The organism is Shivajiella indica, assembly GCF_042683085.1.
Taxonomy (GTDB): domain Bacteria; phylum Bacteroidota; class Bacteroidia; order Cytophagales; family Cyclobacteriaceae; genus Shivajiella; species Shivajiella indica.
The window spans coordinates 115,343-230,685 of record NZ_JBHUIV010000034.1 but is presented as its reverse complement, the minus strand read 5'-3'; the positions used below and the strand labels follow the sequence as shown (position 1 = coordinate 230,685).

Here is a 115,343-nt window from a genome sequence, read left to right as displayed (position 1 = left end):
ACAAAATACTTGAATAATTAAATTGATGTCCTTTAGCGTAGCGATTGGAACTATATCCATTAAAAAACCCTTTTATAAATTGTTTGATTGCTGATGAATTTGGATCCAAATATTTTTCTGACAATAGAGATACGTAGTAACTATCAAATTTCATGGGTTTTTTGTCAATAATTATTAAGTCCATTTCCTGTGCAAATATTTCCATTGTCTCAGGGGTGAAATGGTAAAGATGTCTGGGTACATCTAATCCTGCCCATTTATCCCCATAGATAATAGAATCCTTTGAATTGATATTGGGGACTGCAATAAATAGGTATCCTTTGTCTTCTAAAAGAGAAACTATTTTTTTACCTATTTTTCTTAATTCATGGATATGTTCTAATACATGGAAAAGAGTAATAGCCTTAAATTTGAATTCTTTTTTGATTTTATTAATTTCCGAATGAACCTTAATTTTTTTGCTTTTTGTTATTTTCCTAGCAGTTGGATTGGGTTCCACACCAATTACTTTCCATCCATTCTGTTTTGCCTTTTTTAGAAAATGTCCTGTTCCGCATCCGTAATCCAACAAATTTCCTTTTTCTATAGCAAATTCGTTTATCCAATTAAGTTTATGACGGAGGGTTATATTCCTTACTAATTTATAAAGGATATTGGTAAGATTATTGGCTTTATTTTGATGGGAGATATAATTTTCAGACTGATAATATTGAGAAATAGATTCTAAATTCGGCCGTGGGTTGGTAAATATTAATTGACATGCTGTACATCTGCAGAGCATAAATTTTTCTTTACTAACTGAATAATCAATGGCTTCTCTAAAATTAAGAAAATGCCCACTTTTGCATAGTGGGCATTTTTTCAATCTTTCTTTATTTTCCATTATCTTCCTAAGTAGACTGTTAATATGGATAAATCTGCTGGAGAAACCCCACTTATCCTGGATGCTTGGCCCAAAGTTTCTGGTTTGATTTTATTTAATTTTTGTTTGCCTTCTGCAGATAGTGCTGGAATTGATAGATAATCGAAACTCATAGGTATTTTGAAATTTTCCATATTGTTTAATTTCTCCACCATTTGTTGTTCCTTTTCGATATAACTTTCATATTTAATTTGAATTTCCGCCTGTTCAAGTACTTCTTTCTTGTATTTGGATAAGTATGCTTTTAATTCTTTATCCAATGCCATTATTTCCTGTAACCCTATTTGTGGCCTTTTGAGCAATTTTTCAACACTTATTTTCTCTTTGATTGTAGCGGTTTCAAATTCTTCTAAGCCGGCATTGATAAGATCAGGGGACAGTTTTTTTTGCTTTAAGTCATTGACCAACCTGGCTGTTTCTGATTTTTTATCCATCATTTTTTCCAACCTGATATCATCCGCTAGACCTATTTGATGCCCTAATTGAGTCAATCTCAGATCTGCATTATCTTGTCTTAATAAAAGTCGGAACTCTGCCCTTGAAGTAAACATCCTGTATGGTTCCTCTGTACCTTTATTGATGAGGTCATCAATCAGTACACCTATATAGGCGTCTGATCTTTTTAATATAAAAGGTTCTTCTTCTTTTACTTTTTTTGCTGCATTTATCCCTGCTATGAGTCCTTGTGAAGCTGCTTCTTCATATCCTGTAGTTCCGTTAATTTGGCCTGCAAAGAATAGGTTTTCAATTAGGTGTGTTTCTAAGGTTAATTTGAGCTGAGTAGGTGGGAAGAAGTCATATTCTATCGCATAACCGGGTCTGAACATTTTTGCCTGTTCAAAGCCTGGAATTTTTCTTATTGCTGAATATTGTACATCTTCCGGTAAGGAAGTGGAAAAACCATTTACATAGATTTCAACTGTTTCCCATCCTTCCGGTTCAACAAATATTTGATGTCTTTCTCTTTCTGCAAATCGGTTGATTTTATCTTCAATTGATGGGCAATACCTGGGGCCAAGTCCTTGTATTCTGCCATTGAACATAGGAGACCTGTCAAAACCGGTCTCTAAAGTTTGGTGTACCTCTTTGTTGGTGTAGGTAATCCAGCAATTTCTTTGTTTTTCTAGGGGTTTTGTTTCATCTGAATAGGAAAACTTTTCGGGATCTTCGTCCCCTTCCTGTATTTCCATTTTAGAATAATCCAAGGATCTGCCATCTACTCTTGGAGGTGTACCTGTTTTCATCCTTCCTGACTCAAAACCAAGTGAAACCAATTGTTCAGTAATTCCTTTAGCTGCTGATTCTCCTGTTCTGCCTCCCCCAAATTGTTTTTCTCCAATATGGATAATTCCATTTAAAAATGTTCCATTGGTTAATACTACAGATTTGGCCATAATCTCTAGCCCAATTCCTGTTCTTACACCTGTTACTTTGTTCCCTTTTACCACTAGCCCACTGACCATTTCCTGCCAAAAGTCTACATTGGGGGTTTGTTCTAATGCCAATCTCCATTCTTCTGCGAACCGCATTCTGTCGTTTTGTGTTCTAGGAGACCACATGGCTGGTCCTTTAGACCTGTTTAACATTCTAAACTGAATCATGGACTTGTCAGAAATTATTCCTGACATTCCACCTAAGGCATCAATTTCCCTTACAATCTGTCCTTTAGCGACACCTCCCATAGCAGGATTGCAGGACATTTGTGCAATGGTGTTCATGTTCATGGTACATAGTAATACTTTTGAACCCATCTTTGCTGCAGCGTGTGCTGCTTCACATCCTGCATGACCTGCACCTACTACAATTACATCATATATTGGAAACATATTGTTCTTTTTTGAGTGTTCCACGTGAAACACTTGCTTGTTGATTTCTCATTTGTTTAATTGGTAACTGTTTCACGTGAAACAGTTACTCATCCATCATGGCCAAAGCTCTTTCCTCCATTTGCCTCATCATCGCTTTGTCAGCATTTGATTTGTCCTTGTAACCCATCAGGTGCAGGAGACCATGGCTGATTACTCTTTGTAATTCTTTTTCAAATGTTACATTTTCTCTTTCGGCATTATCTTTCACTCTTTCTATACTGATAAAAATATCTCCTTCTATAATTTTGTTATCTTCTGAGTTGTCGAAAGTAATGATATCTGTATAGGTTTTGTGATTGAGGTATTCCATGTTAATCTGATAGAGATACTCATCACTGCAAAATATATAATTGAGATTTCTGATGAATAGTCCTTTAGTCGCTGCTATGGATTTTAACCAATTTTTATATTTATTTTTTCCTCGTAAAGAAAATTTGATATCTTCTTCAAAAAACAAAATGGCCATGCTACATATAAAAAGTTAAAATTGCCTTTCTTCCATTCTCCTCAAATTTCACTTCATCTGATAGATGCTTCATGATGAAAATTCCCCTCCCGCCTGATTTTTCTAAATTTTCAGGAGCAGTAGGATCTTCCAAGTGATCATAATCAAAACCTTTCCCCTCATCTAGAATGACAAAAGTAACCTGATTATCATCTAAATGTAATTCTAAATCTACGACCTTTTTTCTATCCAGTTTATTTCCATGTATGATAGCATTGGTGACACATTCCGTCACAGAAATCATAATATTACCATAGATATCTTCATTGATAGCATATTTTTCCCTTGCATTATCAATGAAACTCTCTATGATTTTTATATTCTCAATTAGTGAGGGAATAGAAATTTTAATAGATTTCATGAATCTTTTATAGATAATTTGTGAAACGTTTCTACTTTTTATTGTCAATCTCAATTAATATCGGACAATGATCAGAGTGATGAACATCAGGCATTATAATGGAATTTTTAACCTTATCTTTCATCCTATCTGTTACCATATGGTAATCTATCCTCCAACCCAAATTTTTTGCTCTTGAACCAGCCCTATAACTCCACCAAGTGTATTGATGCGGATCAAGGTTGAACAACCTAAAGCTGTCCTGAAATCCGGATTCCGTAAACTTATCCATCCAGGCTCTTTCTTCAGGCAAGAATCCAGAGGAATTCTTGTTGGCAACAGGATTATGAATATCTATCGGTTTGTGGCAGATATTATAATCACCACTTAGGATCAAATTAGGGATTTTTTCTATTAAATCCTGTGAATATCCATAAATATCATCCAGAAACTGATACTTGAAATCCTGACGGATATCCCCTGTTGTTCCAGATGGAAAATAGGCCGAGACAAATGAAAACCCTTCAAAGTCTGCCCTTATCATCCTACCCTCATCATCGTATACGGAATAATCCATTCCATAGGTGACATTTTTTGGCTTTTCCTTACTTAATATGGCTACACCACTGTAACCTTTTTTTACCGCAGGAAACCAATAGATATGATATCCCATATCCTCAAATATGGATTTATCGATTTGGTTTTCCAGCGCTTTTACTTCCTGTAAGCCAATGATATCCGGATTCGTTTTCTGAAGCCATTCAGCAAAACCCTTGTTCATTGCTGCCCTGATACCATTGACATTATAGGATACGATTTTCATTTGATTTAGATTATAAATGCTTGATTATCTTTTATTTGATTTCAATGTCAAACTCTTTTTCGAAGTACTCCAATACCTGGATTTTCAACAATTTTTCCTGTTCCAGTATATCGAAATGAGGTAACTTTTTCAATAACTTCCAATGAGGCCAGCCATCCTGATCGATGTAATCCAATTCATAGAAACCTGCCAAGCTCAAAACCTTACATATGGCAATATGCATCAAGTCCTGCTTTTGTTCCTTGGTAAATGTTTTATTGCCCTGACCCAGTTCCTGCACCCCTATGAGAAAAAGGACCCCGTTCAGGTCGTTTGGCTTTTTACCAATCAATTCATGTAAACCGGATAGTAATTTTCCCCAACGCTTTTCAAGATCCAGATCTTTTTTAAACATCCTTTTTTCCTTCTTTTTCCAATAATTCCCAATATTCAACAGCACGCCTCAAATGTGGAATCACAATAGATCCTCCAATGATGGTAGCTATAGAGAATACCTCAAATATCTCCTCTTTGTTCATTCCAGCTTCATATGATTTTCCTAAATGGTATTTGATACAATCATCACAACGCAATACCATTGAACATGCCAAACCAATCATTTCCTTGGTTTTTACATCCAAAGCTCCTGCTGCATAGGTATTGGTATCCAGATTGAAAAATCTTTTGATCACTTTATTGTCAGAAGCCATAATTTTCTCATTCATTTCGCTTCTGTAGGCGTTGAATTCTTCAATTAAATTCATTAATTTTTAGGATGTTATTTTAACCTGCAAATATAATAGGTATTTTATAGTCATTTATTTTTAACAAGTCAATTTAAGTATGCGTTTCCATTTTTTAGAAGATTTTTTATCCTTGGTATTTCCCAAAACATGCTGCCTTTGTAGAAAGAGCCTTTTTGACTTCGAGGATCAGTTGTGTAGCTTCTGTATTTCAAAACTTCCCCTAACCAATTATCACCTTAGACCGAAGGACAATGACCTGGTGGTAAAAATGATGGGCCTTACAAAGCCAAATATGGTAATGGCATTTTTAAGGTTTACCAAAATGGGAGAGAGCCAGAAACTCCTGCATCAATTGAAATACAAAAACCGACCGGCTATCGGGCTGGAGCTTGGAAGAATCTATGGAAATCTTTTAAAGGCCAACGGATTTAAAAATTATTGGGATCAGATTACACCGGTACCTTTGCATCCCCTAAAACAAAAAAGAAGGGGATACAACCAAAGTGAACAATTTGCCTTGGGCTTGGGTGAATCAATGGAGATTCCCGTCAAACTTTCTATAAAGAGAAGTTTTTTTACAGAAACCCAAACCAAAAAAACAAGGATAGAAAGGATCCAAAATGTCGCTGATGTTTTTGAATTGGAACCCAATCAGAATGTGGAAAATCAAAGGATATTGTTGGTAGATGATGTCATGACTACCGGAGCTACCCTTTCCACCTGTGCAAATGTACTACTCCAAGCAAACTCCAAACTGGTAGATATGGCTGTTATTGCTGCTGGAAAAAATTGATTTCATTGTAATCAATAAAATTTATAACAATTGATATAACCCTATTCCCTGCCCACATTCATAATTTTTGTTTTTTGTCCAATAATTTTTTTTTATCTTAAAACAGATAATTCTCCTAGCCTATGAAAATTACTGGAATCCAGGAAAGAAGGGACTTTCTAAAAAAGGCCGGCTTGATCACTGCCGGAATTGGCCTGTCCTCCCCTTCTGTATTTTCTATTTCGGATCAGCATCCGAATCCTGTAAATAAATTACCTCGATGGAGGGGATTTAACCTTTTGGATTTCTTTTCACCTGAAATGGAAAAAGGAAGAAAGAACCCTCCCGAACATCTTCAATGGATGGCAGATTGGGGTTTTGATTTTGTCAGAATTCCTATTTCTTACCCCTCTTACCTTAATTTTGACAGATCTAAGCCCATATTAAAAGAGGAGGTTTTAAATTTTGATGAAAAGAGTTTAGAACAGATAGATAGGCTCGTTTTTCATGCCATCAATAGGGGTTTGCATGTAAGCTTGAATCTTCACCGGGCACCTGGATTCTGTATCAATGCCGGATTTATCGAACCATATAACCTATGGAAAGATCAGGAGGCCTTGGATGCATTTTGTGCCCATTGGGAAATGTGGTCCAAGAGGTATCAAAATGTTGGCTCAGATAAATTAAGTTTTGATTTGGTGAATGAACCTTATATGAGACAGGATCCAAATGATCAACATTCTCCTGGTGGGCCTGTTCCTGTGGAAGATTATTACAGGGTGGCGAAAGCTGCTCTAAATACCATAAAAAAAATCAGCCCGGAAAGGTTAGTGATTGCCAATGGAAATGGAGGAGGAGGAATAGCTGTTCCCGAACTTGCAGATTTGGATTTGGCACAAAGCTGTAGAGGTTACCATCCTATGATCATTTCCCATTATAAAGCCAGCTGGGTTTATAAGGAACCGGATACCTTACCCCAACCGGCATGGCCAGGGGAATTCAATGGACAATTCCTTAGTAGGGAAATGATAGAAAACCATTATGCACCATGGATTGACTTGGTCAAAAAAGGAGTTGGAGTCCATTGCGGGGAATGCGGCGCGTATAATAAGACACCACATCAGGTGTTTTTATCCTGGTTTGAAGATGTTTTGGATGTTCTTTATGATAACGGAATAGGTTTTGGTATCTGGGAGTTCTCAGGTACATTCGGAATTCTCAATTCAGGAAGAGAAGATGTGGATTATGAAGATTGGTATGGCCAGAAACTTGACCGGAAATATCTTCAGCTGTTGATGAAATATGCCTAAGGGCTTACCAACTTCCTCCAGCTCCACCACCCCCGAAAGAGCCGCCCCCAAAGCCACCAAATCCACCGCCCCCGAAGCCCCCTCCTCCAAAGGATCCCCGGCCTGAGGAAAAATCCCCGAACTTCCCTTTGCCTGCTCCTTTGAGAAGATTGGCCAACATGATGGTAGTAAAAAGATCAATGTTGCCTCCTTTTCCGCCCATATGGTTATTATTATCCTTCTTGTTTTTTATCAATGGTAAAATCACAAAAAGGAAGATGATCAACAGAAAAAAGACAATTGCTCCACCATGCTCTCCCGATGAAGTCACTTTATCTGCTTTGTATTCCCCTGATGCCAGTTTAAATACCATATCGGTGGCTTTGTCCAAACCATCATAATAATTGCCCATTCTAAAATTGGGCACAATTAATTGGTCTACAATTCTCTTGGCTAAAATATCAGGAATTGCGCCTTCTAGACCATATCCTGTTGCAATGAAAACTTTTCGGTCTTCCATAGCAGCCAATATCAATAAGCCATTGTCCCTATCTTTTTGTCCTATCCCCCATTTGTCTCCTAATTGGAAAGCATAATCACTGATGTCATAAGGGCCTACTGACCGAATCATGACAATGGTAACCTGCGTAGAGGTGGAATCATTATAGGCAATTAATTTCCTTTCCAACCTGTTGATTTCATCTCCTGATAAGGTATTGGAGAAATCATTTACCAACCTTGGGGGGGATGGAACGGGTGGAAAATCTCCTTGTCCAAATAAAGGAAATAGCTGGAAAATAAATAGGGATAATAGAATGGCTTTGTTTTTCATAAGGTATTATCCAAAAGAGATTTCATCTGGTAATTCATTGATGTCTCTTTTTTGTTCATAGGGAAAGTGTGCTTTTAGTTCTTTACCACAAATGGTTATTCCTTTGATTAGTCCAGCAGAAAAGGCTTTCTGCTTGAAGGAAGAGATCATTTCATCTTTGATTTTTTCCCAAAAATTATCCGGAACAACCCTGTTGATACCCGAATCTCCAAGAACAGCAAAGACATGATCTTCCACAGCTAAATAGAATAGCACAGCATTCCGTTCTTTGGTTCTGTGCATTTTCAGGGTTTCGAAAACCTCAGCTGCTCTATCCATCACGTCTATGCTACAATGATTTTCAATGTGCACCTGGATTTCTCCGGAGGTTTGTTTTTCGGCATCCTGAATCGCTGCGATGATTCTTTTTTTATCTTCTGAAGAAAATAAATTTTCAGCCATAGGATTAAAATTGAACAGTAGGAGCTGTTTCTGCACCCTGCGCAGCTTCAAAATAACCTTTAGTCTCAAATCCGTACCATCCTGCAAATAAATTGTTAGGGAAAGTCCTTAAAGAAGCATTATAGGATTGTACCGTTTGATTGAAATTTCTTCTCGCTACAGCTATCCTGTTTTCTGTCCCCTCCAGCTGCGCCTGCAGTTCCAAGAAATTCTGGTTTGCTTTCAGGTCCGGATACCTTTCCACTGCAACCAATAGACGGCTTAAGGATCCACTCAACTGATCCTGGGCCTGTTGGAATTGGGCAATTTTTTCCGGTGTCAAATCGTCCGCATTCAATGTGATGGAAGTGGCTTTGGCACGTGCTTCAATAACAGCTGTGAGCGTTTCCTGCTCAAAATCTGCATAACCTTTTACTGTATTGACGAGGTTAGGTATCAGGTCGGCCCTCCTTTGGTATTGGGTTTCGACTTCAGCCCAAGTGCCATTGATGGTCTCTTCATTCTGAACAAACATATTATAGACTCCTACTGCTTTGGTATAAACAAAAATACCAACAAGGACAATGATAATAATTGGAATAAGTGCTTTTTTCATATGTATTAGGCTTTTTTAAAATTGATATCAATTAAATTGTGCAATATTGATTAATTATTGGTCAATAAAGGTATCTATAGATTTATTGGATGAAGATTTCAGGTTTCTAAGATAAATGGTGAAAGTAGTGCCTTTTCCAACGATACTGTCCACTTTAAGGTTTCCATCATGGGCCCTAATCTGCTCCCTAACCAAATAGAGTCCTAATCCTTTTCCTTCGACATGGGAATGGAATCTTTGGTAAAGGCCAAACAATCTGTCCCCATATCTGTCCAAATCTATGCCTATTCCATTATCCTCAAAAATCAAAACAGTAAAATTTTCTTCAATTTTTGTTTTGATCAAAATCACGGGGTTTCTGTCGGGATGTTTGTATTTGATGGCATTCGTCATCAGATTCATTAGAAAATTTTCTAAATGCGAATAGATATAATTGATGCTCGGTGCTTCTTTAAAATCCTTATGGATTTCAGCTCTGGAATCAATAATCTGTTTGGAAAGACTTCTCTCCACATTTAAGGTAAGTTGTTTGAAATCTATAAGTTCTACTTTTGGTATTTTATTCTTTTTTATCGACACTACCTCAATCAGATCTTCAAGCGTACTGTTGAGAATGTTTGTTGAAACTTTAAGGTTGTCAATAACTTCCTTGTTTTCAGGATTGGATGGGTTTTCTTCATCGAAAAGCTCCAAAAGAGAAGAAATGTTTACGATAGGCGCCCTTAGATTATGGGATGTAATATAGGCAAATCGCTGTAATTCTTCATTTTGGGATTTAAGATCCCGGATTAGTTGTTCTCTCTCTTCCTCAGCTTGTTTGGTTTCTGTAATATTCTGCGTAACAAGTAAAATTCTATCAATTTCTCCCTGATTATTGACCAAAGGAACCCCACTTTTTAAGTAATACTGGTCCCCAATAATGACTTCAAACATAACGGATTCGCCCTGTAATACCCTGTCCAAGTACTTTCTTACTTCTTTGGAAATGTAAGATTCAAATTTTGATAAATGGGGAGTTCCAATAAGCTCTTTGGGATTGATTCCCATCAACTGGAATTCTTTTCCATCCGCATAGATGTAGCGCAGTTTTTTATCCAGAACCTCAACCGTTCCTTTTGGGAAATTTTCTGCAATACTCCTGAATAATAATTCAGAGGCAAGAAGCCGTTTTTCATAATTCAAGCGGCTGATTTCTGCACCTATTCTATCTGCAAGGACTTTAAGAAGACCGGAAAGGTTCATATTGTAAGGCCTTCTTTTTTCGTCCATTAATACCAAGATGCCCAAACTGTTTTTGTCCAAATCTGTAATAGGAACACCCATATATGTGGAAACATTCAACTTTTGTAGGCCTAAATCCCCTGGATAAATGTTTTTCGCATCAGAAAGAATCAATAAAGGTTCTTTGCTGTTTATACAATCCAGACAAGGAGTGTTATCCAGATTATATGAAAAAGGATCTCCACGTTCTCCCTTTTTGAAATAGGATATGACATTAGAAGTCGGTTCATTATTGACTATTTCAGCAATAAAGCAATGGTCCATCTGAAGCTTTTCACAAAGGAACTTGGTCAGTTCATCGAAAAACTGTTTTCCGCTGAACTTCGAGGTTCTTTCAGTAAGCTGAGAAATAACATTATGCACAAATTCCTGTTCACTGATATCCTCCAAAATTGCCTGGTAGGTTTTTCCTTTTTCAATTTCTTTGGAGGTCATCCTGATATGATAAAGCTTGTTATTAAAATAACTTACATAAGGACCTTCATATGTGCCATAACCTTTTTCTATGCTGTCACGATAAGCTTGTTTGATGGGATTGTTGCCCAAAAGACCAAATAGGTTTCTGCCAATCAGCATATCCGGGTTTTCCACATCTATTTTGGAAATAAATTTTTTGTTGACATCCAGAATAATTCCATCATGATCGTATTGGAAAATAGGTAGAGGGTTTTCTTTAAAAAGTGTTTTATACCGGTTTAAATGAAGAGATGATTCTAATTCTTTTTGTTTGGTATAGGAAAAATCAACAAAGAACCCTGCCCAAATGGAATCATTTTCATACTTTTTCAATCTATTGGAAGCACCATATACCCATTTTTCTTTTCCACTTGGTGTGATGATTCTAAAATAGGCTTCAAATTTACTGTCTGTCAGGTAGGCATTTCTATCTGCCGCATTTAATTGGTCTCTATCTTCTTCATGAACCAACTTGGCAAGGTTATCTTCATCCTCAATGATCAGTTCCGGATCAAGTTCGGTCAATTGTCTGCAACCTTCACTGATAAAAATAAACTTATGACTGTGATCGGGATTAGCTTTCAATAAATACACCATCCCTGGCACAACCCCTGTCAGTTCATCCAGGACATTTTTGTGATTTAATAAATCTTTCTCTATTTCTTTTAAAGCGGTAATGTCTGAAAGGTAACCTAAAATTAGATTACCGTCTTCATCCACTTTGGATGTTTCATCCTCTATGAAGATATATTTATCATTTTTGTGCAGAACACGGTAGATACTTCTGCCAACCCTGCCAAAATTTTTCTTAAAAAGATGAAGATCCTCCGGATGAACTAATTTCTCCCAATCTTTCCCTGAGAAATTTTCAAAAAATGACTTTGAATATCCCAAAAGCTGTTCAATTGCACCTGACATTTGAAGTCGCTTTTCTTTAGGATAATATTCATAATAAATCAGATCCGGAATGGATTCCGCAATTCCAAGAGTCGGAAGTTCCTCTGGCTGGGAATATTCCAGATTGATCTGGAAAAAATTATTGCCAATGGGTTTTTTTACCAAATATAAATGGTTGGGAAAGATGGAAATTCTATTGATTTCATCTGAAAAAGAGAATGTTCTAATTATTTCCCTATCCACAAAATCAAACTTTTTGCAAAGGAAATCTACCAGCTCATTTAAAGAACCAATGGGTTTTTCCTGGTGTACATCCGAAAAAATTGCTCCGGTTATCCAATTTGTAAGCCAGGAAAATTTAATATTGGTAGGCCAATCCATCAAAGAGATCAACACATTGATCAGATAGGATTTGTCTTCCTGGGAAATTACATACCCTTCAACCTGAACACATAAAAAGGAACTTTTATTGATAAACAATGGACAGACGAATCTTTCTCCTGTTCCTAAACCCGAAAAAAGAAAATCAAAAATATTTATGGGAAGCGTGGGAAAAATTTCATTGAAAAATGACTCTTTGTAAAACTTATCCCCTTCCTGGATCATATTCTTGATTTCGGAAGAGATGTACAGCAGTTCGTATGTATTGTCCTGATACCTTTTTAAAGTTAATAATATGTTTTGAAACTGATTTTTAGAAAATCGGGACATGTTTATCGCATCCTAAATTTTGCCATGAATATTAAAAGGTACCTTCATGAAAATGGTAAAGCAAATATAGTGATTCCAACACAAAGTTTTAGGTATCTATGGAACACGAGCATTTGTAGTACACGTCAATGCTCAGATCTGCCTTTTCAAAAGGAATTGGGTATCAAAAATTTCGAAATCTTCCGGATTATCACTTTTGAATCGCTTCAATTTCATATTTACCTTTCGGTCTTCTTCTGACCTAAAAAGCTTGACCACATCAGATAATTCCCAAAAGTCTATGGGAATCCTATTGATTTCCATAATTTCATCATCCCGTTTTATACCGGCAAGTTCTGCAGGAGAGTTTTTTCTGATGCTCCCAACGATAAATCTTCTTTCTTCAGTTGGAAGCATTTTTGGGGTAATACCGCTCATATCAAATTCAAAAGGGTTGGAAAAAGTATCCCCCTTTTTAAACAGAAACCTTTCCCTTTGGTAATCCAAAATCAATTTAGTTCTACCCAATAATTCAGACCCTAAGCTTCCATTTCTTCCACTCTCTAGGATCACATAACTGAACTCCGTTTCTTCAGGAAAAGAGGTGATGATATTGGAAAAATTCAATCCCCCAAACTTTAATGACTTGACCCTTCCTACATAACCATAGAGATCGCCACCTAAAGACCTTCCCAAATCACTTTCAATATGTTTTGTTGGAATTTTAATTTTCTCGGATGTCTCCATATTCAACAACAAACCATGATTGGCTCCCAGATCTATTAGTAATTTGGCATCAAGTTCTTCTCTTGAAATTTGTTTGACCTTTCCTGATATATACGGTTTATTGTTCTCAATTTTCATTGGTACTTTTTTATAACCGAAAGGCCTCCATTTCAAGGCACCGGTCTCATAAAAGGTAATGATGCTCTTGTCATAATCAATTTTTACCGGATTATATTTGAAAAACTCATAACCAATTACCCCAAACACAGGAACTCCAATGACCATTTCCAATTCAAAAAAATCATTGTCCAAAACCAAAATGGTCTGTGAATTACCTTGAATTTTTCCCAGGTCCATGTGATTGGTGGGAGAAACATTGGCGGTTAAAATTGTACTGCCATCCGCCCCTACCAAATCCAATTTTCTGGTATATTTCATGTTTAGTTGATCACCAATGGTTTTACTGAAAAGTATATTGGTTTTTACTCCAGTATCCAATAAAAAATTAATGGGTGGTCCACCGTTGATTGAAACAGGTAAAATAATCAGGTTATTGGATTCCAAGAAAGGGATTTCAAGTTTCTTTACAGGATCTTTCATATAAAATCCAGGCACCTGTGCAGGAAGCGCCAGGGATATGATAAGATTTATATGAAATCCAATGATCAGGTATTTTGAAAACATGAAAGCTGAAGTATTTTGGGTATTTTGACTTAATATAGCAATAATATTAGAGCATTCTATTTGTTTATACTGATTGTTGAGGCCTCTTGTTAGATTTTTCGGAATTAATTTTTTGAATGAAAAAATCTGATTTTGTTTTTTTATTATCCGACCCAGGAATTTTTGAAAAAACCCAAAAATCCTGCATCTTTAATTTTTGATACCAAAGAATATGGCAGACAAGTCCCTTGTAGAAAAAGCAAAGAAAATTTTTGAAAACTTCCTTGTCAGACAAGGCAGTAGGAAAACCCCTGAAAGGTTTTCTGTTATAGATGAATTGTATGCTTTGCCTCAGGATGAACACATAGATGTAGAAGGATTGTTTTTATTGATGAGGAATAAGGGCTATACAATAAGCAGAGCGACGATTTACAATACCTTGGATTTACTGGTCGAATGCGGATTGGCAGTAAAGCACCAATTTAAAGATAAAGTTGCTTTATATGAACAGGCCCTTACCTATAAACATCATGACCATCATGTATGCAATCAATGCAGAAAAATCAGAGAATTTTCTGATGAAAGGATCAACCTGATCAAAGAAGCTATGGGTAGAGAATTCAGTTCTGCAATAACCAGTCATTCATTGGTGCTCTATGGAGACTGCCAAATCCAGGATTGTGAAAATCTTAGGATTATTTGAGTTGAAAATACTTTTTGTAAATAGGTTTCCGGTACAAAAACTGACCATATAGAGCGGGAAACAATAATACTGTCATTAGTCCAAATTTGCCCTCATATTCAATCTCATCCTTGATTAATGATCCGCTTCCAGCTTTTTGAATCCTATGTTTATGTCTCCACTTTTTAAGGAAAAAAGGCAATTCAATCCCTTCGTCTATAAAATAGAATTCATCCCCATCAGTGTGGTCAGCAGTGATTTCAGAAGTCCATTTTTGTTTGAACACCAAAAAATTCAATTCCAGGCTAACTAAATCCCCCTTGGATGAACCATCAAAACGGAGCAGTTTAACAGGAGGGAATGGTGGACTGAGTTTTAAAAATAACTTTTCAGTGAATCCTTCTTTTACCTCCAGGTAATTTTTATCAACCCTTGTTGTAATATTGATTTTCATAGCTCCTAAAGAAAGCAATAAGTCGACTCAATTGTTCAACGAACCGAAGTGGTGGAAAAATAATTCAAAAGATAATAGGCTTTCAAAGCCCTTTTTAATAATTATGGTTTTCTGCCATCATTCCAATAGGGAAATTCGGATTGAATTACAGTTCATTTTTATGGAAAATATCTAATTTATATCCAATATCAATAAATATCTTACACTAAATAAAACATTTATAATTTGATTAAAAGTATAATTGCAGGAATACACATTGATTATTTTGCTTCGTCATGAGATTAATTTAGCTTTTTCAGGTACCTGAAAAATTCACTGTCGGAGGAAAGAACCAGGCTGGTATTTTCATCCATAGCTTTTTCAAAACTTTCCATGGTCCTTAAAAACCTATATAATTCAACGGATTGTCTGTTTTTGTTATAGGCAGAGGCATAGATATCAGTTGCTTCAGCATCTGCTCTACCTTTGATTTCTTCCGCTTGTTTGAAAGCTTCTGATTGGATCTGAGCTAAATCTCTTTCTTTGTTTCCTTCAATTTTCCTAGCTTCGCCCTGACCTTCAGACCTGAATTGGTCGGCAATTCGGTTCCTTTCACTGATCATTCTGTCATAAACCCTGTCCCGGACTTCATCTACATAATTCATCCTTTTGAAGCGGAAATCCAGAATCCTCACCCCGAGATCTGCTGTTCTTTCATTTGCTTTCTCCAGAACAATTTTCTCGATCATTGCCCTACCCACTGAAATGTCCTCCAAGACTTCAATTTCTTCCATAAACTCTTCTGTGATTTCAGGATCACGGTTTGAGGAACGTACCAAATCCAATAAATCATGACTGGCAACCGCATTTCTGGTTTCTCCATCCAGGATATCATCCAGTCTTGACTGGGCAGACCTTTCATCTCTTAGCCTTATAAAAAACTGAAGGGGATTGGTTATTTCCCATCTTGCATAGGTATCTACAAAAATAAATTTCTTGTCTTTGGTTGGGACCTGGTTTTTATCCCCATCCCATTCCAAATACCTTTTATCAAAGAATTGCACTTTGTGTAAAAATGGTACTTTAAAATTAAGGCCCGGATCTGTCCTGGGCTCTCCTACCGGTTTACCAAACTGGGTCACAATAGCCTGTTTGGTCTCATCTAAAATGTAGACGCTGTTGAGCAATACTACAGCCAACAAGGCAATAACGATAATTCCTATTGTTCCTTTGATTTTCATGGGGTATTGCTTTTTACTTTATCAATGTTTAATAGAGGCAATACATTATTACCTTTTTCATCCACAATGATTTTATTTCCTATTTTTGGAAGGACCCTTTCCATGGTCTCTAAATAAATCCTTTGTTTGGTTACTTCTGGAGCTTTAACATAGGCTGCAAATAAGGCGTTAAAACGCTCTGCCTCACCCTTGGCCCTGTTCACCCTGTTCAACAAATAAGCTTCTGCTAATTGTATTGTTTCCTCAGCTTCTCCTCTTGCTCTTGGAATTACTCGGTTATATTCCGCTTCTGCCTGGTTGATCAATGTTTCTCTTTCCTGTTGGGCCTCATTGACTGCATTGAAAGAGGGCTTGACCGGTTCAGGGGGGTTCACATCCTGAAGTACCACCTGGTCTATCCTGACGCCATTTTCATATTCATCACACATTTGCTGTAAAAGTACTTCTACACTGCTCGCCACTTCCTGTCTACCCACAGTAAGAACCTCATTGACCGTTCTATCTCCGACTATTTTCCGCATAGCAGCTTCAGACATGTCTCTTAAGGTTTTTTCTGCATTTCTTACCCTGAAAAGGTACTTGTATGAGTCCACAATTCTATATTGCACTACCCATTCTACATCCGTTAGGTTCAGATCTCCCGTTAACATCATGCTTTCATCTCCAAAGCTGCTTTTGGAATATTCGGTCTGCTGTCCGGCACTACGTGTCCGAAATCCAAACTCTTGCTTCAATTGCCTTTGAACAGGTATTTTATACATGTTTTCAAACCAAAATGGAAGAATAAAATTCAGGCCCGGTTGTACCGTCCTGTTATATTTGCCCAACTGTACGACGACACCCTCTTCTTCCGGCCCAACTGTTTTGGTGCTGGTTACCAATGCAATCAGCAATAAAAAGCCCAGTACTATCTTTCCAGCATACTTTTTGATCCAGTCCGGATCAATATTGATTTCATATCTGTTTTCTGACATATTTAAAATCCCTAGTGTAAAACTTACTTAAGTTTAAAATAACAAAGTAATTTTTAAAATCTTATTACAAAAATCAAAAAAAGTACAATCCAGATCAGGTCCATAAAGTGCCAATAAGTGGTAAACAGCTGAATCCGCATTTTTTCATAAGGATTCGTAAGGACCAATAAATGCTGGATTTCATCTTTTTCAGTTTTATGGTACTTGTAAACCATCAGGATCGAAAAAACCATGGCTCCGATTAAATGGAAAATATGTATGCCACTTAACACATAAAGAAAGCTTCCACTGGGAAGGCCTTTAAAATCTACTCCCATTAAAGTCAATTCTTTCCAGCCGAGAAATTGGAGAAGGGTGAAACACAACCCCAGAAAAAAAGTGATCAACATGCTATCTTTCAGCTTTTTGATCTTTTCCTCTTTAAAATGAAGAAGCATTTTAGAGGCTGTATATCCGCTAATCAAGATGATTAAAGTACTTAAAATAAAGGACTTTGGCATTTTAAAACCTATACCTTCCATATTTCCGGTTTCTGAGCCCAAAAAAGCCAAGGTCATAAACAGGAAAATCAGACCACTACCAAACATTCCCAAATACATAAGGGTCTGATAGGGGTGCATTTTCTCTATTTTTTGAAACCAGGGTTCTTTGATTTTTTGCATAGGGAATTATCTAACCAATCTATTAACATTTTTAAGTCAGCTAGGTTCACCAATTTTATTAACATTTTACTGATCAAATTCAAAAGGGGAAAATAAATCATTTTCCTAACTTTGCATTCTCATTCAAAGATTACCGCCCGAAACATTGAAAAAATCAGACTTCTTATCCCTTTACCAAAACGATCCTTTTTTAAATAATGTATCTGAGAGCTTTACCAAAAGTGGAAATAATTATTTTCAGATCAAGGGCCTGTCCGGTAGTCTCGATCTAATTTTATTCAGTACGGTTTTTAATAAGGTAGGGGGTCATCATCTTATCATTGCGCACGACAAAGAAGAAGCAGCCTACCTGAACAATGATCTTCAGGAACTGATTACTGATCGGGAAATCCTTTTCTTTCCGTCCAGTTACAAGAGGCCCTATCAATATGATGAGGTAGAAAATGCCAATATCCTCATGCGCGCCGAAATTCTGAATAAGATTTTAGTAAAGGAAAAAAAGAGCGAGATTATAGTCACCTATGCGGAAGCACTCTACGAAAAAGTAATCAACAAAAGGGCCCTTAGAGATAATACATTCACTGCGAAAGTTGGAGAAAAAGTAGACCTGGAATTCATTTCCGAATTATTGGCCACTTATGATTTTGAAAAAACTGATTTTGTATACGAACCGGGACAGTTCTCAATCAGAGGAGGAATTGTGGATATCTTTTCCTATGCAAATGACCTTCCTTTTCGGTTGGAATTATTTGGAAAGGAAATTGAAAGTATTAGAACATTTGATCCGGAATCACAATTGTCGGTAGACAATATCCCATCTATCAGCATTATTCCAAATGTTCAGACCAAACTGCTTCAGGAAGTAAGACAATCTTTTTTGGAATTCTTACCAGAAGGGACGAGTCTTTGGTTTAAGGATTACCAGTTTACACTGGACAGTATAGATGAAAACTTTGAAAAAGCTGTAAGGCAGTTTCATCAGATTGTAAATTCCACCGAAACAAAAAAGTTGTTGATCAATCCCCATGATCTGTTTGATAATGCGGAGACTTTTTTGAAAAAAACCGAAACCTTCAGGAAAATTGAATTTGGGCATAAGTTTTATTTAAAAGATGCCCAGGTATTCCAATTTGATTCCCAGCCCCAGCCTTCCTTTAACAAGAATTTTGAATTGCTGGTGGAGAATTTGGTTTCTAACGAAAAAAAAGGCTGGCTGAATATTATATGTTCAGAAAGTGATAAGCAGATCAATAGATTAGAAAATATTTTCCATGAACTGGACCCCACCTTGAAAGTACAGTCTTTGCTGATTGGGTTAAGGGAAGGCTTTGTGGATAAGAATCTTCAAATCGCCTGTTATACGGACCATCAGATTTTTGAGCGGTTTCACCGGTATAAGACCAAACAGAAGGCCAGTAAGAGCAAAGCCTTGACTCTTAGAGAACTCAGGACCTTGCAGCCAGGAGATTTCGTGGTGCATATAGATTATGGTGTGGGGAGGTTTGCTGGCCTGGAAAAAGTGGATGTCGGGGGAAAATTGCAGGAAGCAGTCCGACTGGTCTTCAGGGATGATGATCTGTTGTATGTCAATATCCATTCTCTCCATAAAATATCCAAGTATTCCGGACAGGAAGGCACATTGCCGGTGATGTCCAAACTAGGATCACCTGAATGGGAAAACAAAAAGAGAAAAGTCAAAAGCAAGGTCAAGGATATAGCCAAAGAACTGATTGCCTTGTATGCCAAAAGAAGAAGTGCTCCCGGATTTAAGTTTTCTCCTGATTCTGTCTTACAGGTGGAATTGGAAAGTTCATTTGTGTTTGAGGATACCCCAGACCAGGCAGCCGCTACCGCTGATGTGAAATCAGATATGGAAAAATCATACCCCATGGACCGATTGATCTGTGGAGATGTTGGTTTTGGAAAAACCGAAGTAGCCATCCGTGCAGCTTTCAAAGCGGTGAATGATAGGAAACAGGTAGCCATATTGGTACCTACCACTATCCTTGCTATGCAACACTTTCAGACTTTTAAGGATAGGTTGAACGATTTTCCTGTAAAGGTCGAATATATAAACCGTTTCCGGTCTGCCAAAGAAATCAAAGATATTGTCCAACAGGTCAGTTCTGGTGAAATTGACATCCTTGTGGGAACCCACAGGATAGTCAATAAGGACATTAAATTCAAAGACTTGGGTTTGTTGGTTATTGATGAAGAACAAAAGTTTGGGGTTAAGGTCAAAGATCAATTGAAGGAGCTGAAATTCAATGTGGACGTGCTGACCTTAACTGCCACGCCAATTCCCAGGACCCTTCATTTTTCCCTAATGGGGGCCAGGGATTTGTCCGTAATTGCCACACCTCCTCCCAACAGGCAACCGGTGACAACTGAAATTCACACTTTTCAGGAAGAAATTATCCGGGATGCGGTGGCTTACGAATTGAAAAGGGGCGGCCAGGTGTTTTTTGTGCATAACCGGGTTGGTGAGATTGATTCCATTGCCAATTTGATCCTTCGATTGGTTCCGGATGCAAGGGTTGCAGGTGCCCACGGCCAAATGGACGGTAAGAAACTGGAAAAAATAATGGTCAAGTTCATCGAAGGGGAATATGATGTATTGGTTTCCACAAACATTATTGAATCTGGATTGGATATACCCAATGCCAACACCATCATCATCAACAGGGCGCATATGTTTGGTTTGAGTGACCTGCACCAAATGCGGGGCAGGGTCGGAAGGAGCAATAAAAAAGCATTTTGTTACCTTTTGACTACCCCAACTTCAGGTTTGACACCAGAGGCAAGAAAAAGATTACAGACTTTGGAAGAGTTTTCAGATTTAGGTGACGGGTTTAAAGTGGCGATGAGAGATTTGGATATCAGAGGGGCAGGCAACCTTTTGGGGGCGGAACAAAGTGGTTTTATCACTGATCTTGGATTTGAAATGTACCATAAGATTTTGGATGAAGCGGTACAGGAGCTTAAGGAAAACGAATTTGCGGCACTTTTTGAAGTGGATCTCAAAGAAAAAGTGGAAGTCTTGGTGCAGGATTGTGTGATTGAAACTGATTTTGAATTGTTAATCCCTGAGTCTTATGTGTCTAATATCTCAGAAAGACTGAATCTGTATTCCAAATTGGACAATATCAAAAAGGAAGAGGAACTTCAATCTTTTGCGAAATCTGTGCAGGACAGATTTGGCCCTATACCTGAGGTCGTCAACGATTTATTTGAAACCGTGCGGCTTCGATGGTTGGCAGAAAAGCTTGGTTTTGAAAAACTTCTCCTGAAAAATGAACAGATGAAGTGCTATTTTGTTCCTTCTTCAAAAGAAAGTTACTATAAGTCTGAAATTTTTGGACAAGTTCTTCGTTTTATCCAGACCCAACCAAAATTCTGTAAAATCAAAGAGGTCAAGAACAGGCTTATTCTGACCATTTCCGAAGTAAAAAGTATTCAAAAGGCCAAAAAATGGCTTGAAGAGATAAAAAATTAAAAAAATTTCAAAAAAATATATGGCCTGATAATTGCTTTTCCGAAATCAAAATTTGTATTATTTCGAGAAAATCGGCCAAAATGCTGTTTTTAAGATTATGCGGCATAAAAAATTTTATTGAAATAAGATATTATTGATTATATATTAGCGTTCTAATTTTGTACTAAAAACAGTATTGTTCAATGGTTTTTGGAAAAAGTAATTTACGAATGATTGCAGCAACTTTGCTGATTGTTGGCGGCGCCATCCTTTCATCGTGTAACAAACAGACCGGCTATGGTAGAAGAACAGCCGCTAAGCCAGGTAAGGTCAGCCCTACCACAGGAGCTTCTTACAGCTTAAGTGACAAAGACACTACCAACTTTTATGTCACCAGGGTAGCCAAACAGATTATAGGTCCCAACTTGAAATATATTCAGGGGGGTAGAGCCGTATTAGGTTCTCAAGAACAGGATGTCATGGCCTTCAGAGACAATGTGGAAAGAACTGTTACCATCGCTTCTTTCTATATGGATGAAACTGAAATCACTAACAATGACTACAGGGAGTTTATCTTCAACATGAGAAAGAAAGTAAGCGCAGACTCTATTTTGAAATTGGAACCTGCCGAATCAGTATGGGCTGGATCCTTATCATACAATGATGTGTATGATACCTACTATTATAGATTTCCTGGATTCAATTTTTATCCTGTTGCCGGAGTAAGCTGGACTCAGGCCTCTGTCTATGCAAAGTGGAGGACAGAATATGTCAGTGAATTGATGAGAGAGAAAAACAAAATTGACTCTACTCTCAATAAAAATCAATTAATTGAAAGAGGTGTTTCCCTTCCTGAATACCGTCTTCCTAGTGAAGCAGAATGGGAATATGCCGCCAAAGCAATGATCGGAACTCAATATATGGACGAAAACCAAGAACAAGGTAGGATTTATCCTTGGGATGGAAGAGGGGTAAGAAATCCATATAATATCAAAAGAAAAGGTAGACAAGGAGACTTCTTGGGTAACTTTAAGAGAGGTAGAGGTGACTATGCCGGTATTGCAGGTTCAGTTTCCAATGACGGAGATATCATTCCTGCCAACGTATACGATTATCCACCAAACGATTTTGGGCTCTATAATATGGCCGGCAATGTAAATGAATGGGTGAATGACGTATATAGACCACTTTCTTACCAAGATTTTGATGACTTGAACCCATTGAGAAAAGATGGTGTGTTTGATGAGGAAGAAACTTATGGTACTACCATGATTACCGATGAGTTTAGGGTTTACAAAGGTGGATCTTGGAGAGATGTTACCTATTGGTTGGCACCTGGTACCAGAAGATTTATGCATCAGGATTCTGCTACCAACCACATTGGATTCAGGTGTGCGATGATTGCCATCGGTCAGCAAGGAAAGTAAAAAGATAAATTCTAGAAATTAAAAAGGAGCTTAAAAGGCTCCTTTTTTAATTACCAATTACCAATTACCAATTACCAATTACCAAATCAAAAATGTCAGTAATTTTTTTAGAATTGTAGAATTTTTCGAACCACAAAAGTTCCCAAAGTCAATAAAAGCGGGATCTCAATTAAAGGAAGCGGTCAATGGATGTCCGTCTTTTGTGCTCCTTTTGTCACTATTGTAGTTGGTTTATTAGGGACTTTTTATTGGTCTGGGGATTCACTGAATCAGGTTTCCTTTCATTTTTTTCCGAACCGCAAAAGTTCCCAAAGTCAATAAAAGCGGAATCTCAAGTAAAGGAAGCGGTCAACGGATGTCCGTCTTTTGTGCTCCTTTTGTCACTATTGTGGTTGGTTTATTAGGGACTTTTTATTGGTCTGGGGATTCACTGAATCAGCTTTTCCTTTATTTTTTTCCGAACCACAAAAGTTCACCAAGTCAACAAAAGTGGGATCTCAAGTAAAGGAAGCGGTCAACGGAAGTCCGCCTTTTGTGCTCCTTTTGTCCCTATTGTGGTTGGTTTATTTGGGACTTTATATTGGTCTGGGGATTCACTGAATCATGTTTCCTTTCATTTTTTTCCAAACCGCAAAAGTTCACCAAGTCAATAAAAGCGGGATCTCAAGTAAAGGAAGCGGTCAACTGATGTCCGTCTTTTGTGCTCCTTTTGTCCCTATTGTGGTTGGTTTATTAGGGACTTTTTATTGGTCTGGGGATTCACTGAATCAGCTTTTCCTTTCATTTTTTTCCAAACCGCAAAAGTTCACCAAGTCAATAAAAGCGGGATCTCAAGTAAAGGAAGCGGTCAACTGATGTCCGTCTTTTGTGCTCCTTTTGTCACTATTGTGGTTGGTTTATTAGGGACTTTTTATTGGTCTGGGGATTCACTGAATCAGCTTTTCCTTTATTTTTTTCCGAACCACAAAAGTTCCCAAAGTCAATAAAAGCGGGATCTCAATTAAAGGAAGCGGTCAACGGATGTCCGCCTTTTGTGCTCCTTTTGTCACTATTGTGGTTCAAAATAAACTTTTTTAAGGAACCACTAAATTTAGATGGTTTTCAAAGGAGAAGCTCCATTGTCGACCATTTCTAATTTTCATAGCTGAAATCATACTTTTTTATTTCGACCATTAAGCAGTTTATCAAACCAAACAGCCAAAAATCTGCTTATTAATAAGTAGATTCTATTAATTTCAAAAAACTAAGTTTCTATCACAAATAATATGAAAAAGTTATACTCATTGAGAGGGCTTTTTATCCTGATTTTATTGTCGATGCCCTTTTCGGGACAAGCACAGGAATCCCTCAGTTATCAAACCCCACCTAAAGAAATTACAGATCTGGTAAATGCATCTCCTACTCCCTTGGTTAGCTTTAGCCGGTCTGGTGATTTTATGCTTGTTCTCGAAAGAGCGGGCAATCCATCTATTGAAGAACTGGCCCAGCCGGAATTAAGAATCGGTGGTATCCGTATCAATCCTGCCACCAATGGTCCAAGCCGAAGCAGTTCTTTCCAAAATGTGGTACTCAAAAATACCCGAGGCGGTTTGGAGCAACAGATCAAAGGTTTGCCGTCCAATCCAAGGCTGGGCAACTTCTCTTTATCCAGGGATGAGAAATATGTTGCCCTGACCAATACCTCCAATACAGGCATCAGCCTTTGGGTGGTTGATTTATCCACAATGGTGGCCAAAAAATTAACAGATGAAATTGTAAATGCGGTTTATGGTACCGGAATTACCTGGACACCAGATAACCAAATACTTTTTACGGCCATCAACCCCAAAAGAGGAGATATGCCCAAGGCGCCTCAAGCACCAAACGGACCTACCGTGCAGGAAACTTCCGGGAATGCAGCCCCCTCCAGAACTTATCAGGATCTACTGACCAACCCTTATGACGAGGCCTTGTTAGAATATTTCATGGATTCCCAAGTGATGCTTGTCAGCTTGGATGGAAACCAAAAAGCCATTGGAAAATCAGGAATGATTAAATCCATTGATCTTTCCCCCAATGGACAGTTTATTACCGTTGAATTGGTTCAAAAGCCTTTTTCCTACCTGGTACCCGCTTCCCGTTTCCCCTATGATGTAGAAATTTGGGATATCAATGGCAATCATGTGAAAACCCTTGCCCGCATTCCTTTGGATGAAGTGCGACCGACAGGATTTGATGCTACAGTTACCGGCCCAAGATCTATCAATTGGAGAGCGGATAAACCGGCTACTTTATATTGGGTAGAGGCTCAGGATGGAGGAGATCCAAAAGTTCAGATGGAAGAAAGAGAGATTATTTATTCTCTTGAAGCTCCCTTTTTGGATGAGCCCACCAAATTGGCCGGGATTGGTTACCGTTTCCGGGGTATTTATTGGTCTGATGACAACTTTGCTTTGCTGAACGAAGGATGGTTTGCCAGTAGACAGCAGAGGGTATCCAAAATAAATCCTTCCAAACCCGGAGAAAAAGGAGAGTTGATCATTGAGCGTTCTTCAGACGATATTTATAATGATCCAGGAAACCCTGTATTCACTACGAATACTTTGGGAAGAAGTGTTTTGCTAAGAAAAGGGGACGAGGTTTTCATGACTTCTGAAGGAGGAAGTCCGGAAGGAAGCATGCCTTACCTTTCTGCATTCAATACCAAAACCAAAACGGAAAAAATACTCTGGAGATCGCAGGCACCTTATTATGAAAGGGTAGTTAAAGTGTTGGATGCAAATGCCACTGAGTTTGTTACTTTGAAAGAAAGTACGGATATCCAACCTAACTATTGGCTTGTCAATACCAGAAAAAGGATTGCTCCTATCCAAGTGACCCAATTTGTCCATCCTTATGAATCTATCAAAGGGATCAATAAACAATTGGTAAAATATAAGAGAAAAGATGGATTGGACCTATCGGCAGTAGTGTATACCCCTGAAGGTTATGATCCTGCGAAAGATGGGAGATTGCCAGTTTTGATGTGGGCTTATCCAAGAGAATATAAATCTGCTGCAGTAGCTGCACAGGTAAGGGGTTCTAAATATCAGTTCACCCGCTTGAGCTGGGGCTCTCCAATCTATTGGGTTACTCAAGGTTATGCGATTATGGATCAGACAGAAATGCCCATAGTAGGAGAGGGGGATGAAGAGCCGAATGATTTCTTTGTGGAGCAATTGGTGGCCAATGCAGAAGCAGCCATTGACTATATTGTTGAAGCCGGCATTGGTGACCGTAACAGGGTTGCGGTTGGAGGTCATTCTTATGGAGCCTTTATGACGGCAAATTTGTTGTCCTACTCTGATTTGTTTGCAGCCGGCATTGCAAGGAGTGGTGCCTACAACAGGACCCTAACTCCATTTGGATTCCAGTATGAGCAAAGAACTTACTGGGAAGCACCCGATGTGTACAATACCATGTCACCATTTATGAATGCCAACAAAGTGAAGACGCCAATATTGTTGATTCACGGTGAGGCAGATAACAATTCAGGAACATTCCCCATTCAGTCGGAGCGGTATTACAATGCTTTGAAAGGTCATGGCGCAACCACCCGATTGGTTTTCTTACCGCACGAAAGCCATGGTTATTCGGCCAAGGAATCTATTTTGCATACCCTATGGGAGCAAAATGAGTGGTTGGAGAAATACGTAAAAAACAGACAGTGATATTCAATGATTGAAATAAGCTAAAGCGAAATAAATTGAAATAAGTTTCGCGAAATTGATAGATACTGTCTTTAGCTAGAAAAATGTTTACAAAAAGGCCTTTGGGTGTACTTTCGTACTCTCAAAGGCCTTTTTTTCATTTAGGAGGCAGAGTTATCCACGATAAACTTAATTCCTTTGGGCTAATCGTATAAACCACTTTAACAAAATTTAAATATGTAAAAATGAAAATAAACGGATAATTTTCAGTTTTAAAGGTAAATCTCCCTATATTTTAGTTCTTATTAATTGTTTTTCCCACCACAACCAATACAATATGGAACTTATAATCCAAAATCTTTCTAAGACTTATCCCAATGGAGTCAAAGCACTGAATGATATTTCCCTTCATATCAAACAGGGGATGTTCGGTCTTTTAGGCCCTAATGGTGCCGGCAAATCTACCTTGATGCGAACCATCGCTACCCTTCAGGATGCAGATTCAGGATCTGTATTCTTGGACGAGCTCGATGTTTTACATGACAAACAGGGCCTTCGTGAAATACTGGGCTACCTACCTCAGGATTTTGGCCTATATCCAAGAATAACAGCAGAAGTCATGCTGGACCATATTGCACAAATGAAAGGTGTGATCAATAAATCTGAAAGAAAAGACCTGGTGAATTCCCTTTTGAACAAAGTCAACTTATATAAGGATAGAAAAAAGGCCTTGGGTACATTTTCTGGAGGTATGAGACAAAGATTTGGAATAGCACAGGCTTTGGCAGGAAATCCTTCACTGATTATTGTGGATGAACCTACAGCCGGATTGGATCCTTCGGAAAGGAACAGGTTTTACAATTTATTGAGCGAATTGGGAGAAAATACCATCGTTATTCTATCCACCCACATTGTGGAGGACGTTAGTACACTTTGCTCACAAATGGCTATTATTTGCCTGGGTGAAGTACTGATGCAAGGAAAGCCCTCTGATGGTATCAAAGAGTTGGAAGGTCAGATTTACCAAAAAAGTATTGCCAAAGAAAACCTTTCCCAATATAAGGGTCAGTTTGATGTTATTTCTACCCAGTTGAAAGAAGGGAAATTGAGTCTAAGGATCAAAAGCGAAACAGAACCCGGAAGCGGTTTTGTACCGGCAGTCACCAACTTGGAGGACGTGTATTTCAGTTACATTTCTCAAAAAGTGGACCCCATAACTTTATAGGCCATGCAGGATTTTTGGAATATTTTCAAATTTGAAATCCGGTATAGGTTTTCCAGGCCGGCGACTTATGCCTATTTCGGGATGTTATTAGCCATTGCGTTTTTGTTGTTTGGAGGAGGCTTTACACCTGCTTCAGAGAAAGTCTATCATAACTCTCCATATGTGATTGCGTCACTCCAATCTATCATATCTATTTTTGGGGTTTTACTGGCATCTGCTATCATGGGTGTCCCGATTTACAGGGACTTGGAACACAAAACAGGAACGTTTATGTTCAGTTATCCCCTTACTAAAGCAGCATATTTTATGGGCCGGTTTTGGGGTTCTTTTGTGGTACTCTTGTTTATCACCACAGGCGTCATGTTCGGAATGTATTTCGGTAGTCTAATTGGTGCTGCTACCGGTTGGACAGAAGCTGGGCGCTATGGGCCGCATGTTTTGATCAATTATATACAACCTTGGCTGATTTTGGTGCTGCCCAATATGTGGATTGCAGGGACGCTTTTCTTTGCCCTGATTATTTTTACAAGAAATATCAAATCCATTTATTCCGGAGGAATTGTATTGTTTATTGCTTATTTATTTTCCAGTTTTTTGGCACAGGATATAGAAAACAAAGACCTGGTTCAGCTGCTCGACCCTTTTGCCCTGAATACCTTCAATTACGAAACGAGATACCTGACTCCTTTTGAGCAAAATACATTTATACTACCGCTTCAGGGCAACCTGTTGTTGAATAGAGTGATTTGGTCTTTGGCGGGTTTGCTGTTTTTTGTGGCAGCTTATTGGAAGTTTAGTTTTACTTATTTCTTTCAGGAAAGAATTAAAGGCGCTAAAAAATCAGAAAAAGAGGAGAAGTATGAAGCACCTTCCCAAGTCAGGGTTTTCCCGGATTTTTCCCGAAAATATCAATGGTTAAGTTTAGTAGCCTTAAGTAGAATTGAAGTAAGTAATATTCTCAAAGATATTTATTTCAGGTCTATCTTACTTGGTGGCGCCATCTTCCTGGCATTGGATTTCTGGGTTGGCAATACACTTTACAGTGTATCCAATTTCCCAGTTACCAGTTTTTTGATGGAATTCAAAGGATTTGACTACAACCTTTTTGTATTTATCATCATCGTTTTCTTTACCGGAGAATCCATCCACAGAAGCCAATCCTCGGGCTATGCGATTATCAGTGATACTTTTCCGGTGAAAGATAGTGTGATGTTGACTTCCAAATTTTTGGCAATGGCTGCTGTTACTTTCATTTTGGCCATTATTCCCATTCCGGTAGGAATTATAGTGCAAATATTGAAGGGGTATTTTTTGTTTGACTTTGATATCTATTTGATAGATAGCTTGTTGATCACCTATCCGGACTACCTGCAAATGGTAATGTTGGTATTTGCGGTACACCTGATTTTCAATAATAAATTTGCCGGTCATGCTGCAAGCATTGCCGTGTGGGTAGTGATTGGTCTGGTATTGGATTTGGCCAAGGTCAATTTTACCATGTTTAAGTTCTCTTACAAGCCGGGCTACATTTGGTCAGATATGAATGGCTTGGGTCATTTTGGTAAATCCTTATTTTGGTTTAACCTGTATTGGACTGCTTTTGGACTGTTTTTGGTCTTGTTTTTCAGTATTTTCTTTACCCGTGGTTCAGAGACAAATTTTTCAAGCAGGTGGAGAATTGCAAAACAGCGATTGAGTTCCCCCGTTGTCAAACTGTCTTTGGTTTTTCTTTTAATAGCATTGGGTTCAGGTGCTTTCATTTATCAATCAGTAGTGTATGATAATGGGTACCTGACTATTCGGGAGAGTGAAAAAAGAAGTGCCGATTACGAGAAACAATTGAAGCATTATCAGTTTATACCACAGCCTAAAGTTGTTTCGGTATTTTTGACAGCAGATGTTTATCCGGAAGAAAGGAAAGCAGATTTCAAATTGGACTTGACAATTGTAAATAAAACAGACAGTCCCATTGATTCCCTGCATATGCATTCCACTTCGCTTTCCAATTTTGACATAATACTTGATGGAAAGGTAATGGAATATAGATTTCCCTTGAGTTATGACAAGCGGAAATTTGATATTTTAAATAAATATGAGCAGAAGTATTGGTATAAAATCCTTCCTTTGCCTCAGACTATGCAGCCTGGGGACACTTTGAAGATTCAGGTTTTGGCCAATCTGATTAATAAAGGCTTTCCCAATTCAGGATATGGAAGGGACCTTGTCCACAACGGGACCTTTACCAGTGCATTCTTGCCAAGCTTCGGTTATAATGAATCCCTCGAGCTGAGTTCGGATGAAACCAGGAGAAAATATGATTTGGGCCCTAAGGATACAGATCTTCCAAAACATGATGATCCTTTTGGATTGCGGAATTTGTTATTCTCTCAGGATGCTGATTTTGTAAATTTTGAAGCGGTGGTTAGTACTTCTCCCGATCAAATTGCAGTAGTGCCGGGATATTTGCAGAAGGAATGGACAGAAAATGGAAGAAGGTATTTCCATTATGTACAGGACACGCCTATTCAGTATTTCTTTTCTATAGTATCAGCCGATTATGAAGTGCTGTTGGATGAGGTAGCATTGCCGGATGGCAAAAAAGTAGCCATTGAAATTTATCACCATCCGAGGCATACCTATAATCTCGACAGGGGTTTGGCAGCATATAAAGATGGGCTGGTATATTTTTCTGAAAAATACAGTCCTTTCCAGTTCCGGCAAATGAGGATTTTGGAATTCCCGAGGTATGCAGGTTTTGCCCAGTCTTTTCCCAATACCGTTCCTTTTTCTGAAAGTTTCGGTTGGGTAGCTGATTTCAGTGATCCAAACAGCTTTGATTATGTGTATTTTGTGACTGCCCATGAGTTGGCCCATCAGTGGTGGGGTCATCAGATTGCACCTAACTATACCCGAGGGTCTAATTTGATTTCCGAAGCTTTGGCTGAATATTCAGCTTTGATATTGACCGAAAGGGCTTATGGGAAAGACAATATGAAGCGTTTCCTGAAGGATGAACTTGACCGCTATTTGACAGGCAGGTCCAATGAAAACAAAAAAGAGAATGCCTTCATCAATGCAGACAGGGGGTATATTTGGTATCAAAAAGGAGCATTGGTACTTTATGCTTTAAGAGATTATATAGGAGATGAGGCTATTGATTCGGCTTTGAAGGGATTTGCAGGAGAGTTTGGATTGAAAGAAACCCCTCCTTTTGCAGGCAGTTCTGATTTACTCAGGTATCTGACTGACCACACACCAGATTCTCTTCATTATTTCTTGGATGATACCTGGCATAAAATTACCCTTTATGAAAATAAAGTGGCAGAGGCTTCGGCTGAAAAGACCGGAGAGGAGGAGTATTTGGTCACCTTGATGCTTTCCTCTCAGAAATTGTATGCCGACAGCCTTGGACGGGAAACACCGGCTATTTATGATGGGGATTATCTGGATATCGGGATTTTTGCCGCGGAGGATAAAGATGAAAATGGGCGAAACCGGACTAATCCGCTATATATTCAAAAGCACAAAATAACTCCCGGTGAAACCAAGCTTCAGATAAAAGTACAGGGAGGTGTTCCCGTGAAAGCAGGAATTGACCCATACAACAAACTTATTGACAGAATACCCGATGACAATGTGGTCAATGTGACTGTGAATTAGGATTGTTAACCTATGGGTCAGCGCTCAGCTGACCCATAGGTTAATTTTTTTAAAGGAAATTCTTTTTTTCACTTTTGGGGCTAAGGAAAGGGGATGGATACAGAGTTTTATCTGCTTATAAGTTTTTGTACATAATGTAGGCATCCACCAATCCCAATCTTTGATGCCTGAATGCTTGGGGAATGGTGCCGATGATGGAGAAACCAAAACTTTTCCACAGCCAGACCGCAGCCTCATTGGTACTGACTACCATGTTAAACTGCATGCCCAAGTATCCTTTTTCTCTTGCAAAATCAATGGAATGTTGGCATAATAGTTTTCCGATCCCTGTTCCCTTAGCATCAGGATGTACCATATACCCTGCATTGGCGATATGGCTGCCCAAACCGGGTTGATTCGGTTTGACATAATAGCTTCCAACGATTTTGCCTAAGTTATCCACAGCCACATAAGTATCCATTTTGTCTGCAAACCAGAGTTTTTTCAGATCAGCCTTAGGGGTATCCGGTTCAAATGAAAATACATCTCCTCCGGAAATCACATGCAAAAAAATCTCCCAAACCCCATCATAGTCTTTATCAATGTCTGCTTTTCTAATTACCATTCTATTGCAACCAATATCCAATATCCATCAATATCTCTACCTATATCAATTTATTTCTAAATATTTCCCTACACCCAATATCCATCAATATCCACCTATTTTTTTAATATCTCCCAACCAATATTTCTATTTATTTCGACTTATTTCTACCTATTTCAATATCCTAATATCTTCCAATATCCACTAATATCAATCAATATCTCCTATCCAATATTTCTACTTATTTCAACCTATTTCAATATCCCAATATCTATCAAGATCTATTAATATCCACTAGCCATCATTTCTATCTATTTCAATTCTAATTCCAACACATAATTATCCGCAGTCATAAATAAGGTTTTTTCATCTGGTGACAAAGCACAATTGGAAGTGGCTTCCCCGGTAAGGATTCTGGCGAGTGGTTTTCCTATAGGATCAAATATCCATACACCACCTGGTCCGGTGGCAAACAAATTTCCAGAACTGTGCATTTTCATTCCATCCGGTAAACCAAAGAAACCTTCTTTTCCAACCCATTCCGTGGCGTCAAAAAACAATTGCTTGTTTGTAACGACTCCAGGTTCAACAATATCGTAATGGTACCAAACCGCTTGTTGGGGATCGGAGTTGGCCACCAACAATTTGCTTTGATCCGGACTGAAGGTGATGCCATTGGGACGGCTGATGCTGTCTAAAAGTACCAGTTCCCCATCGGTTTTGAGACAGTAGATTCCCTGGAAGTCGAGTTCCTTTTTTGGGTCATCCATATTGAACTCAAGACCATAAGGTGGGTCGGTAAAATACAGGTTTCCCAGCCAGTCATACACTGCATCATTGGGGCTGTTGAGCCGCTTTCCCTGGTAGTTATCCGCAAGGGTCAAAAACTCCGGTTTTGGGTTATCCACATCGCTCGTCATTTGGGCCATTCTGCGATCTCCATGTTGACAAAGCACCAAAAACCCCTTAGAATTTAAAATTAGGCCGTTTGCTCCCACCTCTCCGCCTCTTGCTTGATCTCCTGTATAGCCTGAAGGATTCAAATAAAGATTTAGTTCACCATTTTTTGTGACTTTGTAGATGGCATTTTTGGGTATATCGGTTAACAGTAAGGCATTGAGGTCTTCCACCCAAAGTGGTCCTTCAGTCCAGTCGAATCCTTCCGCCAGAATTTGTTGTTTGGCATCCGGATTTATTAGGCTTAAAGCCGCTGGATCAAGGATTTCGATGGAGGAGTTGGGCTTATAAGAATGGTTTTTTGATTCACAGCCAATGGAAAATAGCGTTAAACAGAACAAGAAGTAAACTAATTTATTCATGAGAGGAGGTTGGGATTTTAAATGTTTTATCTAAATTAAATATAATTGTGTAAACAGTAAATATTCTTGCCGTTGATCAAGGATATTATAAAGCAAGGATGAAGGAGTTTAACCAAAAAATTTGTTTTTTAGACCTTGAGGCAGACCCTCAAAGTGGAAAATTGTTAGATTTCGGTGCTGTGAAGACCGACGGAAGTACTTTTCATGGCACCAACCTTAAAAAATTTGAAGAGTTTTTAGGCAGCCCTCCCTTTGTATGTGGGCATAATCTTTTGGGACATGACCTCCCCCTTCTCCAGAAAAAAGGGATTCTGTTCGCTGCTGTCATCGATACTTTGTTTTTATCTCCACTGCTTTTTCCCAAGAAGCCTTATCACCATCTGGTAAAAGATGACAAGCTTCAGAGCGACAGTCTCAGCAATCCGCTCAACGATGCCATCAAAGCCAAAGACCTTTTCTACGATGAGCTGAGCGCTTTTTTGGATTTAGATTCAGATTTGCAGAAAATTTTCTATGGCCTACTGGCTCAGGCCGAAGCCTTTAAAGGGTTTTTCGAGTTCTTAGAATTTGACCATTTTGCAGAAGACCTCCCAAAACTTATTCACAGTCATTTTTCAGGAAAAATATGTAGCCATGTAGATATGGATAAGTTTTCGCGACAACAGCCTATTGCCCTTGCCTATGCGCTTTCTTTGATTCAGGGCGGGGACAGGTTTAGCATTACCCCTCCCTGGGTATTGCAACGCTTTCCCGCTACGGACAGGTTGATGACCTTGCTAAGGGGAAGACCCTGCCTTACCGGCTGTGCATATTGCTCCAAAGCATTTGACATCCATGCTGGATTGAAGAGGATTTTTGGCTTTGAACAATTCAGAACATATGAAAATGAGCCTTTGCAGGAAAAGGCTGTTAAAGCGGCAGTGGATGGCAAATCGCTTTTGTGCATCTTTCCCACAGGAGGTGGAAAATCCATCACTTTTCAGTTGCCGGCCCTTATGGCGGGAGAAAGAGAAAAAGCTCTTACCCTTGTCATTTCACCCTTGCAATCCTTGATGAAGGACCAAGTGGATAACCTGGAAAAGATGGGCATCACAGAGGCCGTTACCATCAATGGACTTTTGGACCTCATCGAAAGGTCCAAGTCTTTTGAAAGAGTGGAAGAAGGTTCGGCATCCCTTCTCTACATTTCACCGGAATCATTGCGCTCCAAAACCATTGAAAAGCTCCTCCTTGGACGGAAAATCAATCGGGTAGTGATCGATGAAGCGCATTGCTTTTCTTCCTGGGGACAGGATTTCAGGATTGATTACCTCTACATTGCAGATTTTATCCGAAAGCTTCAAGACACCAAAAACCTTTCTGAACCCATCCCGGTCTCCTGCTTTACAGCCACTGCCAAGCAAAAAGTCATAGAGGATATCCGCAATTACTTCCGCGAAAAGCTTTCCCTCAACCTGGAAATCTTCCGGACGGGAGTTTCCAGGACCAACCTGCGTTTTGAAGTGGTCGAAAGGAACAAAGAGGAGGAAAAGTATGCGGCACTGCGTGATTTGTTGGAAGCGAAGGACTGTCCCAGCATCATCTATGTTTCCAGAACAAGGAAAGCATTTGACTTAGCGCAAAGGCTGAATAAAGACGGTATTCCTGCACGTGCCTACCATGGCAAGATGGACAAAACTGAAAAAAGCCAAAACCAGGACGCTTTTATTGCAGGAGAAGTAAATACCATGGTGGCCACCTCTGCTTTTGGCATGGGAGTGGATAAAAAGGATGTGGGTTTGGTGGTGCATTATGAAATCTCAGATTCCCTGGAAAACTATGTACAGGAAGCCGGACGTGCAGGAAGGGATGAAAATATCGAAGCGGAGTGTTTTGTCCTCTTTGATGAAGAAGATCTCAGCAAGCATTTTATCCTTTTGAATCAAACCAAAATTACCCTCAAAGAAATCCAACAGGTCTGGAAAGCGATCAAAAATCTCACCCGTTACAGAAGTCAGATAAGCAATTCCGCCCTGGAAATTGCCCGTCAGGCAGGTTGGGACGATTCCATTCGGGAAATTGAAACCCGGGTAACTACGGCCATAGCCGCCCTGGAAGATGCCGGATACCTCAAGCGTGGACAAAACATGCCCAAAATCTTTGCCAGCAGCATTCAGGTAAACAATGCCCAGGAGGCAATCCAAAAAATCGAAACTTCATCCAAATTTTCCCAACAACAAAAGATTCAGGCAGTCCGAATCATCAAAAAACTTTTTTCCTCCAAAAGCCGAGAGAAAAACCTTGAAGATGAGGCTGAGGCAAGGATTGACTATATCGCTGACCACCTGGCCATGGTCAAAGAAGAGGTCATTGAAATAATTCACTTGCTGAGAGAGGAAAAAATCCTGGCCGATTCCAAAGACCTGCAGGCATATATCCGAAGATCAGATGCTATTCAAAAGCCCATGGATATTGTGGAAAACATCGGTTTGTTGGAAAATTACCTCTTGGGCCAAATCAACGCTGAAGCTAGAATTTTCCAGATAAAAAGCCTTAATGAAGGTGCCGCACTGGAAGGCTTAAAGGGCATAACGCCTGCCAAAATACGAACTGTGATCAATTACTGGTCCATCAAAAACTGGGTCAGCAAGCAATTTTCTGCCTCCTCCAAAAACCATGTGGAGCTAAAAGCCAACTTATCCACAGAAGTGCTGAAAGAAAAATTCCGCAAAAGGCATGATTTGGCCCGATTTATTGTGGATTATCTATTTCGAAAGGCAGCTTTGGCGGCACCTGACTTACCATTGTTTTCGGGGGAAATGCCTGTGGATTTTTCGGTACTCGAACTAAAAGAGGCATACGAGGCTGAAGCAGGTCTTTTTGAAAGAAGTTGTACACCCGCTGATGTGGAGGATGCTCTTTTCTACCTTTCCAGGATGGATGCCCTTAAAATTGAAGGTGGATTTTTGGTACTCTACAACCGCCTGACCATAGAACGTACCGAAAGAGACAATAAGGCCCGTTACAAGCAGGAAGATTACCAGAAGCTGGAACGGTTTTATGAAAACAAGGTGCAGCAGATCCACATTGTTGGGGAATATGCCAAAAAGATGATTTCAGACTATCGGGACGCCCTACAATTTGTAGAGGATTACTTCCAGATGAATTACGCGGCTTTTCTCAATAAATATTTCAAGGGCAACCGCCAAAAGGAAATCAGCCGTAACATTACTCCTGCCAAATTCAGGAAGCTTTTTGGGGAGTTATCTCCAGCCCAACTGAAGATCATCAATGATCAAAATTCCAGGAATATTGTTGTGGCCGCTGGGCCGGGAAGTGGAAAAACCAGGATACTTGTCCACAAACTGGCTGCGCTCCTGTTGATGGAAGATGTGAAACAAGAGCAGTTGCTGATGTTGACCTTCTCCAGGGCTGCGGCCACGGAATTCAAAAAACGCTTGATGGACCTGATAGGAAATGCTGCCCTATTTGTGGATATCAAAACCTTTCATGGTTATTGTTTTGAAATTGTTGGAAAGGTGGGTAGTCTGGAAAAAACCGATGATGTTATCGAACAGGCCACCCAAATGATCAGGGAAAATAAAACTGATCCTAAGGAGGTTACACGCACCGTTTTGGTGATTGATGAGGCACAGGATATCAGCAGTCAAGAATTTGCCTTAATAGAGGCATTGATGGAACAAAATGAGGACATGCGGGTCATTGCCGTGGGAGACGATGACCAGAACATCTATGAATTCCGGGGTTCCAGCTCAGTATACCTTGAAAAATTCATCAAAGAAAAGGGGGCCCAGAAATATGAGTTGGTGGAAAATTATAGGAGCAAATCCAATCTGGTCGATTTCTCAAATCAATGGGCGGCAACCATAAGCCAGAGATTGAAAACAAACCCCATTATGGCCCATGATTCAGGATTAGGTTCCTTGCGTTTTTACAAACACCGGGGCCCATTTCTTTTGTCTGCCCTAATGGATGATTTTTTGTCCTCAACTCTTAAGGGTATAATAGGAATTTTATGCAGGACCAATGAGGAAGCTTTAAGTATTTTAAGTCGACTTTTGCAAAAAAACATTTCCGCCAAGCTGATTCAAAGCCATGAGCAATTCCATTTGCTGCAACTCTTTGAAATCCGATTTTTCTTCAATTCCCTTTCTCTCGGACCGGGTCAATATACCATCCCTGAAGAAAAATGGAAAAGATCGAGGCAGCAGCTGGAAACTGCTTTTGGCCATAGCAACAAATGGGATCTTGTCAAGCGCATGTTGGATGATTTTGAACAGATCTTTCCCAAAACTAAGTACCGTACGGATCTGGAAGAGTTTATCCGGGAATCCAGTATAGAGGATTTTGCTGATCAGGAATATGGTACTGCTTTGGTTTCTACCATTCATAAAGCCAAGGGCAAAGAGTTTGACCAGGTGTATATGATGCTTAACCAATCCGATTGCAGGGATGACCAAGAGCGCCGCCTTTTGTATGTGGGGATGACTCGGGCCAAGTCCTTACTTTCTATTCATTATCGCGGTAATTATTTGGATGGCATCACCGCAGAAGCCATGGAAAGAACTGAAGTCCCGGCCCTTGAGGAAGATCATGGACCTTTGCTTCTACAGTTGGGCTTGAAGGATATCAATTTGGGTTTTTGTGCCTTCAGACAAAAGCTTATTCACCGCCTAAGGACCGGGGACCTGTTAAGTTTGGAAGGAAATGACTGCTTGAATGATCAGGGTCAGGCTGTTCTTCGATTTTCTCTGGCATTCCAGCAATGCTTTGCCCAGTATATGGAAAAAGGCTATAACGTGCAGCAGGTATCCGTCAACTGGCTGGTCTATTGGCACAATCCGGAGACCGAAAAGGATGTGTTGGTGCTACTACCGGAGTTGGTGCTATTTAAAGAAAATACGAAACAGATTTAATAAATAGTCTGGTTAATTAAGGATAAAGCCAAAGGCAATCCTGCATTTTGATTTTGAACCTTAAATATCACTACTGAGTATACCCTATGAAACCAACTAATTCCATATGATCCATTCAGATTTTATCCATCACAATCCTAAGCTCCATATTTTTCTTCCACTTTACTATACACTCTGGGCAGATAGTATCCTGACACCCACTGAAATCAAAGAAATGGAAGGGTTGATAGAGCGGCAGGAATGGTTGGATATTGAAGAAAAGGCTTGGCTTCTGGAGAAATTGAACCCCACACAACCTCCCAAGCCCAAAGCCCTTAAAGCGATCCGAAAAGAGATCAGGTCTTTGGAAATCAAAGAACTGGAAAGTCTCAGCAGCATAGGAATGGCGCTTGTCCGTAAGTATGATCCAAAGCTAGCATTCAGCCAAAAAACGATACTTGATTTTCAGAATACCGAACGTTCACTCGGTCTCCTAGGAAAGGAAGCCGGCTATGCTTTCAAATCAGGTCATCAGACTATTACCACAAGCCATATAGCGGAACAAAATTTTTACATCAATGAGATGGCCAAAATTCTGGATGGCAACCAAGCAGAGCTGATCCGAAAAGTAAAAACCATCATTGCTGATCCAACTTTTGCTTACAGGGAGTTTGACAGCCTAAAGGAACAGCGGGAACAAACGCTGGTTTGGTGTCAGGAACTTGCCAGGCAGGGCTTTGGGGCATGGGCTTTTCCCAAATTCGCTGGAGGTAAGCAAGACATGGAGGGTTACTTTACTATCATGGAAACCCTCTCTTACCATGACCTGAGTATGGTCATCAAATTTGGGGTGCAGTTTGGACTATGGGGTATGAGTATCTTTTTTCTTGGTACGGACAAACACCATCAAAAATACCTCAAAGATGTGGGCAGTCTAAAATTGCCCGGTTGCTTTGCCATGACGGAAACCGGACACGGGTCCAATGTGAGAGGCTTGGAGACTACGGCCACCTACAATCACAGCAAAAAGACCTTCACCATCCATACCCCCAATCCGGATGCCAGAAAGGAATACATCGGTAATGCTGCCATGCACGGTCAAATGGCAACGGTTTTTGCCAAGCTGATGATTGATGGAGAGGACTTTGGGGTAAATGCTTTCATTGTTCCCCTAAGAGATGCCCAAGGTAATATGGAGCCCGGTGTAAGCATAGAAGACTGTGGCCGGAAGATGGGACTAAATGGGGTTGACAATGGTGTGATATACTTTGATCAGGTAGAAATTCCAAAGGAAAACATGCTGGACAGGTTCTCCTTTGTCAATGAAGCAGGTGAATTTGAAAGCCCCATCAGTTCTGACAACAGGAGATTTTTTACTATGCTCGGTACTTTGGTGGGCGGAAGGATAGGGATACCAAGGTCTGCCCTATCTGCTTCCAAAACAGGGTTGACCATTGCTATCCGACATGGGGAAAAGCGCAGGCAGTTTGGTCCTGAAGGAGGCGAAGAGGTGCCTATCTTGAATTACAGAATGCATCAAAGGAGATTGATGCCGCCATTGGCAAGCAGTTATGCACTCCACTTTGCTTTGCGCTACCTCACTGAGCGGTTTTTGAACAGAACGGAGGAAGATGCCCAGGAGATTGAGGCATTGGCAGCGGGATTAAAGGCCTATACGACCTGGTTTACCACAGCGACGTTGCAGGAATGCCGGGAAGCCTGTGGGGGTAAAGGATACCTCTCAGAAAACAGAATCGATTCCCTCAAAAATGATACAGATGTATATACCACTTTCGAAGGAGATAATGTAGTCTTGATGCAGTTGGTCGCTAAAAATAGACTGACGGAATTCAGGCAGGAATTTGGTGACATGAACTTGTTTACCATCTTCAATTATGTGGTCAGTCAGGCTACGACCTCGATCACGGAAAAGAATCCCTTGATTGTAAGAAATACGGATCAGGCCCATCTATTGGACATGGACTTCCACCTGAATGCCTTTAGATACAGGGAGAGAGCGATCCTGTCGAGTGCAGCCCAAAGGATCAAAAGGCATATTGACAGTGGAATGGATTCCTTTGATGCCTTCAATGTAGTACAGCACCATTTGGTCAATGTGGGGCAGGCTTATATTGAAAGGATCATCTTGGAAGAATTCCAAAAAGCAGTAAGAGAAGTTGCCGACAAAGGTGTGCAGGATGCGCTGACCCAACTTTGCCAGTTGTATGCTTTGCATACGATAGAAAAAAATAGCGCTTGGTACCTGGAACAAGGGTATATGGAAGGTGTCAAAACCAAAGCGATCAGAAAAGAAGTCAATCAACTCTGTTGGGAAATCAGGAAAAATGCCCTGGCACTTACCGATGCATTTGATATTCCTGAAAACTGCATTGCTGCGCCCATAGCCAGGAGAAGTTGATCTGTTAATAATCCATGATATTGGCCCTTCTCCTCCTGCAAATGTGCCAGGAGAGGTAGCGTTATCTGGGGAAAATGCCTTTATTCCCCACAGGCCCCTTCTTCAAACTTCAAAATACCTTTGGCACCGGCCTCACAGGCATTGCCGTAGGTTTTTCCATCGCAGCCACAGACGGGTTGATAGATGGCTGGACACATGATATCTTCCCTTATCTTACTGCTATCAAAGCAGTCTTTGGCCAATAACACCTCAGGTTCAGATTGTACAGTTTCACACATAAAAGCTGAGGAAAAAAGGAACGGAAGAATAAATAGAAGGTTCAGTGTTTTTTTCATGGTCTTGGTATTTCACATAAGACGAATAAAAGGGCTAAAGGCGCTACAGGCAATAGGTTATTTTTTTTCTTAAAATTATCCGATTAAAATTAGTTGTGGGGTTGGGGAATGGTTTGGCAATTAGTATTTTCAGAGAAATGAAAATGAACAATGGAATTTCCTAAGGATTCAAACCTTCCTACTCATCTATTAGCTTCTTGTTTTGATAGCACATCTGCTACCTATAAGTACTATTGGTTTTTGAGTATTCTAGATTGTCTTAATGGTGAAAAAAGGATAATTGAAAAAAGAGACCTCTTCGCTCGGATGGTAGCCATACCTTGGTATACAGTGAATTATTTTCAGGTTTCTTTTGGTAAGCAGGATGTGATTCATAGAGCAGTAGAAAATATAAAACGAATTGAAAATATCTCCATTGAGGAACATAAAAGTGTAATTGTAGAAAAGTTAGTTCAATCTCAAAATCAAGAAACTCAAAAGACACTGAATCATTTTAATAATCAAGTTCCGCATTGGTTTTTAGCTCCCTGGTTAAAAGGAGAAAAATTGATATCAAGAATATACTCTAGGTCTCAAGGCTTTGAAAATGATTGTTTATATGCACTTTACCCAAATCATGTTGAAATAAACTCGAGTTGGATACCTTACCTAATCCAAAATATACGCTTTTTAAGAGACTTTTGCTTTTGGAATCTCGCCATTTTCTTACAAAAAAGGAATCCTGGCTTACCTGATGTTCCAAGTAAACTTATAAAGCCTCCTTCAAGAAGCCCATTAACCAATCAAAGGAAGAACTTTTGGAATCTTTTCTTTGATGAAGTAGGAACAATGAAGTGTATTTATACTGGCGAAAATCTAAATAAGTCAAATTACGTGGTCGAACATTTTATTCCCCACAGATATGTTTGTCATGATCTTATTTGGAATCTTGTACCGGCCGATTCATCATTCAACTCCACCAAAAGTGACAAAATACCCGTATTAGAAGACTTCTTTGATGATTTTTATGAAATTCATAGAAAGGCCATTGAAATTGTTTCAATAAAAGACCCCAAATCAAATTACCTTTTTGAATACTTAGATATCTTCCAAGGTGTCCAGGATATACAAAAATTATCAGAATCATTTGAAAAAGAAAAATTCAGAAAAACTTTTAATCCAATGGTTTTAATGGCAATTAATAATGGGTTTCAATCTTTAGCTAAATCATGAAAAATGAGTTTTCCCATCTCACTGCTAAAGAAAGAGAAAAACTTTCTTATCCAGCAAGATTGCTTTTGGATAAGGCGTTGCTTAGGGGAAAGATCCTAGATTTTGGTTGTGGTTTTGGAAAGGATGTGGAAATTCTCCAATCCAAGGGTTTGGATATTCAAGGGTATGACAGGCATTATTTTCCAACTTATCCACAAGGTAAATTTGATACCATCATCTGTTTTTATGTTCTGAATGTGTTGATGCTGGAAGAACAAACCAAGGTTTTGCTGGAAATTTCGCAAATATTAAAACCAGGAGGAATAGCCTATTTTTCTGTCAGAAGGGATGTGAAAAAATCAGGTTTCAGAACCCACAAAATACACCAAAAACCCACTTATCAATGTAACGTGATACTTCCATTTCAATCTGTTTTTCGAAATGAAAACTGTGAAATTTATGAATATCAACATATTAATCATCTGATTCATGAAGATGGTCAGTCGTGTATTTTTTGTAACCCTTCGAAGGATATGGAATTGATTGCAGAATCGGCATCAGTTTATGCTATTTATGACAAATATCCAGTTGGAAATGGCCATGCTTTGATTATTCCAAAAAGACATGTGGAAAACTTTTTTGATTTAAGCTTAAAAGAACAAATAGCTTTGTTTTTTGTGCTTAACCATATTAAAATCCATCTTCAAAATCTTTTTAATCCGGATGGATTTAATGTGGGAATCAACATTGGAGAAAAAGCTGGTCAAACCATCCCCCATGTGCATATTCATTTAATTCCAAGGTTTGCAGGAGATATGGATGATCCAGAAGGAGGAGTTAGAGGGGTCATACCCGAAAAAAGGAAGTATCGGTAAGTTAAATATTATCGGGTTTTTATTTTTCAAAACCCACAACCCCACACCTAAAAAATCAGTATACCTTACCATGAAGAAATTTTTGATCCTTTCTCTTTTTGTGCTATTAATGCAATCCTGTATCTCTGCCCGCGTAAGTTCCCATAAATTGGTGGATAATTCGATCCGGTATGAAAAACTTTTGCTCTTGATCACGGATTCAGAAAATGTGTTTTACCATTGGGATGAGGAAAACTTCAATGCGATTATCAACGGAAGGTTCAATGATATGGACGGGCAGAACAGAAGGCGGTCTTTATCCAATAACCTATTTGATCGTTTTTCCAGAGAGCTGGTAAAAGACCTTTACAACAAAGGGTTTATAGCAATACCAACCCTGAATTGATTTTTAATTATTCCCAAAACTTTATCCACAAAGTAAAAATGGTTTTTTTAAATCAAGGGAAATGTTTTGGTTATCCTTTAATGAATGATCAATGGTAATTTACAATTTGTAAATTACTAGATAGAAGCATATTCCCATTCTATGGGAAGTCAAGTATTTAATCTGCAGCAATTCTTAAAGTAAGTCCCATTACATTTATGGAAATTTAAAGCCCTTTATTTTTTTCATTTTTGGATAAAGCATCAAAAATTGCAGTAACTTTCTTTGTGCTTTAAAAGTCATGAAAATCCACCGCACCTCCTCCTTTAAAAACCCTGTACAGGACCACCTATGGTTTAGAAATTGGGTCGAAAGGCTTGAAATGGCCAATGGGAGAAAATATGGTGAAAAGGTTATCCATACTTCTTTGGGGAAAACGCAAATTTGGACCCTAAAGGACTTTGATCCTAAAAAGGAAACACTTTTGGTTTTTCCCGGCGCAAGAACTACGGTTCTGTTCTGGGACCTGGACAAAAACCTCAATGCTTTGGTTGACCATGTGAATATTTTTTTGGTAGAAACCAATGGTCTTCCCAATCTCAGTGATGGGAATACCCCGGATATTAAAGGAAATGGTTATGGCTCATGGGCTAAGGAAATTGTGGATAACCTGGAATTGGACAAGGTTTTTGTTGCCGGTGCTTCCTTCGGTGGCCTGATCTGCATGAAAATGGCTCTGGTCTGTCCTGAAAGAATACACACAGTTTTTTTACTTAATCCTGGCTGCCTTCAGCCATTTTCCTTAAGATTCAAAAACCTGTATTATAACCTCCTCCCCATTTTTTCTCCCACAGAAAAGAATGTCCGGAAGTTCTTATATCAAGCCATCCTTTGTTATCCACATCATTCTCTTTCAAAAGAAGCAGAACAGCTTTTGGTGGATTATGAAGTTTTTGCTATTAGGAATTATAAAGACAATACCCAAAAACCATATGATATGGGTATGGAACTCACAGGGGTAACTGTTCCTGTTTACTTGCTTTTGGGAGATAAAGACCTGCTTTTCCCTTACCAAAAATCAGCGAAGAATGCAGTGGACAGTTTCTCCAAGCTACAAGAGATCAAGGTTTTTGAGAATGTAGGACATGGTATAGAGACCTTTCTTCCTACCTTTTTGTATATTAGGGATACTTTGATAAAGTCAAATAAGAACAATGATCAGTAGATTTTTTTCCATCCTTAAAGCCCCAATTATTTTCCTTTTGAGAAAACCGACATTGTGGATAACTAAAAAAGTATCCTCATCACCGGATAAAGAATTTGTGTTTCAGCGACTCTCAGAACTGTATCAGGATATTGTGGATAACCCTGAACCAAAAAACGGAGCGCTCTATGAAATTGACCTAAAAAGCGGAACCACGATTATTTTCTCTGACCACCATAAAGGCAATAGGGGAAAAAGTGATGAGTTCAGGTATGCTGAAAAAAACTACCTGGCCGCCTTGGATTATTATGAGCAAAAAAAGGCCAATTATATCAATTTAGGTGATTCAGAGGAATTCTGGAAATTCAATATTTTTTCCATCATGAAGCATAATCATGATACTTTTGAAGCAGAGAAAAAATTCATCAAAAGAAACGCATTTTATAAGATTTATGGCAATCATGATATATTTTGGAAAATTGATCCCTTCGCAAAAATGTATCTCTGGCAGGTTTTTGGAAAGGCGATCAATATCTATGGGGGTATTGTCATTCGGGTGAAATTTGAAAATGGCAAATATATAGATGTATTTTGTACACATGGCCACCAAGGGGATAGAAAATCGGATGGTAATAAGTTTTCGATTTGGTTTGTCTCCTATATCTGGGCACCATTCCAATCTTTTTTGGAAATTAACATCAATACTCCGGCAAAAATCCAGGGCGAGAAGACCCTACATAACAGATTGATGTATGAATGGAGTCAAGCACAGGAAAATGTGGTTTTAATTACAGGGCATACGCACCAACCTATTTTCCATTCCTATAGTCATATACAGACTTTAAGGGAAAGGTTGGCAGAGGCTTTAAAAATCGGAGATAAAGCGGTTGTGGAGGATTTGGAAGAAAAAATCAAAAGGCATCCCAGTCAATGCGAGGGGACCTCTTCCGAAAAACCAAAATATAAACCCACCTATTTCAATGCGGGTTGTTGTTGCTTCAGTGACAACAGTATCACAGGGATTGAGATTTCTGAAGGTTTTGCCCGGCTGGTATCTTGGTATGAAGAAGAGGGGACGTCGAAAAGAGAAGTTTTGGAGGAATTACCTTTAAGCGAATTGAGGCATATGTTTTTTGACTGAAAAGAATGTGGATAAGTTTTAAACCCTTTGAAATTCTGTTTTTAAGTGAGATTTTTTTGGTAAATTCATTGATGATGTATTCAAAAAATGACTTCAACAACAATCAAGAAATTTTTTGAATAAATTCACATTAAATCATTGATTGGAATAATCATCAATCAACTTTCCCATTAAACTTTTCAATCTTGATCTGTCCCTATCCGGCCATTTTTCCATTTTATCTTGCACCTTTTCTGGTATAGATTGGGCTTTGTTCTGAAGGGTTTTCCCCGGATAGGTTAACTGGATGACAACCTTCCTTTCATCATCTTCACTTCTTTCACGTTTGACCAAATTGAGGGACTCCAGACGTTTGAGCAGGGGTGTCAGCGTACCCGAATCCAATTGCAGTTTGTCTCCGATCCGGGAGACCATCTGACCATCCTCTTCCCATAATGCCAACATCACCAAATATTGCGGATAAGTTAATCCAATTACCTCCAATGGCTCACGGTAAGCCTGGGTAATCAACCGAGAGGCCACATAAAAATTATATCCGAAATCCTGACTTAAAAGTGATTCTTTTTCCATATCAAATTCAATTGAGAACAATTGAATTTAGGAAAATCTAGATTAAATGACAATGTTTAAACATAAAGAAATACAAAAAGGGATTATTTTTTCCTGATGGTAGAAATTTTTCGAATCACAAAAGTGAACAAAGTGGACAAAAGATGAATCTATCTTAATCCTTCCGACATCTGCCTTTCGCTTTCCTACTTATCCCGCACTTTCAGCGCTTCCATGGGGAGATTTACCGCTTTGCCCCAGGGCGATGCCCTGGGTTTTCACATTTCGGCCCTTCAGGCCTGATCCGTCCATTTTCCAATTCTTTCGCTTTCCCTATTGAATATCAAAGAGATGTTTCGCTTTGCTCAACATGACGATTGAATTATTATACTACTTGAAATCAACATTACACTTATTCCGAAATCAATAATACCTTCCTATCATAGGATGGTCCACAATCGCTTTTTTCAAAGCCAATGAGTTGATTTCTCCAGGAACTTTGTAGGCTACATTGCCTCCCGGTTCAATCAACAAAGTGATTGGCAAGCTGCCATCCCAATCATTTTTGACCACATCTATGATGGCATATTTGTCATCGGTATCCATAAGATAGTTAGGAACAGCGGAATATTTAGTTTTTAAAAACTTCAACACTTTGTCTTCCTGTTCCGGATTGTCCATGCTTACAGAAACAAACCTGAAATCCCTGGCCCCATACATACGGTACATTTCAATAAATTCAGGGTATTCCACTACACAAGGCCCACACCAAGTGGCCCAGAAATTCACTAACAACAGTTCATCGCTTTCATTTTTTAATAACTCAGCCAATTCTGTGGTGGATATTTTATTCAATTCCACAGGTTTTTTCTTCCATTCTTCATTGGTTTTGATGGTGTATTCGTTTTTCCAGGCCCATTTGGTAGAACAACCAAAAGCAGGGGTAATTGCCTTATCCGGATCCAAAGGCTCGCCAACCAATGTTTTATCAATGGCCAAACGTAAGTCCTCGGAATTGGCTGTACCCGGTTTTTCAGAAGCATCCAACCTCCCGGAATAAGTCAGTTTTCTTTCTTTATCAAAGACAAAGACATGGGGAGTTGCAATTGGACCATAAGCCAATGAATATTCATGTTTGTCCCCATCATAGAGATAAGGGAAATTATATTTCATGTCCTCATAACGGATCTGCATGCTCCGGTAATCATCACTCAGATCGGTATAGCCCAGTTCCTCCGGCAGTATGCCAATGGGACTATTGGGCGAAATGGCCATAAAAGCTACTCCTTTACTTTTATATTCATTCACCAGGTTGATAAAGCGTTCCTCATAGGCCTGCGCCGTGGGACAATGGTTGCAGGTGAAATTAATGACCAATACTTCCGCGTCTGAGAAGTCATCAATGGAAACATACTTTCCATCAATATTGGGCAGTCTGAAATAGGGTGCTTTATCCCCTATAGCCAGTTTGCCTACAGGCTGTTCTGACATTTCCTGTGGATTGGGGACAAAACCTCCTGCAGAGGTGATATTCCCATTTCCTTCATTACTATTTTGTCCACATGCCCAAAACATGGTGACAGCAAGCAACATTAATGTGGATAACTTAGTTTTTTTCATAGCTTTTTTCATAAAGGGTGCTTTATAAAGGAATTCGAAACTCTGTTTGATACTTTACTATAGAATTAAATTTCACTTTTTAACTTCTACCAAACTTCCATCGTGATCTTATCTCAATGACTTTTAATTTTTTGAAAGTTAAGAAACCCAAGAGGGGTCTATTTTGATGGTTTTAGGAAATCTCTTCGTTTTTTCATGTTTTGAATCTATTTAAACGAAAAGTTTTCATCATAAATTTACCCTCCCATCAAATATGCTGCAATCTGTGCTATCTCATTTTCCGAGATATCCATCCAAGCCGGACTGGGCATTAAGCTGTGGGGAAGTTGTCGCCTACCTTTGATCATATCAGCGGGGATATGATATTTCCTACCAGAACTTTCTAATACTGTAACCACCGGGCCGCTGGATTGAAGTATCCCATAAAGCATAGTTCCGTTGTTCAATTCAATCAGGAAAGTCTCTGAGCCAAAGCCTATACCTGCATCAGGCTCCAGAATTGCTTCTATCAAGCCAGTCTTACTGAATTTTTGGTTTACCTGTCGTAAATCCGGTCCAATCTCATTTTCTACCTGCCCGATGGAATGACAAACCGCACAATGCCGAATGGCCAAGGTCTCCCCTTGTCCTAAGGCTGTTTTTGCTCTTTCCACTTCCTTCCTGTCCAGTGACTTGGGTGGTTCCAAGGGAAAATAATGGGCCAACAGACTCTTATTTGCCAAATTGTTCTCAACCTCCAACCATTTTGCAGCCATTTCTTTTTCATGCTTGGAGAGCCTTCCCATGATTGCAAGTTGTGTGAGGTGTAGCCTTCCCTGCATCTCGGAAGCCAGCGCTTGAATGGCCATTTCTCTATCTGCCTTTGCAGCCAATGTGTCCATCAATGTTGCTTTAAAAACCAATACCTCAGGTTCCACCTTAGGTAAGTTATCTTGAGGGGAATCCCAGTCCGCCAAATAGGCTTTCCAATCATTGGTTTTTCTAAAATGAAGCCACCACTGCGCTTGGGATTTTTCCTCTCCTGAGACATTGGCATAATAATTACGCATTTCAGCAGCAGCTTTTGGAGTATTGATAAATGCCAAAGAAGTCATAGCTTCTTCCCTTTCTTTTCCTGTAAGCTTGGCCATACGAATAGCCAAGTCATCCACAGCCTCGGCAGGATGGAGTTCCCAGACCAATTTCGCCAAAGGTTGGGGCCATGTCTCAGACTCATTGGCATCAAAATACCTAAGTAACTCGGGATAAATCTTTTCCCTGTGGGCGGCGAAACCTATCCCCAAGGCATGAAGCAACCAAGGATCATGCCCGTCGTATTCCCCTACTATTGAGAAGAGTAAACCCCGACTTTGGTCCAAAGCCAAGTCCCTTAAAGATATGGCCACTTCTGCCATAACAACGGGATGTTTTGCCTCTAAGGCAAAATGGGCATAGTCCAACAAATTGTCTCCATCAAACTTCCCCAATGCCCTGAATGCAGCAAGCGCCAATTCTGGGTCATTATGGTTTATAAACTTTTGGATTTTTTCTTTTTCTCCCAACTCGGCCAATAACCAGATCGTTCTCGCCTGAATAAAAGAATTTGACGATTCCAACAAAGGTAATAGGGCTGGAATAGCAGCTTGGCCCTTCTCCAATAATCCTTCCCTTGCGTATCCTCTCACGTGGATGGCTGGGTTTTGAAAGGCCTGAACCAGGCCCTCTAAGCTTGAAAAATCCAATTTGGGTTTTTCAAGGGATTTATTCGCGGGCTGTATTTTATATATTCTGCCATGCCCCTTTTTGTCCATCATCTGATGGCCTCCCACTATAGGGTCAAACCAATCTGCTACATACAAAGCACCCTCCGTTCCCACGGCTATATCGCTGGGCCTAAACCACTTGCTTTGATCGTCCTCGACTTCATGCCAAATGTAATTCGTATTATCTACCTTAACGGATGAAATAAAGGCCGTTCTCTCCTCAAGTGGATAACCCGCTCCTCGCAATGTAGGGTGATAGCCAAAAATAATATTTCTGCCTGCATCAGCACTAAGTAGCATGCCTTGGTAGGCTTTTCCCAATTCATCTCCTTCTAATCTCACTATGCCTGTTGGAGATCCAGCACCATAAATATCACCTGCCGGCAAAACCCCAGGGTCATATTGATGCCAATGTGCCATAGGCACTGTATGTCCAGGCCTACGGTCTGCCTGCCAGGTTCGTTCTCCGGTGGCACTAAAAAAACCCGCGTTACTTCCTTCCATTAGCCATGTGGTCCTGCAAGAGGCTGTCTGATCATCATTGTCGCTTTGCCACATATTGCCAAAGGAATCTACAGCTACCTCATAGGCATTTCTGAAGTTGTGGGATATCACCTGCATACCCGTACCATCTTGATTCACCCGAATAACCAAACCCCCTGTATACACTTTTCCATCATCACTTACCTGATTGGGCAGGTTCTCTTCAGCATAAGGGGTGAATTCATTGTATACACTTCCGGAACGAAGGGTCCAACCATCCCTATCCTTCACTTGATGGGGGCCTGCATTGCCGACGATAAAATACCACTTTCCGTCGGGGCCCAAAACTCCTGCATGAAGACCATGATCATGATCCCTACCTCCAAAGCCCGTTAGAAATATCTCTTTTTTGTCTGGCCTATCATCCCCATTCTCATCGGTATAGATAATGATATGAGGGGCACAAGAAACTATTACACGATTTCCTATCACTGCCAATCCCAGCGGAGACCGTAAATCAGGGTCCTGCACAAACATTTTTGAGCTGTTTGCTTTTCCATCCCCATTGCTGTCTTCCAAAATCATTACCCTATCTCCCTCTTCATGGACCAAATGGCCCTCAGCATTTCTGAAATCCCTGTAATTCACAGCCTCTGTTACCCATACCCTTCCTTTTGCATCCACATCTATATTGGTAGGATTATAAAAATCCGGGGATTCTGACCAAAGGATCACTTCCAAATCATCAGGAACAAATAACAGTGGAGCTTCTTCTTCTTGCGATGTGCAATTTATGAAGAGCATCACTGGTATTACTATGGTAAATAGTTGTCTCATGCATTGAAAGTTTGATGCAAGAATTTCAAATTTTTTCTGTAGGCCTCTGACATTTCCATTCCATTAGGAATAGCCCCTTCCAAGATGATCCAGTCACGGTAACCTATCTCCTCCAACACATTTCTTACTTTTATAAAATCCACTTCTCCCTTACCCAAAAGATGCCCGTTTTCTTTGGCATGCACTTCACAAATGTAGTCGGTACCTAACAAGCGCATTTCACGAAAAATATCGTATCCCATGCTGGTGGCATTGGCCACGTCATAATAGACCTTAATATGGGAAGAGCCCACTTTTTCAATGATATCCAAATGCTCCTCAGCAGAAAGCCAGGATTCTATGGCCAGATAAACATTTTGCCTTTCGGCCTTTGGGGCTAACTCCTTCAGTTTTCGTATCACTTCTTTTTTGCCTTCCAGATCATCACGTAAATCCCCTTTACCAAAAAAAGCAAGGAGCACAACTTTACATCCCAAAGCATTGGCTACGTCAATACTGTCATGAACCCATTCTTGTGTTTGACCCTCTGATTTATAAGGAACTTCATTTAGCTCTCCAATAGCCAAACTTGCGATTTTTACATTTGTGGATCGAGATGCCTGTAAATATTTTTCTTGCATGTCTCCCAGTCTAAGATGCATATTATCCTTGATAGTTCCCAAACTTACCTGAATACCATCCAGTCCAATTGCCTTGGCGGTTTCAAATGCATTGAGGGAAGCTCTTTGACCTATAGACCAATCACAGGCACCAAAAGAAAATAAGGATTTTGCTTTTAGAGCCGAAGGCAGGAAGAAAACACCCAAACCAATGCCCAAAGATTGTCTGATAAAGGTTCTTCTTGGAGTGGTTTGGGTCGAAAACATTGGAAATTCCTCTTTCACTAAGGTTCTAAATGGCTTATTTTACATAGGAGGCTTTATTGAGGTAATCGAAACTTTGTTTGACGCTTTCCAAGGGCTCAAAATTGTATCTTTCCACTTCAACAAAATAGTCTTTCATGCCCTGTTTGTAGGCTGCTTCAAAAATGGCCTTAAAGTCCAAGGTGCCACTTGCACCGATCTCTTCTTCATCCTTAATGTGTACCACAGGAAAACGTCCTGCATACTTTTCGAGGTAATCCACTGGATCCTGCCCCCCTTTCTGAGCCCAATATACGTCCAGCTCAAAACAGACCAGTTTGGGGTCAGTATACGCAATCATGTGATCCATCATAATCTTGCCTTCAATGGCCTCGAATTCACGGGCATGGTTATGAAAGCCAAATTGAAGGCCTGATTTTTTGGTAATTTCCCCAATGGCATTATAATACTCACACCAGACATCCAGTTCTTTCAAGGTTGTTGGAATCGGCATGGAAGGTTTGATCAGGTATTTTGCCCCCATAATCTTATGGTCATCAGCTGCTTTTTTCCACCAATCCAATGCCTCCTCTTTTTTGGCAGGATCATAAGTTCTTGGACCACCCACATGGGCACTTCTCAATTTCATTCCCAAATCCTGAATATAGTTTTTGAAAAATACCGGTTCCATTCCATAGACTTTTCCATCTGCATAATTGGCCGCTTCCAAACTTTTATATCCTATGGAGGCTACCATCCTTAAGGTTCCCTGAGGATCTTCTTTCATGTCTTCCCGGACAGAATAGAGTTGTAAACCAATTGGTTTTTTGGCAAGGCTGTTGGCAAATATATTTGAAGGCTTAAGCAAGGAAGTCAAGGCCAAGGCTCCTGAAGCTTTTAAGAAATCTCTTCTTTTGTTCATAGTAGTAGGTATTATAATGAATAACCGTTTTCGTAATTGTAATGCAATTTGGATTGGGCTTCCCAATCATTGGGGAATGTCTGATTTACAGGGTCCCAATCCAGTGGCCTTCCCAAAACATTGGCAATATTGCCTATGGTACAGACAACACAGGTGCTGTGCCCAACTTCCACAGGTACTATCGGATCCTTTCTTTTGATGACTGAATCAATAAAGTCCCAATAATGGGGGGGATAGCCTAAATTAGGCCTTTCCATAGTGGGTTTTAAACTTTCATCAGAGGAATCAAAATTTCCTCGGGAAACTTTGATCCAGCCTTTATCTCCCAAAAATTTCACCCCTTGCCTGCCTTCATCAAAGGGCCCGACTACCATTTCCACGCCATTGGCATAATGATAAGTCAGAGGTTTGTCACCTGTTCCAGGAATGACTTTAACAGGACCACTTCTGTCCATTCCTAATCCCCATTGGGCAATATCAAACATATGTGCGCCCCAATCGGTCATATAACCGCCTCCAGTTTCCCTAAACCATCTCCAAGCACCCCAAAGCTTTTCATTTTCTTCAGGATCCAGGGAAATCGGGGGATTAAGCTGCTCATTGAAATGCATTTCAGGTAAAGGTCCCAGCCAGGCCTTCCAATCTAAACCTTTGGGAATGTCCTGTTTTTCAAGATCAAAAGGTCTTGGATGCTCTGGCTGACCGACATGAACCAGTACTTTTTCCACTTTACCAATCCTTCCTTTGAGTACCATTCTGGCGGCATGCTGGAAATTCACATCTGAGCGCTGCTGACTGCCTACAGCCAGGATTGCTCCGTTTTTCCTGACCGCCCTGACCAATTCTTGACCTTCTTTGACTGTCAGGGTCAGAGGTTTTTCCAAATAAACATCCTTTCCGGCATTGCAGGCATCAATGGCCATAAGGGCATGCCAGTGATCCGGAGAGGCAATGACCACTGCATCAATATCCGGTCTTGCTAAAAGATCTTTGTAATTGGAATATACATCAATTTTAGGAGCAGGTTTGCCCAGTTCACCACTGATTCGGTTAACCCTTTTTTTGAATCTCTCCCTTTTGATTTCATAAACATCTGCACAGGCTAAAACTTCCACTCCGGGAATTCTCATCATACCGTTGAGAATTCCCATGGCCTGTCTTCCCACACCGATAAATCCAAGCCTAACCTGTTGAATATCTTCTAATGATATTGGGGAATTTGCTGTACTAAGACCTGGTATTAAAGAAAGTCCTGCCGCGCCAAGTATAGAGGTCCCCAGAAATTTTCTTCGGGAAAATCGATAATTACTGAATTTCATGTTACAATGGGTTTAAGGTTCATTTCTCCAAAAGAAATATTCATCCCATAAGCATGAAATATTTGTGTCTTTTGGAAAAGATCAGTATAATATTACTTCAATTTAGTCTTTGTTAAAAATTTAAAATATTAAAAATCAGTTTGCCCAGACTTTAGTTTGATAAAAGGCCTGATCAATATTTGTGAGGTATGGACTACAAACCTAAAATTCTTGTGATAGGAAGTGCTAATATGGATATGGTTATCCAATCTGATCACTTTCCTTCACCAGGTGAAACAATCATTGGAGGTAAGTTTTCTTTGATACCAGGAGGAAAAGGGGCCAATCAAGCGGTCGCTGCTGCCCGGGTGGGGGGAGAGGTCAGTTTCATTTCCAAATTGGGGAAAGATTTGTTTGGTGAAACTAATTTGGAAAACTTCAAAAATGAAGGAATAGATACATCACTCATCAAGCAAATACCAGATCAACCCTCAGGAGTTGCTTTGATTACCGTTGACAGCTCTGGGGAAAACACCATTATCGTTGCCCCCGGAGCTAATTCTCACATATCCACAGTTGACATTCAAGCTGCAGATTCCCATTTTGAGCATGCAGCTATCATTCTTACCCAATTGGAAATACCTTTGCCTACTGTATTATCCTGTATTGAAAAGGCCAAAAAGAAAGGGAAACCTTTGATTCTTAATCCTGCACCCGCCACGGATTTGTCAGAGGCTTTTTTTGAAGGATTGTTTATGATCACACCTAATGAAACCGAGGCAGAATTGCTCACCGGTATACAAATCAGAGATGATGATTCAGCAGAATCCGCTGCAAAGGCTCTTTTTGGTAAGGGAGTCCAAAATGTAATTATCACCTTAGGAGCAGGAGGCGCCTTTGTCTATACTGAAGGTTTCAAAGGCAGAATCCCAACTAAAAAAGTACAGGCGGTGGATAGTACTGCAGCAGGAGATACTTTCAACGGGGCCCTGGCAGTGGCTTTGGCAAAAGGGGAAAGCATTGAAAAGGCGGTTCAATTTGCCCTAAAAGCAGCTACTTTATCGGTACAGCGGATGGGGGCACAGTCTTCTATCCCTACTTTAGAAGAGCTTTCTCTGAAAAACTAAAACCAGCAAACATGAAATCAAAAATATGGATTTCTTTAATTGCTTTCCTTTGTTCAGGATTTGCCTTTGTATTCCCATGGAAACATGAAATCAAAAATGACTCGGTTATCCGAAAAACCAAGGTAAGTATAGAAGGGGATAAATTCCTGATCAATGGAACACCTACCTATCAAGGTCAATTTTGGAATTCGTCCAGTGGAAAATCTTTTCCAATTGAAGGATTATTGTTCAACTCCAGGATGGTACAGGGGATTTTTGATGACCTCAATGAAAAAACCAGTGGACAATGGAACTATCCTGATACCAAGAAATGGGATGCTGATAGAAATACCGAAGAATTTATTCGGGCTATGCCTTCTTGGAAAGAACATGGGCTTCTTGGTTTTACCCTCAACCTTCAGGGGGGATGCCCCTATGGATACTGTAAAGGTTTTCCATGGGACAATTCAGCTTTTAATCCTGATGGATCACTCAGGGATTCTTTCATGAACCGGGCCGAAAGCATTATAGACAAAGCTGACGATCTTGGCATGGTAGTTATTTTGGGTTTATTTTATTTTGGGGAAGACCAGTCACTTATTGATGAAGAAGCGGTAAAAACCGCCGTCAAAAATGCAGTTCTTTGGGTTTTAGAAAAAGGCTATTCCAATGTCCTAATAGAAATCAACAATGAATGCTCTGTGCCTGCTTATGATCATGATATCCTTAAATGTCATAGGGTGCATGAATTAATCAGTTTGGCCAAAGAAATAGTCAGGAATGAAAAAAGGCTTTATGTTTCCACTTCTTTAGCAGGGGGCCAAGTACCACTTGATGAAATAGTAGCCCTCTCAGATTTTATATTAATACATGGGAATGGGGTCCAAAACCCAGAACGAATTCAGGAGATCTCTGAGGAAATAAGATCAAAATCCATCTACTCTCCCAAACCCCTGGTAAACAATGAAGATGATATTCCATGGAGGAATCCAGATCAAGGCTGGCAAACACGAGATAACAATTTTGTAGCAAGTGTGGAGAACTTTACTTCTTGGGGATATTTTGATTTTAGACTTCCTGAAGAAAACCATGATTATAACCTTGGTTACCAAAGTATTCCTGTGAATTGGCAGATTTCCTCTGATAGAAAAAGCAGGTTTTTTAATTTGTTGGCCCAAATTACCGGTAGTCCGGGAACCCCAAAGTTGGTTCTTGATTTTTCTGGAAATTTCGGGGAGGTTAAAAAAATTTTGGTCTCGGGAGGGCCGGATAAAATCCAAATTATTCAATTTGAATGGATAATCAATAATAAAATTGTGGCCCGAAATAGCGAAATCCCGGAGACTTTTGACTTCAGGGCTTTTTCTCAGTCCGAACTTGGTCAGGAACATTGGATCAAGGGAAGGCTAACCTATAAGTTTGAGCAAAAAGAAATAATAGTAGAAAGCCCATATTATAAAAATCCTTGGTGGCCTTATGGTGGGCAACCTTGAAAAAATAAGATGAAATGCTACCTGTACAATCAATCAGAGCCTGTTTCCTAAATCATTTTGCACTTGCTGTTGTGCTGCTTTTTATGGCTTGCCAATCAAGCGATTCTGAACAAACAGACCACCCATCAGAAAAAATACGGACTGTTATTCTCACGGATATGACCCATGATGATGGCAATTCCCTAATCCGGTATTTGTACTATGGTTCCTATTTTGATCTGGAAGCCCTAATCATTACCAATCAATTGCCTGATTATATCCATGATGATCCCGGTCCATGGAACAAAGCCATGTCTGTTCTCCATGCTTACCGTGAAGAATTGCCCCAATTACACAAACATGATCCTGGGTTGCCATCTTATGAAGACCTGATGGCCGTTACCAGACAAGGTAGGGGTGCGCTTCCTATAATATGGCTTACCAATACCCTGGAATTCTCGAATAATATTGCTGATCGTTATGTTACGAGTTCCTGGGATTCCATCTATTATCATGATTGGATTGGGGAAGGACTCACGCCACATGGGGAACCCAAAGATTCAGAGGGAAGTGATTTTTTGGTCCGGGTATTTGAAAAAGAAGACGATAGGCCCATATTCATACAGGCATGGGGAGGTACCATTACTTTTGTACAGGCCCTTCATCGCTTTAGGGAAAAACATGGGGAAGAAAAATTCCAGCAATTGTTGCCCAAATTGAACTTGTTTGGGATTTTGTTCCAGGACATTTCATTTGAATTTTTTGCAGACTTTGTCAAAATGCAGGAGGAAACCTGCGCGGAATTTGGGACAGCCATTCCAACTTATGGAGAAAAGCCTGTTGAACTGGGCATGGTACTTTACGATAATGGCCACTTTTGGCATTATGTCTGGAGCCGGGATCCGAATTGGAAAAAACCCATCGGGCCTTCAGATGTCAATGGGCATGGCCCCATGTCTGAAATTTATGACAATGGGGGGGAGGGGGATAGCCCTTCATTTTTTTACCTTTTGAGTTCGGTTTTTGGCTTGAATGATCCTCTTGATCCTACCCAGGGAAGTTGGGGGTCAAGATTTCAGCAGATGGGAGAAGGCTTTCCAAAAAATTACTATTATACCTGCGGAATTGAACAGACGGAACTAAGTAGATGGGATGAGGCAGTGACGAACAATTTCAAGAACAGGCTTCTTTGGTCCACCAAGGAACCTGGGGAAGTGAACAGAGAACCCCTTGCTTTAGTCAATGGAAATGCTTCCAAAGAAACGATAAATCTCAAAGTAAAACCAGGGGAAAAAGTTAAATTGGATGCAAATGCTTCTAAAGATCCAGACGGAGATCCACTCAGCTTTCAATGGTTCCGGTATGATTTGGCGGACACCTATGAAGGGGAATTTCAAATTTCCAATCCCCAAAGTCCAGTACAGGAGTTCAGTATACCCGAGGATTTGGGGTCTAAAAACATTCATTTAATCCTGGAAGTAAAAGATCGGGGAGAGCCCTATTTAGTGAGTTACCGAAGGGTAATTATAAGTGCCCGATAAGCTATTAAACGAAAAAAATACATAACCATGAGGAAACTTATTTTACCCATTGCATCCCTTTTGCTTTTTTCCTGCCAGCCAGGAGAAAAAGTGGCTGAGGAAACTTCTGCTCCTGAAACATCCCCCAAGGTCCGTTTGATTTATGATACCGATGCCAATAATGAGCTGGATGATCAATTCGCTTTGATGTACTTATTGGTCAATGTCCCTACTTTTGACCTGGAAGGAGTGACCGTCAATGCAACCAAAAGTGGAGGCAACATTGATATGCATTATGAAGAAGCTAAGAGAATTTTGCAACTTGGCCAGCGTTTTGGACAAATACCCCTGTTGAAAGGAGCAGATGGTTCATTTGAAGCTATCCGGACAAGCGTTCAGAATCAGGATTTTGATGGAAAAGAAGGAGTAGACTTTATCATTGAACAAGCCAATAGACCACATGATCAGGAGTTGGTTATACTTGCTGTGGGCAAATTGACCAATGTGGCTTTGGCACTGGAAAAAGACCCCACTATTGCATCCAAAATGCGGGTAGTTTGGTTGGGGTCCAACTATCCCAAACCAGGGGAATACAATCAGGACAACGATACTGTTTCCATGAATTTTGTACTGAACACCAAGGTCCCATTTGAAATGGTCACGGTACGGTATGGAGAACCCAGTGGTACTGATGCAGTGAAGGTTACCCAAGCCGAAATCAATGAAAAAATGCCGGGAATGGGTCCGCAGATTGATACACCCATCATAGGGAGGCATGGAGGTGAATTTATCAATTTTGGCGACTATGCCATCAGCCTATTCGAACATATAGATTACCATGGAGACCCTCCTTCAAGGGCTTTGTTTGATATGGTAGCAGCAGCCATTTTGAAAAATCCTACCTGGGGTGAAAAAAGAGAGATTCCAGCTCCTATCCTGATAGATAATCAGTGGATAGAAAGGCAGGAAAATTCCCGAAAAATTATGCTTTGGGAAAACTTTGATAGGGATGCTGTTATCCAGGACTTTTACCATACCCTCAAAAATTATCAATTGGTGGACCCTAAATAATCACCCTCATGTTTATCATCGAATCCTATTCCACTGCCGTTCTATTTTGCATCATTACCATGCTCTGTTGGGGTTCTTGGGCCAATACCCAAAAACTGGCAGGAACCCAATGGCGTTTTGAGCTCTTTTATTGGGATTATGTGATTGGAATTGTTCTTTTGGCACTATTATTTGGTTATACCTTGGGCAGCACGGGAGAAGAAGGAAGGAGTTTTGCAGAGGATCTTTTTCAGGCTGACCGAAAGAGTTATGCTTTGGCATTTGTCGGTGGGGTTATTTTTAACCTGGCCAATATCCTGATTGTCGCAGCCATAGCTTATGCCGGTATGTCTGTGGCTTTTCCGGTAGGTATAGGATTGGCTTTGGTGCTTGGGGTAATTGTCAATTATTTCTCTACCCAGAAAGGGGATCCAATTTTATTGTTTGCCGGTGTAAGCTTGGTAGTGATTGCTATTATCATGGATGCCCTGGCTTACAAAAAGTTGGCCGGTACCGAGCGTAAAAATCCTAAAGTGGGATTAATGCTGGCTATGGTGGGCGGTTTTTTGATGTCTTTCTTCTACTTTTTTGTCGCACAGTCCATGTCCTTGGATTTTTCCAGACCTGAATTAGGAAAATTTACACCGTATGGGGCGGTATTTGTTTTTTCAATAGGCATCCTGATGAGCAATTTTGTTTTCAATACTATACTGATGAAAAAGCCTATCGAAGGCTCAAAGCTCTATGGGTCGGATTATTTTAAAGGGGGCATTCCCGTCCACTTGGTAGGTATTCTGGGAGGGATTATCTGGTGTGTGGGAATGTCATTTAGCATTATTGCCGCTGAGAAAGCCGGTCCCGCCATCTCTTATGGTTTGGGTCAGGGAGCTACTATGGTAGCGGCATTTTGGGGCGTCTTTATATGGAGAGAATTCAAAAATGCTCCAAAAGGAACTAACCTCTTGCTAACAGGGATGTTCCTGCTCTTCATTCTCGGTTTGGGAATGATTGTATATGCAGGGGTTTAACAGCAAGTTATAACTTAGGTCTGTAAGATAAAACTCAATAAATATTACTTTTCAAGTACCGAATCTGTTTACTTTTTACTTGGTACATAGTACAATAATATTATTTCTCCCCTGTCAATCCTAAAAAGCCTCCTCTACATCATATTTCCAAAGATAAAAACTGGCCCTTTCCAACCCCTCAAATGATCTTCCAGGATTGGTTCGGATCATGACGCGGTTGCCCTCATCATCTGCCAATTTCACCATCTGATGACTTCCAAAATAGGAGATTTTTTCAATTTTTCCTGTAAGTTGCTGCCCAACCCGCTGTACCACTTCTCCATGTTCAGGTCTGAAAAGTAACTTCACTTTGGAAGTATATTTTTTAGCTTCGGGGTCATTGATAAAACCAAATGTGGTGTAAAATCCTTCTTCACTGGGGATGGCTGTCATTTCATTCCGCTTTCCAAAAAAGTTGGCCACATAAGGATTAATAGGATTTTCATACAGCACTTTCGGAATGTCGATTTGCTGGAGGTATCCTTTATGCAGGATTGCTATTCTATCTGCGGTAGATAAAGCATCTTTGGTATCATGGGTAACAAAAATGGCGGTAATTCCGGTTTTTTTGATAATCTGACGGATCTCCTCCCTTACCTGGTCTTTCAATAGGGCATCCAGGTTACTAAAGGGTTCGTCCATTAAGAGTATCTTAGGATTAGGTGCAATCGCCCTTGCTAAAGCCACTCTTTGTTGTTGTCCACCCGAAAGCTGATGTGGATATTTCTTGAAATCTTCATTCAGTCCAACCAATTTCAACGTTTCTTTGGCCTTTTGATCTGCATCCCCTTTCTTCAGCCCAAATTTAACATTTTCCAAAATCGTTAGATGGGGGAAAAGCGCATAATCCTGAAAAACCATACCTACCTTTCTTTCATGGGCAGGCACTGATTTTATTCCCTCTACGATGATTTGGCCTGAAAGGGAAATCATTCCCGAATCGGGATGTTCCAATCCTGCAATCAGCCGGAGCAAGGTAGTTTTACCTGAACCACTTTCGCCCACCAAAGCCAATATCTCTCCTTCTTCCACTTCAAAGGAAACATCATTGATGGCAAATTCCTGCTCTTGATGGTATTTTTTAGTGACGTGAAGAAGGGATAAAATACTCATTCGATGGGAAAATTTCTTGCTATTTGATTAATCTGTTTAGGAAGATTATGGGGATGATACCTGTAAGAATAATAATTAAAGCAGCATTTGCAGATTCTGCAATCATTTCATTGGTTGCCATATCGAATGCTTTGGTGGCAAGGGTTTGATAGTTGAAAGGACGAAGTATCAAAGTTAAGGGTAATTCTTTTAATACATCTACGAAGACAAGGATAATACCGGATACCAGACTGGTCTTGATCAATGGAAGATCTATTTTCCATAATGTCTTTGTACTCTTGATTCCCAAAAGTCTACTGGCTTCGTTGACATGGATTCCTATTTTTTGAAATCCGGCATCTACAGGATTATACCCTACGGCCATAAAACGTACGATATAGGCAAATACCAGGGCAAAGAGGGTTCCCGAGAAAAGTAATCCTGCCGTTTTGGAAGTAATCAAAGTGCCATAGATCCATTTGTCCAAAGCAATAAATGGTATCATGACTCCAACGGCAATTACTGCACCGGGGATAGCATAACCCAAAGTTGCAATTTTAGTAATGTTTTTGACCCATTTGAAGGGACTAAGGCGCAATGCATACAGTAATATTACTGAGAAGCAAACTATTAATATGCCACTGAATGCCGCCAGACCAAAACTTCTGTAGATAAGAATGAAAAAATCCTGATTGATGACTTTGGAATAGGTCAAACTTACCCAGTGAATGAGTTGCAGGAAAGGAAATAAGAAACTGATAAGGAAAATCAGGGTACATATTGCCGTATAACCCATTTTTTTTCCCCAAGAGGGTTGAAGTCTTGCCGTGGGCCTTCGTGTGCCATGTACGGAAGAAAATCTTCTTTGACCCCTTTGCAATGATTCCAAGTAAAGGATCACAAATACAAGAACCATCAATATGGCCGCAAGATAGATAGCTGTAGAAGAATCGCCGAGTGAAAACCAAGCCCTGAAAATTCCCGTTGTAAAGGTATTGACTCCAAAATATTTTACTGTTCCATAATCATTCAACACTTCCATGGAAGCCAATGCAATGCCAGCCACTATAGCTGGTCTGGCCATAGGAAGTGCTACTTTAAAGAATGTTTTCAACCTGTTGGTTCCTAAAAGATATGAAGCTTCCTGTAAGGTTTTGGATTGCTGCACAAAGGAAGATCGGCTGATCAAAAAAACATAAGGAAATAAAGTAATGGACAGAATAAAAATTGCCCCAGGAAGGTTCATAATATCGATGACGCTTCCTTTAAAACTGATCTCAAAAGTATTTCTAAGAAAGACCTGCAAAGGACCGGTATAATCCAAAATGCCGACATAAGTATATGACATGATATACCCTGGAAACCCCAAAGGCAGAATGAGCAGCCATTCAAAATATTTCCTGCCTGGAAATTCATAATTGGAAACCAGCCATGCTGTACTTACACCCAATAAAAAAGTAAAGCAGGCAACCCCCAGCAAAAGTAGTATTGTGTTTTGAAAATATCCAAAAAGGAGGTTGTTGGCAATATGTGACCAACTCCCTCCCGGATTATCAAATAATTTAAAGAAAATGGTGAATAAGGGGGTTGCTACCAGCAATAAAATAAGCAGAGAGTAACCTGTCCACTTATTCCACCAATAATAATTTCTTTTAACAACTTCCAATTTTTCCTCTTATTTCCATCCCACTTTGTCAAAGATAATCACAGCATCACTATTGTTGTCACCCAGTACAGAAAGATTAAGGTCATCTGCTTTAAAAGATCCCCATTGCTTCAGTAAATCTGAAAATTCTGCTTTAGGATTGACAGGATATTCAAAGTTGATGTTGGCCAAAAATTCCTGGGATTCTTTAGTAGAAAGAAATTCAAGCAGTTTAATCGCATTGTCTTTATTTGGTGCATATTTGGTTACCCCTGCTCCGGAAATGTTGATGTGGGTTCCCCTATCCTCTTGGTTTGGAAAGAAAATAGAGATTTTCTCTGCTGCTTTTCTTTCTTCCTCATTGGCATCATTGAGCATAATACCGATATAATAAGTATTGACTATAGCTACATCACCTTCGCCTGCAGCCACAGCTTTTACCTGGTCACGGTCACTTCCCTTAGGTTCTCTGGCCATATTTGCCAATAGTGCAGCGGCCCATTGTTCTGCCGCTTCTTTGCCATCATTTGCAATAATGGAAGCCAAAAGGGACTGATTGTAAATATTTTCAGAGCTTCTAGTTAAAATTCTACCCTTCCATTTTTCCTCTGCCAATGCCTCATAAGTACTAAGTTCTTCCGGATTTACACGTTCATTGCTATAAGCCAGGATTCTGGCTCTGTAAGTCATTCCGAACCAATATCCTTCAGGATCGCGGAATTTTGAAGGGATATTGCTGTTTAAAGTTTCAGAAGTAACAGGTTGAAAAAGACCTTTTGATTCAGCACGGTGCAGACGTCCTGCATCAACGGTTATCAAAACATCAGCTGGGGAATTGGCTCCTTCAAGTTCCAGTTTTTGGATCAATTCATCTGCAGAAGCCGAAACAACATTAACTTTGATTCCAGTAGCCTCGGTAAACATGTCGAAAAGCTTTTGGTCTGCCTCATAGTGTCTGTGAGTATAAACATTGACTATTTCCTCCTTTTCTCCAGAGGAACCACAGGAAAGCAAAATAATGCCAAAACTGGCGATTAGGATAGATTTTAAGATATTTCTAAACATATGATTTTTGTTTGTCGGCCCGAAATTAATCATTATTTAAATCAAATCTAAATAAAAAGAAAAAGATTTTTATATTTGTAACCACTTCAGATATTGAAATTCAATAGCGGTTTTTATTTCCAATTTCCTTTGAAAAAATGACGATCCAACAACTTGAATATATCATCGCTGTGGATAAGTTCCGGCACTTTGGACAGGCAGCAGAATCGTGTTTTGTGACACAGCCAACCCTCAGCGCCCAAGTGAGCAAACTGGAAAAAGAACTGGAAATAATTTTATTTGACCGTTCTAAAATGCCGGTAATCACCACAGAAATCGGTTCACAGATTATTGAGCAGGCAAAACGGGTAGTTTCTGAAAGTAAAGGAATCTATGAACTCGTTTCCCATTTGAAGGGGGACATCAGTGGCGTGATTAAACTGGGAATTATACCAACTTTAGCGCCTTACCTTCTTCATCGATTCATTCAGGGATTTTTGGAAAAATACCCAAATGTGAAACTTCAGGTTGAAGAAATTGTAACCGAGGAAATTATCAAAAAATTAAAAAATGATGAATTGGATTTGGGAATTGTCGTGACTCCATTGGAAGAGAATGGTATACTGGAAAAGCCCATTTTTTACGAAAAATTCCTTGCATATATGTCAAAAGGCCATAAGCTTTTGGAAAAGGGGAAGTTAAAACAAAGTGACCTTGACAGCAATGATATGTGGATGCTGCAGCAAGGGCATTGCTTCCGGGATCAGGTACTGAATCTCTGTAATCGTGGTAAGTTTGAAAGGATGAATTTCCACTATGAAAGCGGCTCTTTGGAAGGACTGAAAAACATGGTCAATCAGTATAAAGGAATTACGCTTCTTCCTGAATTGTCCACGCTTTATTTAAGTGAGGAAGAAAAACAAAGGCTTCGCCGTTTTGAAGGAGATGAACCAACCCGCGAGGTAAGTATCGTCCTTACCCGAAGTTTTTTAAAGAAAAAATTGGTCGAATTGCTCTATAATGAAATCAGCGAATCCATTCCCCAGGAGATGACTTCCAAAGCTTATGGGAAGATGGTAAAATTTAAATAACTTTCTCAGATATTAGAATCTATCAGGAGAATATTACAAGTAGAAAAACTCCTATTTTTGAATCCAAATAGATGCCAACCTAAGCCATGGTAAAGAGACTGTTTTTTTTGATTTGGATTTTTTCTTTGAGTGCTTCAATTGCAAATTCCCAGAATTTCGTCAAAAAGTATATCAACAATATTTTTAACGATACCTCTGATATCAGCCAGCCTCAGTTTTTGGTTTACCCCACTTTGGCCTATGCCCCTGAAACCAGTTGGGAAATCGGATTTTCTTCTTTGTATGTTTATTATTCCAAAAGAGACACTACAAACAGGCTAAGCGAAATCAGCGGTTTCACCTTTGTAACCTTGGAGAATCAATATGGAATCTGGATTGACCATGCCATTTACTCGGATCAAAACAAATGGTTTTATCTGGGTAAAATCAGACTCCAAAGCTTTCCCTTGAAATACCATGGCATTGGCATGGATACACCTGAGGATTATCTGGCTCTCGTAGATGCCAACCAAATCATGATCAAAGAAAGGGTGTTAAGGGAAATTAAAAATAATTTCTATGGAGGCCTCGAGGTAGATTTCCAAAGACTTTCCCGGGTAGCATTTAAACCATCGGATGAAGCTCCTGTATTTGACATGCCTTTGGGTGCTGAAGGTTCCACCAATTTTGGTTTGGGTTTGGGTTTGGTATATGATGACCGGCACAATGTTCTGAATGTTAGAAATGGTAATTTTGCAGAATTGGCTTACATAAAATATATGCCGGGTTTAAGTACCTTTGACTTCAACACACTGATTTTGGACACCCGTATTTTTAGACCGATCGGAAAACAAAATGTACTTGCCTGGCAATTTTTGGGTCAGTTTAATTCAGGAGAAGTTCCTTTCAATCAGTTGGCGCTGATGGGAGGGGACAGTATGATGCGGGGTTATTATCTTGGAAGGTATAGGGATAAAAATCAATTGGCTACCCAATTGGAATTCCGGATGCTGCCCCTTCCCCTCAGCTTTTCAAAAAGAATAGGGGCTTCTGTCTTTGCAGGCACCGCTACGGTTTTCCCCGATTTTTCAAAAGCAGCCATCCAAAAGGTGGTCTGGTCAGCCGGAACAGGATTACGCTTTTTATTATTTCCGAAAAAAGACATCTATACCCGGCTGGATGTAGCTTTTACACAGGAAGGAACAGGGTTTTATCTGTTTATAGGGGAAGCCTTTTGAAATTTCAAATTACTAATTAGCAAATTACAAATTACCAAAATCCAAAAAGCAAAATTTCTTATCGTCATGTGGGCTCCAAAGTCCAGTACCCGATTTACTTTGGCAAACCGAGAATTTTTAATTTGCCTTTTATAGAAAGGCAAAGACATTAGATTTCCCGTCATCTTGAAGGAGGAACGATTGAAAGATCCTTGAAAAAAGGTAATGGGAAAAACTGAAGAGGATTTAATATCCCAATATCAAAATATCAATAAATATCTATTCAATTAAAGTAGCCCCAATTCCATTTCCTGCAGGGAAAGTAACTTTTTCAGGAGTGATTTGCACACCTTTGGCTATGTCCTCCTTCAATAGCATGGCACCGTCCATATCCACGTAATCCAACAAAGGCGCAATATGGGCAATAGCAGTAATTCCAACAGAGGATTCTGTCATGCAGCCTACCATGGTTTTCATACCCAAAGATTTGGCTTCTTGGATCATTCTCAACCCAGGAGTAATGCCTCCCGCTTTGACCAACTTGACATTGATGCCGTGAAAAAGCCCATGGCATTTTTTGACATCTGACTCCACAATACAACTCTCATCTGCTATCACAGGAAGTTTCGAGTACTTGTACACTTCCTTCATCCCCTCCAGATCATCCTTACCCAAAGGCTGTTCCATAAACTCCACATTCAACTTTGCCAATTCTTCAGAATTGCGGATTGCCTGCTCCACCGTCCAGGCACAGTTGGCATCTATCCGAAAAGGGGAGGAAGTATGTTTTCTCAACTCCCTGATGATGTCCAAATCATGATCCGTGCCTAATTTTATTTTATAAAGCGGCCAATCCACTTCTTTCATTTTGGCGACCATCTTTTCTATGCTGTCTATTCCAATGGTGAAGTTGGTGACTGGAATCCTTGTTGGATCCAGACCCAAATACTCATAAAGTTTTTGGCCTTTTTTCTTGGTAAAAATATCCCATGCAGCCATATCTAATGCACATTGGGCAAAAGGATTGTCCTCAAAAATAGCTTTCCCTTTTTCCCACAAATCTTCGGGAGTGCTCCAAGTCCCCTTCTCTACCAAATCTCTTGCCTGTTCCAATCGCTCACAGATATTTTCTGCTGTCATGCCATAAAAGGGATTGGTGGTGGTTTCCCCTAATCCATAGAACCCATCTTCTTCTAACTTCACAATGATGGTATCCTGAATATCCCTGCTTTGATGGGCAATGGTAAAAGTATGCTTTAAATGCAAGTCACGGACGAAGAAAGACAACTTCATAGAGAATATTTTGATTTTGGATCAAAAGTAAATTTATTTTTTTGCCTAAGTTCATAACTTAGACGAATAATTTTAAAGTAATCGGACCATGAATTTCCAAAAAATCTCCCTATTCAATATTGGACTCCTGTTAGTTTCTTTCTTTATTTTTTCCTGCCAAAAGGCAGAAATACAAAAGGAAATCCAAACAGATAAACTTGAAAAAGCCTTTGAGCTTTATCAGGAAAAATCTGTGAATCACAGAAGGTTCAAACATGATGAGGTTTTGCATTTGGTGAATCAAAGGAAAGGTGATTTTCAGGTAGAAGAAATCGGAAGATCGGTTATGGGAAAACCCATTTACCAGATGACCACAGGAAAAGGGCCGACCAAGGTCATGTTATGGTCCCAAATGCACGGAAATGAAAGTACAGCTACTATGGCTTTATTTGATCTGTTCAATTTCCTTGAGGGAGAAAATGACGGTTTGGATGAAATCCGCAATAAGCTGAAAGAAAACCTTACCCTTCGGTTTATCCCCATGGTTAACCCAGACGGAATGGATGAATGGATCAGAAGAAATGCCTTGGATATTGATTTGAACAGAGATGCCATCAAACTTGCCTCACCTGAGGCTGTGGTTTTGAAAAAAGCCAGGGAGGACTTTTCTCCTGAATTTGGGTTTAACCTCCATGACCAACAGGTTTATTACACTGCTGGAGAATCACCGACTCCTGCCACTATCTCTGTTTTGGCTCCGGCATACAATTATGAAACCGAGGTCAATGAGGTCAGGAAAAGGGCATTGCAGGTCATTGTGGGCATGAATAGGGTAATGCAGAAAATTGCCCCTGGACATGTGGGAAAATATGATGATGCTTTTGAACCCAGGGCATTTGGGGATAACTTCCAAAAATGGGGAACCAGTACAATTTTGATAGAATCAGGAGGATATCTCAATGATCCTGAAAAGCAGGTCATTAGGAAATTCAACTTTTTGATCATGCTTCACGCACTTCAGGAAATCGCAGAAAAAACTTATTCCTCATATTCTCTGGATGAGTATTACGCTATTCCTGATAATTCTACCCGCCTGATGGATTTGGTGATCCGAAATCTTGCCATGGAAAAAGAGGGCCATAACTTTGAAATTGATCTGGGGATCAGGAGAAGGGAAACAGATGCCGGAGGCGCTTATTTCGTGAATGGCGTGGTGGATGATTTGGGAGACCTGTCAATTTTTTATGGATATGAGGAACTGGATGCTTCAGGGATGGAAATAGTGGAAGGGAAAATTTATGGAGAAATTTTCAATTCTTTATCTGATATTTCTCCTCAAAAAGCCATGGATCTATTAAAGGAAGGTTATTTATCAATAAGGGTAAAAGAAGCCTTAGACAGGGAACTGCATGGTTTACCAATTCTGGTCATGAAAAACGAGAATGAGGTAACAATGGGTATCCGTACAGGGGGGAATCCAAATTTTTTCCTTTCCAAAAATGGGAAACTGAACTATGCGATTGTCAATGGATATTTGATCGACTTACAAAATCCAGGGAATCAGGTATACATGCAAAGGGTACTATAAATTGTTACTTTTTCTACAAAGCTTTAGAGATCAGGATATTATTTCTTATATTAAACCCCATGGTTTATTAAACTCTTTTTGTCTATGTCTACCCTGTTGATAATTCTGGCCATAGGATTGGCCATAGCATTTTATGCCATCGGCATTTATAACCGTTTGGTCAAATTGAAGACAACTGTATCTGAAGCCTGGAGTGGGATTGATGTCCAACTTAAAAAGAGATATGATCTTATCCCCAATCTGATCGAAACGGTTAAAGGTTATGCAAGCCATGAGAGAGAAACCTTCGAAAGTGTTACCAAAGCACGGGCAGCGGCTTTGGCTGCCAAAGGCGTAGAAAACCAACAGGCAGCAGAAAATACGCTAAGCCGTGCCATAACCGGATTGTTTGCAATAGCGGAACAATATCCTGAATTAAAATCCAACACTAATTTCTTACAGATGCAACAGGATCTTTCAGCCATTGAACAGGATATTGAAAGGTCGAGAAGATATTATAACGGATCTGTTAGGGATCAAAATATTTTGATTGATTCCTTCCCAAGTAACCTGGTGGCAAATGCTTTTGGATTCCAGAAGTCAGCTTTCTTTGAACTTGAAAATGAAGGGGAAAGGGCTGTACCAAAGGTAAGTTTCAAGTGAAAGGATTATTTTTTCTTTTTTCCTTATTCATCTCACTTCAGATTTTTGGACAGGAAGAGTATATCAGATCCTTTCATGCTGACCTTGAAGTTGACGAATCCAGTTTGTTGACGGTTACTGAGACCATCGAAATCTATGCTGCAGGAGATCAAATCCGAAGAGGTATTGTGAGAAGCCTTCCATTAAAAGGGACTGACTACCGATACAAAACAGTAAAGACGGATTACAAGGTTATCAGTGTGAAAATGAATGGTCAGGATGTTCCTTATGATACAGAGAAGAAACAGGGAAGTTTATATATTAATGTAGGAGACGATAGTTTTTTAGATCCAGGTTGGTATACCTTTCAAATTACCTATTCTGCGGAAGGGCAATTGGGTTATTTTGATGATTATGATGAATTGTATTGGAATGTAAACGGCTTTGGCTGGGTTTTTAGGATTGAAAATATTTCTGCGGCTGTTAAAGTCCCTAAAGGTGCTACATTCCTTCAAAATGCCTGTTATACCGGATATTCCGGATCCACCGAACAAAATTGCAGGACTGAAATGCTTCCTGACGGAAGAATGATATTCAGGGCTGAAAACCTGGCTTCCTATCAGAATCTTACCATAGCGGCAGGATTTCCGAAAGGGATTGTTAGCCCTCCCCCTCCCCCTACTTTTTGGGAAGAGTTTGGATTGTTGATATTTTCAGGGTTCACGGTAATTATCCTCCTATTATATTATGTCATAACATGGTCCAAATATGGAGTTGATCCACCCAACCCAACAGTGATACCTGAATTCGATCCTCCCTCAGGGCTATCCCCAGCTTCCATAGGGATGTTGCATAAAGGATATTTCTGGGGAGAATTGATTTCGGCCTCTATTGTTCATCTGGCGGTGAATGGCTACCTGAGGATTGAAGAAAAAAGCAAGGACCAATTATTTGGGATATTTAAATCTACTGAGTTCCATTTGGTAAAATTAAAGGAGGAAGATGATGCTTTGCCCAAAGAGGAAAGAAAACTCATGCAATATTTTTTCACCAACGGAAAAGTGGCGGTCATTGATGGAAAATACAGTAGCCATTTTAAAAGTATGTATCAAGCATATATGAACAGTTTGGTTACAGAACATACCCCTTTTTTAACCCAAGGCAGCAATTGGAAGTTTTGGATAGGGCCTATAATTATTTTTATTATTTATGCTTTTGTGGCCAGCAGATTTGATTTCAACCAATATGGCCCACCACCAACTTTTGATTTCAATATGGAAGATATTCCTATAGTGCCATTTGTTATTTTTTTCCTGGTATTTATGGTAATTTCCTTCATCAGAAAAAAATCGGCCAATTGGTTGTTTGTCTCATTGATTATGTTGGGATTTTTGGGCGGATCCTTTTTTCTGTTTTCCAAAAGCGCCATTTCTCTCAACAATTTTGTATTGGTAGCATTTATTGTATTTGCAGTGATTTCCTTTTTTACCTATATCTACCTTATCAGGAGACCCAGTGTGGAGAAGTTGGACCTTAGGGCAAAAATAGACGGCTTCAAGAGGTATTTGAGCACAGCGGAAGAAAGGCAGATTCAGATGTTCAATCCACCCCAAATGACTCCTGAAGTTTTTGAAAAACTCCTTCCCTATGCCATGGCTTTTAAAGTGGATAAAATATGGGGTCAAAAATTCCAGACTTTAATGGATAGGGCAAGCCTGCAAAACCAGCACAGGACCAGCTGGTATTCCGGTTCCCAGTCCTATTCCTATGGGGCTTTGGGTAACCATATCAACAGGTCGCTTACCAGTAGCATCAATCGTTCTTCAGGAACCAATAGCAGTGGAGGAAGTGGATCATCAGGCGGAGGTTCTTCCGGAGGAGGTAGAGGCGGCGGTGGCGGCGGCGGACGTTAATTTATTTCATCCCCACTATTTTCAGCTGAAATTTTATTGTAAATTTAAAGGAACAATCCATTTCTGATTTATGAAAAACCATCTGACGGCCATCATTTTTGCATTGGCAATTATCATTTCTGCTGCCCTTTTAGGTAATGCGGTCATTAACCGAAATAAGAAATCAGGAACCATTGATGTTACCGGTTTGGGCCAGAAAAATTTTACTTCGGACCTTGTGGTCTGGGAAGGGAATTTCAGTAGGGAGAATATGGAAATAAAAGTAGCATATGCTGAATTGGAAAAAGACAGAAAGGCTGTTTTGGATTATTTAGTGGCAAGGGGAATACCCAAAGAGAAAATCATATTTAAAGCGGTCAATACCAACCCACTTTACAGACAGAATTATAGCAGCTCGGGTAATTACATGGGACAGACTTTTCTGGGATATGAACTCAATCAGACCCTACAAATCGAATCAAATGAGGTGGATAAGGTAGAGCAGATTTCCCGGGAAATCACGGAGCTTTTACTTCAGGGGGTGAAGTTTTATTCCCAGCCACCCCGTTATTACTATACTGACCTTGAAAGTTTGAAGATTGAAATGATTTCCCGTGCGACAGAAGATGCCCGGGTCAGGGCTGAAAGAATTGCCGAAAATTCCGGATCAAAACTGGGAAGGTTGATTTCTGGAAATATGGGAATCTTTCAGATAACAGGACAAAACTCAACGGAAGAGTATTCCTGGGGAGGGACATTTAATACTTCTTCCAAGGAAAAAACGGCTTCTATTACCATGCGATTGAGTTACGGAGTGAAATAGAATAGCCAATAATTTTTTTGGAAACTTAAAATAAAAAAACCCGCAGATTCCTCCGCGGGTTAGCTTAAATATATTTTCAAGGTTTATCTTACTCTTTCCAATTGACTGAAATAAAAGTTGCCCTCAATCTCAGCATTTTCATCAGAGTCTGAACCATGTACTGCATTGGCCTCAATCGAGGTGGCAAAAATCTTTCTGATGGTTCCTTCAGCGGCATTGGCGGGATTGGTAGCGCCTATTAATGTCCTGAAATCTTCCACTGCATTTTCTTTTTCCAGAATGGCAGCAATAATAGGTCCTGAGGACATGTATTTGCATAAATCTGCATAAAAAGGTCTTTCCTTGTGCACGGCATAGAATTTACCTGCTAATTCCGGAGTGAGTTGTGTAGCTTTCATAGCTACTATTTTAAAACCTGCCTCTTCAATCATTTTCAATATTGCGCCTGAATTTCCTGCTCCGAAAGCATCTGGCTTAATCATCGTGAATGTTCTGTTTCCTGCCATTTTTTTGGACTTTAGTTCTGATTTTAATTTGGGTGCAAAAATAAGGGAAATCAGCTAAACTCCACATAAAGCTTTATAATTCTCTCCTATCTGTTTAAATAATAGGAATTTATGGGTATTGGGAATTTTAAAAAATATTACAGACCTTTGCGAACTATATTCCTTAATTGGAATATGCAAAAGCAATCAAATGCAGGAATTAGAGTCATTAAAAGATAGAATATCTTCTCCTCATAAAATAGTCATTACCACTCATCATAAGCCTGATGCGGATGCATTGGGTTCATCTTTGGGAATGGCTAACTATCTGAAAAAGAAAGGTCATGAGGTTACAGTAGTTACACCTTCGGATTATCCTTATTTTCTACAATGGATGAAGGGAAACGAGGAGGTCCTCAATTTTGAAGATCCAAATCAAAGGGCAAAAGCAGTTGAAAAAGTTCTGGCAGCAGATACCATATTCTGTATGGATTTTTCCTGTCTAAAAAGAGTACATGACCTATCCTCTTTTATTACAAAATCCAAAGCCTTTATTGTCAATATTGACCATCATCAGGATCCTAAAGATTTTGCAGATTTTCAATACCTAAGTACAAAAGCAGCGGCTACCTGTGAACTTGTATATGAACTGATCGTGAAATTGGGAGACAAGTCATTGATCGACAAAGATATCGCTGATTGTCTTTATGCTGGGATAATGACAGATACAGGAGGATTCAGACATCCGAATACTACCAAAAATGTTCACCTGATTACAGCGGAACTCATTGAATTAGGGGCAGATAATACCAGAATATCCCGCTTGATTTATGACACCAATTCTGTCAATAGGCTTAAATTTATTGGCTTTGCTATTACCAGAAGATTAACCATACTTGAAGATCTGCAAACTGCCTATTTTTCCATCAGTAAAAAAGATTTGCGTAAATACAGCTCTCAGACCGGGGATACTGAAGGTCTTGTAAACTATGCCCTTTCCTTGGATGGTATAAAAATTGCAGCCTTGTTTACCGAGAGGGAAGATGGTATCAAGATATCATTTCGTTCTACCGAAGATATTACGGTCAATAAATTTGCGGCTGAATTCTTTGATGGCGGAGGCCATAAGAATGCCGCAGGGGGTAAATCTTCTCTTTCCTTGAAGGAAACCACTGAAAAATTTGAAAAACTCATAAAAGAAAACCAAAAAACGCTCTTTAATAAATTAGAACTCATCCATGAAAAAAATTAAATCACTATTATTTTCTGTTGCTATGATGGCCATTGCCTTCAGCGCCATGTCCTGCAACAAAACCAAAACTACTTCTGATGGTATCGAATTCACCTACATTAAAGAAGGTGATGTAGCACCCAAAAACGGAGAGTTCGTCTTATACCATCTGGTTGTAAAAAACGATAAGGATTCTACCTTTATTTCTACTTATGATCAAAATATGCCTGCCTATCTTCAGTTTAACGATTCAATTCCAAGGCAGTCAGGAATGGATGAGATCTTCTTAGGATTGAAAAAAGGTGACAGTATTGCATTCGAGGCAAATGCACAAAAGGTATTCGGAGAAAATATGCCTTTCTTCTTACAAAATGATCAGAATGTTAAAATCAGTATCGGAGTAGTAGATGTTTTGGATTATGCAGGTGTGGAGGCCTATTTTACTGCCCTTCAGGAGGCTGAAATGAAAAAACAAGCTGAAAACTCTGTGAAGCAGCTTGAAATCGATACCCAGATTATTCAGGACTATATCACTGAAAAAAATATCAATGCTACCAGGACATCTTCAGGTTTATATTACGTCATTGAATCTGAAGGAAGTGGGGATGAGATTGAAAGCGGAGATTTGGCCTTCGTACATTATGCAGGATACCTCTTGGATGGCACTTTGTTTGACACTAGCATCAAGGAACTTGCACAAAGCAACGGTGTATATAATGAGCAAAGAGATAATATGGACGGATATTCTCCGCTTGAGGTACGCGTAGGAATGGGTCAGGTAATTCAGGGATGGGATGAAGGACTTGCCCTTTTGAAGAAAGGAGATAAGGCAAAATTTATTATTCCTTCTCCTTTGGCTTATGGAGATAGAAATGCGGGAGGTCCTATAAAACCAAACTCTGTGTTGGTCTTCGACGTAGAAATCACAGACGTTCAAAAATAATTTATGAAAAGATTAGGCATTGGAATTTTATCTTTATTGATCCTCTTTTCGGGATGTGTTTCCGATGAGGAAAATAATCAAATTATATTTGATAGAGATCTTCAAAAGATTGAAGACTATCTATCGGAAAATCCCATTGCTTCAGTTAAAGAATTAGAGGACCCTGCCACGGGAATCAGGATCTTATGGCAGGAAGTGTCTGAAAGTGGGAAAAGCCCTGTTGCTTTGGACACCATAGTGGTAGATTATGTAGGCAAATTATTGAATAATTCTGTTTTTGATACTTCTATTGAATCTGTTGCGAGGGCAAAGAATATTTTCAACCCTAACCGGACTTATGAACCCCTGCAGTTCCTTTTCGGAACAGGAGATATAATCCCTGGGTTTGAATTTGCCATTTTTAAAATGGAAGAAGGAGATAAAGCTACAGTCATAATGCCATCTCTCTATGGATATGGATCATTTGAACAAGGGGGAATTCCAAAGAACTCTCCATTGATATTTGAGTTGGATTTGATACAAATTAAAGGAGTCGTAGAGGATGAAGTTCTTGATTAATATGCGGAGTTTATTGTTTTCTTTGTTGCTTTTGGGATTGATAGGATTCGGGTGCAGTACACCTACGCCATTTGGACCTGTTTATGACTCAGAGGGTAATTTAGCCAGGGATGCAGAAATCATTGCTGACTTTCTTGAGACAGCCCAAATTGATAGCCTTTACAGAATCCATGATCCTAATGGGGTTATTATTATAGTACAGGAGGAAGGCACTGGAGTCAGACCCAATGATTTCAGGCTTATTTATACCAATTACACCGGCCGCTTATTGGATGGAACCATGTTTGATACCAATTACGAAGACCTGGCCAAGGAAAATAATATATGGGATGCTAACCGATTGTACAGGATATTCCAGTTTACCTTGGGTAGCGGGGAAGCCATTCAGGGTTTTAATATCGGATTCCGTCAATTAAAAAGTGGTTCCAAAGCAGTATTGATCATCCCTTCCACTTGGGGCTATAGGGATCAGGAAAGAGATAGGATTCCAGCCAATTCTGTCCTGATGTTTGAAGTGGACTTCCTGGGTTGGGAGTAGTAAGAATTTTGATGATCTATAAAATAAAAATAATGGAGGCTGTCTCATAAAGGGGCAGCCTCTTTTTCTCTTGGTTAGTTTTCCGTGAATCAAACTTCATATAGTCTAAGCTAAGGGCTTTAAATTTGACTTATGATAAAGCTATTTTTGAATTAAAATAGAAAAGTATTTTAGAATTGATTTTAAGCCAACGATACCCATGAAATTGACGTAAAAGGAATTAGTTTAACTTGGGTCTATTATGAGAAGAATTATTCTTGGATTGTTAAGTTTTATGATTTTGTTTTCTGGCTGTGAATCTGAAAATGCCAAACCGCAATCTGATATAGAACTGAAAAAGGAAATACAAGAGATAAACAGTTTTATTCAGAAAAATCCTATTCCCTTTGTCAAAGAGTATAACAACCCTAATTTGGGAGTTAGAGTATTTTGGACAGAGATTTCAGGAACTGGTAAAAATCCAAGCTTTGGAGATACACTTCAAGTAGATTATGTAGCCAGGTATTTGCGTAGTAATTGGGTGCTTGATACTTCAATCCAAAGTGTAGCAGAAGACTATGGTATGAGTTTATCTAAAAGGAACTTTATGCCTTTAGAATATATTTTTGGTTCGTCATTCGGCAGACTGATCTCAGGATTCGAAATAGTATTTCCATTAATGGAAGAAGGGGATAAAGTCATTGCCTTTTTTCCTTCCCGCTATGTAGATGGAAATAGTGGACAATCCCATCTACCAACAAACGCTCCCCTTATTTTTGAATTGGAATTGCTTGAAATCAAAAGTGAAGCAGAAGCAGATTGATCCTTTTGATTTGGTCATTGATTTATTATAGTCTATTTACTCCTTAATTTAATTGGGAATATAGCCGGTACTTCTTTTTTATATTGGATATAGGTCTCCCCGAATATTTTGATCAATTTTTTTTCCTCAAAATAGATACCAAAGGGGAGGTAAATGATAAGACAGACCAAATGAACAAGAGAAGCTAGCACCGGTTCAAAAAGGAAAAAGCCCATGAAAATCAAAATCAATCCCGCATAAAGAGGATGCCGAATATATTGATGCAGTCCCTTCCTGACAAAAACATGTACATCTTCCAGATCATCATGAGGTTTCATTCCAGAAAATGTGGATAAAGAAAAGTGTTTAAATAACTTGACCAGAATAATGGTGCCAAATGCAGCCAGCATATACCCAAGGTAGGTAGTAAGGTCAGTCATGGCCAGGACAAATCTTTTTTGCAAACTTGTTCCATATAATATGATGAAAAAAAAGAAAATGGTAGAAAAAATAGAATAGATCAACCGAAAATACCTGTAGGCATTTCCCATTTTTTCACGGAGCCAAGTTTTAAATTCTAGCTTTGCCAAAAAGGTATGTAAGAAATAAAAAACTGCCCAAAATAAGACTAGATATAGGTATGCTTCCATGGAATTTGAAATAATTTCCTGAATTAAAATCATTTATTGGGATAAGTTAGTTCCATCTGTATTTCTTTTGTCAATAAGAGTTTTTTGATTGCCTTGCTTTTTATAATTTGAAAGCTCAAACCCAGAATGATGAAGATAGGATTAATCAGGGAAAGAAAAATCCCTTCAGACAAAAGAGTTGCTTTTAGTCCCAAGCAAATTATTGAGATTCAAAATGAATATCCCAATGTATTTGATTTTACAGTGGAGTCTAGCCCTGTGCGTTGTTTTACCGACCAGGAGTATGAGGATTTGGGGATCAAAATCGGTTCCGATTTGTCTGATTGTGATTTACTTATGGGGATAAAGGAAGTCCCGGTTGAATACCTTATCCCTGATAAAACCTATGCTTTTTTTTCCCATACGATCAAAAAACAAGCCCATAACCGAAGGCTCTTACAAGCTATTTTGGAGAAAAATATCAAGTTGGTTGATTATGAAGTTTTGAAAGACGAAAAAGGGGAAAGAACTGTGGCTTTCGGAAGATGGGCCGGAATAGTAGGTGCTTATAACGGACTTCTGGTCTATGGGCAAAAGTCAGGACTTTACAGCCTGAAACGGGCATTTGAATGTTTTGATAGGACGGAATTGGAGTTGGAATTAAAAAAAGTTCAGCTTCCCCCGATTAAAATTGTTGTTACAGGAGGAGGTAGGGTAGGTAAGGGAGTTCTTGAAGTACTTCAGGCAGTGGGGATTAAACAAATTAACCCGCATGATTTGATTCATCAATACTATGAGGAAGCGGTATTCGCCGTATTGTCTTCAGCAGATTACAACAGAAGAAAAACCGATGGGGGCTATGATAAATATGAGTTTTACGCTGAGCCTCAAAAATATGAAAGTCATTTTTTGAAATATGCAGAAGTCAGTGATATCCTCATTGCCGCTGCTTATTGGGATAGCAGGGCGCCAAAATTATTTTCATTGAAAGATATCAGTGCTGAGGATTTTAATATTTCTGTGATAGCGGATATTACCTGCGATATCGATGGGTCTGTACCAACAACTCTTCGGGTTTCAACCATCGATGATCCAGTTTATGATGTGGACAGAGAAACTTTCGAGGTAATTCCCCCTTTTGGAAAACAGAACAGTATCTCTGTTATGGCCATTGATAATTTGCCTACTGAACTACCCAGGAATGCATCTGAAGAATTTGGGAATCAATTGATTCACCATTTTATTCCAGAATTGGTCAAAGAAGAATCCAGGATTTTAGATAAGGCAACTATATGTAAGGAAGGGGATTTGACCATTGAATATATGTATTTGGAAGATTTCATTAATCAGACTGAAATTTAAAGGGATGAAAAATATTGAAAGATATATTGAACAAACGGTTTTAAAACCTCAGATAACGGATTCGGATATCGAAAACCTAGTTGCTGAAGCTAAAAAATATGGATTTGTTGGAGTTTGTGTTCCCCCTTTTTGGGTAAAAAAAACAAAAAGAGAAATCGGAGATTCTCCTATTCAATTGGTAACAGTTGTTGGTTTTCCTTTGGGATATAACATGACGGAGACCAAACTTTTTGAAACGGAACTGGCCATTCAGAGTGGGGCAGATGAAATCGATGTGGTTTGGTCTATTACTGCTTTTAAATCGGAAATGAATTGGCCAAAGATAGAATTGGCAAGATTGGCACAGGTTTGCCATGATCATGAAAAAATCCTGAAGGTAATCATAGAAACAGCCTACCTGACAGACCAGGAAATTGTTCAGGCATGTAAAATTTGTGCCGAAGCTGGGGTAGATTATGTTAAGACTTCCACAGGTTTTGCCCCTGAAGGAGCAAAGGAAAATCATATCAGGTTGATGCGGGAAAATTTGCCCAGCAGTGTTGGAATAAAGGCCAGTGGGGGGATTAAGACATTTGAAAAGGCCGTTAAATTGATAGCGGCAGGGGCAGACCGGATTGGGACCAGCTCAGGGGTAGAAATTGTATTAGGTTCTAAAGATGTTTGATTTAGCGCTTTTAAATGAGTAAATTTTTTTTTGATTTACTGACCTATTGAATCCATGATATGGATATCCTAGTCTTTATTGAAATAAATCAATAAAAAGGGGATGATGAAGAAAGCAAGAAGAATATAGGCGAAACCAACAAAACGTGAATTCGTTGACTCTTTGCCCAAAAAAGTAGCAAGCTTTACGGGAATATTTCTAATTCCAGGAAAAGGTAAAAATATGATTGCCCCTAAAAGATTAAAAAGGAAATGGACTATGGCAAGGCTGATAGCTGCATCTGTTTTGTAAATAGCAGCTATAGCAGCGGTAATGGTGGTTCCAATATTTGCTCCAATGATAAATGGGAAAGCCTTAACCAAAGATACTTTCCTATTGGCGACAGCTGGTACAATCAGAGATGTGGTTACTGTACTTGATTGAATCGCTGCGGTAAAAAAGGCGCCATAGAGAAAAGAAAGATACGTTTTATGAAAAATATGTTTGTTGATCCTATTGGCATTTGGGGACATGAATGTTTTAAAAACCGAAGTGGACAAGAACTTGATAGAGGTAAACACCAATATCACTGCCAATATCAGTAATACCCATGTATTTAGAATCAAATCTGCAAACCAAAGGGTCAAAGGCCTAGTAAAAAGGGTATTATAATTGTAATTCCCATCATATTGGTCTCCGAGATTGAAAAATGTAGCAGTGAAGTAAGAGGCCATGTGACTTAAAAAACCGAAATAAACTTCTAAGGGAAAAAGAATTAAAACAGTCAGGATATTGAAAATATCGTGCATTACCCCTGCTGCCAAGGCCTTCTTAAATTCGTTCTTTTTCATGATGAATGAAAAAGCTACCAATGTACTGGTAATTGTGGTGCCGATATTTGCCCCCATTACCAAAGGAACGGCCTGTTCCAAACTTAAATTTCCAGAAGCTACCACTGCAACCACCATGGCAGTGACCGTGGAGCTGCTCTGAATCAAAGCCGTCATTAACAGGCCTACAAAAAGACCAATGAATGGATTATTGGTTGCCAAAAAAAGTTCTTCTGCAAATTGGCTGTTCAAACGGACCATAGAGACCGTCAACAAATCTATAGAAAACATGAATAGCAATAGTCCAAATAGCATTTGTAAAATGCTAAAAATGCTCACCTTTGAAATATTGCCCGGCTTTATTTCGCTCATTTATTCAAAAACCCTAATCAGGTCCCGTCCACTTTGGAAATCTTGTGCAAAGTAATAGTACTGCAAACAAATATTAGGTCTTTCAATATGAAGATATTGTTAACAATATAATAACAAAACAATTAAACTAATAATGGCATTTGGAATTTTAGGACAATACACCCTTGGACATAAGGTGAATTTTTTAGTTCAAAAGCTTATATTTAGGGAATGAATAAAATAGAGTTCTCTTTAAGTATTAATTTTGTTGTTAACAATTAATTAACATTAAAGCAAAATTTTCTTCTTTAACTTTGCAGCGGCAAAATAATTCGTTTATTCCACCCTTATGGCCAAAATAAAAGACCAAAACATTAATCAGGATGCCTTATCTCAGGTGGCCTATTCACTTTTTGATTTTACAAAGAAAGAAAAATCCTTCCTTGTTGTTATCTGTATCCTTGTTTCAATAGCAGGAATTATTACACCTTATACCTATCTATCCATGTGGTTTGGATTTGCTTTGGCTGCATACTCTGCTATTGCCAATGACAGTATCCAAACTATCGGAACTTTTATTGCTTCAAATCAACAAAGAAAATGGTACTGGTTATGGTTGTTTATGGGTTTGATTTTTGTGGCAACTGTCACTTTTAGCTGGTTTATTTATGAAGGAGATGTAAGTTACCAAAGGCTTCAGGTTCCTGGTTTGGATAAAGCACCCGAAAATTTTGTCTTCCTTCAACTTGCAGCTCCTATTGTGTTGTTGGTAATGACAAGACTTAGAATGCCTGTTTCTACTACTTTTTTATTGCTGAACGTGTTTACCTATAAGGCTGGAACCATTCTTGATGTGATGAAGAAGAGTTTTATGGGGTATTTATTGGCCTTCTTTATTGCTATAATCGTTTGGTTTGCCATAGAAAGGTTGGTGAAAAATTTCCTAAAAGGGGAAGCAAAACCCTATTGGTACATTCTTCAATGGATTACTTCAGGGATCCTTTGGGCTGTTTGGATCATGCAGGATGCGGCCAATATTGCTGTTTTTCTTCCTCGTCAATTGGGAGTTTGGGAATTTGTAGGATATACAGGGTTCATTTTTGTGGGATTGGGATTTCTTTTCTACATGAAAGGCGATAGGATCCAAAGCATTGTCAATGAAAAAACCCGGGTCACTGATGTTCGGGCGGCAACATTAGTGGACTTTGTTTATGCTATTATCCTCTTTTATTTTAAAATGCTCAATAATGTACCCATGAGTACTACTTGGGTATTCATAGGATTACTTGGTGGCAGGGAATTGGCCATTGCATTGGCTAAGTCAAAAAAATTAACCAAAAGAAAGGCAAGAATTTTCAGGGCATATACCTTAGCAAGAAAAGATATTACAAAGGCAACTATTGGTCTTTTGGTTTCCCTTGTTTTGGCATTGATTATCAATGAAGGAGTGAGAAACGAGTTTTTTGCACTATTTAAATTTTAAATCAAATTATTGAAATAAAATGGCGCAGTGTTTTTTAACCTGCGCCATTTTTGTTTAAGTCTGTTTATTTTTGGAAATGGATTTGTATAACGACGAATACTTCATGAATGAGGCTTTAAAACAAGCCCGATTGGCTTTTGAAGAAAACGAAATTCCTGTTGGGGCGGTGGTGGTTTGCAGAAATAAAATTATTGCGAGAGCCTACAACCAAACAGAAAAATTAACCGATGTAACAGCCCATGCAGAAATGCTGGCCATTACCGCTGCTTCCAATGCTTTAGGATCCAAATACCTGCCTGAATGTAAATTATATGTAACCCTGGAGCCCTGTTTGATGTGTGCAGGTGCAGGTTTTTGGTCTCAGCTTGGAGAGCTCCATTACGGGGCTTCCGACCCAAAAAGAGGTTTTACCCAAGTGTCCCAACCTGTCCTTCACCCCAAAACTAAAGTAAGCAAAGGGTTGATGGCAGAAGAATCAAAGAAATTGTTGGATGAATTCTTTAAAAAATTAAGAAATTGAATCCTTTTTAAGCTTTTTAGAACCAAACTCAATGCAATTTGGTTGTTTAATTGTAAATTGAATATCAAAATTATTTAATGTTTCACCATAAACCGTATTTAAAAAATGGCTTTTGAACTACCTAAATTACCCTACGACTTCAATGCTCTTGAACCTCATATTGATGCGAGGACAATGGAAATCCATCATGGAAAACACCATAATGCCTATGTGACCAATCTAAATAATGCAATTGCGGGAACTGACCTTGAGAATATGAGCCTGGAAGATTTAATGAAAATAGCCGGTTCAAATACTCCAGTAAGAAATAATGGTGGTGGGCATTACAACCATACACTTTTCTGGAATATCATGTCTCCAAATGGTGGTGGTAAGCCAACAGGAGAATTGGCAGCTGCTATTGATGCCAAATTTGGATCCTTTGATGCTTTTAAAGACGAATTCTCCAAGGCAGCAGCCACAAGATTCGGTTCAGGATGGGCATGGCTACTGGTTGATTCCAACAAACAACTGGCCGTTTCTTCAACTCCAAATCAAGATAACCCATTGATGGATGTTGCTGAAGTAAAAGGCACTCCAATTCTGGGTGTAGATGTGTGGGAACATGCTTATTACCTACACTATCAAAACAGGAGACCTGATTATGTAGCGGCATTCTGGAATGTCATCAACTGGGAAGAGGTCAGCAAAAGATATGCTGCATCTAAATAAAGGATTCAGGAATTGAATTAATTTCAGCCTTGGAAATTCATTCCAAGGCTTTTTTGTACCCTATTCGGACGAAAAAAGTGTTCGTTTTTGACACACATAGATTTTAGCCTAAATTTATAAATATCTGATTATCAAATTCATAAATAATATTTATTAAGATGGCATTGAATTTTCATATGCGTTGGCACAGCACATTGAATAAAAAAACCAACTATTATGAAAATCTCAACTCAAGTTTTTGTAACCCTTTTTCTCTTTTTCCTAGGGATGAGCAACCTGGCTGCAAAAGAGTTTAGTCAAATAAGCGGACAGGTTTCTGACGGAAAAGGTGAATCTTTACCTTTTGTAAATGTGGCACTGGTAGAGGCAGAATCAGGATCTTTACTTACAGGTGCAGTGACAGGAGAGGACGGTAGATTTATTATAGAATCTGCTAGAAGTGGAAAGGTACAGCTGGTGGTTTCTTCTATTGGTTTTGAAACTTTCAGGTCAGAATCATTTGAGATCAAACCAGGTTTTTCAAAGGATTTTGGTACCATATCCATACATGAGGAAGCTGGAAATCTTTCTGAAGTTACCGTAAAAGCGACAAGGCCTGAAATCATCATCGAAGCGGATAAAACAACCATCAATATTGAGGGTACAGTGATGGCAGAAGGCAATAATGCCCTTGATGTGATCAGTAGATCTCCGGGAGTTTATGTGGACGAAAACAATAATATCAATTTAAATGGAAGACCTGGGGTAACAGTCATGATCAATGACCGTCAGACCTACATGAGCGCCAACGATTTATCCAATTTTTTAAGAGCAATGCCTGCAGATAATATCAAGAGTATTGAAATTATCAATAACCCAACTTCCCGTTTTGATGCGGAAGGAGGAGCAGGAATTATCAATATCAGACTTAAGAAAAACAATATTGACGGGATGTTTGGAAGTGTCCAGGTAGGAGGGATGTATAATGGCATTTTTGGACCAAATGCCGGGCTTACTGTCAATGTAAAAAAAGGTAAATGGACCAACAATGCCAGTCTGAATTATAATGAGTTCAACTTCATAAATGAGCTGGAAATCAATAGGAATTTCCAATTGGATGAAGGGACTTCTAGATTTGAACAGGATAGCAGAATAAGAATGATTAATAAAAACTTATTCTTTAACGGAGGATCAGATTATGAAATCAATAAAAACCATAGTGTTGGAATAGCCGTTCAAGCTTCTGAATACAATGGGGAAAATACAGGGGAAGCATTTACGGAAATTGATAATCCAGGTACTGATGACCTTTTCTTTCTGAAATCCCATAATGACAATGAATCCAAAAACAGGAGAATTTTTGGAAACTTTCATTATGTAGGTCTTTTGGACTCAATGGGCACCAAATTGACTTCAGATTTTGACTATACTAAAATGGTTTCTTCTTCTTCCTCATTGTTATCCAATGACAATTGGATGAATGAGGATGAAAATCAGGCTGCAAGAGATTATATCCTTACGCTGAATGATATGGATTATAATATTTTTACCGCAAAGGTGGATTTTACAAAACCATTTGGAAAAGGAAAAGTCCTAGAGACTGGCCTGAAGGGAAGCTGGGTGAAATCGGACAATAACCTTGATTTAAGCAAAGCTGTAGAAGAGGAGCCTTTTCAACCTGACCCCAGCAGCAACCGGTTTATTTATAATGAAAATGTGCTGGCAGCATATGCCTCATATAAAGGGAATTTTTCTGAAAATGTTAGTTTTCAGGCAGGTCTAAGATCTGAATATTCCGATATCAAAGGAAATTCCGTTACCTTGGACTCCATCAATACCCAAAAATACCTTGATTTCTTCCCAAGCTTGTTTATTCAGCAGAAAGTCAGTAAGAACTATCAGATCATTTACAATGCCAACAGAAGAATAACAAGGCCAAATTATAGGTTGTTGAATCCATTTATCTTCTATATTGATCCACTGACCCTGGAGCAAGGAAATCCTGGATTAAGGCCACAATATGCGCATAATCTTGAAATGAACCATGTGATCAAAGGATCTTATCAGTTAAGTTTGGGCTATTCCTTGACCAATGACGTTTTCCAACAAATTTTTACCCAGGATGAGGAAACCAGAACCACCACTACCTATACAGCTAATCTTGACAAAGCCCAAACCTGGAACATGAGAGCAATAATCCCGGTAGAAGTCAAATCCTGGTGGACAATGAACAATATGGTGCAGTTGACGAATTCAAAATGGAAATCGATGATTGGAGATGCCTTACTGGATGTTTCACAGACTTCTTTTACACTTAGATCCCAAAATACCTTAAGCCTTCCAAAAGGATTTAAGGCCGAAATTATGGGAATGTATGTAGGACCTTCCCAATACGGACAGGCTTCCATCAAAGGCTTTGCCTGGGTTGATGCAGGAATTACAAAAAGTTTCATGGATGACAAACTAGCATTGACTGTAAATGGCACAGATTTATTCAGAAGTCAGATTATCAAAGCGGATGTACAGTTTGACAAAATTGATACACAGTTTCAACAGTATCGAAATACCCAAGGTGTAAGATTCACATTAAGGTATAAGTTTGCAAAAGGGGAGAGCTTTAGAATAGCCAATAGAAGCGGAAGTACTGATGAAAGGAATAGACTGGATTAATAAAATGATTACTTAAAAATATAACTGATCCCAACAGTTCCTACAAAGTTATTGCGGTCTAAACCAGGTACAAAATATTGATCAGGCTGGTTTTCAAGGAACCACATGTAGTTGAGTGTATTCACATACTGAAAATTACCATGAACCAATAAATTGCCAAAGCGCCAATCAGCAACCAAAGAAGGTACCAAATCTACATATTTATTTCTCCAATCCTTAGATCCCTCATACCTGAAATAATAGAAATCATTATTGTACACTATCCTTTCAAAATGAAAGGCAATTCTGCTGAAATCCTTTACCCAACCTATCTCTATCCAGTTGACATTGGATGCAGGACCATAACCTACTCCCAGTACCTGCCCATTATGGGTATATCCATCGCGGACATGGTTATGAATATACCAGGTATCCAGATTTCGGATGCTTTCCCTTATGGGTTGTCCTGTTTGGGTCATTTCAGCACTTATCTGGAGGAATTGTCTTTCCTTAGAAAGGGGGACTAAATTGGAAAAGCCAAGGGTAAAGCCTCTGTTCTTTTCAGGGGTGATCAAAAAGTCACCAAACTTGATGCTATTTCCGTTGGTCCCATATTCTCCATAAAATTCAAAATGACCTTCTGGGCTAATCCAACGGAAAAACCCCGAGCTGAACTGTTGTCTTTTGTCCCTAATGGGATTAAAGACATCATATAGACCCTTTTGGCCATTGAAAATGGGAACATAGTCCCCCAGTCTATCCATGTCTTCCCGGTAAAGATGATTGGTCGCTGAGTAACCCAAAAAAAGACCGGGAACCCATTTAGGTTTATAACTGAATATCAATCCGGACAAATACCTTTCCCCATTGGCCCTTTTAGGTATCAGGGCAGGATTGCCTTGTACACTGTAATCCGGATGAGGAGGTAAGTATCCTGAACTGTTAAGTAAACCGGCAATAAACTGTCCCTCAAAGTAACCTATCCCAGTTTTTACAGGTTTCAGCGTGTTAGCTGTGAAATGTAAAAAACCTTGGGCATTGTTACTTAAAATTAAGGAGTTTCTCTTGGATGGTCCCCACCACAGATTTTCAGTTGACAGTCCAAATGAGAACCCTCCAGGGTTGAACCTTATGCTGGATTGTCCGGGTAATAATCTATTAAATTCCCCTTCACCAAACCTTTCGGGCATATCAATCCGGTTCATGTATTCATAGTAAAACAAAATGGTGGATTCATGTTCAATTGGAAACCCCAAATAATCTTTGTTTTGGGCAAGTAAGAGTTCCGGCTGGATTTGAATGCTGAATTTTCCTTCCTGCAAGTAGAACCCAGCACTTAAAATATGCTGAAAGCCCCGATTGGGTATCATTGCCCCATTGTTCGGCCCAAATGCATATTCAGAATTATACTGGGTTCTAAGAGTAAGCGGCATGGTAATTAACTTATTCTTGTTTTTTTTCCCAGTTAGATAATGAAACTTTGAGGTATCAAAGTCTGTAAAAGTACTGTCCAGATCAATTCCAATATACCTGTCAAATGCAGGTGCAGGATGCAATGGACGTATGGCAAATGAAACATTTTCATTCAGGCTACCAATCAGCTGCCTCCTCCTCATATACTCTTCCAAAACAGGTGTATTGAGAGGGACTGTTTGGGAGTAGGAGCAAAGGGGGAAGGCGCCAAATCCAAAAAAGATAAACAGAAGTATTTTATATATTCTCTCTCTCATCCTATTTATCAGTTTACAACCAAGGTTGTCAATTGGATTTTTCCTACAGACCAACTCTCATCACAGATTGGATTCAGAGTGTTGGTTTGCAATAATTCATCACCAAGCGTAATTTTTACACTGTCAGCAAAATGCTCAACCATCCTACTGACATTATATACAGTAGTATAATTCTGGAAAGCACCAAAAAGACACAGTCCCCTAAGATTTCGAATGGCTCCGGTCTTGGGATTGTTCTGCCTGAAATAATCATTCGGAAAAGACTGTTTAAAACAAAAAGTTGATTCACAAGGAGTATTGGAAAAAGTTGTACGCAATACCTCCTGTCCATCAATTTTCATATACCAGTAATCAGGACCACCAATTCCATCATCCGGGTTTCCATCCCAACTGTCATGGACATATAATTCCACTTCTAATTTTACAATATTATGACTTGGTAAGTCATAAAGGGTTACCGATACCTCTTCATTATTATAAAAACCAAGCAAGGTGTCTCCATCAAAAATGAAAAGCCTTCCATTTTCAAAATTCCTCAAATCCAAGTTTCCAAAATTGTTGGAATAAACTACCTCTTCACTTTCAAGGGTATCCACACAGGAGGAATTCAAAAAAATTATAAACAAACAGAAAAATAAAGTAAACAAGTGTTTCTTTGAGAGGAAAAACATTATGGATCAGATGAAGGTTTTATGGGATATTGAGAAATTTTTCATACAAATAAACGAAATTATACATTAATTTGATTTTTTCCATTAGTAAAAATAGGCACATGTAATTCTTGAATTGATGCTTTTTTCTTAATTTTCAGCTTTATAATATATTTTAAAATGGTAAAAGTAACTTTAGTAGCTGGGGCTAGACCTAATTTTATGAAAATTGCCCCTATCATCCATGCCATTAAGGCCCAACAATTAAAGAACGCTCCTATTTCCTATAGACTGGTTCATACAGGTCAGCATTATGACAAAAAAATGTCTGGGGATTTTTTTGAACAACTGAATATTCCGGAGCCAGATGTGAACCTTGGGGGCGGGGGAGGAACCCAAGCTGAACAGACCGCAGCGATCATGGTTGCATTTGAAAAAGAATTGATGGCCAATAGACCGGATCTTGTTGTGGTTGTGGGTGATGTAACCTCAACTTTGGCCTGCTCTATTTCGGCGAAAAAGCTGGTGATTGATGTGGCGCATGTTGAAGGAGGTATACGTTCCGGGGATTTAAGTATGCCGGAAGAAATCAACAGAATGGTAACAGATAGCATTACAGACCATTTCTTTACCACCTCTGAAATTGCCAATAGGAGTCTTAGAAAATTGGGTTTTCCTGAAAGCAGTATCCATTTTGTTGGCAATACCATGATTGATACCCTGATGGCCAATATGTCAAGATTTCAGAGGCCTGAAGGTGAGATTTTTGAAAACCTTAAGCCAAAGTCCTATTTTGTGATGACCATGCATAGGCCGGCAAATGTGGATCAGGAAGAAAAATTGAAGGAGATGATTGATGCAATCATGGATGGTACAAAAGGCCTGCCTGTAATATTCCCTGTCCATCCCCGCACTGCCAAAAACCTGGAGAATCTGGGTATTTCAAATCCAAACCTTTTGATGACAGACCCGCTATCCTATTTGGAGTTCAATTACCTGGTGAAAAATGCCAAAGGGGTAATTACCGATTCAGGAGGTATTACAGAGGAAGCTTCTGTAATGAATGTGCCCTGTATTACATTAAGGGATAATACAGAAAGAGCTGAAACAATTGAATTGGGCACAAATGAATTGATTGGTACAGACCCAAAAAAATTGGCCCCTTATCTTGAAAAAATAATGAATGGGGAATGGAAAACCTACAAGGGGATTCCATTATGGGATGGTAAAACTGCTGAGAGAATTGTGGAAAAAATCCTGGAAATTTATTCCAATTCGAAATAAAAGGAATAATTGATCTTCAATTAAAAATTGCTTTTTGAAGATAAATAGAAAAAGAATTGTTTAAAAAGCCTGATAGAATGAAACTTTCATTCTATCAGGCTTTCTTATTGAAACTTAATCGTTTATTTTTTTGGCATAGCTAAATTATCGGTAAATTAGGAAACATTTTTACCCCTAAAATACCATGCAGTCCGATTTGGATTATATTAAAGAACAGCTCCAAAAATTAGAAGAAAGGATGCTTAAGGAAGTGGAATTAAGAAAGCAGCTTATCTCCGATATCCAACAAGAGCAACAGGATTCTGCCAGGAATTTGATCCATTATCTGACCCTTCGGAATGAGGATATCAGAGAACTTCAGGATCTATTGCATATTTATGGTTTATCCTCTTTGGCAAGTTCTGAAAGTCATATTCACCGGCAACTTCAGGCCATTAATGAAAGACTGGGAAGATTCTATTCAGAAGAAGAGCTGGATATCTGCACCTATCCTTTTTCAAAACTCAAAATTGGGGAAAAAAGCAGGATGCTTTTTGGACAAAAAAAGGAAACTTACATACCGTATTTGATGGTAACATTTGATTCCAGCTTCGCCAATGATTACGCCATGGTCAAAAACCTGCTTCAGAACGGAATGAATGTGGCAAGGATCAACTGTGCCCATGATGATGAAGCTACCTGGTCCAAGATGATCAATCAATTAAAAAAAGCTTGTACTGCGACAGGCTTGGATTGTAAAATTTATATGGATCTGGCAGGTCCAAAAATCAGGACAAAGATTCTTGGAAAGGGAAAACATAAAGGAAAAGCTAAAATCCGGGAGGGACAATTGATCTGGCTTGCAGAGAACAGTGGGGATTTTGATAAGGAAGAGATTGTCATTAGCCCTAATGAAAAGGGTATTATTCCCATGCTTAAAAAAGGGGATAGGGTATTTATTGACGATGGCCTAATCCGATGTATGGTTGAAAAAATCAAAAAGGATAGAGTAGGAATAAGGGTAATCAGGATTTCTTCTTCTAAAGGTCAAATTAAAGCTGAAAAAGGTATAAACTTTCCTGACACCATGCTTCAAATCTCCTCCTTAACAGAGTTTGATAAGAGCTGTCTTCCTTTCATTGTTGAAAATGCAGACCTGATAGGTTATTCCTTTGTCAAAACTGCTGAAGATATCCGGCAATTGCGGTCAGAATTACAAAATCTAGCTCAGAATTATCCCAGCTTGATAATCAAAATCGAAACCCCGGAGGCAGTCAAAAATCTCCCCTCTTTATTACTTGAAGGAATGAAGGAAAAAGCACTCGGTTTAATGATTGCCAGAGGAGATTTGGCTGTTGAAATAGGATTTGAGAGAATGGGAGAAATCCAGGAAGAAATTCTGTGGATATGTGAAGCTGCCCATATACCTGTGGTATGGGCCACTCAGGTATTGGAGAGCCTTCATAAGGTTGGCATGGCCACAAGATCAGAAATTACCGATGCAGGCCATGCTGCTATGGCAGAATGTGTTATGATCAATAAAGGAGAATATACCATAGAAGTCATGGAAACTTTAAGGGATATTGTCCAGAGAACTTCCACCCATAGGATTAAAAAAAGATTCACCTTTCGCCCGCTACGTATTGCCGAAAGGTTTTTTAATCCTGAAAACCTAATGCCATAATATGGCTTCTGTCATTCTATGTGTTACTTTGGAAGAGTTGTCAAGCTTTATTTTTTTTATCGTAAGGGATTAACTTGAGTATATATTCTGCTGCCGCAATAAGTTCCAGCTCCCTTGTTTCTTCATCAATTTCATACCATGGAGCATAAGGAGTATTTGTTTTCTCAAACATGGCATCCTTGAGTTTTTTATACTGTTTCCAGAATTTTTTTGAGTCTTTGATCCAATGTTCGGTTTTCCATCTGGTAAGCGGAGATTTATGGAGTTCTTTATACCGGTCATCCTGTTCTTCAGGACTTACAGTAAAATAGAATTTAATTAATATTATTCCGGCATCTACCAACATTTTATCAAAATTATTCACCTGGTCCATGAAATGATTGTATTGATCATCCGAACAGATTCCTAAGATTGGTTCGAAAAGTGCTCTGTTGTACCAGCTTCTGTCCCAAAATACCATTTCACCGGCCTGAGGTAATTTTTCAATATATTTTTTAAAGTAATAACCGCCATCATCTTCTTGATCCTGATAGGGAAGATTAACTTCAATCCTAAAATGCCTGGGATTGTTATGGGAAAGAATTTTCCGGATAATTGTGCTTTTTTCCGAAGAATCGCCTCCATGAAACAATACCACTACTCTTTTATTGTTGGCAATGACCCAAAGTTGAAGCTTTACCAATTCTGCTTGAATTTCCCTTAACTTAAGTTCATGTTTTGTTTCTCTAAGGACCTTCTCCAGATTAATTTTTTTATTGGCCAACAAATGCTTGAACCCGATTTTGGTATTCAAAACTTCTAAATCTTCTTTTGTAAGTGCCATGGCTTTTATAAGTCGAATTTTTTATTTTTTCTGAAATACCTGTAAACAACATTGGGGTTGGTCTTCAAATCAACCTTTGTTTTCCCCTTTCCTGGGTATTTGAATCTCGATAAAACATAACGGAGGCTTTCCAACCTTGCTTCTTCCTTGTCATTTGTTTCAACAATAATCCAAGGACTAAAGGAGGTATGCGTCTCGGTAAACATCAGCTCCTTATACTCAGTAAACTTATCCCAAAGTTCCTGACCTTTTAAGTCAACCGGACTAAATTTCCATTCCTTGAGTGGATTTCCTAGCCTGGCATCGAAACGCTTCTGTTGTTCTTCTTTGCTGATGTCAAACCAAAACTTTATGACATGAATACCATCTTCATAAAGCATATGTTCAAAATTTGGCAATTGCCTCATGAAAATCTCATATTGTTTTTCGGTGCAGAATCCCATGACAGGTTCCACAACAGCCCTATTGTACCAACTTCTGTCAAAAAATTTAATTTGGCCCCGATTGGGAAGAACCTCAATGTACCTTTGAAAATACCATTGCCCTCGTTCAATATCCGTTGGCTTGCTTAAGGCTACCACACCACTGATCTTAGGGTTCAGATGTTCTACAAACCGTTTAATTGATCCCCCCTTTCCTGCTGCATCCCGTCCTTCAAAAATTATGGCCACCCTTAATTGCTTTTCCTCAATATATTCCTGGAGCAAGGCAAGTTCAGTTTGTAAAAGCTTTAATTCTTCCTCGTATTTCGCTCTCTTTAAGGACTTTTTCAAATTGATGCCCTCTTCTTTTGCAAGGGCTACCAATTCTTTTCTTGTTTTAACACTTTCTAATTGTTCCGCAGTAAACATAAAAATATAGCTTTAGGATTTATAACTAAATTTTGTCATTTAGTTTGGTAATTGCAAGCAAAAGAAAACTTATTATCAGTCAAATTGTACAAAAAAATATTAAAAAATTTGTATTATATTTTACTCATTCATCATTAATAATTTTCACCCTACCGGTTTCCAAATCATAAATTGCCCCTACTATTCTCAACTTTTTTTCTTGAATAAGGATCTCAACATTAGGAATTGAATTTTTCACAGCATGTACACCATGCAATACATTGGCTTCAACTGCTTTTTCAAAGAAATTGGGGATATCTCTTGGTAGGGCTTTTTCTTCCTCTTCAGCATCAATGAAATCAATTATTTTTTGAATGTACTCCGAATACTGTTGGGAATGATCGTGGTCATGCTCAACGAAGGCACCAATGGCACCGCAGTTGGTGTGGCCCAGAATAATTATTAATGGAACTTCAAGCACCTCAATGGCATATTCCAAACTTCCTATCTCATAATCCCCAACAATATTTCCTGCATTTCTTATCACAAATAAATCACCTAAGCCCTGATCAAAAATCAATTCGGGAGGAACTCTTGAATCAGAGCAGCTTACAACTGCTGCGACTGGATGTTGGCCTTTGTTTAATTCACGTAACCGGTCAAGTGTTTGATCAGGATGGACAGGATGGTTTTCAGCAAACCTTTCATTTCCTTCAAGAAGAAAATCCATCAATTGTTCTTTGGGGACTTCCTTAATGTTAGGAGCCTCTGGAACGCTATTATAACCAAATAACAATACAATTATTCCTATGGGTATTAACCAAATAAGTTGTGTATACTTCTTTGTATATCTTATCATGGAACAGTTAATTAGTTTTATTCCATGCCAAATTCAAAAAATTATCAAAGATTCATTGTAAGATTAATCACATAGAATTTTTTTCAGGAGATAAAAAATAAATTTATTCAATAACGATCCAGGTAAATCCATCAGCCGGAATTTTTACCTCAATGGTTAATTCTGAATGCCTGTTTAATGGTAAAGTCCTGGTTTTTGCTCCTTCCACACTTACTTTGGCCTTGTTTTGAAGTCCGGTGTAATAAAGTGGAATTGTCAGGGTTTTATCCATTTTTTTATTTGTTGGATTAAATAACATAATTAGGGCTTTTTCTTTTCCATCCGGATCCACATGCATCCAACCGTCCCAATCACGGCCATCTGCTCTTCTTAACCTGATGATGTCAGCATTTAATATATTCCGATATTTTTTATACCAATCTATTACATCGATCACCATTTGTTTGGTTTCCTCAGTATCATACAGTCTTGGTCCCCTGTAACATGCCTGGATACCGGCCCCGTAATACTGCATCATGAGTTGCCGATAGTCTTCCAAATGTTCACTTAGAGGTTCGAGGACGGCATCTTTTCCCCCACCATGGTAAGCGGTAAGGGGAACAAAGCCCCAGCCCATGGATGGGGTCTTTTCCCAGGTCCCATCATAGATATTCTGCCGGTTTAGAATTTTTTGTTGCTCCCTTGGTAGGGAAAAGTTTACCTCCCTATAGCCCATCGCTATTTTATGTGTTCCATCTAAAAAATACCAATCCGGTGCATTGATGTAAATGCCACGGGCATTCATCCATTGATAAAGCTCTTTCTGCAACTGAAATTGTACCCATTGGGAATCATGAAGACCCTCATGACCGGGATGCGAAGTTGAGGCACAAACATCTCCCGGATAAGGTCCGTCATTTTCAAAGATGTCAAAACCGGTTTTTTCAAAAAAGTATTTCAGCTTTTCAAGGTAATCCAGTCCCCATTGACTACCCAAGCAAGGCGCATTTCCGAAAAAAGCGCCTCCCGGTTTACCGGTTAACCTACTGATGACATCATGCTCAGGACTGATGGTTCTGGAACTGAACAGGGAATATCCACCGATTTTTATTCCTTTATCATGGGCATAATCAGCCAAAGATTTCCACCTATTGATATTTTCATTTGAATTGTCCTCCATGTTGATATGGCTTCCGAAACTTAAAATCAAAGCCTCATAACCAGTATCTACACATTGGTCAATGGCATTTTTGACTTCCGCATCCGATTTACTGACCAAATGCATAAAAATTGGATTTTGTAATGCCCAAGGAGCTAATGCCCTGTACATTTTCCTTCTGGCCAATCCATTCCTTTCCCTGTCATAACTGTCCAACACCAATTCATAGGTTCGAATGGACTTGAAATCTTCACCTGGATTCAGTTTAATTCCAATGCCTTCCTCAGGAAATACCTCCATAATACTTGGAGTAAGCAAGTCATAATTTACCTGTGAAGTGTAGGAAGGGTCTGCTTTCCAATGGGTAGCCTGACTGCTAAGTTCGGCATGCATGGCATTATTGAAGGCAAAATTATTTTCCACATATAGTTGGTGAGGTTTTTTCATTTTCTCTGTACTCCCCACAACTGCTGATTCCTCTTCAACGACAGCCAGCATTTCATTCACAACCTGGTTGATTACAATGCTTTTACCGCTTTTATTTTCAAGGGTAAGGTATTTGCCTATTAGTGGTAAATTATCAAACAATTCATAATGTATGCTCAATAATAAATCCTCATAATTGGGATGGGTATAGTTGAAGGTCACTTTTTTTCCAGAAGCATCTTTTTTATGGCCAGTCCAAAAGGTGGTTTGGGTTGGGAAATGGGAGCTAATTTCCGAAACTATCATAGACTGGTATTGAAAATCATCAGGAGAACCTACCATATCCTTCAACCATTCTTTTTTGAAATAGGCCTTTTCGCTCTGACCGTATAATCCTCCTACTCGGTATATTTTTCCATCTAAGGTCACAGAAGCTTCCGGAATCACTGCTCTCAGAATTTGGGAACCGGTCATCAGGTTGGTGAAATCAATGCATGCTAGATTCGGTCCCATAAAAAAAGTCCTTTGAACCAAACCATTGCTCATCTGGATTTCATTATTGTCAATGATATTTATTTCGGCTTTTCTGGATTGGCCGTCAATCAACCAGTCTTCATTGGAGTCCTTGGGTAGATTGCATGAGTAAGCGAAGGCCAAAAAAAAGAGTGAAATGAGAGAATTAAAGATTTTTGAATTCCAATGCATGGTTCATTAGGGAAAGGTCTTTGGTTCTAGAATAAATATCAATTTCAAATCAGATCGGGGAATATTAAACCTAAGTTAGTTTATTAATTAATAAGGGAAAAATTGTTTAAAATAATTCCTTCTATCGGTACTGGTCTTGAATTTATCCATCTATTATTAGGTCATGTCGGTGGATGGGAATTCAAAATTATCTGATCAAAAATTGGGAACCATGTATTCTCAAATCGCTGGGGGTATGCCAAGATTTTTTCCATGGTTCTGCTCTTCCATTGAAAAAACATAGGGAAGGATTCCTTGGTTATTTTGACATCTTAACCTTCGGAAAACAGGATGAGGGAAGGCTTTTTTTCAAAGGTTTTATGATTTTTAAAAATGCCTTTCTTAATTGTTGGCACCTACAAGTATTTTGAAAACTCCAAGGCCCAATTTATTTGTTGCTAAGAGGTTCTTTTTTAATAGTGATGAAATCGTTATTTCTTTGCTAAGGCTACTTTCCCAAATGGTTGGTTAAAAAAAACCCAATTATGAATTGTAATCCTTCAGTTATCCACATACTTTAGAATAGTGGTAATTTTGCCTTTGTCCAAGTTATCCACAAAATTAAAGTACGTTTTGGTTCCACCTTAATGTGGTCCGCCTGTTTTCTTTATGAAGTGCTTCAGAGCAATTGCTATTGCGGCAATCATGTATAGGGAGGTTTTCCCCATAAAAAGAATATTCTATCCTGTTGCGATCGATACCATTTTTAATCAAATAATCCATGACGGTTTTTGCTCTAAGTTCTGACAAATATTCATTATACACATCACTGCCTCTTTGATCAGTGTGGCCTTCAATGATCAAATTCAACGTGGTATCGCTTTTCATCTGTCTAATGACCTCATCCAATTCTTTTTCCTGAACAGGTTTAAGGTTACTTCGATCAAAATCAAAAAAGATGGTTGGTAGTTCATTTGCAATTTCGGCTTTTTCTAAATCCTTCTCAAATATTTCTTCCGCTCCTGAAGATGTAAGCAAATCCGTATGAATGCCTAACTCACATGGATTATCTATTCCCTCAGGTAGTTCATATTCCATATCCTTATCCACAAAGGCTGTAAGCGTCAGTTCACTTCTTCTATTCAATTGATGATTAGATTCCGAGCATGGTTGGCCATCTCCACAATCATTGACCGGTCTCTCTTCGCCAAACCATTCCAGTTTGATCCTTTCTGGGGAAATTCCCAAGGAAGTCAAGTATTTATTTACGGAAGTTGCTCTTCTTTCACTCAATCCTTCATTGTAAGCATTTGATGCCCTTGAATCTGTATGAGAACTAACATACAATACAGTATGGGGGTTTTCCACCATTAGATTTCCGATTCTTTCAAGTGTAGGCTTTTCAGAGTCCCTGATGTTGGATTTATCAAAATCATAATAAACATTAGCGGATAACAATTTGGTCTTGTAAGGTATGGCAGCCATTTTATATCTTTTGACCAAAGTATCACCTTCGAAACCAATAGTGGTCAAAGAATCATCATTAATTTCGAAGTATCCTTTTTTGCTAATTTTGAGAGAGAATTCCCTTTCTGGGTTCAATCCCGCAATAAGAATCCCCTCTTTGGTAAGTTCCGTTTCAATAGCTTTTTCTAAGTTATCCACAATATGGGAATCAAATTCTGTGATGGGATCTCCATTACAATCTTCCACTATTACTTTCAACACTTTAAAAAGTTCTTTGAGGGTATAAATGTCATCCAATCCTTTGCCCCCTTTTCTATCAGATGAAATGAAACTCTTTCCATCGCTTGATGCAATAAAATTAAAATCATCTCTAATACTGTTATAAGGTAGACCCATGTTCCGAATGTTATCCACATTCCCATTAATGTAATCTCCCACAAAAATATCCATTCCTCCTAAGCCCATGTGACCACGTGAAGTAAAGTAAAATTTACTTCCATATACCGACGGATGGCTTTCATTGTAAGGCGTGTTTACAAGAGGTCCTAAATTAACAGGTGCAGAAAAATTAAGATTATCGTCAAACTCTGAATAATAAATATCAAACCCGCCTAAACCTCCAGGCATATCAGAGGCAAAGTAAAGCCTTTTGGATTTCTGATCCACAAAGGGATTCATGACTCCGTAATCAAGGTGCTGGTTGAATTTGAAAGGTTTGCTATCAATTATATTTCCGGATTGATCTATCTTTCCAAAATAAATACCCGCATGATTGACAAAATTTTTACGGCCTTTTATTTTTTTCTTCCCCACAAAGGCTGTGTAAAAAATCAAGTCAAGTTCAGGAGAATAATGTGGATCATTATAATGCATTGCATCCGTAAGGTCAGAGGAGACCTTTGAACTGCTACCATCTGCATTCTTTCTGTAGATTTTATAATATTCGCGTTCATTGACGCCGCTTTTTTCATTGCTAAACATTTCATTTTTAACATCAAGTCGGACAGATGGGATGGATTCCACATCCCCGATTGGTCCTCTATCGCTTGAAAAGTAAGTATTTCCATACTTATCCACAGAAATTCCAAATTCAGAAGCATCGGTATTGACTAAATCTACAGAAGACAATTCCATAGTCGAGGGCGACTCCAATATCGTCCTGATACCTTCAAGATTTAATTCTGGATAATCTGAAGACGTAAATCCGCTATCATCAAGAAGTTGGTCAATTTCATCCCATTTCCCAATTTTTATCGCAGAGTTTAAATAATTTGAATAATCCTCTTTGGTGGATTCCTCAAAACCCACTACGATTGTCCACCAGTCATAGGCATTTTCATAAGATCCGAATTTATCAAAAGTCTTGGCTAATTTAAGTGCTGTGGAATATTTGTTCCTTCTATCAAAGGCTTTTCTGTAGGATTCAGAAGCTTTTAGGTAGTTTTCCAGATCATATTGCTTATCAGCATACCTAAGCAGACGGCTTTGGGCATGGACATCTAATTTAAAAAATACTAGAAAAATTACCGATATAAGTATCAAGAAACCTCTTTTCATATTCCAATCCATCAATGACTTTAAAAAATCAGTTTTTGCGATAAATAACAAATTTTTGAAGACACTTAAATTCTTTATCCATTAGTAAACATCCATTATACAATCAAATTTGATATAGCGTATAAGTAAAATGTGGATAACTATATATTTTTGATTAAACATATTCCTTATTCATACTTCAAGGACTGTGATAAGTTGACATCAGACTTTATCCACAGACCAGTAAAAATTTCCTTTTGAATACGGATAATATTGAAATTCTGAATTCTATAAAACAGTAAATCCTATACAAAAATGGTGTTTTTTTAAATAAAACAAAATATTTTTTATTATTATTTAATTTTTGCAGAATAATAGCCTATAAAATGATTTTTTCTTATTGTAAGGTGCAAAAAATTAGTAATGGAAAATCAGTGAAAATTTTGTAGTCTTAATTTTTTCACAGCTTTTTCATCCCATTTTCCGGAATTAAACATTCAATTGGAGAATTGAAAAGATTTCCTGTTTGACAAGAAAGTTCAGTTTTAATAAAAAATTACTGTTTTATTCCCATATGCCAGAATTTTTCTTTCCAAATGGTATTTTATCGCCTTTGATAACACAACTTTTTCCACATCCTGCCCTATCTGAACCAGATCAGCAGGTGAATTATGATGTCTGACGCGGGCAACTTCCTGTTCTATAATGGGCCCTGCATCCAATTCCTCAGTTACATAATGGGCGGTGGCACCAATGATTTTGACTCCCCGCTCATAAGCAGCGTGATATGGTTTAGCGCCAACAAATGCCGGTAAAAAGGAATGATGAATGTTGATAACTTGATTAGGAAAGTGTTGTATGAACCTTTCTGACAATATTTGCATATATCTGGCCAAAACAATAAAATCCACTTTATGCTGCTTCAATAAGGCAATTTGCTCTTTTTCCACATTCTCTTTATTTGACTTATCCACAGGCAGATAATAAAATGGAATCCGGAATGAAGTAACCACTGGCTTTAAATCTAAATGGTTGGATATTACCAGAGGTATTTCTACTTCTAATTGTCCTGAATAATACCTGCTTAGAATATCAAATAGGCAATGAGATAATTTTGAGACGAAAAGTGCCATCCGAGGTTTGGGAGTATTGAAGTAAAGGTCAAACTTCATGTCCAGTAATCTTGATACTTCAATTTCAAATGTTTTCGCTATTTGTTCCTTTTTGATTGCGAAGCTTTCCAGTTCCCAAGAAGCACGCATGAAAAACATGCCGATTTCTTTATCCACATGCTGATCAATTTCCAGAATGTTCCCCTGATACTTGTACAAAAAATCAGAAACTTTGGCTACTATGCCTTTTTGGTCTTTACACTGAATAATTAAAATAGCCTTTTCCATGGTTTAGATAGTTTAAAGCATTTAAAAAAAGTTATCCACATTTTGTATGGCATATTAATCCAATAAAGCCTCGATGTCTTCTTTGTTCAAACTCTTCATAAAGCTTTCTTCGGTACTGATCAGTTCACCCGCCAATGCCATTTTTCTTTCCTGTAAGGCCATAATCTTTTCTTCAACGGTATTATGGGAAATAAACTTGTAAATGATTACTTTATTTTCCTGACCAATCCTATGGGCCCTGTCAATGGCTTGGGCTTCTACGGCAGGGTTCCACCATGGATCTAAAAGAAATACATACTCTGCTTTGGTCAGGTTGAGCCCCACCCCACCTGCTTTAAGGGAAATCAGAAATATTTTTACTTCCTCATTTTCCTGGAACAACCTTACCTGTGCTTGACGGTCTTTTGTGGTTCCATCTAAGTAAGCATATTTTAGGTTTTCTGAATCGAGGTATTCTTTGACAATGGCAAGGTGACGGACAAATTGGCTAAAAACTAATACTTTGTGTCCTTCACTTGCAGTAGCCTGAAGCATGTGGATAACATCCTCTAACTTTCCCGAATCCCCATTGTAATGTTTATCGGTCAACTTGGGGTGATTGGCAATCTGTCGTAATTGGGTAAGACCTCTCAATAGGGTAAATTGCTGATTTCTAATGCCAGGGATTGTCATTTCCTTAACAATTTTCTCCCTGTAATAGCTTTTAACCTCCTCATAGGCTTTCTCCTGTTCAGGTGTCATGGTGGAATATTTCACATTGATCACTTTCTCAGGAAGATCTGTAGCAACCTGTGATTTTAGACGTCTAAGGATAAATGGCTTAATCATGGCATGTAACTTGGCTGCTTTTTCCATGTCATTCTTTTTCTCAATGGGTTGGAGAAATTGCTTTTTGAACATGTTTTGATTACCCAATAAGCCTTTGTTGATAAAATTCATTTGGGACCAAAGATCCATGGTTCCATTTTCGACCGGCGTTCCGGTCAGGATCAATCTTTGTCTGCAGTTCAGTTCATTGACAGCTTTTGAAATTATGCTTCCTGGATTTTTTATAGCCTGAGATTCATCCAAAATAATATAATTGAAATAAAAGCCTTTTAGGATTTCCACATCCATCCTGGTGATACCATAAGAAGTGAGGACCAGGTCATACTTAGCAAAAAGCCTGTTATCCTTGATTCTTTGGGTACCAGTATAGGACAATATCCTTAGACCAGGTGTAAATTTTCTAGCTTCCAGTTCCCAGTTGTAAACCAGCGAGGTGGGCATGACTAAAAGGGATGTAGCATCAGGGTTTCTCTCTTTTTCAAAGGCCAGGAGTGCCAAGGTCTGCACAGTTTTTCCCAAGCCCATATCATCAGCAAGACAGCCTCCGAATTTATATTCGTTTAAAAATCTTAACCAATTATAGCCAGCTTTTTGGTAAGGCCTTAAATTTCCCTTGAAAATATGGGGTAACTCATAATCCTCAATTTGGCTAAAATCCCTTAGTTTTTCCAACTTCCGGCTAAGCGTCAAATGAAGTAAGTTATTTTGCTGAAGCTCCTGTGCAAGGGCTATATGGTGCTTTTGAAGAACGAGGCTTTGGGTTTTTTCCAGTTCCTGCTCCTCAAGGAATGCAAACATTTCTGAATAGTTGACAAACCAGGAATTCGGAATGATGGCAATTTCACCATTCGGTAATTCAAATTCGGTTTTGCCCTGAAGAATTAATTTCCTTAGTTTTTGAAAGGGGATTTCATAAGGTCCAAATTTGATAATGGCATGCACATCAAACCAATCAATATTCTCTCTTACTTTAACGCTTATAATCGCCCTGCCAATAAAATAATTCTTTCCCTTTCCATTGGCCGTTTGCTTGATCTCGATACCTATTTCTTCCAGTTTTTCCCTATGGGTATTAATCCACCCAAAAGCTTTGGATTTTTCCAAAGAATACCGGGAGGTCTTTACAGGCAGATCAATTTCCTTTAAATAATCCCCATAGGATTTTTCTTTTTCAATATCCCTAATTACTTTGTGAAAAATATAATTGTCTCCAATTTTTTCAAGAGCAACATTGTTTTCTCCTTTTTCTTCAGAGCGAAAGGAATAATCCCCATACCTGAACTGGAGGTCAAATACAATTTTATCTTCCTCTACTTCTTCAATCGCATTTCCAAAAAGATCCGTCTTGGGATTTGAAGGTAAATCACTTAAACATAAAACAGGTTTTGGCTGGGTTTTTTCAACTTTAATATCAAATCCTACTGCATAAACATCAAATGCTGATACCAACTGGGTCACAAATTTGGTGTAATATTGCTCTTCAACTTTCTTTGGAATGACAATGAATTTTTTATTCAAAAATGGCTGTAACTTTTTACCATCTACCCCTTTTTTGAAATTATACAGTTTGTAATCCACCACCAACCATGCAGGTTCATAGCATATTAAGTATGCGTTTTTATACTGCCATTCTAGCTTTTCACCCTGGTATTTGATGGTAGGAAAATAGTGGGTATTGTCCTCATTTCTTCTGAAGTGGAATAAGACAGAGGCTTTTTCCGGCATAATTTCAATCTCTCTCCAAATAGGATTACCATCATTGCCCATTTCAAAAAGCCTTTTCCCTTTTAAATGATCCAGGATTTTTGCCCTTAATCCTTCAAGTTTTAACTCTATGAGCTCTTGGACTGCCTTATTTTCTGTTTTCGGGTCATAAATCTTTCTTAAAAAATCTTTCGGCTTCAGTTTTTTATGATTGAATTTTTTTACCACTGATTCCTGCTGCATTTCATCCATCCATTTGATCAGTTTATAATCCGTATCATCCAATCCAACCGCAAATTCAGGGGCATTAATCGAAGAAATATTTTGGTGGGCAAAGGATAGCCGTCCCTTTTCATCCAATTGAACTACAAAAGATTCAAACAATAACCCAAGGAATTCATGACTGAATAAAGAGTAAACAATTTCAAAAGGTTTCTCCGCGGATACTTTCATAGTAATAAACACAATCAACGGAACGATTCCGTGGATCAAAAGCTTTTTTCCTAATTAAACTAGTTCGAAAATTAAACAAATTATTATGATTTCAAAAGACAAAAAGACTATTAGTTAATATTACTTTGGGTTTAGAATTCACTAAAAGAAGGCTTTTCTTTCCTTGTGCTACCAAAACCCAAAGATGTTTTTTCTTAAGTAATGAAAATCACACAATTTTTAAGATTGAATCCATTAAATTTGGGATTGATTTGGATAAAAAAATTTGATCATTCCAATAACTTAATTTTAAAAAAGGAGTACATTTCGTGTGTTTTAAGTCTTAATGAAAGAATCACGGCCAATAAAATATAACCCATTGCTTCACACCAGATTGGTCCTGATGGTTTTTTCCTTTTTTATTTTTTTCACTTTAGTTCAGCGCGAATTTTCCCATGTTCACAAAGCAATAGGATTTGAAGACCAGGAAGGTCTAGATATGGCTTTTATTGATGTGGCAAAGGCCACTGAACATCCAATTTCACATCATGATGCCCTGAAATGGGAAAATGAAGAGAAAGAGGAAAATGTCGAAAGCTTGAATTTTAAATATGTTAATTTTCAACATATAGGTAATTCCTATTTATCGGACATACTTCAAAGTTCAGTTTCACAGATCAAGACCTTGGAAGTCTATTCCAGTCCCGGAGGAGTCCCCAAGTATATTCTTTTTCATAGTTTAAAGGTTCATCATTCCTGATTTCTATTGTTTTCCCAGGAATCAGTTGCAGTGAATTCCTTAATATTCTCCTTAATTAATTAAACTCAACAAAATAGTTCTATGGCGCATTCCGTGTCATTTGATCTGGATCATGTATTACATGACCTAGGTCATTATCTTCCGGCGCAAAGTCCTTTGAAGGACTTTGTCCACCACAACACCTTACACGCTTTCCAAAATTTGTCATTCCATGAAGCGCTTCAGAAAGCTTCGGAGAACTTTGGCTATAAAGTTTATTGGGATATTGAGAAATACCGGGAGCTTTATCACAGGGGAAAAATTAGTCTTGAAATAATTGACAGGGTAATTACAGAACATAAAGGCCCTGACAATCTTCCTTATTGGAGGGATTTGATTTTACACGCTTCAAATCAGGATTTTCCCGAACCTAAAGTGGGTCAACTCAGGAAAATTTGGAAAAAAGCTTACAATCTTAACTTGGATAAAGAAGTCCATCAGACATTATTCCGTTTGGTGAGTGCTTACCTGGACCAGGGTATATCCATCTGGAAGTTCCCTTTGGAAGCCAAAGGATTGATAGCCGGAATCAGGACATTGGAAAAAAACAGCTTCAGTACCTTTGTCAAAAGTGATAGGGCAAGAACTCTGCTTTTTAATACCCATACAAAAATTGAGGATTTACTTCAATTACTTGTAGGAGTTAAAGAAAGATATGCCCAATATTTATTCGATCAACAATTTGCCCATCCTGGTTGGTCAGGTATGGTAGCAGTATTGGAAAACCAGGAGCATTCCTTATTGGATAAAAGGAAAGTTTCATTGCATGATTTGATTTTTCTGGAATGTATACTCGAAATAGATGCATTGGACAGAAGAAGAGGTGAAAAATGGAAAGCACTTGGCGAATACATTCCTTCCACGCTTCCGGGGATTTTAGAGTCCCCCAAATACTCCGAATGGTTTGAAATCCACAAAATTTGGCAGGAATCGTTGGAATGGACCTATTATGACCAGGTAATTAAAGGCCTTCAGTTAAGCCATCCAAAAGACTTTAAAGTTGACAATATATCTTTCCAGGCCATATTTTGTATCGATGACAGATCCTGCTCTATCAGGAGATATGTAGAAAGATTTGCTCCTGATGCCCAGACATTTGGCACCGCTGGTTTCTTTAATCTTCCTTTTTATTTCCAACCCGAACATGGCAAATTTATGACCAAGGTATGTCCTGCACCTGTGACACCAGCCCATGTTATCAAAGAAACAGAATCCAGAATAAGGCATACTAAGGATGTCCACTTCAGTAAGCACTCCAAAGGGATTTTTGGTGGCTGGGCAATCAGTCAGACAATGGGTTTCTGGTCAGCAATAAAAATGGCAAAAAGTATTTTTCTTCCTTCAGAAACACCAGCAATGGTATCATCCTTTAAGCATATGGATCCTAATGGAAAACTGAGCATTGTCTGCAAAAACCCTGAACATAAACATCATGGGCTTCAAGTTGGCTTCACAGTGGAAGAAATGGGCAATGCCCTGGAAGGATTACTCAAAAGTATAGGTTTGATCAATGAATTTGCCCCTTTGGTTTATTTCATAGGACACGGAGCCAGTTCTGTCAATAATACCCATTACGCAGGATATGATTGCGGTGCCTGCAGTGGGCGCTCCGGGTCAGTCAATGCCCGTGTTGCCGCTTCCATCGGAAATAACCCTGAAGTCAGACAAATTTTAGCTGATAAAGGGCTGGTAATTCCGGATCAAACCCAGTTTGTGGGTGGATTACATGATACTACAAGGGATGAAATGGAATTTTATGATCTGGATGAATTATCCGAAACTAACAGGTTGTTACACGAGAGAAATCTCCAGACTTTTGAGATTGCCCTGGATTATAATGCCAAAGAAAGGTCCAGAAGATTTCATACCATTGATTCCAAACAAGAAGCGAAAAAAGTACATGAACAGGTAAAATTAAGGGCTTTGTCCTTGTTTGTTACGAGACCTGAATGGAATCATGCTACCAACGCACTCTGTGTTGTGGGGAAAAGGGAAAACAACCGCCATCTTTTTCTTGACAAAAGGGCCTTCTTAAATTCATATGACCATATCATAGACCCCGAAGGCAAATACCTTTTTGGAATTCTGAAGGCTGTAGCACCCGTTTGTGGAGGAATCAACTTGGAATATTATTTTTCCAAAGTCGATAATGATATGCTGGGAGCAGGTACTAAACTTCCCCATAATGTCATCGGTCTGATCGGAGTGGCCAATGGCATGGATGGTGATTTGAGGACCGGGCTTCCTCTTCAAATGGTCAATATACACGATCCTCTAAGGATTTTAATTACAGTAGAGCATTACCCAGAAATCATCCTGGATACCATACAGACCCATGAGCCAACCTATGAATGGTTTGTCAATGATTGGGTGAAACTGGTTTGTATCCATCCGGAAACCAAAAATGCATTTGTTTTCAAAGGGGGTGAGTTTGTAGCGTATCATCCCAAGACCCAGCATATTGAAGCTGTTCAAAATCTAGATGCTGTTCTGGAATCCACTGCTGAAAACCTTCCTGTTTACGTGATCGCATAAGCCATGGACAATCAAATCATCATCAGTTCATTTGTGCTTTTGCCATTATTGGCATTTGCTATCTCCATTCTGTTACCAGATAACAATGAAAAAAGTTTTTCCAGATTGGCCTTTGGAACGGTAAGTATTTTATTCCTTGGTATCACCACATATATTGTCTTTTGGATAATTGGTGGAATGATTCCGGTAAATATCCGGGAATTGGAAATTTACAATAATGGAAACTACCAGTTTTTGCTGGATTTCTATTTTGATAATGTCACAGCAGTTTACCTTTGGGTTGGTGCATTTGTAACCTTTCTGATTACGCGGTACAGTCGCTTTTACATGCATATGGAGCAAGGTTATAAGCGGTTTTTCAATACGCTTCTTTTCTTCTACCTGGCATATAATCTTACCGTCCTTGCCGGAAATTTTGAAACCTTGTTTTTGGGTTGGGAAATGCTGGGCATTTCTTCATTCCTATTAATTGCTTTCTATAGAGACAGGTATTTACCGGTAAGAAATGCGGTTAAGGTTTTTACCATTTACCGGATAGGGGATATCGGTATCATCCTTGCAATGTGGGCAAGCCATCACCTGTGGCATGAGAACATTACCTTTATCAAATTATTGGATGAAGAATTGGTTTCTGAACATCTGGCCACGCACGGGGGAATAGGCCTGTTTATTGCAGTCAGTCTGTTAATTGCTGCTGCTGCAAAATCGGCACAGTTGCCCTTCTCATCCTGGCTTCCGAGAGCAATGGAAGGGCCTACTCCATCCAGTGCCATCTTCTATGGTTCACTCTCAGTGCATTTTGGTGTTTTTCTTCTGCTGAGGACTTATCCTTTTTGGGAGCATCAACTTACAGCAAGGATACTTATCGGGGTCTTGGGCCTTTTGACCACACTTATTGCTTATCCCATTGCCAGGGTCCAGTCCACCATCAAAACACAGATTGCTTATGCTTCCATCGCCCAAATAGGCATTATGTTTATTGAAGTGGCGCTTGGCCTTGAAGTTTTGGCACTAATACACTTTACAGGAAATGCCTTCCTAAGAACTTATCAATTGTTGGTGTCACCATCTGTGGTGGCCTATATGATTCGGGACCAGTTTTACCATTTTAAGCCTAAAAAAATTACCCTGGAAGATACCTTTCCCAAAAGATTGGAATACAGCCTTTACCTTTTATCCATTAAAGAGTGGAATTTGGACCTTATCTTGAATAGGTGGGTGTTTCATCCTATTAAAAAATTAGGACGAAAACTAGATTTTCTAACCCCAAGGAACCTTTTGTTGTATTTTCTTCCTCTTTATGCTATAGGGCTTATCCTTTACTTCAATCAGGAATGGATAGCTGATTGGGCAAGGATTTATGTGCCAGGATTTTTTGGCTTTTTGGGAATGCTGATGGTTTTTAAAGCATTTTCTGAGCGGAACTATCCCAGGTTAGCATTTATGCTGGTCATGGCCAACCACTTTTGGATTGGATTGGCTGTATCCTTTAATGAAAGTTTTGATTATAGCCAAACCCTGATTTACCTCAGTGGTGTAGTAGTGGCGGGTGCCATTGGTTATTGGGCTTTGGATACCTTAAGAAAGAAGGAAGCAGGTTTTTTTGATTTGAACCAATATTATGGTCATGTCTTTGAACATCCAAAACTTGCTTTGATATTTCTGTTGGCTGCGTTGGGTGTGATGGGATTCCCAATCAGCCCAACATTTATAGGAGTGGACCTTATTTTCAGCCATATCCATGAGGACCAATATCTTCTGGCTTCTTTTGATGCCATTAGCTTCATATTTGGGGGCATTGCCCTTATCCGGATCTATGCGAGACTTTTTCTTGGTCCGCATATTAAAAATTACCATACAAAAGCTTTAAAATCTTCTTAATCATTTAAGATTTATGAAAAACAATAAAATTGAAGTTCCCTTGTCAGGAATGGCAGGACTTCGTCAAAATTGGAAATCCGATCTGGTATCTGGATTTCTGGTATTCCTAATTGCTTTACCCTTGTGTTTGGGAATCTCTATGGCTTCTGGCTTTCCACCTGTAGCGGGAATTTTTACAGCTATTATTGGTGGTTTAGTGGTGACATTTTTGGGCGGCTCAATAATGACTATAAAAGGACCTGCCGCAGGATTGATCATCATCGCCTTGGGTGCAGTCACAGAGCTTGGGCAGGGAGATCCTATGCTGGGTTATAAATTGACTTTGGCAGTAATAGTTGTTGCTGGTATTCTTCAGGTGATTTTCGGTTTGGTAAAATCCGGTATCCTGGCAGATTTCTTTCCTTCAGCTGCAGTTCATGGTATGTTGGCAGCTATAGGTATCATTATTATCGCCAAGCAGCTGTTTACCATGATCGGTGTCAAGCCAGAGGCCAATGAAACTTTGGAACTCTTTGCTGAACTGCCGCATGCCTTTAAAGAAATCAACCCGGAAATTGCCATTATTGGCGGAATCAGTCTTTTGATTATGTTTTTGTTTCCCTTGTTCAAAAACAAGTATCTCAAAAAACTTCCTGCTCCATTGATTGTAATTTTAGTGGCCATTCCCCTTGGGATCTATTTCGACCTAGAACATGAACACAAGTACCTTTTTCTTGATGGTCATGAATATACCCTAGGCCCTAAATTTTTGGTGACTTTGCCGGAAAATTTGATGAGTGCCATTACTTTTCCTGATTTTTCCCAAGTATTTTCCATGACATCCATCAAATATATCATCATGTTTTCCCTGGTTGGTAGTCTTGAATCACTGTTAAGCGCAAAAGCCATTGACAGCCTTGACCCTTACAAAAGAAAATCCAATATGAACAAAGACCTTGTTGGGGTAGGTATAGGAAATACCTTGGCAGGTTTTATCGGTGGGCTTCCTATGATTTCGGAAATAGTCCGAAGTTCCGCCAACATCAATAATGGTGGAAAAACGGCTTGGTCCAATTTCTTTCATGGAGCTTTCCTATTGGTCTTTGTGGCCTTTTTTCCTCTCTTAATTCATCAAATTCCTTTGGCGGCATTGGCTGCTATGCTGGTATATACCGGATTCAGATTGGCCTCACCCAAAGAATTTTACAATACCTATAAAATTGGGACCGAGCAGTTGGTTATATTTTTGGTTACCATTTTATTTACCCTGGCTACTGATTTATTGGTCGGTATCGCTTTGGGTATTTTAACCAAAATGATTATCCATCTTGCCAATGGACTTCCATTGAAATATTTATTCAAACCTTTGTTTACTGTTGTGGAAAATCAGGAAAAAGGAGAGTATACCGTAGATGTGTTCCATTCTGCAGTTTTCAGCAATTATATCAAGTTGAAAAAATCCCTGGATGCATTGCCTAAAGGAAAAACCATAAGGATTGATTTTTCCAAAGCCAATTTGGTAGATCATACTGTCATGGAAAACCTCCACCACTATCAGCATGACTATGAACACCAAGGAGGAAAATTTTATCTGGAGGGTATGAGTCACCTACAAAAGAAATCCGATCATCACCTGTCAAGTAGGAAAGCTCTGAAAAGGATATAATTAAAAATGGCCCCAAATAGGGGTCATTTTTTCTTTATTTCATCTTGACTATGAGGTAAACAGCAACGCCAATGACAACAATCCCACTTATCATAAACACATATTCCGGACCAAAACTATACCAAATCAATCCAGCCAGAGAACTGGCCATCAAGGCTCCGATACTTTGGAATGCAGTATAGGTACCTATTGCAGTGGCCGTATCTTTTGGAAGGCTTATATTGGTTATCCAGGCTTTGGCTACTCCCTCTGTGGCTGCTGAGAACAAACCGTACAAGATAAACAAAGCGACAAACATCCAGAGTTGGTCAGCATAGGCCATACCCAAATACACCCCTGCAAAGACGAATAAACCAAAAACAAAGATCCTTTTCATTCCCCATTTGTCCGCAAATGAGCCCATTGGATAAGCAAAGAGGGCATAGACCAAATTGAAAAAAATATACATGCCAATCACATACGTATCTCCAAGTCCAGCGTCTTTAAGCTTCAGTAACAAAAAAACATCTGAACTATTGAAAAAAGTAAATATTAATAATGGTAAAACTAATTTCCTGTAGTCTATAGGGCTTTGCTTCCAATATTTTATAAAGTCTAAGAATTTTGTTTTTGAAATTGCCTGAGGTTTTTCTTTTCTTTTTTCCTTAATAAAAAATGTAAAGCCAATGGCCAATACACCTGGAAGAAAAGCCAATAAGAAAAGCATTTTGTAATCCTCTGGACGGTAAGCCAGATAGACCATTGCCAACATGGGGCCCACCACTGCCCCCATGGTGTCCATGGAGCGGTGAAAGCCAAATATCCGTCCTTTTGTGGCTGCTGTGGCTTCATCGGACAACAATGCATCTCTGGCACCGGTCCTAACCCCTTTTCCCAATCTCTCCAATGTCCTGGCGAAAAATATCCAGAGCGGAAATACATAAGCCACCAACAAAGGTTTGGAAATGGCACTTAAGGCATATCCAAACTGTACAAATGGCAATCGCTTCCCTTGGTTGTCGCTCAGTTTTCCAAAATATCCTTTGCTCAATCCTGCTGTCGCTTCGGCGAATCCTTCCAACACACCAATTAAAAGCACAGAAAAACTGATGCTGCTTAGGTAAATCGGCATGACAGGGTAAAGCATTTCGCTGGCCACGTCAGTAAAGAAACTGACCAAGGAAAGAATGATGACATTTCGGGAGAGGAGATTGGACTTCATTTTTCTTACTTATTTCTTCTCTGCCGAGCTTTCCATATTCTTTAAAAAATCTAATTTAGATTTTTTTCAAATTATTTTGCAAATGACCATTTGGAATTATACTGAAGTCTATTTTATCAATTGAAAACCTCCTTTTGAAAGGAATTTTGTGCCTGCTGCAAAGTCATTTTCAGATTTGATTTCTACCATACTATCATCCTGTAATCCAATATCGACCTTAGTCTTTTTTAAGTAATAAAGATCATTTTCTTGTTTTGTCAATACAAGTACATAATTCACATCATTGGCATTGATTACCGCGGTCACAGGTAAGGCTGTTTTTTTGTTGCTTTTGACGCCTATTTTTGCCTCGATAAACATGCCGGGCACCAGTAGATTTCCCTCTTTTTCATCATCCAGATGAACATGTATGTTGAGCATGCGTCTTTCGTTGATAGATTGTCCAATCAGAAAAATCTTGCCCATAAACTCCCTGCTTTTATTGTCAGGTAAGTAAAAAGTGACCTGCTGTCCTATTTCCAAGGCGATGGCATCCTGCTCAAAAACATTCAGCTCAATATGCAGGTGGTCTTTATTAATGATCGTCAATGCGATATCCGAGGCATTGAGGTAGGTACCTTGATTTACTTTTATGGATTCTATGTAACCTGAAATGGGGGCATAGATATTCGCCCTGGAAGTGATTTTAGTTGGGTCAAGTTCATTGGTGGAAATATTGACCAGTTGGAGTTTTTTGCGCAGACTTTCTGTTATTGCCAAGGTGCTTTTGTAATCGGACTCAGCTTTGGCAAAACTTTTTTGGGAAGAAATATTTTCTGCTATCAGGGTTTTTTGACGTTCATAGTCCGATTTGAGGTAGCTCAGTTGGCTCATAGCATCCAAATAGTCCTGTTGCATCTGGACAAATTCAGGGTTTTCTATGGTAAAGAGCACCTGTCCTTTTTGAATTTTTTGACCCACTAATAAATCAAAGCGGATGATATTTCCTCCAAAATAAGAACTGACATCAAAGCGTCCCTCAGCAGGAATATTGACCATCCCATTTGTCAGGATAAAATCTGAAAAGACATGTTCCCTCAGTGGATCAAAAGCCATTTGGGCTTTATCGAACTGATCTTGGGTGATGATGATTTCGCTGGAATCCCTTTCCTCAGGTATTTCAATGGCTTGGTCTTTACCTGTTCCGCATGAAGCAAATATGGCAGAGGGAAGTGCCAAAAGAAGGGTAATATGTGAGTAATTTTTCATTGTTTAGGGGTTGATCAGGTAATTGATTTCCAAGACAGTCATGTTATAACCTTGAAGGTTGATCAGATAATCGACTTCAATATTTCTGGAGTTTTCGATGAGAAGCACATATTGGAAGAAATCTATTTCGCCTCCTTTGAATGCCTGATTTCCCTGAGTGATCAGCTGCCTGCTGAGCTGCTTACCCTCCTCGGTGTAAAAGGAAATCGCTTCTTGGTATTTCTGCAATTCTATTTCCAACTGCCTTCTCCTGTTATCGAGTTGGAAAGTGTAATTTTCTGCTGCTAGACTTGTCTGCATCAGTTCATATTTGGAGGAATTGATTTTGGCTTTTTGTGCGCCAAACCAAAGAGGTATAGCAACCCCAACCTGTATCCCTGGATAAACTCTTGCATTTGGACCAGTATTTGTTCCCCGGAAAAACTCCCCATAAATGTCTGGTAGAAGCCTTTGCTTTTCAAGAGTAACATTATCAGTTTTCCATTGAACGGATTGTTTATAAAACCCGATTCCAGGATGGGAGTCTTCACTCCATTCACTGATTAGTAATAGGTCAAGTGGCTGGTCAGGGACTTCAAATACGCTGCCCACTTGTATGAGCTGCTCAAGCCTTACCAAAGCCTGGTTTTTACTTTCGGTGGTCTGAGCCAGTCGGACTGCTAGCTCCCGCATTTTACTTCGGGCAGTTAATTTTTCCAGATAGTTGGTTTCCCCCACATCATACCTTCTGTCAGCTGCATTGGAAAACTGCTGGTAGAGGCTATCCAAAAAGCGGTAATTATATTCAAGCTTCTGAAGATACAAAATGGTGTAGTATGTCTGGGATACTTCCTTGATGACCTGGTTTTGTGTAAGTAAATATTGCTGCTGTTCTACCAATGTCATGTCTTCCAATACCCTTCTCTGCTTACCATATACCGTAGGAAACTGAAGACCTTGATTGATACCAAACACTTTGTTGGAGAAACCGTTTTCGGCAATGTCATTTTGATCATGCCTGTAGAAAACCTGTGTTTTATCCAAATTGAAGCCCATAGGAACCATTGCCTTGGCAGCTTCCACTTTTTGGAAGGCTGATTGAAGTCCCAGGTTATTCTGTAAGGCAGAGTCTATCGCTGCAGTTAGGCTAAGTGATACTTTTTGTGGATAACCCTCGATAGGAAAAGCCAAGAATAACCAAAGAGATAGGTACAATACTTTAATTTTCATGGCTATTGTTGGTTGAGTGAAACATGGAATACAATACAGGAAGTACAATCATCGTCAACAAAGTGGCAGATATCAGTCCTCCTACTACTACTGTAGCTAGGGGCCTTTGTACTTCTGCACCGGCAGAAGTTGAAATGGCCATGGGCAAAAAACCCATTGCAGCAGCAGCAGCGGTCAGCAGCACCGGGCGGAGTCTTTCTTTGGTTCCTCTTAGAATTAGGGACTTAAGGTCTCCTTCATGTTCTTTTTGCAGTTCTTTAAAATGCTCTATCAACACGATTCCATTGAGTACAGCAATTCCAAACAGGGCAATAAATCCCACTCCTGCAGAGATACTAAATGGCATTCCCCTAATATAAAGGAGAAGAATTCCCCCCACAGCTGAAAAAGGAATGGCAGTATAAATCATCAGGGCCTCTTTGATAGAGGAAAGGGCAAAAAACAAGAGCAGGAAAATCAGTGCCAATGCTATTGGGACCGCAATTGCCAACCTTGCTTTGGCCATATTGAGGTTTTCAAATTGACCACCATAATCCACATAATAGCCTTCGGGAAGGTCAATTTTAGATTGAATGATGCCCTGGATATCATTCACAACTGATTGTAGATCCCGGTTTCTAACATTGACTCCGATGACCACTCTTCTTCTGGTATTGTCCCGTGAAATTTTGGCGGGTCCCTTGTCCAGATAGATTGCGGCAAATTCACTTAAAGGCAAAGAGCTACCATTGGGAAGGTTGACAGATGCCTGTCGGATATTATCGAGGTCCTTCCTGAATTCTAACGGGAACCTTGTGACCAAATCAAATTGCTTTTCTCCTTCGAATACTGTACCCGCAGTTTTACCTGCAAATCCCATGGTAACAATATCATTCAAGGTACTGATATTGATGCCATATTTGGCTATTTTCTCCCGGTCATACCGGATTTTCATTTGGGGTAAGCCGGCTGTTTTTTCTACAATAATGTCAGCTGCACCTTCCACCCCACGGATGGCCGCTTCGATTTCCTGGGCTTTTTGATTGAGTACTTCTAAGTCTTCACCAAAAACCTTGATCGCTAAATCAGCCCGGACGCCTGTAATCAACTCATTGAATCTCATTTCAATAGGTTGGGTAAACTCAAATTCTAAACCGGCGATCACTGAAAGTGCCTCTTTGAAGGCGTCAGCAAGCTCATCTTTGGTAGAAGCAGTGGTCCATTCTTTGGGAGGTTTTAAAGTCACGATGATGTCACTTTCTTCCATAGACATGGGGTCTGTAGGTATTTCTGCTGCCCCTATCCTGCTTACTACCTGATCAACTTCCG

88 protein-coding genes (2 of these 88 running past the window's edge) are annotated in these 115,343 nt (G+C 39.1%); 43 read left to right on the top strand and 45 right to left on the bottom strand.

Going from position 1 to position 115,343, the window contains the following annotated elements; translation table 11 throughout:
• The 7 genes from ACFSKV_RS19920 to ACFSKV_RS19890 all read right to left on the bottom strand — a co-directional run.
• A protein-coding gene (locus tag ACFSKV_RS19920) for a class I SAM-dependent methyltransferase (RefSeq protein ID WP_380806914.1) crosses the window boundary here: on the bottom strand, positions 1-883 show its 5' portion. Its footprint begins 20 nt before the window's first position; 883 of the gene's 903 nt are visible here — the first part of the coding sequence; its start codon is at positions 881-883; its stop codon lies beyond the left edge, outside the window.
• Positions 883-2,748 carry a tRNA uridine-5-carboxymethylaminomethyl(34) synthesis enzyme MnmG gene (gene mnmG / locus ACFSKV_RS19915; protein ID WP_380806911.1) on the bottom strand — a complete coding sequence of 622 codons (1,866 nt, stop codon included), beginning with the start codon at positions 2,746-2,748 and terminating at the stop codon, positions 883-885. Before mnmG ends, ACFSKV_RS19920 begins: the two co-directional genes overlap by 1 nt.
• 85 nt (positions 2,749-2,833) lie before the next feature.
• On the bottom strand, positions 2,834-3,256 hold the full coding sequence (gene ybeY, locus ACFSKV_RS19910) for an rRNA maturation RNase YbeY (RefSeq protein WP_380806908.1): 423 nt from the start codon (positions 3,254-3,256) through the stop codon (positions 2,834-2,836).
• 1 nt (position 3,257) lies between these two features.
• Positions 3,258-3,656, bottom strand: a complete 399-nt coding sequence (locus tag ACFSKV_RS19905) for an ATP-binding protein (RefSeq protein ID WP_380806907.1) — start codon at positions 3,654-3,656, stop codon at positions 3,258-3,260.
• A 31-nt stretch (positions 3,657-3,687) separates the two neighbouring features.
• Positions 3,688-4,458, bottom strand: coding sequence for an exodeoxyribonuclease III (locus ACFSKV_RS19900; protein ID WP_380806906.1), 771 nt, complete (start codon positions 4,456-4,458; stop codon positions 3,688-3,690).
• Positions 4,459-4,489: 31 nt separating this feature from the next.
• Entirely contained in the window at positions 4,490-4,852 is a 363-nt protein-coding gene (locus ACFSKV_RS19895; RefSeq protein ID WP_380806903.1) for a hypothetical protein, read from the bottom strand.
• The gene (locus ACFSKV_RS19890; protein ID WP_380806901.1) at positions 4,845-5,201 is read right to left on the bottom strand and encodes a carboxymuconolactone decarboxylase family protein; all 357 of its coding nucleotides are present in this window, start codon (positions 5,199-5,201) and stop codon (positions 4,845-4,847) included. Before ACFSKV_RS19890 ends, ACFSKV_RS19895 begins: the two co-directional genes overlap by 8 nt.
• A gap of 250 nt (positions 5,202-5,451) precedes the next feature.
• Between ACFSKV_RS19890 and ACFSKV_RS19885 the strand changes: the two genes are divergently transcribed.
• Positions 5,452-5,976: a ComF family protein gene (locus ACFSKV_RS19885; RefSeq protein WP_380806898.1), complete on the top strand. Its 525-nt coding sequence runs from the start codon at positions 5,452-5,454 to the stop codon at positions 5,974-5,976.
• A gap of 122 nt (positions 5,977-6,098) precedes the next feature.
• The gene (locus ACFSKV_RS19880) at positions 6,099-7,265 is read left to right on the top strand and encodes a glycoside hydrolase family 5 protein (RefSeq protein WP_380806895.1); all 1,167 of its coding nucleotides are present in this window, start codon (positions 6,099-6,101) and stop codon (positions 7,263-7,265) included.
• Positions 7,266-7,269: 4 nt separating this feature from the next.
• Here ACFSKV_RS19880 and ACFSKV_RS19875 read toward each other — a convergent pair whose 3' ends face one another.
• From ACFSKV_RS19875 to ACFSKV_RS19855, 5 genes are all read right to left on the bottom strand, one after another.
• Positions 7,270-8,076 carry a TPM domain-containing protein gene (locus tag ACFSKV_RS19875; RefSeq protein WP_380806893.1) on the bottom strand — a complete coding sequence of 269 codons (807 nt, stop codon included), beginning with the start codon at positions 8,074-8,076 and terminating at the stop codon, positions 7,270-7,272.
• A gap of 6 nt (positions 8,077-8,082) precedes the next feature.
• Positions 8,083-8,517, bottom strand: a complete 435-nt coding sequence (locus ACFSKV_RS19870; RefSeq protein ID WP_380806892.1) for a TPM domain-containing protein — start codon at positions 8,515-8,517, stop codon at positions 8,083-8,085.
• A gap of 4 nt (positions 8,518-8,521) precedes the next feature.
• On the bottom strand, positions 8,522-9,112 hold the full coding sequence (locus tag ACFSKV_RS19865) for a LemA family protein (protein ID WP_380806890.1): 591 nt from the start codon (positions 9,110-9,112) through the stop codon (positions 8,522-8,524).
• Between the two features lie 54 nt (positions 9,113-9,166).
• A complete protein-coding gene (locus tag ACFSKV_RS19860) occupies positions 9,167-12,457 on the bottom strand; it encodes a PAS domain-containing protein (RefSeq protein WP_380806888.1) in 3,291 nt (1,096 codons plus the stop codon).
• 132 nt (positions 12,458-12,589) lie between these two features.
• Positions 12,590-13,846 carry an aspartyl protease family protein gene (locus tag ACFSKV_RS19855; RefSeq protein ID WP_380806886.1) on the bottom strand — a complete coding sequence of 419 codons (1,257 nt, stop codon included), beginning with the start codon at positions 13,844-13,846 and terminating at the stop codon, positions 12,590-12,592.
• Between the two features lie 211 nt (positions 13,847-14,057).
• Here ACFSKV_RS19855 and ACFSKV_RS19850 point away from each other — a divergent pair, with 211 nt between their 5' ends.
• Positions 14,058-14,528, top strand: a complete 471-nt coding sequence (locus ACFSKV_RS19850) for a Fur family transcriptional regulator (protein ID WP_380806884.1) — start codon at positions 14,058-14,060, stop codon at positions 14,526-14,528.
• On the opposite strand, the gene ACFSKV_RS19845 is transcribed toward ACFSKV_RS19850, so the two are convergent.
• From ACFSKV_RS19845 to ACFSKV_RS19830, 4 genes are all read right to left on the bottom strand, one after another.
• The gene (locus ACFSKV_RS19845; RefSeq protein WP_380806881.1) at positions 14,521-14,961 is read right to left on the bottom strand and encodes an SRPBCC family protein; all 441 of its coding nucleotides are present in this window, start codon (positions 14,959-14,961) and stop codon (positions 14,521-14,523) included. The genes ACFSKV_RS19850 and ACFSKV_RS19845 overlap by 8 nt on opposite strands.
• Positions 14,962-15,242: 281 nt before the next feature.
• Positions 15,243-16,181: a protease modulator HflC gene (gene hflC / locus ACFSKV_RS19840; RefSeq protein WP_380806879.1), complete on the bottom strand. Its 939-nt coding sequence runs from the start codon at positions 16,179-16,181 to the stop codon at positions 15,243-15,245.
• Positions 16,178-17,155, bottom strand: coding sequence for an FtsH protease activity modulator HflK (hflK, locus tag ACFSKV_RS19835; protein ID WP_380806877.1), 978 nt, complete (start codon positions 17,153-17,155; stop codon positions 16,178-16,180). Before hflK ends, hflC begins: the two co-directional genes overlap by 4 nt.
• Before the next feature lie 53 nt (positions 17,156-17,208).
• On the bottom strand, positions 17,209-17,817 hold the full coding sequence (locus tag ACFSKV_RS19830; RefSeq protein WP_380806873.1) for a cytochrome c oxidase subunit 3: 609 nt from the start codon (positions 17,815-17,817) through the stop codon (positions 17,209-17,211).
• Between the two features lie 145 nt (positions 17,818-17,962).
• Between ACFSKV_RS19830 and mfd the strand changes: the two genes are divergently transcribed.
• The 5 genes from mfd to ACFSKV_RS19805 all read left to right on the top strand — a co-directional run bounded on the left by mfd (position 17,963) and on the right by ACFSKV_RS19805 (position 31,272).
• Positions 17,963-21,313: a transcription-repair coupling factor gene (gene mfd, locus ACFSKV_RS19825; RefSeq protein WP_380806870.1), complete on the top strand. Its 3,351-nt coding sequence runs from the start codon at positions 17,963-17,965 to the stop codon at positions 21,311-21,313.
• Positions 21,314-21,495: 182 nt separating this feature from the next.
• Positions 21,496-22,719, top strand: coding sequence for a gliding motility lipoprotein GldJ (gldJ, locus tag ACFSKV_RS19820; RefSeq protein WP_380806867.1), 1,224 nt, complete (start codon positions 21,496-21,498; stop codon positions 22,717-22,719).
• 1,265 nt (positions 22,720-23,984) lie between these two features.
• Positions 23,985-26,408, top strand: coding sequence for a S9 family peptidase (locus tag ACFSKV_RS19815; RefSeq protein WP_380806866.1), 2,424 nt, complete (start codon positions 23,985-23,987; stop codon positions 26,406-26,408).
• 316 nt (positions 26,409-26,724) lie between these two features.
• Positions 26,725-27,612 (top strand): ABC transporter ATP-binding protein, encoded by an 888-nt coding sequence (locus ACFSKV_RS19810; protein WP_380806865.1) that lies wholly within the window; start codon positions 26,725-26,727, stop codon positions 27,610-27,612.
• Positions 27,613-27,615: 3 nt separating this feature from the next.
• A complete protein-coding gene (locus ACFSKV_RS19805) occupies positions 27,616-31,272 on the top strand; it encodes a M1 family aminopeptidase (RefSeq protein WP_380806864.1) in 3,657 nt (1,218 codons plus the stop codon).
• Positions 31,273-31,387: 115 nt separating this feature from the next.
• On the opposite strand, the gene ACFSKV_RS19800 is transcribed toward ACFSKV_RS19805, so the two are convergent.
• Together ACFSKV_RS19800 and ACFSKV_RS19795 are read right to left on the bottom strand one after the other, a co-directional pair.
• On the bottom strand, positions 31,388-31,876 hold the full coding sequence (locus tag ACFSKV_RS19800) for a GNAT family N-acetyltransferase (RefSeq protein WP_380806863.1): 489 nt from the start codon (positions 31,874-31,876) through the stop codon (positions 31,388-31,390).
• A gap of 290 nt (positions 31,877-32,166) precedes the next feature.
• Positions 32,167-33,174, bottom strand: coding sequence for an SMP-30/gluconolactonase/LRE family protein (locus tag ACFSKV_RS19795; protein ID WP_380806861.1), 1,008 nt, complete (start codon positions 33,172-33,174; stop codon positions 32,167-32,169).
• Positions 33,175-33,272: 98 nt separating this feature from the next.
• On the opposite strand from ACFSKV_RS19795, the gene ACFSKV_RS19790 reads away from it, so the two are divergent.
• Positions 33,273-38,090, top strand: coding sequence for a RecQ family ATP-dependent DNA helicase (locus tag ACFSKV_RS19790; RefSeq protein ID WP_380806859.1), 4,818 nt, complete (start codon positions 33,273-33,275; stop codon positions 38,088-38,090).
• Positions 38,091-38,196: 106 nt separating this feature from the next.
• Positions 38,197-40,488, top strand: a complete 2,292-nt coding sequence (locus ACFSKV_RS19785; protein ID WP_380806858.1) for an acyl-CoA dehydrogenase family protein — start codon at positions 38,197-38,199, stop codon at positions 40,486-40,488.
• A gap of 80 nt (positions 40,489-40,568) precedes the next feature.
• On the opposite strand, the gene ACFSKV_RS19780 is transcribed toward ACFSKV_RS19785, so the two are convergent.
• On the bottom strand, positions 40,569-40,823 hold the full coding sequence (locus ACFSKV_RS19780) for a Kazal-type serine protease inhibitor family protein (RefSeq protein ID WP_380806855.1): 255 nt from the start codon (positions 40,821-40,823) through the stop codon (positions 40,569-40,571).
• Between the two features lie 150 nt (positions 40,824-40,973).
• On the opposite strand from ACFSKV_RS19780, the gene ACFSKV_RS19775 reads away from it, so the two are divergent.
• The 5 genes from ACFSKV_RS19775 to ACFSKV_RS19755 all read left to right on the top strand — a co-directional run bounded on the left by ACFSKV_RS19775 (position 40,974) and on the right by ACFSKV_RS19755 (position 45,598).
• Positions 40,974-42,035 carry an HNH endonuclease domain-containing protein gene (locus tag ACFSKV_RS19775; RefSeq protein ID WP_380806853.1) on the top strand — a complete coding sequence of 354 codons (1,062 nt, stop codon included), beginning with the start codon at positions 40,974-40,976 and terminating at the stop codon, positions 42,033-42,035.
• Positions 42,032-42,889 carry an HIT domain-containing protein gene (locus tag ACFSKV_RS19770; RefSeq protein WP_380806852.1) on the top strand — a complete coding sequence of 286 codons (858 nt, stop codon included), beginning with the start codon at positions 42,032-42,034 and terminating at the stop codon, positions 42,887-42,889. The genes ACFSKV_RS19775 and ACFSKV_RS19770 overlap by 4 nt, the downstream gene beginning before the upstream one ends.
• Positions 42,890-42,959: 70 nt before the next feature.
• Positions 42,960-43,274 carry a hypothetical protein gene (locus ACFSKV_RS19765; protein ID WP_380806850.1) on the top strand — a complete coding sequence of 105 codons (315 nt, stop codon included), beginning with the start codon at positions 42,960-42,962 and terminating at the stop codon, positions 43,272-43,274.
• Positions 43,275-43,554: 280 nt separating this feature from the next.
• Positions 43,555-44,478 carry a serine aminopeptidase domain-containing protein gene (locus ACFSKV_RS19760; RefSeq protein ID WP_380806848.1) on the top strand — a complete coding sequence of 308 codons (924 nt, stop codon included), beginning with the start codon at positions 43,555-43,557 and terminating at the stop codon, positions 44,476-44,478.
• On the top strand, positions 44,468-45,598 hold the full coding sequence (locus tag ACFSKV_RS19755) for a metallophosphoesterase (protein ID WP_380806845.1): 1,131 nt from the start codon (positions 44,468-44,470) through the stop codon (positions 45,596-45,598). Before ACFSKV_RS19760 ends, ACFSKV_RS19755 begins: the two co-directional genes overlap by 11 nt.
• 135 nt (positions 45,599-45,733) lie before the next feature.
• On the opposite strand, the gene ACFSKV_RS19750 is transcribed toward ACFSKV_RS19755, so the two are convergent.
• The 6 genes from ACFSKV_RS19750 to ACFSKV_RS19725 form a co-directional block, all read right to left on the bottom strand.
• A complete protein-coding gene (locus ACFSKV_RS19750) occupies positions 45,734-46,168 on the bottom strand; it encodes a MarR family winged helix-turn-helix transcriptional regulator (RefSeq protein WP_380806844.1) in 435 nt (144 codons plus the stop codon).
• A 402-nt stretch (positions 46,169-46,570) separates the two neighbouring features.
• The gene (locus ACFSKV_RS19745) at positions 46,571-47,767 is read right to left on the bottom strand and encodes a redoxin domain-containing protein (protein WP_380806841.1); all 1,197 of its coding nucleotides are present in this window, start codon (positions 47,765-47,767) and stop codon (positions 46,571-46,573) included.
• A gap of 236 nt (positions 47,768-48,003) precedes the next feature.
• Positions 48,004-50,829 carry a PVC-type heme-binding CxxCH protein gene (locus tag ACFSKV_RS19740; protein ID WP_380806839.1) on the bottom strand — a complete coding sequence of 942 codons (2,826 nt, stop codon included), beginning with the start codon at positions 50,827-50,829 and terminating at the stop codon, positions 48,004-48,006.
• Positions 50,826-51,695: a sugar phosphate isomerase/epimerase family protein gene (locus ACFSKV_RS19735; protein ID WP_380806838.1), complete on the bottom strand. Its 870-nt coding sequence runs from the start codon at positions 51,693-51,695 to the stop codon at positions 50,826-50,828. Before ACFSKV_RS19735 ends, ACFSKV_RS19740 begins: the two co-directional genes overlap by 4 nt.
• Before the next feature lie 34 nt (positions 51,696-51,729).
• Entirely contained in the window at positions 51,730-52,593 is an 864-nt protein-coding gene (locus ACFSKV_RS19730; RefSeq protein WP_380806836.1) for a sugar phosphate isomerase/epimerase family protein, read from the bottom strand.
• Between the two features lie 11 nt (positions 52,594-52,604).
• Positions 52,605-53,912: a Gfo/Idh/MocA family protein gene (locus ACFSKV_RS19725; RefSeq protein WP_380806835.1), complete on the bottom strand. Its 1,308-nt coding sequence runs from the start codon at positions 53,910-53,912 to the stop codon at positions 52,605-52,607.
• Between the two features lie 188 nt (positions 53,913-54,100).
• On the opposite strand from ACFSKV_RS19725, the gene rbsK reads away from it, so the two are divergent.
• Genes rbsK through ACFSKV_RS19700 form a run of 5 tightly spaced genes read left to right on the top strand, consistent with a single transcriptional unit; the run spans position 54,101 to position 60,067 of the window.
• Positions 54,101-55,018, top strand: a complete 918-nt coding sequence (gene rbsK, locus ACFSKV_RS19720) for a ribokinase (RefSeq protein ID WP_380806834.1) — start codon at positions 54,101-54,103, stop codon at positions 55,016-55,018.
• An 11-nt stretch (positions 55,019-55,029) separates the two neighbouring features.
• Positions 55,030-56,490 carry a hypothetical protein gene (locus tag ACFSKV_RS19715; protein ID WP_380806831.1) on the top strand — a complete coding sequence of 487 codons (1,461 nt, stop codon included), beginning with the start codon at positions 55,030-55,032 and terminating at the stop codon, positions 56,488-56,490.
• Between the two features lie 14 nt (positions 56,491-56,504).
• Positions 56,505-58,010, top strand: coding sequence for a nucleoside hydrolase-like domain-containing protein (locus ACFSKV_RS19710; RefSeq protein ID WP_380806829.1), 1,506 nt, complete (start codon positions 56,505-56,507; stop codon positions 58,008-58,010).
• Between the two features lie 27 nt (positions 58,011-58,037).
• Positions 58,038-59,060 (top strand): nucleoside hydrolase, encoded by a 1,023-nt coding sequence (locus ACFSKV_RS19705; protein WP_380806828.1) that lies wholly within the window; start codon positions 58,038-58,040, stop codon positions 59,058-59,060.
• Between the two features lie 8 nt (positions 59,061-59,068).
• A complete protein-coding gene (locus ACFSKV_RS19700; RefSeq protein ID WP_380806827.1) occupies positions 59,069-60,067 on the top strand; it encodes a GRP family sugar transporter in 999 nt (332 codons plus the stop codon).
• Between the two features lie 120 nt (positions 60,068-60,187).
• Here the strand turns inward: ACFSKV_RS19700 and ACFSKV_RS19695 are convergent, their stop codons facing one another.
• From ACFSKV_RS19695 to ACFSKV_RS19685, 3 genes are read right to left on the bottom strand one after another with little or no spacing between them, the layout of a single operon-like run.
• Positions 60,188-61,219 carry an ABC transporter ATP-binding protein gene (locus ACFSKV_RS19695; protein ID WP_380806826.1) on the bottom strand — a complete coding sequence of 344 codons (1,032 nt, stop codon included), beginning with the start codon at positions 61,217-61,219 and terminating at the stop codon, positions 60,188-60,190.
• A 19-nt stretch (positions 61,220-61,238) separates the two neighbouring features.
• Positions 61,239-62,864: an ABC transporter permease gene (locus ACFSKV_RS19690; RefSeq protein ID WP_380806825.1), complete on the bottom strand. Its 1,626-nt coding sequence runs from the start codon at positions 62,862-62,864 to the stop codon at positions 61,239-61,241.
• Between the two features lie 9 nt (positions 62,865-62,873).
• Positions 62,874-63,908: a Fe(3+) ABC transporter substrate-binding protein gene (locus tag ACFSKV_RS19685; RefSeq protein ID WP_380806824.1), complete on the bottom strand. Its 1,035-nt coding sequence runs from the start codon at positions 63,906-63,908 to the stop codon at positions 62,874-62,876.
• A gap of 137 nt (positions 63,909-64,045) precedes the next feature.
• Between ACFSKV_RS19685 and ACFSKV_RS19680 the strand changes: the two genes are divergently transcribed.
• Both ACFSKV_RS19680 and ACFSKV_RS19675 read left to right on the top strand, forming a co-directional pair.
• Positions 64,046-64,978 (top strand): hydrogen peroxide-inducible genes activator, encoded by a 933-nt coding sequence (locus ACFSKV_RS19680; protein ID WP_380806822.1) that lies wholly within the window; start codon positions 64,046-64,048, stop codon positions 64,976-64,978.
• Between the two features lie 86 nt (positions 64,979-65,064).
• Entirely contained in the window at positions 65,065-66,195 is a 1,131-nt protein-coding gene (locus tag ACFSKV_RS19675) for a BamA/TamA family outer membrane protein (RefSeq protein ID WP_380806820.1), read from the top strand.
• Positions 66,196-66,453: 258 nt separating this feature from the next.
• On the opposite strand, the gene ACFSKV_RS19670 is transcribed toward ACFSKV_RS19675, so the two are convergent.
• Complete coding sequence (locus tag ACFSKV_RS19670) at positions 66,454-67,467, bottom strand: dipeptide epimerase (protein WP_380806818.1); 1,014 nt, start codon at positions 67,465-67,467, stop codon at positions 66,454-66,456.
• A gap of 88 nt (positions 67,468-67,555) precedes the next feature.
• Between ACFSKV_RS19670 and ACFSKV_RS19665 the strand changes: the two genes are divergently transcribed.
• From ACFSKV_RS19665 to ACFSKV_RS19650, 4 genes are all read left to right on the top strand, one after another.
• Positions 67,556-69,034 (top strand): M14 family metallopeptidase, encoded by a 1,479-nt coding sequence (locus ACFSKV_RS19665; protein WP_380806817.1) that lies wholly within the window; start codon positions 67,556-67,558, stop codon positions 69,032-69,034.
• An 84-nt stretch (positions 69,035-69,118) separates the two neighbouring features.
• Positions 69,119-69,676: a LemA family protein gene (locus ACFSKV_RS19660; RefSeq protein WP_380806815.1), complete on the top strand. Its 558-nt coding sequence runs from the start codon at positions 69,119-69,121 to the stop codon at positions 69,674-69,676.
• Complete coding sequence (locus tag ACFSKV_RS19655) at positions 69,673-71,568, top strand: DUF2207 domain-containing protein (RefSeq protein ID WP_380806814.1); 1,896 nt, start codon at positions 69,673-69,675, stop codon at positions 71,566-71,568. Before ACFSKV_RS19660 ends, ACFSKV_RS19655 begins: the two co-directional genes overlap by 4 nt.
• A gap of 70 nt (positions 71,569-71,638) precedes the next feature.
• Positions 71,639-72,370, top strand: coding sequence for an SIMPL domain-containing protein (locus ACFSKV_RS19650; RefSeq protein WP_380806813.1), 732 nt, complete (start codon positions 71,639-71,641; stop codon positions 72,368-72,370).
• 83 nt (positions 72,371-72,453) lie between these two features.
• Here the strand turns inward: ACFSKV_RS19650 and ACFSKV_RS19645 are convergent, their stop codons facing one another.
• Complete coding sequence (locus ACFSKV_RS19645) at positions 72,454-72,876, bottom strand: nucleoside-diphosphate kinase (protein WP_380806810.1); 423 nt, start codon at positions 72,874-72,876, stop codon at positions 72,454-72,456.
• 190 nt (positions 72,877-73,066) lie between these two features.
• Between ACFSKV_RS19645 and ACFSKV_RS19640 the strand changes: the two genes are divergently transcribed.
• From ACFSKV_RS19640 to ACFSKV_RS19620, 5 genes are all read left to right on the top strand, one after another.
• Positions 73,067-74,107, top strand: coding sequence for a DHH family phosphoesterase (locus ACFSKV_RS19640; RefSeq protein ID WP_380806807.1), 1,041 nt, complete (start codon positions 73,067-73,069; stop codon positions 74,105-74,107).
• Entirely contained in the window at positions 74,094-75,029 is a 936-nt protein-coding gene (locus ACFSKV_RS19635) for an FKBP-type peptidyl-prolyl cis-trans isomerase (protein ID WP_380806805.1), read from the top strand. The genes ACFSKV_RS19640 and ACFSKV_RS19635 overlap by 14 nt, the downstream gene beginning before the upstream one ends.
• A gap of 3 nt (positions 75,030-75,032) precedes the next feature.
• Positions 75,033-75,587 (top strand): FKBP-type peptidyl-prolyl cis-trans isomerase, encoded by a 555-nt coding sequence (locus tag ACFSKV_RS19630; RefSeq protein WP_380806802.1) that lies wholly within the window; start codon positions 75,033-75,035, stop codon positions 75,585-75,587.
• Positions 75,571-76,125 (top strand): FKBP-type peptidyl-prolyl cis-trans isomerase, encoded by a 555-nt coding sequence (locus ACFSKV_RS19625; RefSeq protein WP_380806799.1) that lies wholly within the window; start codon positions 75,571-75,573, stop codon positions 76,123-76,125. The genes ACFSKV_RS19630 and ACFSKV_RS19625 overlap by 17 nt, the downstream gene beginning before the upstream one ends.
• A gap of 241 nt (positions 76,126-76,366) precedes the next feature.
• Positions 76,367-76,927 carry an FKBP-type peptidyl-prolyl cis-trans isomerase gene (locus tag ACFSKV_RS19620; RefSeq protein WP_380806796.1) on the top strand — a complete coding sequence of 187 codons (561 nt, stop codon included), beginning with the start codon at positions 76,367-76,369 and terminating at the stop codon, positions 76,925-76,927.
• A gap of 32 nt (positions 76,928-76,959) precedes the next feature.
• Here the strand turns inward: ACFSKV_RS19620 and ACFSKV_RS19615 are convergent, their stop codons facing one another.
• Positions 76,960-77,556 (bottom strand): methyltransferase family protein, encoded by a 597-nt coding sequence (locus ACFSKV_RS19615; RefSeq protein ID WP_380806793.1) that lies wholly within the window; start codon positions 77,554-77,556, stop codon positions 76,960-76,962.
• A 129-nt stretch (positions 77,557-77,685) separates the two neighbouring features.
• Between ACFSKV_RS19615 and ACFSKV_RS19610 the strand changes: the two genes are divergently transcribed.
• Both ACFSKV_RS19610 and deoC read left to right on the top strand, forming a co-directional pair.
• Entirely contained in the window at positions 77,686-78,897 is a 1,212-nt protein-coding gene (locus ACFSKV_RS19610) for an NAD(P)-dependent oxidoreductase (protein WP_380806976.1), read from the top strand.
• Positions 78,898-78,901: 4 nt separating this feature from the next.
• Positions 78,902-79,561, top strand: a complete 660-nt coding sequence (gene deoC / locus ACFSKV_RS19605) for a deoxyribose-phosphate aldolase (protein WP_380806791.1) — start codon at positions 78,902-78,904, stop codon at positions 79,559-79,561.
• A gap of 68 nt (positions 79,562-79,629) precedes the next feature.
• Here the strand turns inward: deoC and ACFSKV_RS19600 are convergent, their stop codons facing one another.
• The gene (locus ACFSKV_RS19600; RefSeq protein ID WP_380806788.1) at positions 79,630-80,742 is read right to left on the bottom strand and encodes a Na/Pi symporter; all 1,113 of its coding nucleotides are present in this window, start codon (positions 80,740-80,742) and stop codon (positions 79,630-79,632) included.
• Positions 80,743-81,070: 328 nt separating this feature from the next.
• Between ACFSKV_RS19600 and ACFSKV_RS19595 the strand changes: the two genes are divergently transcribed.
• The 4 genes from ACFSKV_RS19595 to ACFSKV_RS19580 all read left to right on the top strand — a co-directional run bounded on the left by ACFSKV_RS19595 (position 81,071) and on the right by ACFSKV_RS19580 (position 86,084).
• Positions 81,071-82,204, top strand: coding sequence for a hypothetical protein (locus ACFSKV_RS19595; protein ID WP_380806785.1), 1,134 nt, complete (start codon positions 81,071-81,073; stop codon positions 82,202-82,204).
• A 76-nt stretch (positions 82,205-82,280) separates the two neighbouring features.
• Positions 82,281-82,724 (top strand): nucleoside deaminase, encoded by a 444-nt coding sequence (locus ACFSKV_RS19590; protein ID WP_380806783.1) that lies wholly within the window; start codon positions 82,281-82,283, stop codon positions 82,722-82,724.
• Between the two features lie 105 nt (positions 82,725-82,829).
• A complete protein-coding gene (locus ACFSKV_RS19585) occupies positions 82,830-83,435 on the top strand; it encodes a superoxide dismutase (protein ID WP_380806780.1) in 606 nt (201 codons plus the stop codon).
• 216 nt (positions 83,436-83,651) lie between these two features.
• Positions 83,652-86,084 carry a TonB-dependent receptor gene (locus ACFSKV_RS19580; protein WP_380806776.1) on the top strand — a complete coding sequence of 811 codons (2,433 nt, stop codon included), beginning with the start codon at positions 83,652-83,654 and terminating at the stop codon, positions 86,082-86,084.
• Between the two features lie 8 nt (positions 86,085-86,092).
• Here the strand turns inward: ACFSKV_RS19580 and ACFSKV_RS19575 are convergent, their stop codons facing one another.
• Together ACFSKV_RS19575 and ACFSKV_RS19570 are read right to left on the bottom strand one after the other, a co-directional pair.
• Entirely contained in the window at positions 86,093-87,793 is a 1,701-nt protein-coding gene (locus ACFSKV_RS19575) for a capsule assembly Wzi family protein (RefSeq protein ID WP_380806773.1), read from the bottom strand.
• Positions 87,794-87,801: 8 nt separating this feature from the next.
• The gene (locus ACFSKV_RS19570) at positions 87,802-88,389 is read right to left on the bottom strand and encodes a hypothetical protein (protein WP_380806770.1); all 588 of its coding nucleotides are present in this window, start codon (positions 88,387-88,389) and stop codon (positions 87,802-87,804) included.
• A 234-nt stretch (positions 88,390-88,623) separates the two neighbouring features.
• On the opposite strand from ACFSKV_RS19570, the gene wecB reads away from it, so the two are divergent.
• Positions 88,624-89,727, top strand: a complete 1,104-nt coding sequence (wecB, locus tag ACFSKV_RS19565) for a non-hydrolyzing UDP-N-acetylglucosamine 2-epimerase (RefSeq protein WP_380806767.1) — start codon at positions 88,624-88,626, stop codon at positions 89,725-89,727.
• A gap of 184 nt (positions 89,728-89,911) precedes the next feature.
• Entirely contained in the window at positions 89,912-91,390 is a 1,479-nt protein-coding gene (locus ACFSKV_RS19560) for a pyruvate kinase (RefSeq protein WP_380806764.1), read from the top strand.
• Between the two features lie 40 nt (positions 91,391-91,430).
• Here ACFSKV_RS19560 and ACFSKV_RS19555 read toward each other — a convergent pair whose 3' ends face one another.
• The 7 genes from ACFSKV_RS19555 to ACFSKV_RS19525 form a co-directional block, all read right to left on the bottom strand.
• Positions 91,431-92,213: a polyphosphate kinase 2 family protein gene (locus ACFSKV_RS19555; RefSeq protein WP_380806761.1), complete on the bottom strand. Its 783-nt coding sequence runs from the start codon at positions 92,211-92,213 to the stop codon at positions 91,431-91,433.
• Positions 92,214-92,218: 5 nt separating this feature from the next.
• Entirely contained in the window at positions 92,219-93,064 is an 846-nt protein-coding gene (ppk2, locus tag ACFSKV_RS19550) for a polyphosphate kinase 2 (RefSeq protein WP_380806759.1), read from the bottom strand.
• 124 nt (positions 93,065-93,188) lie between these two features.
• On the bottom strand, positions 93,189-93,902 hold the full coding sequence (locus tag ACFSKV_RS19545; RefSeq protein ID WP_380806756.1) for a carbonic anhydrase: 714 nt from the start codon (positions 93,900-93,902) through the stop codon (positions 93,189-93,191).
• Positions 93,903-94,005: 103 nt separating this feature from the next.
• Positions 94,006-96,171: an alpha-galactosidase gene (locus ACFSKV_RS19540; protein WP_380806753.1), complete on the bottom strand. Its 2,166-nt coding sequence runs from the start codon at positions 96,169-96,171 to the stop codon at positions 94,006-94,008.
• A 600-nt stretch (positions 96,172-96,771) separates the two neighbouring features.
• Complete coding sequence (locus ACFSKV_RS19535) at positions 96,772-99,174, bottom strand: OmpA family protein (RefSeq protein ID WP_380806750.1); 2,403 nt, start codon at positions 99,172-99,174, stop codon at positions 96,772-96,774.
• Positions 99,175-99,698: 524 nt separating this feature from the next.
• Entirely contained in the window at positions 99,699-100,553 is an 855-nt protein-coding gene (purU, locus tag ACFSKV_RS19530; protein WP_380806747.1) for a formyltetrahydrofolate deformylase, read from the bottom strand.
• Between the two features lie 54 nt (positions 100,554-100,607).
• On the bottom strand, positions 100,608-103,538 hold the full coding sequence (locus ACFSKV_RS19525; protein ID WP_380806744.1) for a DEAD/DEAH box helicase: 2,931 nt from the start codon (positions 103,536-103,538) through the stop codon (positions 100,608-100,610).
• 325 nt (positions 103,539-103,863) lie between these two features.
• Between ACFSKV_RS19525 and ACFSKV_RS19520 the strand changes: the two genes are divergently transcribed.
• The 4 genes from ACFSKV_RS19520 to ACFSKV_RS19505 all read left to right on the top strand — a co-directional run bounded on the left by ACFSKV_RS19520 (position 103,864) and on the right by ACFSKV_RS19505 (position 110,377).
• Complete coding sequence (locus ACFSKV_RS19520) at positions 103,864-104,277, top strand: hypothetical protein (RefSeq protein WP_380806741.1); 414 nt, start codon at positions 103,864-103,866, stop codon at positions 104,275-104,277.
• An 81-nt stretch (positions 104,278-104,358) separates the two neighbouring features.
• A complete protein-coding gene (locus ACFSKV_RS19515; RefSeq protein WP_380806739.1) occupies positions 104,359-106,851 on the top strand; it encodes a YbcC family protein in 2,493 nt (830 codons plus the stop codon).
• A 3-nt stretch (positions 106,852-106,854) separates the two neighbouring features.
• Positions 106,855-108,732: a proton-conducting transporter transmembrane domain-containing protein gene (locus tag ACFSKV_RS19510; RefSeq protein ID WP_380806736.1), complete on the top strand. Its 1,878-nt coding sequence runs from the start codon at positions 106,855-106,857 to the stop codon at positions 108,730-108,732.
• 13 nt (positions 108,733-108,745) lie between these two features.
• Positions 108,746-110,377 carry a SulP family inorganic anion transporter gene (locus ACFSKV_RS19505; RefSeq protein ID WP_380806733.1) on the top strand — a complete coding sequence of 544 codons (1,632 nt, stop codon included), beginning with the start codon at positions 108,746-108,748 and terminating at the stop codon, positions 110,375-110,377.
• Positions 110,378-110,411: 34 nt separating this feature from the next.
• Here ACFSKV_RS19505 and ACFSKV_RS19500 read toward each other — a convergent pair whose 3' ends face one another.
• The 4 genes from ACFSKV_RS19500 to ACFSKV_RS19485 all read right to left on the bottom strand — a co-directional run.
• Complete coding sequence (locus tag ACFSKV_RS19500; RefSeq protein WP_380806731.1) at positions 110,412-111,578, bottom strand: MFS transporter; 1,167 nt, start codon at positions 111,576-111,578, stop codon at positions 110,412-110,414.
• Positions 111,579-111,686: 108 nt separating this feature from the next.
• Complete coding sequence (locus ACFSKV_RS19495; protein WP_380806729.1) at positions 111,687-112,826, bottom strand: efflux RND transporter periplasmic adaptor subunit; 1,140 nt, start codon at positions 112,824-112,826, stop codon at positions 111,687-111,689.
• Between the two features lie 3 nt (positions 112,827-112,829).
• Positions 112,830-114,035, bottom strand: coding sequence for a TolC family protein (locus ACFSKV_RS19490; protein ID WP_380806726.1), 1,206 nt, complete (start codon positions 114,033-114,035; stop codon positions 112,830-112,832).
• On the bottom strand, positions 114,025-115,343 hold the end of the coding sequence (locus tag ACFSKV_RS19485; protein WP_380806724.1) for an efflux RND transporter permease subunit. The gene runs 1,813 nt beyond the window's last position; only the last 1,319 of its 3,132 coding nucleotides appear in the window; its start codon lies off the right edge, out of view — the gene reads right to left on this strand; its stop codon occupies positions 114,025-114,027. The genes ACFSKV_RS19490 and ACFSKV_RS19485 overlap by 11 nt, the downstream gene beginning before the upstream one ends.

Bases quoted from the DNA above. Each gene is read 5' to 3' on its own strand.
- wecB (WP_380806767.1), top strand. From the start codon at position 88,624: ATGGTAAAAGTAACTTTAGTAGCTGGGGCTAGACCTAATTTTATGAAA.
- ACFSKV_RS19580 (WP_380806776.1), top strand. From the start codon at position 83,652: ATGAAAATCTCAACTCAAGTTTTTGTAACCCTTTTTCTCTTTTTCCTA.
- ACFSKV_RS19665 (WP_380806817.1), top strand. From the start codon at position 67,556: ATGAATTTCCAAAAAATCTCCCTATTCAATATTGGACTCCTGTTAGTT.
- ACFSKV_RS19740 (WP_380806839.1), bottom strand. From the start codon at position 50,829: ATGAGACAACTATTTACCATAGTAATACCAGTGATGCTCTTCATAAAT.
- ACFSKV_RS19890 (WP_380806901.1), bottom strand. From the start codon at position 5,201: ATGAATTTAATTGAAGAATTCAACGCCTACAGAAGCGAAATGAATGAG.
- ACFSKV_RS19590 (WP_380806783.1), top strand. From the start codon at position 82,281: ATGGATTTGTATAACGACGAATACTTCATGAATGAGGCTTTAAAACAA.
- rbsK (WP_380806834.1), top strand. From the start codon at position 54,101: ATGGACTACAAACCTAAAATTCTTGTGATAGGAAGTGCTAATATGGAT.
- ACFSKV_RS19595 (WP_380806785.1), top strand. From the start codon at position 81,071: ATGGCCAAAATAAAAGACCAAAACATTAATCAGGATGCCTTATCTCAG.
- ybeY (WP_380806908.1), bottom strand. From the start codon at position 3,256: ATGGCCATTTTGTTTTTTGAAGAAGATATCAAATTTTCTTTACGAGGA.
- ACFSKV_RS19640 (WP_380806807.1), top strand. From the start codon at position 73,067: ATGCAGGAATTAGAGTCATTAAAAGATAGAATATCTTCTCCTCATAAA.
- ACFSKV_RS19680 (WP_380806822.1), top strand. From the start codon at position 64,046: ATGACGATCCAACAACTTGAATATATCATCGCTGTGGATAAGTTCCGG.
- ACFSKV_RS19805 (WP_380806864.1), top strand. From the start codon at position 27,616: ATGCAGGATTTTTGGAATATTTTCAAATTTGAAATCCGGTATAGGTTT.
- ACFSKV_RS19610 (WP_380806976.1), top strand. From the start codon at position 77,686: ATGAAGATAGGATTAATCAGGGAAAGAAAAATCCCTTCAGACAAAAGA.
- ACFSKV_RS19560 (WP_380806764.1), top strand. From the start codon at position 89,912: ATGCAGTCCGATTTGGATTATATTAAAGAACAGCTCCAAAAATTAGAA.
- ACFSKV_RS19660 (WP_380806815.1), top strand. From the start codon at position 69,119: ATGTCTACCCTGTTGATAATTCTGGCCATAGGATTGGCCATAGCATTT.
- ACFSKV_RS19745 (WP_380806841.1), bottom strand. From the start codon at position 47,767: ATGAAAAAAACTAAGTTATCCACATTAATGTTGCTTGCTGTCACCATG.
- ACFSKV_RS19705 (WP_380806828.1), top strand. From the start codon at position 58,038: ATGAGGAAACTTATTTTACCCATTGCATCCCTTTTGCTTTTTTCCTGC.
- ACFSKV_RS19645 (WP_380806810.1), bottom strand. From the start codon at position 72,876: ATGGCAGGAAACAGAACATTCACGATGATTAAGCCAGATGCTTTCGGA.
- ACFSKV_RS19695 (WP_380806826.1), bottom strand. From the start codon at position 61,219: ATGAGTATTTTATCCCTTCTTCACGTCACTAAAAAATACCATCAAGAG.
- ACFSKV_RS19515 (WP_380806739.1), top strand. From the start codon at position 104,359: ATGGCGCATTCCGTGTCATTTGATCTGGATCATGTATTACATGACCTA.
- ACFSKV_RS19585 (WP_380806780.1), top strand. From the start codon at position 82,830: ATGGCTTTTGAACTACCTAAATTACCCTACGACTTCAATGCTCTTGAA.
- ACFSKV_RS19575 (WP_380806773.1), bottom strand. From the start codon at position 87,793: ATGAGAGAGAGAATATATAAAATACTTCTGTTTATCTTTTTTGGATTT.
- ACFSKV_RS19495 (WP_380806729.1), bottom strand. From the start codon at position 112,826: ATGAAAAATTACTCACATATTACCCTTCTTTTGGCACTTCCCTCTGCC.
- ACFSKV_RS19520 (WP_380806741.1), top strand. From the start codon at position 103,864: ATGAAAGAATCACGGCCAATAAAATATAACCCATTGCTTCACACCAGA.
- ACFSKV_RS19615 (WP_380806793.1), bottom strand. From the start codon at position 77,556: ATGGAAGCATACCTATATCTAGTCTTATTTTGGGCAGTTTTTTATTTC.
- ACFSKV_RS19715 (WP_380806831.1), top strand. From the start codon at position 55,030: ATGAAATCAAAAATATGGATTTCTTTAATTGCTTTCCTTTGTTCAGGA.
- ACFSKV_RS19710 (WP_380806829.1), top strand. From the start codon at position 56,505: ATGCTACCTGTACAATCAATCAGAGCCTGTTTCCTAAATCATTTTGCA.
- ACFSKV_RS19770 (WP_380806852.1), top strand. From the start codon at position 42,032: ATGAAAAATGAGTTTTCCCATCTCACTGCTAAAGAAAGAGAAAAACTT.
- ACFSKV_RS19730 (WP_380806836.1), bottom strand. From the start codon at position 52,593: ATGAACAAAAGAAGAGATTTCTTAAAAGCTTCAGGAGCCTTGGCCTTG.
- ACFSKV_RS19850 (WP_380806884.1), top strand. From the start codon at position 14,058: ATGGCAGACAAGTCCCTTGTAGAAAAAGCAAAGAAAATTTTTGAAAAC.
- ACFSKV_RS19545 (WP_380806756.1), bottom strand. From the start codon at position 93,902: ATGATAAGATATACAAAGAAGTATACACAACTTATTTGGTTAATACCC.
- ACFSKV_RS19885 (WP_380806898.1), top strand. From the start codon at position 5,452: ATGATGGGCCTTACAAAGCCAAATATGGTAATGGCATTTTTAAGGTTT.
- ACFSKV_RS19525 (WP_380806744.1), bottom strand. From the start codon at position 103,538: ATGAAAGTATCCGCGGAGAAACCTTTTGAAATTGTTTACTCTTTATTC.
- ACFSKV_RS19725 (WP_380806835.1), bottom strand. From the start codon at position 53,912: ATGAAATTCAGTAATTATCGATTTTCCCGAAGAAAATTTCTGGGGACC.
- ACFSKV_RS19650 (WP_380806813.1), top strand. From the start codon at position 71,639: ATGAAAAACCATCTGACGGCCATCATTTTTGCATTGGCAATTATCATT.
- ACFSKV_RS19735 (WP_380806838.1), bottom strand. From the start codon at position 51,695: ATGTTTTCGACCCAAACCACTCCAAGAAGAACCTTTATCAGACAATCT.
- ACFSKV_RS19765 (WP_380806850.1), top strand. From the start codon at position 42,960: ATGAAGAAATTTTTGATCCTTTCTCTTTTTGTGCTATTAATGCAATCC.
- ACFSKV_RS19785 (WP_380806858.1), top strand. From the start codon at position 38,197: ATGATCCATTCAGATTTTATCCATCACAATCCTAAGCTCCATATTTTT.
- purU (WP_380806747.1), bottom strand. From the start codon at position 100,553: ATGGAAAAGGCTATTTTAATTATTCAGTGTAAAGACCAAAAAGGCATA.
- ACFSKV_RS19790 (WP_380806859.1), top strand. From the start codon at position 33,273: ATGAAGGAGTTTAACCAAAAAATTTGTTTTTTAGACCTTGAGGCAGAC.
- ACFSKV_RS19870 (WP_380806892.1), bottom strand. From the start codon at position 8,517: ATGGCTGAAAATTTATTTTCTTCAGAAGATAAAAAAAGAATCATCGCA.
- ACFSKV_RS19505 (WP_380806733.1), top strand. From the start codon at position 108,746: ATGAAAAACAATAAAATTGAAGTTCCCTTGTCAGGAATGGCAGGACTT.
- ppk2 (WP_380806759.1), bottom strand. From the start codon at position 93,064: ATGTTTACTGCGGAACAATTAGAAAGTGTTAAAACAAGAAAAGAATTG.
- ACFSKV_RS19860 (WP_380806888.1), bottom strand. From the start codon at position 12,457: ATGTCCCGATTTTCTAAAAATCAGTTTCAAAACATATTATTAACTTTA.
- ACFSKV_RS19855 (WP_380806886.1), bottom strand. From the start codon at position 13,846: ATGTTTTCAAAATACCTGATCATTGGATTTCATATAAATCTTATCATA.
- gldJ (WP_380806867.1), top strand. From the start codon at position 21,496: ATGGTTTTTGGAAAAAGTAATTTACGAATGATTGCAGCAACTTTGCTG.
- deoC (WP_380806791.1), top strand. From the start codon at position 78,902: ATGAAAAATATTGAAAGATATATTGAACAAACGGTTTTAAAACCTCAG.
- ACFSKV_RS19800 (WP_380806863.1), bottom strand. From the start codon at position 31,876: ATGGTAATTAGAAAAGCAGACATTGATAAAGACTATGATGGGGTTTGG.
- ACFSKV_RS19810 (WP_380806865.1), top strand. From the start codon at position 26,725: ATGGAACTTATAATCCAAAATCTTTCTAAGACTTATCCCAATGGAGTC.
- ACFSKV_RS19905 (WP_380806907.1), bottom strand. From the start codon at position 3,656: ATGAAATCTATTAAAATTTCTATTCCCTCACTAATTGAGAATATAAAA.
- ACFSKV_RS19510 (WP_380806736.1), top strand. From the start codon at position 106,855: ATGGACAATCAAATCATCATCAGTTCATTTGTGCTTTTGCCATTATTG.
- ACFSKV_RS19880 (WP_380806895.1), top strand. From the start codon at position 6,099: ATGAAAATTACTGGAATCCAGGAAAGAAGGGACTTTCTAAAAAAGGCC.
- ACFSKV_RS19760 (WP_380806848.1), top strand. From the start codon at position 43,555: ATGAAAATCCACCGCACCTCCTCCTTTAAAAACCCTGTACAGGACCAC.
- ACFSKV_RS19700 (WP_380806827.1), top strand. From the start codon at position 59,069: ATGTTTATCATCGAATCCTATTCCACTGCCGTTCTATTTTGCATCATT.
- ACFSKV_RS19750 (WP_380806844.1), bottom strand. From the start codon at position 46,168: ATGGAAAAAGAATCACTTTTAAGTCAGGATTTCGGATATAATTTTTAT.
- ACFSKV_RS19780 (WP_380806855.1), bottom strand. From the start codon at position 40,823: ATGAAAAAAACACTGAACCTTCTATTTATTCTTCCGTTCCTTTTTTCC.
- ACFSKV_RS19490 (WP_380806726.1), bottom strand. From the start codon at position 114,035: ATGAAAATTAAAGTATTGTACCTATCTCTTTGGTTATTCTTGGCTTTT.
- ACFSKV_RS19755 (WP_380806845.1), top strand. From the start codon at position 44,468: ATGATCAGTAGATTTTTTTCCATCCTTAAAGCCCCAATTATTTTCCTT.
- ACFSKV_RS19865 (WP_380806890.1), bottom strand. From the start codon at position 9,112: ATGAAAAAAGCACTTATTCCAATTATTATCATTGTCCTTGTTGGTATT.
- ACFSKV_RS19815 (WP_380806866.1), top strand. From the start codon at position 23,985: ATGAAAAAGTTATACTCATTGAGAGGGCTTTTTATCCTGATTTTATTG.
- ACFSKV_RS19775 (WP_380806853.1), top strand. From the start codon at position 40,974: ATGGAATTTCCTAAGGATTCAAACCTTCCTACTCATCTATTAGCTTCT.
- ACFSKV_RS19675 (WP_380806820.1), top strand. From the start codon at position 65,065: ATGGTAAAGAGACTGTTTTTTTTGATTTGGATTTTTTCTTTGAGTGCT.
- ACFSKV_RS19685 (WP_380806824.1), bottom strand. From the start codon at position 63,908: ATGTTTAGAAATATCTTAAAATCTATCCTAATCGCCAGTTTTGGCATT.
- ACFSKV_RS19620 (WP_380806796.1), top strand. From the start codon at position 76,367: ATGAGAAGAATTATTCTTGGATTGTTAAGTTTTATGATTTTGTTTTCT.
- ACFSKV_RS19875 (WP_380806893.1), bottom strand. From the start codon at position 8,076: ATGAAAAACAAAGCCATTCTATTATCCCTATTTATTTTCCAGCTATTT.
- ACFSKV_RS19500 (WP_380806731.1), bottom strand. From the start codon at position 111,578: ATGAAGTCCAATCTCCTCTCCCGAAATGTCATCATTCTTTCCTTGGTC.
- ACFSKV_RS19635 (WP_380806805.1), top strand. From the start codon at position 74,094: ATGAAAAAAATTAAATCACTATTATTTTCTGTTGCTATGATGGCCATT.
- ACFSKV_RS19830 (WP_380806873.1), bottom strand. From the start codon at position 17,817: ATGCAAAAAATCAAAGAACCCTGGTTTCAAAAAATAGAGAAAATGCAC.
- ACFSKV_RS19535 (WP_380806750.1), bottom strand. From the start codon at position 99,174: ATGAAAAGAGGTTTCTTGATACTTATATCGGTAATTTTTCTAGTATTT.
- ACFSKV_RS19540 (WP_380806753.1), bottom strand. From the start codon at position 96,171: ATGCATTGGAATTCAAAAATCTTTAATTCTCTCATTTCACTCTTTTTT.
- ACFSKV_RS19555 (WP_380806761.1), bottom strand. From the start codon at position 92,213: ATGGCACTTACAAAAGAAGATTTAGAAGTTTTGAATACCAAAATCGGG.
- ACFSKV_RS19625 (WP_380806799.1), top strand. From the start codon at position 75,571: ATGAAGTTCTTGATTAATATGCGGAGTTTATTGTTTTCTTTGTTGCTT.
- hflK (WP_380806877.1), bottom strand. From the start codon at position 17,155: ATGTCAGAAAACAGATATGAAATCAATATTGATCCGGACTGGATCAAA.
- ACFSKV_RS19900 (WP_380806906.1), bottom strand. From the start codon at position 4,458: ATGAAAATCGTATCCTATAATGTCAATGGTATCAGGGCAGCAATGAAC.
- ACFSKV_RS19795 (WP_380806861.1), bottom strand. From the start codon at position 33,174: ATGAATAAATTAGTTTACTTCTTGTTCTGTTTAACGCTATTTTCCATT.
- ACFSKV_RS19600 (WP_380806788.1), bottom strand. From the start codon at position 80,742: ATGAGCGAAATAAAGCCGGGCAATATTTCAAAGGTGAGCATTTTTAGC.
- ACFSKV_RS19895 (WP_380806903.1), bottom strand. From the start codon at position 4,852: ATGTTTAAAAAAGATCTGGATCTTGAAAAGCGTTGGGGAAAATTACTA.
- ACFSKV_RS19630 (WP_380806802.1), top strand. From the start codon at position 75,033: ATGAAAAGATTAGGCATTGGAATTTTATCTTTATTGATCCTCTTTTCG.
- mnmG (WP_380806911.1), bottom strand. From the start codon at position 2,748: ATGTTTCCAATATATGATGTAATTGTAGTAGGTGCAGGTCATGCAGGA.
- hflC (WP_380806879.1), bottom strand. From the start codon at position 16,181: ATGAAAATCAAAGGAACAATAGGAATTATCGTTATTGCCTTGTTGGCT.
- ACFSKV_RS19845 (WP_380806881.1), bottom strand. From the start codon at position 14,961: ATGAAAATCAATATTACAACAAGGGTTGATAAAAATTACCTGGAGGTA.
- ACFSKV_RS19670 (WP_380806818.1), bottom strand. From the start codon at position 67,467: ATGAAGTTGTCTTTCTTCGTCCGTGACTTGCATTTAAAGCATACTTTT.